Source organism: Streptomyces sp. NPDC039609 (genome assembly GCF_055596705.1).
In genome coordinates, this window is the sequence record NZ_JBVIUJ010000007.1 from 337300 (window position 1) to 451123 (window position 113824).

105 protein-coding genes and 1 tRNA gene (2 of these 106 running past the window's edge) are annotated in these 113824 nt (G+C 71.1%); 69 read left to right on the top strand and 37 right to left on the bottom strand.

Annotated features, from left to right (window positions below):
- The 13 genes from fbaA to ACZ561_RS22805 all read left to right on the top strand — a co-directional run.
- Positions 1–915 carry the 3' portion of a class II fructose-bisphosphate aldolase gene (fbaA, locus tag ACZ561_RS22745; protein WP_470997931.1) on the top strand. Its footprint begins 108 nt before the window's first position, so the window shows 915 of its 1023 coding nt (coding positions 109–1023); its start codon lies beyond the left edge, outside the window; its stop codon occupies positions 913–915.
- A 72-nt stretch (positions 916–987) separates the two neighbouring features.
- Complete coding sequence (locus tag ACZ561_RS22750) at positions 988–2160, top strand: MalY/PatB family protein (protein WP_470997934.1); 1173 nt, start codon at positions 988–990, stop codon at positions 2158–2160.
- Between the two features lie 112 nt (positions 2161–2272).
- Complete coding sequence (locus ACZ561_RS22755; protein WP_470997937.1) at positions 2273–4264, top strand: WD40 repeat domain-containing protein; 1992 nt, start codon at positions 2273–2275, stop codon at positions 4262–4264.
- Between the two features lie 90 nt (positions 4265–4354).
- Positions 4355–5791 carry an MFS transporter gene (locus ACZ561_RS22760; protein WP_470997940.1) on the top strand — a complete coding sequence of 479 codons (1437 nt, stop codon included), beginning with the start codon at positions 4355–4357 and terminating at the stop codon, positions 5789–5791.
- A 14-nt stretch (positions 5792–5805) separates the two neighbouring features.
- Complete coding sequence (locus tag ACZ561_RS22765; protein WP_329118829.1) at positions 5806–6219, top strand: DUF3151 domain-containing protein; 414 nt, start codon at positions 5806–5808, stop codon at positions 6217–6219.
- A gap of 237 nt (positions 6220–6456) precedes the next feature.
- Complete coding sequence (locus ACZ561_RS22770; RefSeq protein WP_470997943.1) at positions 6457–7347, top strand: DUF3152 domain-containing protein; 891 nt, start codon at positions 6457–6459, stop codon at positions 7345–7347.
- 112 nt (positions 7348–7459) lie between these two features.
- Entirely contained in the window at positions 7460–8308 is an 849-nt protein-coding gene (locus ACZ561_RS22775; protein WP_470997946.1) for a tryptophan 2,3-dioxygenase family protein, read from the top strand.
- The gene (kynU, locus tag ACZ561_RS22780) at positions 8301–9530 is read left to right on the top strand and encodes a kynureninase (RefSeq protein WP_470997949.1); all 1230 of its coding nucleotides are present in this window, start codon (positions 8301–8303) and stop codon (positions 9528–9530) included. Before ACZ561_RS22775 ends, kynU begins: the two co-directional genes overlap by 8 nt.
- Positions 9531–9624: 94 nt before the next feature.
- Positions 9625–10494 (top strand): alpha/beta hydrolase, encoded by an 870-nt coding sequence (locus ACZ561_RS22785; protein WP_470997952.1) that lies wholly within the window; start codon positions 9625–9627, stop codon positions 10492–10494.
- Positions 10495–10553: 59 nt separating this feature from the next.
- Entirely contained in the window at positions 10554–11411 is an 858-nt protein-coding gene (locus ACZ561_RS22790) for an SDR family oxidoreductase (RefSeq protein ID WP_470997955.1), read from the top strand.
- Positions 11412–11552: 141 nt separating this feature from the next.
- Positions 11553–12908 carry a sensor histidine kinase gene (locus tag ACZ561_RS22795; RefSeq protein ID WP_470998570.1) on the top strand — a complete coding sequence of 452 codons (1356 nt, stop codon included), beginning with the start codon at positions 11553–11555 and terminating at the stop codon, positions 12906–12908.
- Positions 12905–13564, top strand: coding sequence for a response regulator transcription factor (locus ACZ561_RS22800; RefSeq protein ID WP_329118839.1), 660 nt, complete (start codon positions 12905–12907; stop codon positions 13562–13564). The genes ACZ561_RS22795 and ACZ561_RS22800 overlap by 4 nt, the downstream gene beginning before the upstream one ends.
- 32 nt (positions 13565–13596) lie before the next feature.
- Positions 13597–14799, top strand: coding sequence for a cytochrome P450 (locus tag ACZ561_RS22805; RefSeq protein WP_470997958.1), 1203 nt, complete (start codon positions 13597–13599; stop codon positions 14797–14799).
- A 64-nt stretch (positions 14800–14863) separates the two neighbouring features.
- On the opposite strand, the gene ACZ561_RS22810 is transcribed toward ACZ561_RS22805, so the two are convergent.
- Both ACZ561_RS22810 and ACZ561_RS22815 read right to left on the bottom strand, forming a co-directional pair.
- Positions 14864–16447: an ABC transporter permease gene (locus ACZ561_RS22810; protein WP_470997961.1), complete on the bottom strand. Its 1584-nt coding sequence runs from the start codon at positions 16445–16447 to the stop codon at positions 14864–14866.
- Positions 16444–17349, bottom strand: a complete 906-nt coding sequence (locus tag ACZ561_RS22815; protein WP_470997963.1) for an ABC transporter ATP-binding protein — start codon at positions 17347–17349, stop codon at positions 16444–16446. Before ACZ561_RS22815 ends, ACZ561_RS22810 begins: the two co-directional genes overlap by 4 nt.
- Positions 17350–17411: 62 nt before the next feature.
- Between ACZ561_RS22815 and ACZ561_RS22820 the strand changes: the two genes are divergently transcribed.
- A complete protein-coding gene (locus tag ACZ561_RS22820) occupies positions 17412–17930 on the top strand; it encodes a GbsR/MarR family transcriptional regulator (protein WP_470997966.1) in 519 nt (172 codons plus the stop codon).
- Positions 17931–17975: 45 nt separating this feature from the next.
- Here the strand turns inward: ACZ561_RS22820 and ACZ561_RS22825 are convergent, their stop codons facing one another.
- The 3 genes from ACZ561_RS22825 to ACZ561_RS22835 all read right to left on the bottom strand — a co-directional run bounded on the left by ACZ561_RS22825 (position 17976) and on the right by ACZ561_RS22835 (position 19725).
- Positions 17976–18263, bottom strand: coding sequence for a helix-turn-helix domain-containing protein (locus ACZ561_RS22825; RefSeq protein ID WP_470997969.1), 288 nt, complete (start codon positions 18261–18263; stop codon positions 17976–17978).
- Entirely contained in the window at positions 18263–18754 is a 492-nt protein-coding gene (locus tag ACZ561_RS22830) for a DUF2975 domain-containing protein (RefSeq protein ID WP_470997972.1), read from the bottom strand. Before ACZ561_RS22830 ends, ACZ561_RS22825 begins: the two co-directional genes overlap by 1 nt.
- Positions 18755–18921: 167 nt before the next feature.
- The gene (locus ACZ561_RS22835; RefSeq protein WP_470997975.1) at positions 18922–19725 is read right to left on the bottom strand and encodes a diacylglycerol kinase family protein; all 804 of its coding nucleotides are present in this window, start codon (positions 19723–19725) and stop codon (positions 18922–18924) included.
- A 144-nt stretch (positions 19726–19869) separates the two neighbouring features.
- Between ACZ561_RS22835 and ACZ561_RS22840 the strand changes: the two genes are divergently transcribed.
- Positions 19870–21153, top strand: a complete 1284-nt coding sequence (locus ACZ561_RS22840; RefSeq protein ID WP_376434857.1) for an adenylosuccinate synthase — start codon at positions 19870–19872, stop codon at positions 21151–21153.
- 227 nt (positions 21154–21380) lie between these two features.
- Here the strand turns inward: ACZ561_RS22840 and ACZ561_RS22845 are convergent, their stop codons facing one another.
- Positions 21381–22211, bottom strand: coding sequence for an oxidoreductase (locus ACZ561_RS22845; RefSeq protein ID WP_470997977.1), 831 nt, complete (start codon positions 22209–22211; stop codon positions 21381–21383).
- 89 nt (positions 22212–22300) lie between these two features.
- On the opposite strand from ACZ561_RS22845, the gene ACZ561_RS22850 reads away from it, so the two are divergent.
- The 4 genes from ACZ561_RS22850 (at position 22301) to ACZ561_RS22865 (ending at position 26074) form a co-directional block, all read left to right on the top strand.
- Positions 22301–23230: a LysR family transcriptional regulator gene (locus ACZ561_RS22850; RefSeq protein ID WP_470997979.1), complete on the top strand. Its 930-nt coding sequence runs from the start codon at positions 22301–22303 to the stop codon at positions 23228–23230.
- Between the two features lie 133 nt (positions 23231–23363).
- Positions 23364–24002, top strand: coding sequence for a DUF6232 family protein (locus tag ACZ561_RS22855; protein ID WP_470998573.1), 639 nt, complete (start codon positions 23364–23366; stop codon positions 24000–24002).
- Positions 23999–24349 carry a hypothetical protein gene (locus ACZ561_RS22860; protein ID WP_376434849.1) on the top strand — a complete coding sequence of 117 codons (351 nt, stop codon included), beginning with the start codon at positions 23999–24001 and terminating at the stop codon, positions 24347–24349. Before ACZ561_RS22855 ends, ACZ561_RS22860 begins: the two co-directional genes overlap by 4 nt.
- Positions 24350–24670: 321 nt before the next feature.
- Complete coding sequence (locus ACZ561_RS22865) at positions 24671–26074, top strand: Kelch repeat-containing protein (RefSeq protein WP_470997982.1); 1404 nt, start codon at positions 24671–24673, stop codon at positions 26072–26074.
- 64 nt (positions 26075–26138) lie between these two features.
- Here the strand turns inward: ACZ561_RS22865 and ACZ561_RS22870 are convergent, their stop codons facing one another.
- Together ACZ561_RS22870 and ACZ561_RS22875 are read right to left on the bottom strand one after the other, a co-directional pair.
- A complete protein-coding gene (locus tag ACZ561_RS22870) occupies positions 26139–27998 on the bottom strand; it encodes a serine/threonine-protein kinase (RefSeq protein WP_470997985.1) in 1860 nt (619 codons plus the stop codon).
- A 47-nt stretch (positions 27999–28045) separates the two neighbouring features.
- Positions 28046–29572 carry a PstS family phosphate ABC transporter substrate-binding protein gene (locus tag ACZ561_RS22875; RefSeq protein WP_470997988.1) on the bottom strand — a complete coding sequence of 509 codons (1527 nt, stop codon included), beginning with the start codon at positions 29570–29572 and terminating at the stop codon, positions 28046–28048.
- A gap of 177 nt (positions 29573–29749) precedes the next feature.
- Between ACZ561_RS22875 and ACZ561_RS22880 the strand changes: the two genes are divergently transcribed.
- A complete protein-coding gene (locus ACZ561_RS22880; protein ID WP_470997991.1) occupies positions 29750–30691 on the top strand; it encodes an NADP-dependent oxidoreductase in 942 nt (313 codons plus the stop codon).
- 262 nt (positions 30692–30953) lie between these two features.
- Here ACZ561_RS22880 and ACZ561_RS22885 read toward each other — a convergent pair whose 3' ends face one another.
- Entirely contained in the window at positions 30954–31847 is an 894-nt protein-coding gene (locus ACZ561_RS22885; protein WP_470997994.1) for a haloalkane dehalogenase, read from the bottom strand.
- A 96-nt stretch (positions 31848–31943) separates the two neighbouring features.
- Between ACZ561_RS22885 and ACZ561_RS22890 the strand changes: the two genes are divergently transcribed.
- Both ACZ561_RS22890 and ACZ561_RS22895 read left to right on the top strand, forming a co-directional pair.
- Complete coding sequence (locus ACZ561_RS22890) at positions 31944–32411, top strand: MarR family winged helix-turn-helix transcriptional regulator (RefSeq protein ID WP_470997997.1); 468 nt, start codon at positions 31944–31946, stop codon at positions 32409–32411.
- A gap of 110 nt (positions 32412–32521) precedes the next feature.
- Positions 32522–33406 carry a glycoside hydrolase family 19 protein gene (locus tag ACZ561_RS22895; RefSeq protein WP_470998000.1) on the top strand — a complete coding sequence of 295 codons (885 nt, stop codon included), beginning with the start codon at positions 32522–32524 and terminating at the stop codon, positions 33404–33406.
- A gap of 83 nt (positions 33407–33489) precedes the next feature.
- On the opposite strand, the gene ACZ561_RS22900 is transcribed toward ACZ561_RS22895, so the two are convergent.
- From ACZ561_RS22900 to ACZ561_RS22910, 3 genes are all read right to left on the bottom strand, one after another.
- Complete coding sequence (locus ACZ561_RS22900; RefSeq protein ID WP_470998003.1) at positions 33490–33798, bottom strand: hypothetical protein; 309 nt, start codon at positions 33796–33798, stop codon at positions 33490–33492.
- A 155-nt stretch (positions 33799–33953) separates the two neighbouring features.
- Positions 33954–34193 (bottom strand): DUF397 domain-containing protein, encoded by a 240-nt coding sequence (locus ACZ561_RS22905; protein ID WP_470998006.1) that lies wholly within the window; start codon positions 34191–34193, stop codon positions 33954–33956.
- Positions 34190–35026 carry a helix-turn-helix domain-containing protein gene (locus ACZ561_RS22910; protein WP_470998009.1) on the bottom strand — a complete coding sequence of 279 codons (837 nt, stop codon included), beginning with the start codon at positions 35024–35026 and terminating at the stop codon, positions 34190–34192. The genes ACZ561_RS22905 and ACZ561_RS22910 overlap by 4 nt, the downstream gene beginning before the upstream one ends.
- A gap of 156 nt (positions 35027–35182) precedes the next feature.
- Here ACZ561_RS22910 and ACZ561_RS22915 point away from each other — a divergent pair, with 156 nt between their 5' ends.
- Positions 35183–35593, top strand: a complete 411-nt coding sequence (locus tag ACZ561_RS22915) for a hypothetical protein (protein WP_470998012.1) — start codon at positions 35183–35185, stop codon at positions 35591–35593.
- A 129-nt stretch (positions 35594–35722) separates the two neighbouring features.
- On the opposite strand, the gene ACZ561_RS22920 is transcribed toward ACZ561_RS22915, so the two are convergent.
- Complete coding sequence (locus ACZ561_RS22920) at positions 35723–36922, bottom strand: hypothetical protein (RefSeq protein ID WP_470998015.1); 1200 nt, start codon at positions 36920–36922, stop codon at positions 35723–35725.
- Between the two features lie 340 nt (positions 36923–37262).
- Between ACZ561_RS22920 and ACZ561_RS22925 the strand changes: the two genes are divergently transcribed.
- Positions 37263–37784 (top strand): VOC family protein, encoded by a 522-nt coding sequence (locus tag ACZ561_RS22925; RefSeq protein ID WP_470998017.1) that lies wholly within the window; start codon positions 37263–37265, stop codon positions 37782–37784.
- Here ACZ561_RS22925 and ACZ561_RS22930 read toward each other — a convergent pair.
- Both ACZ561_RS22930 and ACZ561_RS22935 read right to left on the bottom strand, forming a co-directional pair.
- On the bottom strand, positions 37717–38220 hold the full coding sequence (locus tag ACZ561_RS22930; RefSeq protein WP_470998020.1) for a MarR family winged helix-turn-helix transcriptional regulator: 504 nt from the start codon (positions 38218–38220) through the stop codon (positions 37717–37719). The two genes, ACZ561_RS22925 and ACZ561_RS22930, sit on opposite strands and share 68 nt — an antisense overlap.
- Positions 38217–38843 carry a DJ-1/PfpI family protein gene (locus ACZ561_RS22935; RefSeq protein ID WP_470998023.1) on the bottom strand — a complete coding sequence of 209 codons (627 nt, stop codon included), beginning with the start codon at positions 38841–38843 and terminating at the stop codon, positions 38217–38219. The genes ACZ561_RS22930 and ACZ561_RS22935 overlap by 4 nt, the downstream gene beginning before the upstream one ends.
- Before the next feature lie 217 nt (positions 38844–39060).
- Between ACZ561_RS22935 and ACZ561_RS22940 the strand changes: the two genes are divergently transcribed.
- From ACZ561_RS22940 to ACZ561_RS22950, 3 genes are all read left to right on the top strand, one after another.
- Positions 39061–40422: an aminotransferase class III-fold pyridoxal phosphate-dependent enzyme gene (locus ACZ561_RS22940; protein WP_470998025.1), complete on the top strand. Its 1362-nt coding sequence runs from the start codon at positions 39061–39063 to the stop codon at positions 40420–40422.
- A 113-nt stretch (positions 40423–40535) separates the two neighbouring features.
- Positions 40536–41234, top strand: coding sequence for a GntR family transcriptional regulator (locus tag ACZ561_RS22945; protein ID WP_470998028.1), 699 nt, complete (start codon positions 40536–40538; stop codon positions 41232–41234).
- Positions 41235–41349: 115 nt separating this feature from the next.
- Complete coding sequence (locus ACZ561_RS22950; protein ID WP_362363170.1) at positions 41350–42000, top strand: hypothetical protein; 651 nt, start codon at positions 41350–41352, stop codon at positions 41998–42000.
- Between the two features lie 73 nt (positions 42001–42073).
- Here ACZ561_RS22950 and ACZ561_RS22955 read toward each other — a convergent pair whose 3' ends face one another.
- The gene (locus ACZ561_RS22955; RefSeq protein WP_376434960.1) at positions 42074–42802 is read right to left on the bottom strand and encodes an SLATT domain-containing protein; all 729 of its coding nucleotides are present in this window, start codon (positions 42800–42802) and stop codon (positions 42074–42076) included.
- 302 nt (positions 42803–43104) lie between these two features.
- Between ACZ561_RS22955 and ACZ561_RS22960 the strand changes: the two genes are divergently transcribed.
- The 10 genes from ACZ561_RS22960 (at position 43105) to ACZ561_RS23005 (ending at position 54318) form a co-directional block, all read left to right on the top strand.
- The gene (locus ACZ561_RS22960; protein WP_470998577.1) at positions 43105–43440 is read left to right on the top strand and encodes a YbaB/EbfC family nucleoid-associated protein; all 336 of its coding nucleotides are present in this window, start codon (positions 43105–43107) and stop codon (positions 43438–43440) included.
- Between the two features lie 80 nt (positions 43441–43520).
- Positions 43521–44120, top strand: a complete 600-nt coding sequence (gene recR / locus ACZ561_RS22965; RefSeq protein ID WP_356888252.1) for a recombination mediator RecR — start codon at positions 43521–43523, stop codon at positions 44118–44120.
- Between the two features lie 40 nt (positions 44121–44160).
- Positions 44161–44823, top strand: a complete 663-nt coding sequence (locus tag ACZ561_RS22970) for a DUF5063 domain-containing protein (RefSeq protein ID WP_376434812.1) — start codon at positions 44161–44163, stop codon at positions 44821–44823.
- A gap of 37 nt (positions 44824–44860) precedes the next feature.
- Positions 44861–46858 carry a tetratricopeptide repeat protein gene (locus tag ACZ561_RS22975; RefSeq protein WP_470998032.1) on the top strand — a complete coding sequence of 666 codons (1998 nt, stop codon included), beginning with the start codon at positions 44861–44863 and terminating at the stop codon, positions 46856–46858.
- A 40-nt stretch (positions 46859–46898) separates the two neighbouring features.
- Positions 46899–47327, top strand: a complete 429-nt coding sequence (locus ACZ561_RS22980) for a hypothetical protein (RefSeq protein WP_470998035.1) — start codon at positions 46899–46901, stop codon at positions 47325–47327.
- On the top strand, positions 47324–49264 hold the full coding sequence (locus ACZ561_RS22985; RefSeq protein WP_470998037.1) for a tetratricopeptide repeat protein: 1941 nt from the start codon (positions 47324–47326) through the stop codon (positions 49262–49264). The genes ACZ561_RS22980 and ACZ561_RS22985 overlap by 4 nt, the downstream gene beginning before the upstream one ends.
- 222 nt (positions 49265–49486) lie before the next feature.
- Positions 49487–50758 carry an aspartate kinase gene (locus tag ACZ561_RS22990; RefSeq protein ID WP_329118906.1) on the top strand — a complete coding sequence of 424 codons (1272 nt, stop codon included), beginning with the start codon at positions 49487–49489 and terminating at the stop codon, positions 50756–50758.
- A 7-nt stretch (positions 50759–50765) separates the two neighbouring features.
- On the top strand, positions 50766–51857 hold the full coding sequence (locus tag ACZ561_RS22995) for an aspartate-semialdehyde dehydrogenase (RefSeq protein WP_470998041.1): 1092 nt from the start codon (positions 50766–50768) through the stop codon (positions 51855–51857).
- 449 nt (positions 51858–52306) lie between these two features.
- On the top strand, positions 52307–52894 hold the full coding sequence (locus ACZ561_RS23000; protein WP_376434958.1) for a SigE family RNA polymerase sigma factor: 588 nt from the start codon (positions 52307–52309) through the stop codon (positions 52892–52894).
- Positions 52891–54318, top strand: coding sequence for a hypothetical protein (locus ACZ561_RS23005; RefSeq protein ID WP_470998044.1), 1428 nt, complete (start codon positions 52891–52893; stop codon positions 54316–54318). Before ACZ561_RS23000 ends, ACZ561_RS23005 begins: the two co-directional genes overlap by 4 nt.
- Positions 54319–54621: 303 nt before the next feature.
- Here the strand turns inward: ACZ561_RS23005 and ACZ561_RS23010 are convergent, their stop codons facing one another.
- Positions 54622–55362 (bottom strand): SURF1 family protein, encoded by a 741-nt coding sequence (locus ACZ561_RS23010; RefSeq protein WP_470998047.1) that lies wholly within the window; start codon positions 55360–55362, stop codon positions 54622–54624.
- 22 nt (positions 55363–55384) lie between these two features.
- Positions 55385–57241, bottom strand: coding sequence for a S9 family peptidase (locus ACZ561_RS23015; RefSeq protein ID WP_470998051.1), 1857 nt, complete (start codon positions 57239–57241; stop codon positions 55385–55387).
- A gap of 70 nt (positions 57242–57311) precedes the next feature.
- On the opposite strand from ACZ561_RS23015, the gene ACZ561_RS23020 reads away from it, so the two are divergent.
- On the top strand, positions 57312–58142 hold the full coding sequence (locus ACZ561_RS23020; RefSeq protein ID WP_470998054.1) for a class I SAM-dependent methyltransferase: 831 nt from the start codon (positions 57312–57314) through the stop codon (positions 58140–58142).
- On the opposite strand, the gene ACZ561_RS23025 is transcribed toward ACZ561_RS23020, so the two are convergent.
- The 6 genes from ACZ561_RS23025 to ACZ561_RS23050 form a co-directional block, all read right to left on the bottom strand.
- Positions 58120–58419 carry a DUF6191 domain-containing protein gene (locus ACZ561_RS23025; RefSeq protein ID WP_329118920.1) on the bottom strand — a complete coding sequence of 100 codons (300 nt, stop codon included), beginning with the start codon at positions 58417–58419 and terminating at the stop codon, positions 58120–58122. The genes ACZ561_RS23020 and ACZ561_RS23025 overlap by 23 nt on opposite strands.
- Positions 58420–58474: 55 nt before the next feature.
- Entirely contained in the window at positions 58475–58693 is a 219-nt protein-coding gene (locus ACZ561_RS23030) for a hypothetical protein (protein WP_470998063.1), read from the bottom strand.
- A gap of 284 nt (positions 58694–58977) precedes the next feature.
- Positions 58978–59673, bottom strand: coding sequence for a TetR/AcrR family transcriptional regulator (locus ACZ561_RS23035; protein WP_470998067.1), 696 nt, complete (start codon positions 59671–59673; stop codon positions 58978–58980).
- 62 nt (positions 59674–59735) lie between these two features.
- Complete coding sequence (locus tag ACZ561_RS23040; RefSeq protein ID WP_470998072.1) at positions 59736–60812, bottom strand: serine/threonine-protein kinase; 1077 nt, start codon at positions 60810–60812, stop codon at positions 59736–59738.
- 669 nt (positions 60813–61481) lie between these two features.
- Positions 61482–61555 (bottom strand) — tRNA-Pro (locus ACZ561_RS23045).
- A 153-nt stretch (positions 61556–61708) separates the two neighbouring features.
- Positions 61709–62647: a metallophosphoesterase gene (locus ACZ561_RS23050; protein WP_470998075.1), complete on the bottom strand. Its 939-nt coding sequence runs from the start codon at positions 62645–62647 to the stop codon at positions 61709–61711.
- 73 nt (positions 62648–62720) lie between these two features.
- Between ACZ561_RS23050 and ACZ561_RS23055 the strand changes: the two genes are divergently transcribed.
- On the top strand, positions 62721–63185 hold the full coding sequence (locus ACZ561_RS23055) for a GatB/YqeY domain-containing protein (protein ID WP_470998078.1): 465 nt from the start codon (positions 62721–62723) through the stop codon (positions 63183–63185).
- Between the two features lie 408 nt (positions 63186–63593).
- Here the strand turns inward: ACZ561_RS23055 and ACZ561_RS23060 are convergent, their stop codons facing one another.
- Positions 63594–65834, bottom strand: a complete 2241-nt coding sequence (locus tag ACZ561_RS23060) for a transglycosylase domain-containing protein (RefSeq protein WP_470998081.1) — start codon at positions 65832–65834, stop codon at positions 63594–63596.
- A 629-nt stretch (positions 65835–66463) separates the two neighbouring features.
- On the opposite strand from ACZ561_RS23060, the gene ACZ561_RS23065 reads away from it, so the two are divergent.
- Positions 66464–66808 carry a WhiB family transcriptional regulator gene (locus tag ACZ561_RS23065; RefSeq protein WP_015034550.1) on the top strand — a complete coding sequence of 115 codons (345 nt, stop codon included), beginning with the start codon at positions 66464–66466 and terminating at the stop codon, positions 66806–66808.
- Positions 66809–66975: 167 nt separating this feature from the next.
- Here the strand turns inward: ACZ561_RS23065 and bagB are convergent, their stop codons facing one another.
- Both bagB and bagA read right to left on the bottom strand, forming a co-directional pair.
- Positions 66976–68295 (bottom strand): ATPase BagB, encoded by a 1320-nt coding sequence (gene bagB, locus ACZ561_RS23070; protein ID WP_470998581.1) that lies wholly within the window; start codon positions 68293–68295, stop codon positions 66976–66978.
- Between the two features lie 35 nt (positions 68296–68330).
- On the bottom strand, positions 68331–69293 hold the full coding sequence (bagA, locus tag ACZ561_RS23075; protein ID WP_470998084.1) for an ATPase BagA: 963 nt from the start codon (positions 69291–69293) through the stop codon (positions 68331–68333).
- A 72-nt stretch (positions 69294–69365) separates the two neighbouring features.
- Here bagA and ACZ561_RS23080 point away from each other — a divergent pair, with 72 nt between their 5' ends.
- The 5 genes from ACZ561_RS23080 to ACZ561_RS23100 all read left to right on the top strand — a co-directional run bounded on the left by ACZ561_RS23080 (position 69366) and on the right by ACZ561_RS23100 (position 72808).
- On the top strand, positions 69366–69524 hold the full coding sequence (locus tag ACZ561_RS23080) for a DUF4177 domain-containing protein (RefSeq protein ID WP_017947820.1): 159 nt from the start codon (positions 69366–69368) through the stop codon (positions 69522–69524).
- Positions 69524–69994, top strand: a complete 471-nt coding sequence (locus tag ACZ561_RS23085; protein WP_329118935.1) for a RidA family protein — start codon at positions 69524–69526, stop codon at positions 69992–69994. Before ACZ561_RS23080 ends, ACZ561_RS23085 begins: the two co-directional genes overlap by 1 nt.
- 87 nt (positions 69995–70081) lie before the next feature.
- Positions 70082–71011: an NUDIX hydrolase gene (locus ACZ561_RS23090; RefSeq protein WP_470998087.1), complete on the top strand. Its 930-nt coding sequence runs from the start codon at positions 70082–70084 to the stop codon at positions 71009–71011.
- Complete coding sequence (locus tag ACZ561_RS23095) at positions 71008–71838, top strand: MBL fold metallo-hydrolase (protein WP_470998090.1); 831 nt, start codon at positions 71008–71010, stop codon at positions 71836–71838. The genes ACZ561_RS23090 and ACZ561_RS23095 overlap by 4 nt, the downstream gene beginning before the upstream one ends.
- A gap of 85 nt (positions 71839–71923) precedes the next feature.
- Positions 71924–72808 carry a prohibitin family protein gene (locus tag ACZ561_RS23100; protein WP_470998093.1) on the top strand — a complete coding sequence of 295 codons (885 nt, stop codon included), beginning with the start codon at positions 71924–71926 and terminating at the stop codon, positions 72806–72808.
- 75 nt (positions 72809–72883) lie between these two features.
- On the opposite strand, the gene ACZ561_RS23105 is transcribed toward ACZ561_RS23100, so the two are convergent.
- Positions 72884–73558, bottom strand: coding sequence for a Crp/Fnr family transcriptional regulator (locus tag ACZ561_RS23105; RefSeq protein WP_015034542.1), 675 nt, complete (start codon positions 73556–73558; stop codon positions 72884–72886).
- 307 nt (positions 73559–73865) lie between these two features.
- On the opposite strand from ACZ561_RS23105, the gene nth reads away from it, so the two are divergent.
- The 3 genes from nth to ACZ561_RS23120 all read left to right on the top strand — a co-directional run bounded on the left by nth (position 73866) and on the right by ACZ561_RS23120 (position 76838).
- The gene (gene nth, locus ACZ561_RS23110; protein ID WP_470998097.1) at positions 73866–74753 is read left to right on the top strand and encodes an endonuclease III; all 888 of its coding nucleotides are present in this window, start codon (positions 73866–73868) and stop codon (positions 74751–74753) included.
- A 105-nt stretch (positions 74754–74858) separates the two neighbouring features.
- On the top strand, positions 74859–75584 hold the full coding sequence (locus ACZ561_RS23115) for an NUDIX hydrolase (RefSeq protein ID WP_470998102.1): 726 nt from the start codon (positions 74859–74861) through the stop codon (positions 75582–75584).
- A 54-nt stretch (positions 75585–75638) separates the two neighbouring features.
- Positions 75639–76838 carry a MarP family serine protease gene (locus ACZ561_RS23120; protein ID WP_470998104.1) on the top strand — a complete coding sequence of 400 codons (1200 nt, stop codon included), beginning with the start codon at positions 75639–75641 and terminating at the stop codon, positions 76836–76838.
- Positions 76839–76856: 18 nt separating this feature from the next.
- On the opposite strand, the gene ACZ561_RS23125 is transcribed toward ACZ561_RS23120, so the two are convergent.
- From ACZ561_RS23125 to ACZ561_RS23150, 6 genes are all read right to left on the bottom strand, one after another.
- The gene (locus ACZ561_RS23125; protein ID WP_329118948.1) at positions 76857–77045 is read right to left on the bottom strand and encodes a hypothetical protein; all 189 of its coding nucleotides are present in this window, start codon (positions 77043–77045) and stop codon (positions 76857–76859) included.
- Positions 77046–77145: 100 nt separating this feature from the next.
- Positions 77146–78087, bottom strand: a complete 942-nt coding sequence (locus ACZ561_RS23130; protein ID WP_376431264.1) for an alpha/beta fold hydrolase — start codon at positions 78085–78087, stop codon at positions 77146–77148.
- Complete coding sequence (locus ACZ561_RS23135; protein ID WP_470998107.1) at positions 78084–78581, bottom strand: phage holin family protein; 498 nt, start codon at positions 78579–78581, stop codon at positions 78084–78086. The genes ACZ561_RS23130 and ACZ561_RS23135 overlap by 4 nt, the downstream gene beginning before the upstream one ends.
- A gap of 37 nt (positions 78582–78618) precedes the next feature.
- Positions 78619–80022, bottom strand: coding sequence for a Na+/H+ antiporter NhaA (gene nhaA / locus ACZ561_RS23140; RefSeq protein WP_470998109.1), 1404 nt, complete (start codon positions 80020–80022; stop codon positions 78619–78621).
- 210 nt (positions 80023–80232) lie between these two features.
- Positions 80233–82188, bottom strand: a complete 1956-nt coding sequence (acs, locus tag ACZ561_RS23145; RefSeq protein WP_470998112.1) for an acetate--CoA ligase — start codon at positions 82186–82188, stop codon at positions 80233–80235.
- Positions 82189–82382: 194 nt separating this feature from the next.
- Positions 82383–84710 carry a bifunctional SulP family inorganic anion transporter/carbonic anhydrase gene (locus ACZ561_RS23150; protein WP_470998116.1) on the bottom strand — a complete coding sequence of 776 codons (2328 nt, stop codon included), beginning with the start codon at positions 84708–84710 and terminating at the stop codon, positions 82383–82385.
- A 303-nt stretch (positions 84711–85013) separates the two neighbouring features.
- Here ACZ561_RS23150 and ACZ561_RS23155 point away from each other — a divergent pair, with 303 nt between their 5' ends.
- Positions 85014–86303 (top strand): polysaccharide deacetylase family protein, encoded by a 1290-nt coding sequence (locus ACZ561_RS23155; RefSeq protein WP_470998120.1) that lies wholly within the window; start codon positions 85014–85016, stop codon positions 86301–86303.
- Between the two features lie 26 nt (positions 86304–86329).
- Here the strand turns inward: ACZ561_RS23155 and ACZ561_RS23160 are convergent, their stop codons facing one another.
- A complete protein-coding gene (locus ACZ561_RS23160) occupies positions 86330–87316 on the bottom strand; it encodes an ATP-binding protein (protein WP_470998123.1) in 987 nt (328 codons plus the stop codon).
- Positions 87317–87418: 102 nt separating this feature from the next.
- On the opposite strand from ACZ561_RS23160, the gene ACZ561_RS23165 reads away from it, so the two are divergent.
- The gene (locus ACZ561_RS23165) at positions 87419–88246 is read left to right on the top strand and encodes a Fic family protein (protein ID WP_376431250.1); all 828 of its coding nucleotides are present in this window, start codon (positions 87419–87421) and stop codon (positions 88244–88246) included.
- A 381-nt stretch (positions 88247–88627) separates the two neighbouring features.
- On the opposite strand, the gene ACZ561_RS23170 is transcribed toward ACZ561_RS23165, so the two are convergent.
- Positions 88628–89494, bottom strand: a complete 867-nt coding sequence (locus ACZ561_RS23170) for an HAD family hydrolase (RefSeq protein ID WP_376431248.1) — start codon at positions 89492–89494, stop codon at positions 88628–88630.
- 477 nt (positions 89495–89971) lie between these two features.
- Between ACZ561_RS23170 and ssd the strand changes: the two genes are divergently transcribed.
- The 7 genes from ssd (at position 89972) to ACZ561_RS23205 (ending at position 95288) form a co-directional block, all read left to right on the top strand.
- Entirely contained in the window at positions 89972–91129 is a 1158-nt protein-coding gene (ssd, locus tag ACZ561_RS23175; protein WP_470998128.1) for a septum site-determining protein Ssd, read from the top strand.
- Entirely contained in the window at positions 91126–92307 is a 1182-nt protein-coding gene (locus ACZ561_RS23180) for a TadA family conjugal transfer-associated ATPase (RefSeq protein ID WP_470998131.1), read from the top strand. Before ssd ends, ACZ561_RS23180 begins: the two co-directional genes overlap by 4 nt.
- A gap of 14 nt (positions 92308–92321) precedes the next feature.
- Positions 92322–93203: a type II secretion system F family protein gene (locus tag ACZ561_RS23185; RefSeq protein WP_470998134.1), complete on the top strand. Its 882-nt coding sequence runs from the start codon at positions 92322–92324 to the stop codon at positions 93201–93203.
- 59 nt (positions 93204–93262) lie between these two features.
- Entirely contained in the window at positions 93263–94000 is a 738-nt protein-coding gene (locus ACZ561_RS23190; RefSeq protein ID WP_470998584.1) for a type II secretion system F family protein, read from the top strand.
- A 49-nt stretch (positions 94001–94049) separates the two neighbouring features.
- Entirely contained in the window at positions 94050–94256 is a 207-nt protein-coding gene (locus ACZ561_RS23195; protein ID WP_470998137.1) for a DUF4244 domain-containing protein, read from the top strand.
- Complete coding sequence (locus ACZ561_RS23200) at positions 94243–94602, top strand: TadE family type IV pilus minor pilin (RefSeq protein WP_376431238.1); 360 nt, start codon at positions 94243–94245, stop codon at positions 94600–94602. Before ACZ561_RS23195 ends, ACZ561_RS23200 begins: the two co-directional genes overlap by 14 nt.
- 344 nt (positions 94603–94946) lie before the next feature.
- A complete protein-coding gene (locus ACZ561_RS23205) occupies positions 94947–95288 on the top strand; it encodes an Rv3654c family TadE-like protein (protein ID WP_376431236.1) in 342 nt (113 codons plus the stop codon).
- Here ACZ561_RS23205 and ACZ561_RS23210 read toward each other — a convergent pair.
- On the bottom strand, positions 95230–97707 hold the full coding sequence (locus ACZ561_RS23210) for a DEAD/DEAH box helicase (protein ID WP_470998143.1): 2478 nt from the start codon (positions 97705–97707) through the stop codon (positions 95230–95232). The two genes, ACZ561_RS23205 and ACZ561_RS23210, sit on opposite strands and share 59 nt — an antisense overlap.
- Positions 97708–97785: 78 nt before the next feature.
- Here ACZ561_RS23210 and ACZ561_RS23215 point away from each other — a divergent pair, with 78 nt between their 5' ends.
- The 12 genes from ACZ561_RS23215 to tmk all read left to right on the top strand — a co-directional run.
- Entirely contained in the window at positions 97786–98139 is a 354-nt protein-coding gene (locus ACZ561_RS23215; RefSeq protein ID WP_137988538.1) for an STAS domain-containing protein, read from the top strand.
- Between the two features lie 92 nt (positions 98140–98231).
- A complete protein-coding gene (locus tag ACZ561_RS23220; protein WP_362363026.1) occupies positions 98232–98690 on the top strand; it encodes an ATP-binding protein in 459 nt (152 codons plus the stop codon).
- A 530-nt stretch (positions 98691–99220) separates the two neighbouring features.
- Positions 99221–101629: a sodium-translocating pyrophosphatase gene (locus ACZ561_RS23225; RefSeq protein WP_470998146.1), complete on the top strand. Its 2409-nt coding sequence runs from the start codon at positions 99221–99223 to the stop codon at positions 101627–101629.
- Positions 101630–101817: 188 nt separating this feature from the next.
- Positions 101818–102471 carry a small secreted protein gene (locus tag ACZ561_RS23230; RefSeq protein ID WP_470998148.1) on the top strand — a complete coding sequence of 218 codons (654 nt, stop codon included), beginning with the start codon at positions 101818–101820 and terminating at the stop codon, positions 102469–102471.
- A gap of 246 nt (positions 102472–102717) precedes the next feature.
- Positions 102718–104271, top strand: coding sequence for a DUF7059 domain-containing protein (locus ACZ561_RS23235; protein WP_470998151.1), 1554 nt, complete (start codon positions 102718–102720; stop codon positions 104269–104271).
- Positions 104268–105272, top strand: coding sequence for an ArsR/SmtB family transcription factor (locus tag ACZ561_RS23240; protein WP_470998154.1), 1005 nt, complete (start codon positions 104268–104270; stop codon positions 105270–105272). Before ACZ561_RS23235 ends, ACZ561_RS23240 begins: the two co-directional genes overlap by 4 nt.
- 60 nt (positions 105273–105332) lie before the next feature.
- On the top strand, positions 105333–106376 hold the full coding sequence (locus tag ACZ561_RS23245; protein WP_470998157.1) for an ABC transporter ATP-binding protein: 1044 nt from the start codon (positions 105333–105335) through the stop codon (positions 106374–106376).
- Complete coding sequence (locus ACZ561_RS23250) at positions 106373–107146, top strand: ABC transporter permease (protein ID WP_470998160.1); 774 nt, start codon at positions 106373–106375, stop codon at positions 107144–107146. Before ACZ561_RS23245 ends, ACZ561_RS23250 begins: the two co-directional genes overlap by 4 nt.
- Before the next feature lie 14 nt (positions 107147–107160).
- A complete protein-coding gene (locus tag ACZ561_RS23255) occupies positions 107161–107979 on the top strand; it encodes an ABC transporter permease (protein ID WP_470998162.1) in 819 nt (272 codons plus the stop codon).
- A gap of 161 nt (positions 107980–108140) precedes the next feature.
- Entirely contained in the window at positions 108141–108338 is a 198-nt protein-coding gene (locus ACZ561_RS23260; protein ID WP_376431215.1) for a hypothetical protein, read from the top strand.
- Positions 108339–108576: 238 nt separating this feature from the next.
- Entirely contained in the window at positions 108577–111399 is a 2823-nt protein-coding gene (topA, locus tag ACZ561_RS23265) for a type I DNA topoisomerase (RefSeq protein ID WP_470998165.1), read from the top strand.
- Between the two features lie 109 nt (positions 111400–111508).
- A protein-coding gene (tmk, locus tag ACZ561_RS23270; protein WP_470998168.1) for a dTMP kinase crosses the window boundary here: on the top strand, positions 111509–113824 show its 5' portion. It continues 975 nt past the right edge of the window; only the first 2316 of its 3291 coding nucleotides appear in the window; its start codon is at positions 111509–111511; its stop codon lies off the right edge, out of view.

Here is a 113824-nt window from a genome sequence, read left to right on the forward strand (position 1 = left end):
GCCCTGCGCGGCTTCGCGGAGGCCGAGAGCGACGGCATCATCCAGATTTCGACCGGTGGCGCCGAGTTCCTGGGCGGCCAGCACAACAAGGACATGGTCACGGGCGCGGTCGCCCTGGCCGAGTTCGCGCACATCGTCGCCGCCAAGTACGACATCACCGTCGCGCTGCACACCGACCACTGCCCGAAGGACAAGCTGGACGGCTACGTCCGCCCGCTGCTCGACATCTCCGCCGAGCGCGTCAAGGCCGGTCGCAACCCGCTGTTCCAGTCGCACATGTGGGACGGCTCCGCCGAGACCCTCGCCGACAACCTGGCCATCGGCCAGGAGCTGCTCGCGAAGGCCGCCGCCGCCAAGATCATCCTCGAGGTCGAGATCACCCCGACCGGTGGCGAGGAGGACGGCGTCAGCCACGAGATCAACGACGAGCTGTACACCACCGTCGACGACGCGATCCGCACCGCCGAGGCCCTGGGCCTGGGTGAGAAGGGCCGCTACCTGCTGGCCGCCTCCTTCGGCAACGTGCACGGCGTCTACAAGCCGGGCAACGTCGTCCTGCGTCCCGAGCTCCTCAAGGACCTCCAGGCCGGTGTCGCCGAGAAGTACGGCAAGGCCAACCCGTTCGACTTCGTCTTCCACGGCGGTTCCGGCTCCTCCGCCGAGGAGATCGCCACCGCGCTGGAGAACGGCGTCGTGAAGATGAACCTCGACACCGACACCCAGTACGCCTTCACGCGTCCGGTCGCCGACCACATGTTCAAGAACTACGACGGCGTCCTGAAGGTCGACGGCGAGGTCGGCAAGAAGTCCACCTACGACCCGCGCACCTGGGGCAAGCTGGCCGAGGCCGGCATGGCCGCGCGCGTCACCGAGGCGTGCGCCGCGCTGCGCTCGACCGGTACGAAGCTGAAGTAAGGCTCTGTTCGACGGGCCCGGTACGACCCCCTCGGTGGTGCCGGGCCCTCGGCATGTCCGGAGGGATTTGAGTTGACGACGCACACATACGACTTCGACCGGGAGATCGACCGGCGCGGCAGCTGGTCGGTGCAGTGGGACGGCATCGCGGACCGCTTCGGGGTGTCCGACCTGCTCCCCTTCACCATCTCCGACATGGACTTCGCCTCCCCGCCGGAGGTACTGAGCGCCCTGAAGGAGCGGGTCGAGCACGGGGTGTTCGGCTACACGGACTGGCGGCTCGGCGAGTTCCGGGAGGCGATCCGCCACTGGTACGCGACCCGCTACGACACCGCGCTCGACATCGAGACGCTGGTCTACGCGCCCTCCGTGCTGAACCAGCTCTCGCAGCTGCTCCAGATGTGGACGGAGCCCGGAGACGGGGTGGTCGTGCACACTCCGACGTACGACGGCTTCCGCAAGGCCGTCACCGGACTGGGGCGCGAGCTGCGCGGCGTACCGGTCGGGGACATGGGAGCGCTGGAGGCGGAGCTGGCACGGCCGGACGCCCGGATGCTGCTGCTCTGCTCGCCGCACAACCCGACCGGCCGGGTCTGGCGGGAGGACGAGCTGACGGAGTTCGCGCGCCTCGCCGAGCGCCACGGCGCCGCCGTCGTCAGCGATGAGATCCACGCGGACCTGGTGGCGGACGGCCACCGCCATCTGCCCTTCAGCCCCGTCGCCGAGGCCGGGCGCATCCGGCGCTGGGCGCTGATCACCTCGGGCACCAAGGCCTTCAACTTCCCGGCACTGTCGGGCTCGTACGGAATCATCGGGGACTCCGACGAGCGCGAGACGTTCATCCGCCGCATGGAGACCGGTCAGGGCCTCGCCTCCCCGGCCGTGCTCTCGCTGACCGCCCATATCGCCGCGTACACACGGGGCGGGCCGTGGCTGGACGAGCTGCGGGTCTATGTGGCCTGCACCATGCGACTCCTCGAGGAGCGGCTCGCGGACGGGCTGCCGGGCGTGACCTGGACGCCCCCGCAGGCGGGCTACCTGGCCTGGATCGACCTGCGCCCCCTCGGCATCGACGAGACCGCGCTCCAGCGCGAACTGGTGGAGACCGAGAAGGTCGCGATCATGCCGGGCGGCGTCTACGGCCAGCCCGGCTTCGTGCGGCTGAACATCGGCTGTCCGCGGAAGAAGGCGGAGCGGGGCGTGGACGCGCTGGTTCGCGCGGCGAACCGGCTGCGAACGGCCTGAAGCGGGCGAGGGGGATACCCGGAGGCGGGCTGTCGGTGGCGTGATCTAGTCTTCGCTCACCGTGCCTCCGTTCGTGAGAGGCCGGAGACTCAATTGGGGGGTCTCTCTCATCGTGCGCAAGCGCACTCTCTCGGCCGCGACGTCGCTCGCGGTCCTCTTCAGCTCCGCGGCCCTGGTCGCGGGAACGGCAGGCCACGCAGCCGCCGACAGCAACAAGGTTCTGCCCGTGTCGTCGGTGGGCGACATGGTGGTGGACGGCGTCCACCAGAAGATCTTCATCAGTGACCCGTACCTCGGGAAGGTCGTCGCGACCGACTACGCGGGTACGGTCCTGGCCACGGCCACGGGTCTGCCGGGCGTCACCGGTCTGGCGCTCTCCGGGGACGCGGGGAGCCTGTACGCCGCGGTTCCGGGTGCGGACGCCGTCGTCTCCCTGGAGACGCAGACGGTCACCGAGACCGCCCGGTACGCGACGGGTGAGGGCACCGACCCGCAGCATGTCGCCCTCGCGGGCGGCAAGATCTGGTTCGGCTACGGCAACGGCGACCACGGCGACATCGGCTCGATCGACGCGTCCGGTGCCGAGCCCGTGGTGACCCTGGCGCAGGACGCCGGGACGAACTACTCGGGCGCTCCGAGGCTCGTCGCCTCGCCGACGAACCCGAACAGCATCGCCGCCGCGTCGTCGTACTACCACCGGTTCAAGGTGGGTGTGTACGACGTGACCGCCGGCACGGCGAGCCGCACCGCGCGGACCGCCGACAGCGTGAGCAATCGCAGCATGATCAACGATCTCGCGTACACCCCGGACGGCAGCCGTCTCATCACGGCCGGCGCCGGAAACCAGCACTTCGTGTGGCAGACCGCCGACCTCGCCGAGGTCGGCAGCTACGCCAGCGACCATCACGGCGCGGCCGTGGCCGTCGCCCCCGACGGCACCGTCGCGGCGGGCTCCGACTCGTCGTACGGCAAGGACGTCTTCGTCTACCGGTCCGGCGACACCACCGCCGTGCGGACGTACGACTTCCCCGGCACCGGTACCAGCAGCGGCGGGGACGAACTCGCCGACGGCGGCCTGGCCTGGGAGCCGGGCGGCAGCCGCCTCTTCGCGGTCACCACCGCGCACGGGGCCGACGCCCGCCTGCACGTCCTGGACACGCCGACCATGTCCGCGCCGGCCGTCACGGTCAAGGTTCCCGCGACGGCGCCCGTCCTCAAGCCGCTCACCGTCACCGGCACGGTCACGGCGTCCGTGCCCCTCCCGGCCGGTACGCCGCTCACCGTCACGCGGTACGACGTCGAGGCCCCGCAGGGCAAGGCGCTCGGGACCAGGGCGCTCGGAGCGAACGGGGCCTTCTCGTTCCCGGACACCCCGACCGCCGGCGGCGCCGTGACCTACAAGGTCGAGTACGCCGGGGACGCCACGCACAACGGCGCCTCCGCGACCGCCAAGGTCGAGGTCTCGCGGAACAAGACCGCGCTGACCATCGACCGCCACGGGCTCAACGTCAACTTCAACACCAACGTCTGGTACACGGCCACGCTCGGCCCGACGTACAAGAACCGCGTGGTGGAGCTCTGGGCCGACCCGTTCGGACCGGAGCCCAAGCGCCTGCTCCGACGCGGCACGGTCAACTCGGAGGGCAAGCTGGCGGTGCAGCTGAAGATGACCCGTGACACCTGGGTGTCCGCGGTCTTCGCCGGCGACACCCGCTCCGCCCCGGCGCAGGCCGGTTCGGCCGTGTACACCCGGGCCGGTCTTGCGACCACGATGTCGCGCCACTACAAGTGGACGAAGATCGGTAGCACCTGGTACCAGACCTACCACCAGACGGCCGACCCGCTGATCGCCGCCTGGCACAACTCCTACCCGAACCGCAAGACCCGGCTGGACCTCCAGATCTGGTACGGGGGCGCGTGGCAGCACGTGGCCTCGGACTACTTCCAGCTGAACCCCAACGGCGTGGCGTACGTGACGGTGGACGGCGACGGGGCGGCCGGATACCGCTTCCGTGTCCGCTCGTCGTACATCGACGGCGCGGCCGGGGACAGCGTGAACACCACGGCGTACGGCCAGTGGAAGTACTTCAACTTCACCCGCTGAGTCACCCGCCGAGGCGCTCCCGAGCGACCTGACGAGCCCCGTCCGCCCTTCCGGCGGGCGGGGCTCCGTCGATCGCGGGACCATGCAGGAATGGACATCAGGCTCGCCTCCGGCACGGGGCGGTGGATCGTGTTCACCACCGTGCTCGGGTCCGGAATGGCGCTGCTGGACTCCACCGTCGTCAATGTCGCCCTGCCGCACATCGGCGAGGACCTGGGGGCGGACATGGCCGACCTCCAATGGACCGTCAACGCCTACATGCTCACGCTCGCCGGGCTGATCCTGCTCGGTGGGGCGCTCGGTGACCGGTACGGGCGGCGGAAGGTCTTCGTCGTCGGGATCGTGTGGTTCGCGATCGCTTCGCTGCTGTGCGGGATCGCGCCGAACGTCGGTGTGCTGATCGCCGCCCGTGCCCTCCAGGGCATCGGCGGCGCGCTGCTCACCCCCGGCTCGCTCGCGCTGATCCAGGCGAGCTTCCACCCGGACGACCGGGCGAAGGCCGTCGGGCTGTGGTCCGGGTTCGGCGGGGTCGGCGCGGCGATCGGGCCGTTCGTCGGCGGGTGGCTGGTCGACGGGCCCGGCTGGCGATGGGTGTTCCTGCTGAACGTGCCGCTGGCCGCGCTGTGCGTACCTGTCGCGCTGCGCCATGCGCCCGAGTCGCGGGACGAGTCCGCGCGCGGTCGGTTCGACGTCCTCGGCGCGTTTCTCGGTGCGGCGGGGCTCGCCCTCGTCACATACGCGCTGATCGCCGAGGCGTGGTGGGCGGGGGCGGTCGGGTTCGTGGTCGGGGCGGCGTTCGTGCTGGTGGAGCGGCGGCGGGGGGAGAGCGCGATGGTGCCGCCTTCGGTCTTCGCGTCACGGCTGTTCACCGTGGTCAATCTGGTGACGGTGTGCGTGTACGCGGCGCTCGGTGGCTTCTTCTTCCTGGCCACGCTCCAGCTCCAGGTGGTGTCCGGCTACTCGGCGCTCGCGGCGGGGACGGCGCTGCTGCCGACCACCGTGCTGATGCTGCTGCTGTCGGCGAAGGCGGGGGAGCTGGGCGAGAAGATCGGGCCCCGGATCCCGCTGACCGTGGGGCCGCTGCTGTGCGCCGGCGGGATGTTGCTGATGCTGCGGGTGGGCGAGGACGCCTCGTACGTCCAGGACGTGCTGCCGGCGATGGTGGTGCTGGGCCTCGGTCTGACCGTCGTGGTGGCACCGCTGACGGCGACCGTCCTGGCCTCGGTGGACGTGGCGCGCGCCGGTCTGGCGAGCGGGATCAACAACGCGGCGGCCCGCGCGGCGGGCCTGCTCGCCGTCGCGGCGCTGCCGGCGCTGGCGGGCATGGGGCCCGAGGCGTACCGCTCGGCGGAGGAGTTCGGGGAGACGTTCCGGCGGGCGATGCCGATGTGCGCGGGGCTCATGGTGGCGGGGGCGGTCCTCGCCTGGGCGACGGTGCGGGTGCCCGTCGGCAGGGCCCACTGCCACCCCGAGTGCAAGGTGCACTGCGGGGTGACGGCGCCGCCGCTGGACCCGGGCCACAGCTGAGGCAGACTGGCCACATGGCCATGCATGAGAACCTGCTGGGGGGACCGCCCCCCACCCACCTGCCCGACGACCCGGAGCCGCGCGAGCTGCTCGCGAACGGCGCGGCGCCGGCGGATGTCGCCGCCAAGTACCCGACCTCCTCGCTGGCCTGGGCCCAGCTCGCCGACGAGGCGTACGAGGGCGGTCGTGTCGTCGAGTCGTACGCATACGCCCGTACGGGCTACCACCGCGGCCTGGACGCGCTGCGCCGCAGTGGCTGGAAGGGACACGGTCCGGTGCCGTGGGAGCACGAGCCGAACCGTGGCTTCCTGCGGGCGCTGCACGCGCTGGCGCGTGCCGCCGGCGAGATCGGCGAGAAGGACGAGTACGAGCGCTGCTCGACGTTCCTGCGCGACTCCTCCGAGACGGCGGCCGAGACCCTCGGCTGACACCCGGCGGAGCCGTGAGGCCACACCTGGTGCAACCGTGAGGTGACGCCCGGTGGAGCCTGATGTGACGCTCAATTCCCCCTGTCCCCAAGGGCAGGGGGAAATCCGGTCATAGTCCCGTAGCTGTTCGAAGGCGTTCGAAGTGACGGTTACGATCCTTCGGACCGTTGTTCCGAGCCGCCGGCACAGAGGCCCCACCCTCTCCCCACTCCGGCTGACGCAGGGGAGAAGTCTGTCTTGGGCAAGCGTGCCGCCGCACCCGCAGGCCGGGGCCGCACACAGAGCCGCCGGCGGGGCCGGGGCCGGTCCAAGAGGCGCCCGAAAAGCACCATAAGACGGCTCGCCCTGCCCACGCTCGCCCTGGTCGCGCTCTCCCTCGGCGCAGGCGTCGCCCTCGCCCACTACAACAGCGGCCAGAAGCCCGATTCCGCCGAGGCCGCCGCCCCCACCGTCGAGCGGACGACCGCGCCGCCCGCGCCGCCGGCCACGACGCCCCCGCCGAAGCCGAAGCCGACCACCCCCAAGCCGAAGCCGAAGCCGACGCCCAAGAAGACGACCGTGCCGGCCTCCGGCGCAGGTACCTTCACCACCGCTCGGTCCACCGGCGACGCCGTCGGCAGCGGCGGCACCCTGCGCCGCTACCGCGTCCAGGTCGAGGACGGCATCGACCTCTCCGCCCGGCAGGTCGCCACTGAGATCCAGCAGATCCTCGACCATCCGCGCGGCTGGGCCGCCCACGGCCGGGGACGTTTCCAGCTGGTCTCCGAGAACGCCGACTTCGTCATCCGGATCGCCACCCCGAACACCGCCGACAGGCTCTGTCTCGCGCAGGGCCTCAACACCCGCGGCGAGCTGAACTGCGAGACCACCCAGGGTGTCGTGGTGAACCTCAAGCGCTGGATGCTCGGCTCCCCGACCTTCTCCGGCACACCGGCGGAGTACCGGCATCTGATCATCAACCACGAGGTCGGACACGAGATCGGCATCCGGATGCACATGAGCTGCCCGGGGCCGGGCAAGCCCGCGCCGGTGATGATGCAGCAGATCAAGGGCCTCAACGGTTGTCGATCGAACGCATTTCCGTATGACGAAGACGGTAGCTACATCCAGGGCCCGATCGTGCCATGATGCGCATGGGACCGCGCGCGACGAAGCACGCGGCCCCGAGGGGACCGGGGCTCCACTTGCCAAACGGAAGGAGCGGACCGCTACCCGGTAGTTGCGTATCGAGGAGACAGCGATGTCCACCTTCCCCGATGCCTCCGGAGCCGGTTCGGTCGCAGACCCGAACCTCGACTTCGCGGGCACGACGCCGTACGAGGACTACGTACAGGCGGACGTTCTCACCCACCTCCAGCACCTCCGCTCCGACGATCCGGGCGAGATGGTCTTCCTGGTCACCACCCAGGTCATGGAGCTGTGGTTCACCGTCATCGTCCACGAGTGGGAGACCGCGGGCCGCGCGCTGCGCGAGGACCGCATCCCGGTGGCGATGGACGCGCTCAAGCGCTCCGTGCGCGAGCTGGAGGCGCTGAACCAGTCCTGGCGGCCGCTCGCCCAGCTCACCCCCGCGCAGTTCAACTCCTACCGCGCCGCCCTCGGCGAGGGCTCCGGCTTCCAGTCGGCGATGTACCGGCGGATGGAGTTCCTGCTCGGCGAGAAGTCCGCGTCGATGCTGGTGCCGCACCGCGGCGCGCCCCGCGTCCACGCCGAGCTGGAGAAGGCGATCCAGGAGCCCAGCCTGTACGACGAGGTGCTCAGGCTCCTCGCCCGGCGCGGCCTGCCCGTGCCGGAGGCCGTGCTCGGCCGCGATCTGGCGAAGAAGTACGAGCCGTCGCCCGAGATCGAGCAGATCTGGGCCGGGATCTACGCCGACAGCGACCAGAACGCCGAACTCGTCCGTCTGGGTGAGGCGCTGAGCGATGTCGCCGAGCTGATCTGGCGCTGGCGCAACGACCACCTCGTCGCCACCCGCCGCGCCATGGGCTCCAAGACGGGCACCGGCGGCTCGGCGGGCGTGGCCTGGCTGGAGAAGCGGGCGCAGAAGAACGTGTTCCCCGAGCTGTGGACGGCGCGCAGCCATGTCTGAGTCCCTGCGAGAGAACGCGCTGCGCAGGGACGCGGAGGACCCGCTGGCCAAGCTGCGCGAGAAGTTCGCCCTCGACGACGAGACCGTCTACCTCGACGGGAACTCGCTCGGCGCCCTGCCCGCGCACGTCCCCGCCCGGATGGCCGACGTCATCACCCGCGAGTGGGGGCAGCTGCGCATCCGCTCCTGGGACGAGAGCGGCTGGTGGACCGCGCCCGAGCGGATCGGCGACCGGATCGCCCCGCTGGTCGGCGCCGCGCCCGGACAGATCGTGGTCGGCGACTCGACCAGCGTGAACGTCTTCAAGGCGATGGTCGCCGCCGCCCGGCTGAGCACGGACGACCGGGACGAGATCCTCGTCGACGCGACGACCTTTCCCACGGACGGGTACATCGCTCAGTCCGCGGCCCGCGTGACCGGCCGCCGGATCGTGCCGGTCGCGCCCGCCGACATGCCGGGCGCCGTCGGGCCCCGTACGGCCGCCGCCCTGGTCAACCATGTCGACTTCCGCACCGGCCGGCTGCATGACCTGCCCGGGATCACGGCCGCGCTCCGTTCGGCGGGCGCGCTCGCCGTCTGGGACCTGTGCCACAGCGCGGGCGCCCTGCCGGTCGGCCTGGACGAACACGGGGTCGACCTGGCCGTCGGCTGCACCTACAAGTACCTGAACGGCGGCCCCGGTTCGCCCGCGTACCTGTACGTCGCCGAGCGCCACCAGGCCGCCTTCGACTCGCCGCTGCCCGGCTGGAACTCGCACGTCGACCCGTTCGGGATGACCCCCGGCTACGAGGCGGCGGCGGGCGCGCTCCGGGGCCGTGTCGGCACCCCCGACATCCTGTCCATGCTGGCGCTCGACGCGGCACTGGACGTCTGGGACGGGGTCGACATCGAGGACGTCCGGGTGAAGTCCCTCGCCCTGACGGACTTCTTCCTGGAGTGCGTCCGGGAGTACGTTCCGGCCGGCCGCGTCGCGTCGCTCACCCCGGAGCCGTACGGGGAGCGCGGCAGCCAGGTCGCGCTGCGCTGCGCCGAGGCGCCGGACGTCATGGCGGAGTTGATCCGGCGCGGGGTGGTCGGCGATCTGCGCCGCCCCGATGTCCTGCGGTTCGGATTCACACCGCTGTACGTCGGCTTCGCGGACGCGGAGCGGGCGGCGCGCGTCCTCGCCGACGTGCTGGCCGAGGTCCCGGCGGGGGCCCGGGCCGACGTGTCGGGTTCGTAGGTCCGATGATCGCTTGATCTGTGGGGGCGTCAGTCCTGGTACGGTCCCCGCAGGTCAGGCCAGCTCGGCCGCGTCCCTGAGAGGGTGGAACAGAATGCCGGACCCCGCCGCGCGCGACGCCGCCGAAGAAGCATCGGCCTTCTCGCACCCGGCCGTCGCCCCTGACGTGTCCGCCGCGTACGGCGAACACCCCGACCAGGTCGTCGACTTCTACGCGCCGCGCGACGGCCGGCAGCGGGCCCCGCTCGTCGTCGCGCTGCACGGCGGTGCCTGGCGGGCGCCGTACGACCGGCAGCACCTGACTCCTTTCGTGGACTTTCTGGCCCGTAGAGGTTTCGCCGTCGCCAACGTCGAGTACCGGCGTGGCAGTGCCATCCCCCGGCAGGGCGGGACCGCCCCCGTCGCGGGGCGCTGGCCGGAGACCCTCGACGACGTGGCCGCAGCGCTGGACGCCGTACCGCGGCTGGCCGCCGAGCATCTGCCGCAGGCCGATCCCCGCCGGATCGTGCTCACCGGCCACTCCGCGGGCGGGCATCTCGCGCTGTGGGCCGCCGCCCGGCATGTGCTGGCGCCGGACGCGCCCTGGCGGCTGCCCGCCCCGCCCGCGCTGCGCGGGGTGGTCGCGCTCGCCCCCATCGCGCACTTCGACCGGGCGGTGGAGCTCGGGGTGTGCGGCGGTGCGGTAACCCAATTCCTGGGCGGTGAAGGGGAGTTCGACGTACGGGCGCGTCATGCCGACCCCGCGCTGCTGCTGCCGACGGGGATCGCCACGACGGTCGTCCAGGGCCGGGACGACATCGTCGTCCCGCAGGCCGTGGCCGACGCCTATGTGGAGGCGGCGGCGAAGGCGGGGGAGACGGTCGGCTTCACGCTCCTCCAGGACGTCGGCCACTTCCCGCTGATCGACCCGGCGGCGGACGCCTGCGCGGTGGTCGCGGAGGAGATCGCCCAGCTCGCGTTCTGAGCGGACAGGGCCGAGGCTTGCGGACAGAAGCTGACCGCAAGCCTTCCTACCGTCGAGGCATGAAGAACCAGCAGAGCACCAGCAGCCAGAAGGTCCTCGTTTCCGGAGCCACCGGCACCGTCGGCCGCCAGGTCGTCGCCGAGCTCCTCGCCCGCGGCCACGCCGTCCGCGCCCTCACCCGGGACGCGGACAAGGCCCGCGCCGTGCTGCCCGAGGCCGTCGAGATCGCCGTCGGCGACCTCACCGACCCCGACTCGCTCGCCCCCGCGCTGGAGGGCGTCACCGGCCTGCATCTGATCACCTTCGGCGGCGCCGCCTTCGCCCCGCTGGAGACCGGCCCGCGCATTCTGGAGCTCGCCGCGAAGGCGGGGGTCCGCCGGGTGACCGTGCTGCACGGTGGCGAGGACACCCCGCTGGAGCGGGCGGTCAAGGAGAGCGAGGGGCTCGACTGGACGGTGGTCATGCCGGTCGAGTTCATGTCCAACGCCCTGGAGTGGGCGCCCGGCATCCAGGCCGACGACGAGGTCCGCGAGCCGTTCGTCGGCCGGCTCAGCGCCATGGTCCACGAGGGCGACATCGGCGCGGTCGCCGCCGTCGCGCTCACCGAGGAGGGGCACGGCGGGCAGTCGTACGTCGTGACCGGCCCCGAGGTGCTCACCCTGCACGACAAGGTCGCGACCCTCGGCGCGGCCCGCGGCCGGGAGATCAGGCTGGTCGAGCTGACCGAGGAGGAGGCCGTCGGCCAGTGGCGGACGGCGGGCCTGGACGAGTACGTGATCGGCTTCCTGCTGGAGGCGTACGGGAACACCCCCGAGGTCGGCCGCACGGTCGCCGCCACGGTGGAGCGGGTCACCGGCCGCCCGGCGCGGACCTTCGCGCGGTGGGCCGCGGACCATGCGGACGCGTTCCGCGCGTGACCGTGCGCACGCGGCGCCGCCGACCGCGAGCACGCGCACGTCGGTGAGCGCGCACATGCCCTGGTCAGCGCCGTAGTACTCAGGGAGGACGCGGGAGGATCCATATTCAAGGTGACGACCGCGTCCGCCCGCCCCCGTACCTTGGCTGATGTGACCGACACCCGTGAAACGAGCCGCAGCCCCGAGTTCCGCCTGGCCCAGGGTGCCCTCGGCGGGCTGCGCCAGGACCTCTTCCATGACGCCTTCGCCTACCGGCCGCTGCCGCCGATGGCGGTCGACGGACCGCTGACGCGGCGCCTGCCGGGGCGGATGCGCAGGAAGGCCCGCTGGACGCCGCATGCGATCGTGGCCGCCTTCGCGTTCTTCGTCTTCGCGATGGGGATGGACCTCGGGTCCGGCAACGGCGTGTTCGTCCTCATCTACGCCGGGATGCCGGCCGTGGCCGTGCTGCTGACGCTGATCCGCCCGGTGCTCGCGTTCTGGGCGTCGCTGGCCTTCACCCCCTTCGTCGCCTTCCTCGGCTCGTACGACTACGGCTGGCCGTGGGGCCCGACCTCCGGCATCGCCCAGGTGGTGGTGATGACGGTGGTGGCCGCCCGCACCCGGCCCCGTACCGGCGCCTGGATTTGGGTCGTCACCCTCGTGTACGCCTTCTTCGCCACCTCCCTCCGGGGAGGCAGCGACAACGCCCTGTCGGTCCTCTTCCCCTCCGCGCTCGCCCTGCTCGCCGTGACCGTCCTCCAGGTCCGCCGCGAGGCCGAGCAGACCGTCACCGCCCAGCAGACCGTGACCGCCGCGGAACGCTCCAAGCGCACGCTTCTCGAAGAGCGCACCACCATCGCCCGCGAGCTGCACGACGTCGTCGCCCACCACATGTCGGTGGTCGCCATCCAGGCGGAGGCCGCGCCCTACCGGGTCGAGAACCCGCCGCCGGAGCTGGAGCAGGCCTTCGTCACCATCCGCGAGAACGCGGTCGCCGCCCTGACCGAGCTGCGGCGTGTCCTCGGGGTCGTACGGGCTGAGGACTACGAGGCCCCCGACGCCCCGCAGCCCACGCTCGCCGAGCTCGACGGGCTGATCGGCAACGTCCGCGAGGCCGGACTCGACGTCGAGAAGACGGTGACCGGCGCGGTGCGGGAGCTGCCGCAGGGTGTGGAACTCTCGGCGTACCGGATCATTCAGGAGGCGCTGAGCAACGTGCTGCGGCACGCGCCCGGCGCCGGGGCGAAGGTCGAGGTGTCGTACGTCCTCGGTGGCCTGGGCCTGCGGATAGTCAACGGCCCGGCACGCGGCCTGGTGAAGCCCACCCGTCACCCGTCCACCACCCCTCAAGGAGGGCTTCGCCCGCCCCCTCTGATCGGAGCGGGGCACGGCATCACCGGGATGCGGGAGCGGGTGTCGATGCTGAACGGCGAGATGACGTCCGAGCCGACCGAGGACGGCGGCTACGAGGTCACGGCCTTCATCCCCGTGACGCGTGAGGAGACGGACCAGTGATCCGGGTACTGATCGTCGACGACCAGATGATGGTCCGCGAGGGCTTCTCGGTGCTGCTCGGCGCGATGCCGGACATCGAGGTCGTCGGCGAGGCCGTCAACGGCCGCGAGGCGATCGCCCAGGTGGCGGCGTTGCGCCCGGACGTGGTCCTGATGGACATCCGGATGCCGGAGCTGAACGGCATCGAGGCGACCCGCGAGATCGTCGCGGCGGACGCCGACGCGAAGGTCCTCGTCCTGACGACCTTCGACCTGGACGAGTACGTGTACCAGGCGCTGCGCGCCGGGGCCTCGGGCTTCCTGCTCAAGGACGCGTCGGCGCGGCAGCTGGCCGACGGCGTACGGGTCGTGGCGGCCGGCGAGGCGCTGCTGGCGCCGACCGTGACGAAGCGCCTGATCACCGAGTTCGCGAAGGCGGCCGAGACGCCGAGGCCGCCGACGCTGGCACAGGTCGGGGATCTGACCGAGCGCGAGACCGAGGTGCTCGTGCTGATCGCGCAGGGCCTGTCGAACGCGGAGATAGCCGACCATCTGGTGGTGGCCGAATCGACGATCAAGACGCACGTCAGCCGGATCCTGGTGAAGCTGGGGCTGCGGGACCGGACGCAGGCGGCGGTGTTCGCGTACGAGGCGAGGCTGGTGCAGGTCGGAGGCTAGGCCGGTCGGTGCGCGCCCGGTAGCGTCCGGCCATGGATGTTCCTTTCGAGCCGTGGTCGCCGGCCTTCGTCGCGAATCCGTACCCCGCCTACGCCGAACTGCGGGCGACGGGCCGGGCGCACTGGTACGGGCCGACGCGGCAATGGCTGATCCCGCACTACGAGGACGTGTCGGCGCTGCTGCGGGACCGGCGCCTCGGCCGCACGTACACGCACCGGTTCACGCACGAGGAGTTCGGGCGCACGGCTCCGCCCGCGGCGCACGAGCCGTTCCACACGCTGAACGACCACGGTCTGCTCGACCTGGAGGCGGCCGACCACACGCGGATCCGGCGCCTGGTCTCGAAGGCGTTCACGCCCCGGACGGTGGAGAACCTGGCGCCGACGGTGCGGAGGCTGGCGGCGGAGCTCGTCGACGGCCTGGTCGAGCGGGGCGGCGGGGACCTGCTGACCGACGTCGCCGAACCCCTGCCGGTCGCCGTGATCGCGGAGATGCTGGGCATCCCCGCGGAGGACGAGGAGCGGGGGCGGCTGCGGCCCTGGTCGGCGGACATCTGCGGCATGTTCGAGCTGAACCCGTCGGAGGAGACCGCGCGGCGGGCGGTCCAGGCGTCGCTCGACTTCTCGGCGTATCTGCGGGAGCTGATCGAGCGGCGGCGGAAGGATCCGGGGGAGGATCTGATCTCCTCGCTGATCGCGGTGGAGGAGCTGACCGAGCAGGAGATGATCTCCACGTGCGTGCTGCTGCTGAACGCGGGGCACGAGGCGACGGTGAACACCACGGTCAACGGCTGGTGGACGCTGCTGCGGCATCCGGAGCAGCTGGCGGCGCTGCGTCGGGATCCGGACGGGATGTTGTCCACAGCTGTGGAAGAGCTGCTGCGTTACGACACCCCGCTGCAGATGTTCGAGCGCTGGGTCCTGGACGACATCGAGGTGGGCGACGTCCGGATCCCCCGCGGCTCGGAGGTGGCCCTCCTCTTCGGCTCGGCGAACCGGGACCCCGCCCGCTTCGCGTCCCCGGACGTGCTGGACCTCTCCCGAGCGGAGAACCCCCACATCACCTTCGGCGCGGGCATCCACTACTGCCTGGGCGCACCACTGGCCCGCCTGGAACTGACCTCACTCTTCGGGGAGCTGATCCGCAAGGCCCCACGCCTGCGCCTGACGACGGAGCCGATCTGGAACCCGGGCTACGTGATCAGGAGCGTGAACGAACTCCAGGTGGAGGTGTAGAGCCCTCGCCCAGGTCGCGGGCACCGCGAAGGGCCCCCGTTTCCGGAGGCCCATCGCGGTGGCGTCAGGACGTCGTCATGTCGCGGACGCGGAGGCGCCAGAGGCCCGTCGTGACGAAGACCAGGGACAGGGCCGTCAGCGTCAGCAGCGGGCCCCACGCCATGTCACCGCCGGGCAGCTTCGGCAGGTGCCCGAACGGGGACAGGTTCAGGATCGACCGCGGAAGATCCAGCGCCGGGCCGATCCAGCCGAGCGCCAGGCACAGGCCCGCCGCCCCCCACCCCGCCACCGCCGCCCCGGGGAACGCGCCCCACAGCAGGACCGCGAGCCCCGCCAGCGTCCAGATCGCGGGGAGTTGAGCCAGCGACGCGCCCAGGATCGGACCGAGGTCCGCGCCGTACGAGACGTACAGGCCGAAGCCGCTCAGCAGCATGATCAACGCAGCGCCCCCGAAGGCGATCAGCAGATGCCCGGCCGCCCACCGCACCCGCCCCACCGCGTTCGCCAGGATCGGTTCCGCCCGCTGCGACGTCTCCTCACCGTGCAGCCGCAGCACCGAACCCACCGCGTACAGCGCCGCGATCATCCCGAACAGGCTCACCATCGTCGCGAGGAACGCGTTGGTCAGCCCCGTCTGGCCGCCCATCCGCTCGAAGATCTGCCGCGCCTGCTCGTTGTCGCCCACGATGTCCGCCGCGCCCTCGACCATCCCGCCGAAGACGATCCCGCCGAGCAGGAAGCCGATCGACCAGCCGAGCACACTGCCCCGCTGCAGCCGCCAGGCGAGCGCGCCGGCCGTTCCGAGCAGCCCCTCCGCCGGGCCCGGCCGCGTCGGCAGGAAGCTCATGCCCACATCGCGCCGACCGGCCAGCTCGTACGCCACCGCCGCCTGTACGAGCACGCCCGCGCCGATCAGCAGCAGAACCCACCACCGCTCACCCGCGAAGGCACGCACGTTCTCGGCCCAGCCGATCGGCGAGAGCCACGTCAGCACCGACGAACCGTCAGCCGTCCCCGCGTCCCCGGCCGCCCGCAGCACGAAGGCAAGGCCCAGCACCGCCGCCGTCAGGCCCTTCGCGAGCCGCGCGCTCTCCGTCAGCTGCGCCACGATCGCCGCCATCGTGGCGAAGAGCATCCCCGTGCCGCCGACCGCGAGCCCGAGGGCGAGCGCCCCGCCCGCCCCCTGACCGGCGAGTCCGGCCGTGATCAGGAGCGCGACGGCCGTGTTGGCGACGAGCGCCGCGAGCAGCGCGGCGGTCAGCGGGGCCCGGCGGCCCACCACCGCGGAGGAGAGCATCTCCTGACGCCCGGTCTCCTCCTCCTCCCTGGTGTGCCGAACGACGATGATCAGGCTCATCACGGCCGCGAGAACGGCGGCGAAGGTGCTGAAGCGCCAGGCCACCAGCCCGCCGAGGGAGTCGCTGAACACCGGCCCGTACAGCGAGCGCATCGAGCTGTTGGCGTTCATCGACGTGGCCAGCTCGGACCGCTGCTCCTGGGTGCCGTACAGGCCCTCCAGGGAGCCGACACCGCTGGCGACCATGCCGCCGGTCACGAGCGCCCAGATCGGCAGCATCACCCGGTCGCGGCGCAGCGCCAGCCGCGCCAGGGACCCGGTCCCGGTCAGATGCACGGCGAGCGTGCTCATCGCACGGTCACCTCGACAGTCTCGTCGGCGTAGTGGCGGAGGAAGAGCTCCTCCAGCGTGGGCGGAGTGCTCGTCAGCGAACGCACTCCCGACTCGGTCAGCGAGCGCAGCACCGCGTCGAGCTTGTCGGTGTCGACCTGGAGCCGCACCTTGTGGCCCTGGACGGCGAGATCGTGGACGCCGGGGAGGTGCGCGAGCCCGTTCGGCGCGTCGGCGAGTTCGGCGGTGACGCTGGTACGGGTGAGGTGGCGCAGGTCCGCGAGCGAACCGCTCTCCACCGTCTGCCCCTTGCGGATGATGCTGACCCGGTCGCAGAGGGTCTCGACCTCGCTGAGGATGTGGGAGGACAGCAGGATCGTGCACCCGCGCTCGCGCGCCTCGGCGACACAGCTCTGGAAGATCTCCTCCATCAGCGGGTCGAGGCCGCTGGTGGGTTCGTCGAGGATGAGCAGGTCGACGTCGGAGGCGAAGGCGGCGATCAGGGCGACCTTCTGGCGGTTGCCCTTGGAGTACGTCCGCCCCTTCTTCGTCGGGTCGAGCTCGAACCGCTCGATCAGATCGGCCCGCCGCGCCGTGTCGAGTCCCCCGCGGAGCCGGCCGTAGAGGTCGATGACCTCGCCGCCGGAGAGGTTGCGCCAGAGCGTCACGTCACCGGGGACGTACGCGATCCGGCGGTGCAGCTCGACGGCGTCCCTCCACGGGTCGCGGCCGAGGAGCTGGGCGGCGCCGGAGTCGGCCCGCAGCAGCCCGAGCAGGACCCGGATGGTGGTGGACTTCCCGGCGCCGTTGGGTCCGAGGAAGCCGTGGACCTCACCGGTCTCGACCGCGAGGTCGAGGCCGTCCAGCGCGTGCGTCCGCCCGAAGGACTTGTGCAGTCCGGCGATGGTGATTGCCTTCGTCATTCTTCAGAACGTACGCTACTTTCACAAAATTGTGAAGTTAAGGAACCGTATAAAGTTGGGGGATGAGTGAGATGACGACGACCGGTGCCGGCGGCGACGGCAATGACGGGGCCGTGTCCCGGTTCGTGGAGCGCTTCGCCGCCGAACTCACCGAGGCCGGGATGCAGCGGATGGCATCACGCGTGTTCGCGGCGCTGCTGGCCTCGGAATCGGCGTCCATGACCTCCGCCGAACTGGCGGAGCAGCTGCAGATCAGCCCGGCCGCCGTCTCCGGAGCCGTCCGGTACCTCAACCAGGTCGGCATGGTCAGCCGCGAACGCGACCCCGGCTCGCGCCGCGAGCGCTACGTCCTTCACAACGAGGTCTGGTACGAGACGATCACCCGCCGCGACCAGATCCTGGTCCGCTGGGAGAAGGTGCTCCGGGACGGCTCCGAGATCCTCGGTCCGGGCACGGCGGCTGGGCGGCGGACGGCCGAGACGGCGGAGCTCTTCGAGTTCCTCCAGGAGGAGATGCTCGGAATGATGGGCCGCTGGCGGGAGCACAGGGCGGCCAAGGCGAAGGCCGAGGCCGAGGCGTAGGCCCGGGCCTCGGCCCGGGTCCGGATCCGGGCTGGGCGGTCGGGTTCAGCCGCTCGCCGCGATGTCGGCCGCGGCTTCGGGGCCGGCGGTGTGTTCGCCCTCGGCTCCCGCCTCGGATCCGGCCTCCGGCCCGGGTTCCCACCGCAGCAGATCCCCCGGCTGGCACTCCAGTACCTCGCAGAGCGCCGCGAGCGTCGCGAAGCGCACCGCCTTCGCGCGGCCGTTCTTGAGCACCGCCAGGTTCGCCGGCGTGATCCCGACGCGCTCCGCGAGCTCCCCGACGGACAGCTTCCGCCTGGCCATCATCACGTCGATGTCGACGGTGATCGGCATCAGATCACCTCGTCCAGCTCTGCCCGCATCGCCGTCGCCTCGACATCGCGCGCGACGGCCTGGGCGAGCAGCGTCCGCAGGACGAGCACGATCAGCGCGACGCCCAGGATCGCCAGGCCGATCCCACCCATGATCACGGTGACGCCGGGGTCCTCCCGCTGACCCGGTGCGTTGAGGGCCGTGACGGCGAACCACACGAGGGCAGCCGCCACGATCGCGCCGATCACGATGTCCACGTACCGGAAGGCGGTGGGGGAGAACACGGTTCCGCGTCGCACCATCGTCACCAGCCGCCATACGCAGACCAGGGCGACCTGGGCCGACATCAGGCCCAGGATCGTGAGCATGCGCAGCGGGGTCAGCGGGAGGGATCCGTCCTCTGGGTCGTTCCCGCTGACCAACGCCCACACCATCAACGCCTGTACGAACACGGTGCCGGTGAGCACCACCACGAGCACGGCGCGCAGCGCGAGCACCGTCAGTCTTCCCATCGTCGCTCCTTCAATCGAGTCACGATGGAAATCTATTGATAATCGATAGGTGTGGCAAGTGCTGAGCGGCGTGCGGGGCGCCTCACACCTCGGGGCGCCTCACGCCTTGGGACGCCTCACGCCTTGGGACGCCTCACGCCTTGGGACGCCTCACGCCTTGGGACGCCTCACGCCTTGGGCAGCGTCAGCCCCCACGCCCCTTCGCGCACCACCCACGTCCGTCTGCGCACCGGCCCCGACACCACCGTGTCCGCGCGGTAGCGGAAGTCCGGCCCCGAGACCGTGAGCGTGTGGGCGCCGGTGTGGATGGGAGGCGCGGACGGGGGGCGGATGGTGATGTCCGCCACGCCGGCCACGGAGTGGACGCTGACCCCCTCCACGGGGGCGTTCACATCACTGAGCAGGACACCGTCCGCCTCCACCCGGAGGCGGTGCGTGCGCACCGCGAGCTGGGAGGGGGCGGGCCGGACCAGGGTGCGGACCAGGGAACGGCAGGTGTCCCAGACGGAGGGCGCGGCATCCGTCACCGTGCGCCCCGGCGTCGCCGGGATGCTGAGGTCACCGAGCACGACCCCGTCGCTGTCGTCGACCAGCAGGTCCAGGCGGCGTACGGCCCCGTCGAGCACCGCCCGCGCCGCCGTCACCGCGCTCTGCGGCACGCCGAGCGCGTACGCGACTTCCAGGGAGCCCGGGGCGCCGATCGGGACCAGGGACAGCGCCCCGTCCGCGAGCTCACGCTCCCGGTGCAGGACCGTCACCGTCCGTAGCAGCGTGCGGTCGTCGCCGACCACCACAGGGCGGCGGGAGCCCCGCCGCGCAAGGGCCCGGAAGAATTCTTCCGGGCTGTCCGGAAGACAGATCTTCGTCTCTGCTCCCGCACACAACACATCTTTCGCGATCCGTACGGACTCGCCGTCACTTCGGCGGGCGACCGGGTCGATGACCACCAGCAGCTGGTCGTGAGCCGACACCTCGGTCCTTCCTCGGGTAGCATCTTTGTGCAAGAGCCCCTTGCGCTATTGCGCCAGGGGCTTCGTCTATTCCGGGGCACACCGGTGAGGCGGCATTAGGCCCCCTGACCTTGGACATGCCCCGCCCGGAAGGGGTGTACGCCTGTGCCCGCACTTGTGCTGCTCGGTGCTCAGTGGGGTGACGAGGGCAAGGGAAAGGCCACCGACCTCCTCGGTGGATCCGTTGACTATGTAGTGCGTTACCAGGGCGGCAACAACGCCGGCCACACCGTCGTCGTCGGCGACCAGAAGTACGCGCTCCATCTTCTCCCTTCCGGAATCCTCTCCCCGGGGTGCACCCCGGTGATCGGAAACGGTGTCGTCGTCGACCCGGCGGTCCTGCTCTCCGAGCTGAGCGGACTGAACGAGCGCGGCGTTGACACGTCCAAGCTCCTGATCAGCGGCAACGCGCATCTGATCACGCCGTACAACGTCACCCTCGACAAGGTGACGGAACGGTTCCTCGGGAAGCGCAAGATCGGCACCACGGGTCGCGGCATCGGCCCGACCTACGCCGACAAGATCAACCGCGTCGGCATCCGGGTCCAGGACCTGTACGACGAGTCGATCCTCACCCAGAAGGTCGAGGCGGCGCTGGAGGGCAAGAACCAGCTGCTCGCCAAGCTCTACAACCGCCGCTCCATCGACGCCGCGCAGATCGTCGAGGAGATGCTCCAGTACGCGGAGCAGATCAAGCCGTTTGTCGCGGACACCACCCTGATCCTCAACAACGCGCTGGACGAGGACAAGGTCGTGCTCTTCGAGGGCGGCCAGGGCACGCTCCTGGACGTCGACCACGGCACGTACCCCTTCGTCACCTCCTCGAACCCGACCGCGGGCGGCGCCTGCACCGGCGCCGGCGTGGGTCCGACGAAGATCAGCCGGGTCATCGGCATCCTCAAGGCCTACACGACCCGTGTCGGCGCCGGCCCGTTCCCGACGGAGCTGTTCGACGAGGACGGCGAGGCGCTGCGCCGCATCGGCGGCGAGCGCGGTGTCACCACCGGCCGTGACCGTCGCTGCGGCTGGTTCGACGCGGTCATCGCGCGGTACGCGACCCGGGTCAACGGCCTGACGGACTTCTTCCTCACCAAGCTCGACGTGCTGACGGGCTGGGAGCAGATCCCGGTCTGTGTCGCGTACGAGATCGACGGCAAGCGCGTCGAGGAGCTTCCGTACTCGCAGACCGACTTCCACCACGCGAAGCCGATCTACGAGATGCTGCCGGGCTGGTCCGAGGACATCACCAAGGCGAAGACCTTCGCGGACCTGCCGAAGAACGCGCAGGCCTACGTGAAGGCGCTGGAGGAGATGTCGGGCGCGCCGATCTCGGCGATCGGCGTGGGTCCGGGCCGCACGGAAACGATCGAGATCAACTCGTTCCTGTAGGACGCCTGGCCATCCCGTTGTAGCCCTTCGCCCCGCCCCGTTGTGGGCATCCGTCCCGGTGGGGCGGGGCGGGTGGGCACAACGGGGCGGCGCCCCTTGCCGGGCCTGGGCTTCCGGGCCTGAACCCGCTCCCCGGGTACGGCGCCGTCGTGGGGTTGTGCCCACCCTCCCCCCAGACTCCGTCCGGGGGCCCCCAGCCCCGCGGAACGGGTGCCCGTAACGGCCCGTCAGCCGTCCAGCCTCGTGTCCCGGCCCACCTTCTCCCACGTGGTCAGGTCCCCCCGGACCTGCTCCAGGTGCCCCAGGATCGTGTCGATCGAGTCGTCGCCCAGCGCCAGCCTCAGCGGCGTCTCCTCAGCGTCCAGGGCGGCCAGGACCGCCGCCGCCGCCTTCGCCGGGTCCCCCGGCTGCGTGCCGCCGCTCGTCTCCACGTACGTACGGGTCGCTCCCACCGTGTCCGTGTAGTCGGCGATCCCTTCCGCGCTCGCGCTGCGGTTGCCGAAGAGGCTCGTGCGGAAGGCGCCCGGCTCCACGATCAGGACGTCGATGCCCAGCGGGCGGACCTCGTCGGCCAGCGCCTCCGACATCCCCTCCAGAGCGAACTTCGTCGCGCTGTACGCGCCGAAGCCGGCCATCGACATCTGCCCGCCCACGCTGCTGAGCTGCACGATCGCGCCCGAGCGGCGGGCCCGCATCAGAGGCAGGGCCGCGCGGGTCAGCGCCGCCGGGCCGAAGACGTGCACGTCAAAGAGCGAGCGGAGCTCCGCGTCGCCCGTCTCCTCGACCGAACCGACGTGCGTGCGGCCCGCGTTGTTCACCAGGACATCGATACGACCGTGGCGCTCGGCGACCTCGCCCACGACCCGGTCGATCGCGGCCGTGTCGGTGACGTCGAGCGCGACCGCGTCGACCTGGTCCGGGTGGGCGGCGACCAGGTCGTCCAGGGCCGCGACCCGGCGGGCCGCGGCGACGACCACGTCCCCGGCCGCGATCGCCGCCTCGGCGAAGGCGCGCCCGAAGCCGCTGTTGGCACCCGTGATCAGCCAGACCTTGCTCATATGGACCGTTCTCCCTCGTTTCGATGACACAACCAGCCTGTGCCACGGGGACGTTGCCGGTCCAAGACCTGCCGTGATAGCCCATGGTTATGACCATGGACGTGCGCGGGCGGGACCTGCGGTACTTCGTCGCCGTCGCCGAGGAACTGCACTTCACCCGCGCCGCCGAGAGGCTCTACGTCTCCCAGCCCGCGCTGAGCAAGCAGATCAGGGCCCTGGAGCGGCAGCTCGGTGCCCCGCTCTTCGACCGTGACCGGCACGGCGTCCGCCTCACCCCCGTCGGTACGGCGCTGCTTCCGCACGCCCGCGCCGTGCTCGCCGCCTGGGCGGAGGCGGACGAGGCCGTGCGGCGGGCCCGCGCCGTCGAGCAGGCCACCCTCATCGTCGGGATGTCCACCAGCCCGGGCCGGGGCGGGCTGCTGCCGGCGATCCGCTCCCGCTTCACCGAGGCCCACCCGGAGATCCGGCTGAAGCTGCGGCAGGTGGGCTGGGAGGACCCGACGGCCGGGCTCGACGACGGCAGCAGCGACGTCGCCTTCGTCTGGCTGCCCCTGGCGGACGCCGAGCGCTACCGCTGGGTCGTCGTCGCCACCGAACCCCGCCTGGTCGCCCTGCCCGAGACGCACCCGCTCGCCGGGCGCGGGAGCGTCGACTTCGCCGAGCTCCTCGACGAACCGTTCCTCGCACTGCCCGCCACCACACCCGAACTGCGCGACCACTGGCTGGCGCTGGACGCGCGCGACGGCCGGCCCCCGGTGATCGGCGGGGAGATCGCCAGTACGGACGAGACCTACGAGGCGCTCGTCGACGGCCTCGGTATCTGCCTGGTGGCCGCGGGCAACGCGCCGCTGCTCACCCGGGGCGGGGTCGTCGTCCTGCCCGTCACAGGGGTGTCCCCGAGCCGCTTCGCGCTGGCCTGGCGCGCGGACGACACGCGACAACTCGTCCAGGACTACGCCGGCGCGGCGGCGAGGGGTTTGGGTGCAGCCGCGCCCCGAAACGGGCTGCGTGAGGCCTGAAGTCGCCTTGTGTAGTGGAGCACTTCGAGTGCCTAATGTGGCTCCGCTCCGATGCCGTTTCATCTCAGGGGGAATCATGGAAGCGACAGAGTCACCGACGCCTCAACAACCACCGGAACCCCAGCGGTCGACGGTGCCGGAGCCGCCGAATGGTCCGCCTTCGTCGTCGAGTTCGCCGGTTCCGCAGCGTCCGCCGGGGCCCCCTCCGGCCTCGGCGGCCGGGCTTCCGGGCTCCCTCGATCTGACCGTAACGAGGCGGCTGCTGTGGGTGGGCGGGGCGGTCTATCCGCTCCAGAACGTCGCTCGCGTCTACACGTTCGTGCTCCATCCCCGCCGCAAGGAAGCCGTGCTGCAATTTCTCAAGCGCACGGCGATCACGCTCCTGATGGCGATGGCGTTCACCCTGTTCGGCGGTATCGCTTCGTTCCTCTCCCGGGAGGAGGGGGCGTTCGGCGGCACCCTCCAGTTCGTCTGGGTGATCAGTGTGGGCGGACTGATCTACTTCCTCGTGGACATGCTCACGGTGGTGACCGCGTCTTCCCACTTCGTGATGGCCGTTGAGTCGAACGGGCAGTCGACCGCCCTGGTCACCGGGCGACCCGACCATCTGAACCAGCTCGTTCACCAGGTCGCGTATGCCATAGAGAACCCGGACACGGAACTCAGCGTGCGCGTGGAGCGGCTGACGATCAGCAACCCCAGCAACTACTACTTCGGCAACGCCGTGAACATGTACGGCGGCAGTGGCAACGTGGGGATGTCCAACGGATGAGCGGCGACAACTACTTCTACGGCAACACCGTCAACATGCACGACGGGACGAACAACACCGGCATGGTGAACCACCAGTCGGGGACGGTCGGCGCCCAGGCCACCTCTCCCGCCATGGAGGCCGCCGTGCAGGAGCTGCTCCGCCTGCTCGTGGAGCTGCGCGGCAACGTGCCCGCCGGAACGGCACAGTCCCTCGACGCCACCCTGCCGGCCATCGCCGCCGGTCCGGCCGCCGAGCCGGAGGAGCGGCGCCGGGCGCTGGACCGGATCGCGGAGATCGCCGGGGCGGCGGGCGCGATCGGTGCTCCGCTCGTCGCGGCGGTCGAGCGCGTGATCGCGCTGCTCTAGGGACGACCTCTCGTCCGACGCGCCCTGACGATTGGACCCCGTGGCCCAGCCGGGTCATCTGCACGGGTGACGTCAGGGCGCGCCTGCGGGATTCGGGCATCCCCGTGGCAACTGTCACATAGTCATGTCTTCCGACAGGATGCCCGGCCCCGCAGATGAAGAGAGGTTCCCATGAGACGCACACCGCACAGTGACCCAAAGGGGCACCCGCCACCACGGAGACGGGGCCGGCGACGGCTGGCGGTGCTGGCGCTCGCCCCACTGCTGGCGATGGCGGCCGGCTCCGCGACTGCCCAGGGCGTGTGGGTGACGGTGCCGTCGATGCCGACCGACCGTACCGCCCTCGCGTCCACGGCGGCGCACTGTCCGGAGGGCCTGCTCGACACCTGCGTGTACGCCATCGGCGGAGTAGGCGGACAGGGCATCGCCCCGTTCGAGGCGTACAGCCCCAGCACCAACGCGTGGGCCACACTGCCGCAGATGAAGACCCCTCGCCTTTCGGTCACATCGTCGACCGCTCCCTGCCCCGAAGGGGTGCGAGGGGACTGTGTGTACGCCGTCGGGGGAAGGACCATCAGCAGCCCGGTCCTGGCGACGGCGGAGGCCTACAGCACGGACACCAACACCTGGCTGACTCTGCCGGACATGCCGACCGCCCGCACCGCCGCCGCGTCCGCCACCGCGCCGTGCGCCGAGGGGCTGGGGCTGCGGGGGACGTGCGTCTACGTCTTCGGCGGCAACGACCTCGTCAACCCCGCCCTCACCACGGTGGAGGCCTACAGTCCGGAAACGAACACCTGGGCCACCGTGACTCCGCTGCAGACCGCCCGGCTCGCCCACGGCGGCGCGGCCGGGCCCTGCCCCACGGGGCTGGGGCTGAAGGGCACGTGCGTGTACGCCCTGGGCGGGGGGAACAGCGCCGGCAGCGCTCTGTTCTCGGCAGAGGTGTACAGCCCCGTCCTCAACGCCTGGACGTACCTGCCGGACATGCCGACCGGCCGCGAAGACGGGCCCGGGGCGGCTTACGCGCCCTGCCCGGAGGGCCTGAGCAACGGCTGCGTGTACGCCATGGGTGGGATGGACGAGACCTTCACGACTTCGGACACGATGGACGCGTACAGCCCGGTGGCCAACACCTGGGTGTCGCTGCCCTCGATGCCGACGCCCCACCGGGAGATGGGCGCGGCCGCGGCGCCGTGTCCCCGGAACGCGAAGCGCGACTGTGTGTACGCGCTTGCGGGGTTCTTCGACAGCTTCGACATCTCGGGGACGACCGAGGCGTTCGCGATCGAACACGCGGAGGTCACCCAGCCCAAGCCGACGCCGACACCGACCGCGAAGCCGACACCGACCGCGAAGCCGACGGTGACGGCGGCGGCGACACCGACGGCGTCACCGACGGCGAAGCCGATCCCGACCCCGAGGCCGGACTCAAGGCCGGACTCGAGGCCGAAGGAGACTCCCGCGCACGCCCAGGCCCAGGCCGCCGGTCCGCGGATCCCGATGGCCGCCCCCGGTGACGGCCCGGAACCGAGCGCCAGCGCCAGCCCGAGCCCGGCCAAGCCCGCTCCGGCTGCCACGCCGGCTCCGGCCAAGCCTGCTCCGGCCGCGACCCCCGCAACGTCCGGCACCCCCGCTCCGGCAGTCACCCCGACGCCGACCCCGAAGCCCACACCCACACCCAAGCCCACCCCGCCCGTGACGACCATCGGCATGCGCCCCTGAGGATGGCGCAGTCGGGCCGGCCCCCAGGGCATGTGCGAGGTCGTCATCCGACCTCGCACAGGCCCTAGTTGCGGTAGTACTCGCCAGGCTCCCCGTCCAGCATCGGGAAGACCAGCAGCCTCTCCCGTCCCTTGAAGGGGACGATCGACAGATAGCCGGAGATGTCGGCCCGCTCGCAGTCGCGGTCGGAGGCGTCCGGGTCCGACGTTCCCGGGCCGATGATCAGGGGCGTTCCTGAGCCGGCGAGGATCGCGGTGAAGGTGCAGGCGACCGAGTCGGGGGTCGGGTTGCCCTCGTCGTCGGTGCGTGGGTAGACGTGCACACGGCGGAAGACGGTGGCGCCGACAGGGCCCTGGGTGATGGTCACCTCGTCGCTGTAGCGGTCGACGTTCTCACCGAAGATCAGCGGGTCGTTCTCCATCTTCCACCGGCCGAGGAACTGCGTCGGCACGATGTTCGTGCCGGTCTTGGCCTTGCGGAAGGTGGTCTTCGCGGCGCCTGAGGTCCACTCCAGGACCTCGGGGGAGCGCAGGGTGAGGGTCTGGTGGGCGGCGGGCGTGCAGCGCTGGGCGGGAACGCTCGTGGTGACGTCGGATTCGCCGAGGACCACCTTGTCCTCGTCGGCGGAGACGAGCCGGGAGCGGCCCATGCACAGCTGATCCTCGTTCACCTGGACGTAGACGGCGGTCTTGGCGCCCGTGGCGCCCTGGCCGATCTCGATCCGCATGGTCGCCCTGGGGTGGTCGGCCGAGCCGCGCTGGACGCCCTCCCACGCACCGAGGAACGCCGCCGGCACGATCCCCGCCGGGCGGGCGGACACGTCGCCGGTCTTCCCGTGTGCCTGGTTCTTCTGCTCGTCCATGCCCTTGTCCGGGTCGGGCCAGAAGACGTACGTGAGCGTGGCCGCCGCGGCGAGCACGAGGGCCGTCGCGGCGGCGGTCAGGCTGGTGCGCCGCCGCTTTCCGGGCGCCTTCGGGGCGGGAGGCGGTGTGGGGTCGTCCGGGCGGGCCGGGGTGCCGTCGGTGGTGGTCGACTCCGCCTCGGCCTCCAGGACCCGGGCGGCGTGGCGGCCGAGGCGGGCCAGTACCTCCGCCGGCAGCCACGGGTCGGCGACGGTGATCGTCTCCACCAGTTCGGTGGCCGAGGGCCGGGCAGCCGGGTCCTTGGCCAGGCAGGCCCGCACCAGGCCGGAGAGCTCGGGCGGGACGTCGGTCAGATCGGGCTCGTCGTGGGCGATGCGGAACATCGTGGCGTGGACGCCGCTGTCCGCCGTACCGAACGGGGAGCGGCCCGTCGCTGCGTACACGAGGACCGAGCCGAGGCAGAAGATGTCCGATGCCGGGGTCAGTTTCTCGCCGCGCACCTGCTCGGGGGACATGAAGCCGGGGGAGCCGACCACCGCTCCGGTGCTGGTCAGTCCGCCGTCGGTGATCGTGTCGACGGCGCGGGCGATGCCGAAGTCGATGATCTGCGGGCCGTCGACGGTGAGCAGCACGTTCGAGGGCTTCAGATCGCGGTGGACGAGCCCGGCGGTGTGCACATGGGTGAGCGCCCGCGCGAGCCCGGACGCCAGGGACCGTACGGTCGTAGGCGGCAGCGGCCCGAACTCGTCGCCCACCACGGTCCGCAGCGACGGCCCCGGTACGTAGCCGATGGCCACCCAGGGGGCTTCGGCGGCCGTGTCCGAACCGAGGACCGGGGTCGTGCCCGTGCCGCCGACCCGCTCCAGGGCGGCGACCTCACGGGCGAACCGGCGCCGGAACTCGTCCTGCGCGGCCAGCTCGGTGTGTACGACCTTCACCGCGACCGTCCTGCCGCCGGCCGAACGCGCCAGGAACACCCGACCCATCCCACCCACGCCAAGTCGGCCGAGCAGGCGGAACGGGCCGATGCTGACCGGGTCTTCCGTGTTCAAAGGCTCCACGTCGAAAGAGGATGCCAGACCGGTCCCGCCGGTTCTCCCTCCCGTTGTCACCCTTCACCGCAGATCCGCAGGCCCTTGGGTGTCGCGCACGGCAGGTGCCCGTGGGTGCGGATCACGTCCTGGCCGCTGCCGCGGCTCAGGTAGGTGAGGAAGCTGGAGGTCAGCGAGTCGGCCGGCGGCTCTCCCCAGGTGTAGGCGTACTCGATCTCCCGGTACGGGTACGTCGACTCGCCGATCTCGTCGACGTTCGGCACACGGTTGTCGATCGACACCCGGTGCAGGCCCTTCAGCCCGGCACCGGAGCGGAGTTCGGTGTAGCCGATGGCACCCGGGAGCTTGGCGACGGTCGACACCACCTGGTCCGTGGTGTCGAGTTCGCAGCGGACGACCGGTGCCCCCGGGTCGTCCTTGGACACGCAGTCGAGCGAGGAGTTCGCGGGCTCGTTGCGGCCGAGGACGCGGCGCTGGAAGACCTCACGCGTACCGGAGTTGGCGCCCCTGCTGACCAGCAGGACCGGACGGTCCGGCCCGCCGGGGACCTGGTTCCAGTTGGTGATCTCGCCCCGGTACAGGCGGCGGACCTCGTCGATGGTGAGGTTCGTGACCGGTATCTCGTCGTTCAGGACGAGCGTGAACAGGGAGACGGCGACCATGCTTTCTCGCAGCTGCGGATAACCGCCGGGCTTGCGCCCGTCGGAGAGGGCGATGACGGCAGGGGAGCCCTTGGAGCCGCCCTCGGCGCCGACCGTCGCCAGCTCCCTGATGCCGGCCGTCGAACCGTGTGCGTCCACCACGACCGTGGCGCCCTCGCAGTCCTTCTCGTACTTCTTCGCCAGCTCCCGCACCACCGGGGCGAACGCGGTCGAGCCGGTGACCGTGAGCGTGCCCCGGGCGCAGCCGATCGGGGGCGGGGTCTCGCTGCGGACGATGATCGTGGCGAGGGCGAGCACACAGGCGGCGAGGACGAGGGTGATGTTCCGGGCGGCGGGGCTGAACGTCGGTCTGCGGTCGTCGACGCTCATGCTCTTGTTGTGGTGGACCTCGACCGTCTCATGGAAGCCGTTGATCCGGATCGCGCCTTCGACCACGCTGCCGGAGAGCAGGACGAGCAGCTTGAAGTACTGCTTCCGTTCGAGCGAGACCTTGGGGATCAGGACGGAGTTCTCGTGCTTGCGCAGCCCGAGACCGGCGGCCATGTCGATCTTCACCGGCTCGAAGGCGCGCGGGATCGTCGCGACGACGGCCCGCACGAGCCGGTCGCCGAAGGTGACCTTCAGCCCTCCGGTGTCGTCCCCCTGGGTGTATTCGCCGTGGGTGATGTCCCGCAGGCCGTCGTTCTCGATCCGGAGCAGCACGAGCGTGGACCCGTTGGAGTCGCCGATGTCGCCGTCCCACAGGGTCAGGTCGCCGGCGGTCTCGCCCGCGTCGCGGAGCGGGGTGTTGAGCTGCACGCGGTAGCCGAGCCTCCTGCCCCGCTGGAGGAAGCGCTCGTACGCGACCACGCCGGCGGAGACGAGGACACCGAGGAGCGCGGTGACCACGGCGATGACGTTCTCAGCGGTAAGCCAGTCCACGAGCGAGACGGTACGGACGCGTGTGCGGTTCCGCGGGGGAGGTCGCATCCCGCCACGTGGAGTTCCCCCTTCGTTCAGCGGCGGTCGCGGGGCCGCACGGGTTGGCGGAGCATGTGTTGCCGGGGGTGAGGACCGTGGGTGTAATGGCCACGAGGGGGCCTGTCGGAGAGGAACCCCATGCGTGTCGTCGAAGTGACCGCCTACGGTGGCCCTGAGGTCCTGAGGATGGCCCGCCGGCCCGAGCCCGAGGCCGGAGACGTCCCGGGGCGGGTACGGGTGCGCCTGAAGGCGGCCGGTGTGAACCAGGCGGACCTGCGGATCCGCGCCGGCGTGTACGCCGACGAGGTCGGCGACCTCAAGCCCCCGTTCGTCCTCGGGACGGACTTCGCGGGCAAGCTTCTCGATCCTGTGCCGGGCATGGCGGCCGGGACCCGCGTGGCCGGGTTCGTGCCCTGGTGGGAGGAGCTGACGGGCGAGGGCACGTACGCCGAGGTCGTACGGGTCGCCCCGGAGTGGGTGGCCCCGATCCCGGACGACGTGGACTACACAGTGGCCGCCTCCCTCCCGCTGGCCTCTGCCACCGCCCAGCAGAGCCTCGACCGGCTCGCGCTCCCGGCGGGGTCGACGCTGGTCGTCACCGGCGCGAGCGGGGTGGTCGGCCGCCTCGCGCTCCAGTACGCAGCGGCGGCAGGACTGCGGGTGGTGGCCATCGCCCACGAAGGCGACGAGCACGAACTGAAGGTCCTCGGTGCGGAGCACAGCATCACCCGCGGCACACCCGAGGACGTGGTCCGGAAGGTGCTGGACTTCGTCCCGGAGGGGGTCGACGCGGTCTTCGACGGGGCGCTCCACGCTGCTCCGGTTCTTCCGGTGGTGAAGGACGGCGGCGCCTTCGTCGCGCTCGCCGCCAACCGGACACCGGCCACCGAACGGAACATCCGCGTCGAGACCGTCCGGGGGAAGCCGGACGCCGCACGGCTGAAGGAGACCCTGGAGAAGGTGGCGGCTCGGGAGGTCATCACCCGAGTGGCCGACGTGATGCCGCTGGAGGAGGTCGCGGAGGCTCACCGCAGGGCGGAGGCGGGGCACCGGCCGGGCCGCATGATCCTGATGATCTGAGGCACGGGGGCGCCGACACGACCGACGCTCGGCGCAGGGCAGCCCCAGCCGGGCGCGGCATCGGCCGCTCGCGCGGCCAGCCACGACGCCGCTCCCGGGGTCGGCGGCCTCGCCGGTCGGACGGCCGGTCACGGTGCTGCTCCCTGGGTCGGCGACCACGCCGGTCCAACGGCCGGTCCCAGCGTGGGCGACCGCGCCGCTCCCGCGGCCGGTCACCGCGCTGCTCCCGCGGTCGGCCGCCGTGTTCCGGGAGCCTCGTGCGTTACAGCCCCAGTCCATGGCGGTCCGCCCAGTCCGTGATCGCGGCCGCGATCTCCTTCGGGCGGTCCTCCGGGGCCTGGTGGCCGGCCGGGCCGCAGTGGGTGGTCTCCAGCGCGGCTATGTGCGCCTCGCACCAGGCCGCCATTGGCGGGTCGACCATCAGGGTCGGTGAGCCGTCGAAGGTCAGGAGGAGCTTCGGCACGTCCGTGCTGTCCGCCAGCCACGTGTCGTACGCCTCGATGCGGGAGACGACTTCGGCCGGCTCGCCGTCCAGCGGCATCGCGCGCGGCCATTCGAGCATCGGCCGGCGGGACTCGGGCGTCGGGTACGGCGCCCGGTAGACGTCGAGGTCCTCCTCGCTCAGACCGGTGAGCACGGTCTGCGTGAAGGAGTCCTCGATGAAGAGGTTCTTCTCCAGGACCAGCTCCTCGCCGACCCCGGGCGTCTTGAACGCCTTGAACCGGTCCCGCGCCTTCTCCGGGAACTCCTCCCAGCTCATCGGCCGCAGGATCGTCTCCATGAACGCCACACCCCGCACCTTCTCCGGGTGCCGGGCGGCCCAGTCGAAGGCCAGCGACCCGCCCCAGTCGATTCCCACCAGCACGACCTCGTCGAGCCCGAGCGCCTCGAACCAGGCGTCCAGATACCGCGCCTGGTCCGCGTACGTGTAGTCGAGGTCCGGCTTGCCCGACCGCCCCATCCCGATCAGGTCCGGAGCGAGCAGCCGCCGCCCGCCGCCGACGGCCGGGAGGACATGGCGCCACAGGTGGGAGGAGGTGGGGTTGCCGTGCAGGAAGACGAGCGGGGCGGCACCACCGGCAGCGCTGCCGGTGGTGCCGACTGCGCCCGACTCCTCGTAGTACATCGTCGAGTCGAGGACATTGATCGTCGCCATGATCCGTTCACTCCTCTAACGTTCATTGCTCTAACGTTTATGACGCTAACGAAGCTACATCGTTCGGACGACTAACGCAAGGGGTAATCTGCGGGCATGACGACGGACAGCGGAGGCGATGCCTCCGAGATGGATGAGCGCCAGACCCCGGCCCGCCTCCGCGGTCTGCCCAGCCGCCTGCTGGCCCTGACCGCCGCCCGCGCGGACCGCCTGATCAGCGAGGGGCTCGCGGGGGAGGACGCCCGTAAGTGGCATTACGCGGTGCTCGCCTCGCTCGACGAGTACGGCCCGACCAGCCAGGCCGGCCTGAGCCGCCGCACCGGCATCTACCGCAGCGACCTCGTCGCCGTCATCAACGAACTCGCCGAACGCGGACACGTCGAGCGCACCCCCGACCCCGAGGACCGCCGACGCAACGTCATCACCCTGACCGCGCAGGGCGGTAGTCATCTGGAGCGCCTGGACGAGGTGTTCGCCGGAGTCCAGGACGAGCTGATGGAACCCCTGTCGAAGCTCGAACGCGAGCTGCTGACAAGCCTGTTGGAGCGCGTCCTCAACCGCTGAGCCCGGCCGTCGAGCGTTCGACCCGCCGATTGTCACAAGTGATGGTCTAGACCTTGACAGGTCCAGACCAAAGACGCTTCGCTGGCCTTCCCCCACGGAAAGGCGAGCGCATGAAGCGACGTCTGCTCATCCTCCTGTCCGCACTCTGTACGGCCGTCGGACTGGCCGTGTTCATCCCGGCATCCAGCGCGGGCGCGGCGCCCGCCTGCGTGGCCGCCTGGAACTCCGGCAGCGTGTACACCGGCGGCATGACCGCCTCGTACAACGGCCACAACTGGTACGCCAAGTGGTGGACCCAGAACGAACGCCCCGGCTCGTCCGACGTCTGGCGCGACGAGGGTTCCTGTGGCGGCGGCGGTACGACCCCGAACCCCTCCGGATTCGTCGTCTCCGAGGCCCAGTTCAACCAGATGTTCCCGAGCCGGAACTCCTTCTACACGTACAGCGGTCTCACGGCCGCCCTCAGCGCCTACCCCGGCTTCGCCAACACCGGAAACGACACGGTGAAGAAGCAGGAGGCCGCCGCCTTCCTCGCCAACGTCAGCCATGAGACCGGCGGTCTGGTCCACATCGTCGAGCAGAACACCGCCAACTACCCGCACTACTGCGACAGCAGCCAGCCCTACGGCTGCCCCGCCGGCCAGGCCGCCTACTACGGCCGCGGCCCCATCCAGCTCTCCTGGAACTTCAACTACAAGGCCGCGGGTGACGCCCTGGGCATCGACCTGCTCAACAACCCGTACCGCGTCGAGCGCGAGGCGCCCATCGCCTGGAAGACCGGCCTCTGGTACTGGAACACCCAGAACGGCCCCGGCACGATGACCGGCCACAACGCCATGGTCAACGGCGCGGGCTTCGGCCAGACGATCCGCTCGATCAACGGCTCGCTGGAGTGCGACGGCAAGAACCCGGCGCAGGTCCAGAGCCGCGTGAGCAAGTACCAGCAGTTCACGCAGATCCTCGGAGTGCCGACCGGCGCGAACCTGTACTGCTGAGTTCCGTACGCGCATGACAACGATTCCCGGGACGCCCGACAGGGCCCCGGGAATCGTTGTCATGTCAGGTCATGGTGTCGCCATCAGCAGGGGGCGCTGATGTTCCCGCAGTAGATCCAGCCGGACGCCGGGGACGTCACCCTGTACCAGCGGTTGCCCGCCGAGTTGATCCTGCTGGTCGTCCAGTACACGTCCTCGCCGTACGACGTCTGGTAGACCACGCGGCAACTCGCCGCGTCACAGGACCTGATGGGCCCGCCGATCGACATCGCCCACCCGGCGGACGCCTGGGCCGGTGCCGGTGCGGGGGTCGCCTGTGCGGGGACCACGGTGGTCGCGGTCAGCGCGGCGCCGGCGAGGACTCCCGCCGCTGCGAGCATACGGATGCGCATGAAGGCTCCTCTGTCGCGAGTGGGGCCCCGGTGGATGCCGAGGCCCTGACAGAGCGCAACTCTTGTCGCCCGCCGAGCGACCGCTCAAGGCCGTTCCCGTCCGGGACGCGTCCGGGACGGGTCCCGGACAGGTCCCGGACGGAGCCGGGACGACGTCAGCCCTGGCAGGCGGCCAGGAACGCGGACCACGAGGCCGGAGCGACGACGAAGGTGGGACCGTCGGGGACCTTGGAGTCGCGGAGGTGGACGGAGTGGGGGCAGGTGGCGACCTCGACGCAGTTGCCGCCGCCGCTGTCGCTGTAGGACGACTTGCGCCAGTCGAAGGCGACCTCGATGCAGCTTCCGCCGCCGTCGTCGCTGTAGCTGGACTTGAACCAGTGCAGGGTGTCGTTCATCTCTGTACTCCCGCCAACCGCTCGATGAGGCCCAGTGACTCGCGGGGGTCCAGGGCCTGTGCTCGGATCCTCGCATACCGCCGAGTGTGCGTACTTACCTTTCCCCGGTCGGTGATCAACAGGCTCTCGCTCTGGATCTCCAGGAAGGTCAGGTGGTCGTGCTCCGGGGTCTCGACGATCTCCAGAGGGCCACGCGCACCTGCGTACTCACCGCCGAGCCCGGCGTTCAGTGGCAGGATCTGGAGGTTCATGCTCCGCCGCCTGGCGCACTCTGCCAAGTACAGCAGCTGCTCCCGCATGATCTCCTCGCTGCCGATCGTCCGAAGCAGTACCGACTCGTCGAGGATCAACTCGATCTGGCACGGCACCTTCCGGCCGAACAGCGCCTTGCGCGCAATCCGCGCCTCGACCAGTTCCTCGACCCGCTCCTCCGTCTGTTCGGGATAACCACCCGCGATCAGCGCCCGTGCGTACGCCTCCGTCTGGAAGAGCCCGTGCACGACATGGCTGGCGTACAGACACAGGCTCACCGCCTTCTGCTCGATCGGCGCATAGCCCCGGAACTGCTCCGGCAACTTCTCCAGCCGCACCAGCTCCCGCATCTCCTCGAAGATCCCCGTCCCGTCCCCCAGTACCTCCTCCAGCTTCACCAGCATCTCGTCGCTCACCGGTTGCGAAAGACACTCCATGGCGCTGATCGCCGCGCCGGTGTATCCCATTCGCGCCCCCAACTGCTCCTGCGTCCAGCCTTTCTTCAGCCGCAATCTCTTCGCCACCGCGGCCGCCATCCGCGCCGCAGGACCCGCCGTTTCCTTGTTCTCCGCACGCGCCATTACTGTCCCCATCCGGACTCAACCGATCTCAACCGGCCTCAACTGCTCCCCGCCGAATTCGACTGCCTGTAAGGCGCGTTGGCGCAGGTCAAGGGGTTGCCGACGCGCCCTCCTCAGTCGTGGAAAACGCTAGCCCCGACGCGGGAACATGTCCTCGTGAATGCAGAGAATCGACAGGTAAACCTGGATTGGATTCCAGTTGCCGGATTCCAACTCCGCAAGGCCGGCGTGCAATTCGACGCCGTCCGTGTCGACGGCGGAGACGGCCGTCGGCTCGCCGACTGGATGGAAGAACTCACGGGCGGCGACCCCGGCCCGGTCGTCACCGAGGCCAACGGCCGGCGGGGCGTCTACTTCCTCGTTCCGGCCGGTACGACCGCACGACGGTCCTGGCCGCGCGGTGTGACCCGACTCAATGCCGGGCCCGCCCATGCGAGTTACGTACCCGTGCCGGCGTTGACGGGGCGGACCTGGCCGCTGGCCTGGCGATTTCCGCCGACCGGGCCGGGGAGGTTCGTACATCCTCTGCTGCTGCGCAGTGCGGTCACCGAAATGCTGGCGAACTAGGGCGTTTCAGAAGCGGATCTCGCTGCGGGTTCGTGCCGACGGAGGCACCTCCTCGCTGCGTTCCGCTGTAGCGCGCGCATCTGCAGGCTCCGCCCCAGGCCACGCTCCGGCGTCGTTCCCGAAAGTGCGCTACGGCGTATATCCGGAGGTGACGAAGTAGGCCCCGTACGTGAAAGAAATAAACGCCAGTACGGCGAGCGTCATGACTAGTGTGATCGGCTTGGCCTTGGCCAGAGAGGTGGCCGCGGGCAGCAGTAGTGTGAATCCGGGCAGCAGAAAGCGGGGCTTGATCTGAATGAAGCCGCTCACGCCCACAGCTACGGCTACCAGGATCAAGGTGAAGACGATTACGGCTGTCGGCGGACGCGAGCTCAGGAGGGCCCACAGGAGTACGAGGCCTGCGATCACGATGAGCACGGAGGTTTGCTCCACCGCGCTCACGTGGCCGGCGGCCACCCTGTTTGTGGCCGCGATCACTGACTGGCCGAAGTCGACGTGCGTCTTCCAGTCGCGCTGTACATCGAAGTAGCCCAGCGGTCGCCCGGTACACACTGCGGCCCACACGAAGTAGCTGAGCAATCCCAGTGGCGCGATGAGGATCGCGGAGAGCGTTCGACGCCCGCGCGGAGAAGCGAGCACCGCCGTAATGACGACAGCAGCCACTACTGCGACGCCCAACGGGCGGGTCAGGCCCGCAGCCACGGCAAGGAGGGACGCCGTGATCAGACGCTGCGTCACCAGGGCATACAGCGCCCAGGCGCACAGCGCGGTGAACATTGCCTCCGGGTATGCCATGGACTGGATGAATGCCTGCGGCAGCAGACCCCACAGGATGACGAGCAGGAGCCCGACGCGCTTGCCGTGCAGGACTGTTCCGAGAGCATGGATCCCCCATGCGGCGACACAGGAGGACACGAATGTGATCAGCAGTGCGGTACCGACGATCGTCATCGGCAGCAGTTCGCTGACCGCGCGCACGACACCCGGATACAACGGAAAGAACGCGAGGTCCTGCCATCTGCCGGCCGGGCCACCGCCGTATCCGGGGATCAGTTCTGCCTGCCCGTACCCATTCTGCGCAATGCCCAGGTACCACTGCGCATCCCACACATAACCCAGCATTGTGGCAAGCGACTTGTTACTCTCGCTGGATTGCATCGCAATCCAGGCGACACCTAGGACCTTGCATGCCAGGTAGCAGATGATGGCTAGTCTGGCGCGTCGATACGACAAGATGACGCGTCGAACCAGAATGCTCCGCCGCGTTTCCTGCAGAACTGCCTGTCCGGTTTTTGCACTAGCCTCGACGGTCAATTCGTGCCCAATCATCGGCGCCGCACCAGTAACTCTCGGGAGTGTACTAAGAGCACGCCCGAGAATGCGCGCAATGGAAAGCTACTCGCCGAGGATCAAAGATTGGTCACCGATTGGGCGAAAGTCGGCAGTCCATTACAGGCGAGTTCCTCGTCGTCGACGAGGACACGGACGAGGCCCGCCCCGCGCGCAGCACGGCGAACCGACGCCCGCTTCCCAGGCTGCTGGAGCGGGCGCTGCGCGCGGATCCCAGGGACTGACTCCAGTCGCTCGGCATCGTCCCGGGTCAGGAACCCAAGGTTCGGCTGGGGGTACTAGGACAGGATCCGGCCTCGTTGCGTCCTACCTTCGGGGCATGAGCGAGAACAAGCAGGATCAGCGTCAGGTCCAGCCGATTCCCGAGGGGTACACCACGGTCACCCCTTGGGTCATCGGCCATGACACCGCCGGGCTCATCGACTACCTGGAGCGCGCCTTCGGGGCCGAGGACCTGGGCCGCGTCGTCATGGACGACGGGAAGATCGGGCACGCCGAGCTCAGGATCGGGAACGGCCGGCTGATGGCCTTCGACAGCCCGCCGGGCTGGGAGGCGACGCCCGCGTTCATCCGGCTGTACGTGGAGGACGCGGAGGCCACGCACCGGCAGGCCGTCGCGGCGGGCGGTACGTCCGTCACGGAGGTGACCCACCTCTTCTTCGGCGACAAGGTCGGCCGGGTCCGCGATCCGTTCGGGAATCTCTGGTGGATCCAGACCCACATCGAGGACGTCGACGAGGAGGAGATGGGCCGCCGGATGACGGACCCCGTCTTCACTCGGGCGATGGAGTACGTGCAGGGGGCCATGTTCCGACCGGGGGAGCAGGATCCGCCTCGGTGACCGCTTCCAGCGCCCTGGAGAGCCGCTCCAGGACCCGTACGGTCTCGTCGAACTCCGCCTGGCCGCCGAGGGCGCCGGCGAGTCGGGCCGCGAGGTCGGCGTGGCCGGGGTCGAGCCGCTCGACGGCCGCCAGCCCTTCCGGGGTCGGCGACAGGAGCTTCGCGCGGCGGTGGGCCGGATTGGGCTCGTACACGGCGAGGCCCCGCTCCACCAGGAGGTCCGCGATCCGCTGGACGCTCTGGCGGGTGATGCCCATGGTGCGGGCGATGCCCGCGACGGGCTGCGGGGTGCGGAGTACGGCTCCGAGGACCTGCCACCAGGCGGCGGTGAGGCCGACGGGACGGGCCAGTTCCTCCGAGGCGGCGAGGAACTGGCCGTTGAGCCGGAAGACGCTCAGCGCGGTGCGGGCGAGGGCGTCCTGCTGCTCCCGGCTCACGAGGCCTCTTCGTCCGCGTTGAGCTCTTCGTAGGCCGCCGGGTCGGAGTCGTGGAAGAGGCGGTACCAGGCGTCCAGCCTGGTGCCGTCGAAGGCGCCCATGTTCCCGAGCACCTCGCGGGCGAAGGCGACCGGCTCGGTCGGTCCGGCGGTGATCAGGTCGCCGACGCCGTCGACGCCCTTGTCCGTGACCGCGTCGGCGTCGATGTAGTGCTCGCCGCCCTTGTAGCCGGTCGCGGCCAGGTAGAACGAGATCGCGCTGGTGTGCGCGCGGTCGTCGAGGAGGCCCTCGCGGGCCAGTCCGGCGGTGGCGCCGCAGATGGCGGCGACGGGGACGCCGGCGTCGAGGAAGCGGCGGGCCGCCGCCGCGAAGGGGGCGAGGTCGTCGCTCGTGTCCCAGAGGTCGGCGCCGGGGAGGAGCAGGAGCGCGCTGTCCTCCGGGCGGAGATCCTCGAGGGAGAGGTCGGGGACGATCCGCGTGCCGCCGATGGTGGTGACGGGCTTGTCGGCGACGGGGCCGACGGTGCTGACGGTGAAGCCGGAGCGGGCGAGCCAGGCGGTGGCGTGGCCGGTCTCCCAGTCGGCGAGGGTGTCGTACACGGCGAGGTGGACGGTGCGGGGCATTTCTGGGCCTCCAGCGTTCGTGTCGATGCCGTTCCTTGTATGACAGAAGGCTGTCATATCGACAGGATGCTGTCAATGATGGGTCGGGCCGGGCACGCAGAGAGCGGGCGGGCGCAGTCCGCGCGGAAGGGGGCGCGGCAACGTGTCGTGTCGCCCGCGGTCTCGGTGGACAAGATGGTCATGGCCGCTCCGACCTGCGCGTCCTTACCCTTGGCATATGACCCCTCATGTCGAACCCGACCCCCAGGCCGGCGCGGCCGTGAAGGCCGCCGACCGTGCGCATGTGTTCCACTCCTGGTCCGCCCAGGGCCTGATCGACCCGCTCGCCGTCGCCGGTGCCGAGGGTTCGTACTTCTGGGACTACGACGGCAACCGCTACCTCGACTTCACCAGCGGCCTCGTCTACACCAACATCGGCTACCAGCACCCGCGCGTGGTCGCCGCCATCCAGGAGCAGGCCGCGAAGCTCACCACCTTCGCGCCCGCCTTCGCCATCGACGTACGCTCCGAGGCCGCACGCCTCATCGCCGAGCGCACCCCCGGCGACCTGGACAAGATCTTCTTCACCAACGGCGGCGCCGAGGCCGTCGAGAACGCCGTACGGATGGCCCGTCTGCACACGGGCCGCCACAAGGTGCTCTCCGCCTTCCGGTCGTACCACGGCGCCACCTCCACCGCGATCAACCTCACCGGCGACCCGCGCCGCTGGGCCTCCGACACCGGCTCCGCCGGCGTCGTGCGCTTCTGGGCGCCGTTCCTCTACCGCTCGCCGTTCTACGCCGAGAACGAGCAGCAGGAGTGCGAGCGCGCTCTCGCCCACCTGGAGGACACCATCGCCTTCGAGGGTCCGGCGACCATCGCCGCGATCATCCTGGAGACGGTCCCCGGCACCGCCGGCATCATGACCCCGCCGCCCGGCTACCTCGCCGGCGTCCGCGAGATCTGCGACAAGTACGGCATCGTCTTCGTCCTCGACGAGGTCATGGCCGGCTTCGGCCGCACCGGCAAGTGGTTCGCCGCCGAGCACTTCGGCGTCGTGCCCGACCTGATGACCTTCGCCAAGGGCGTGAACTCCGGCTACGTGCCCCTCGGCGGCGTCGCCATCAGCGCCGAGATCGCCGCGACCTTCGACAAGCGGCCCTACCCGGGCGGACTGACCTACTCCGGTCACCCGCTCGCCTGCGCCGCCGCCGTGGCCACCATCCAGGTCATGGAGGACGAGAAGGTCGTCGAGCACTCCGCCCACATCGGCGAGACCGTCCTCGGCCCCGGCCTGCGCGAGCTCGCCGAGCGCCACCCGTCGGTCGGCGAGGTGCGCGGCATGGGTACGTTCTGGGCGCTCGACCTGGTCAAGAACAAGGAGACCCGCGAGCCGCTCGTCCCGTACAACGCGACGGGCGCGGCCAACGCCCCCATGGCGGCCTTCGGCGCGGAGGCCAAGAAGCACGGCCTGTGGCCCTTCATCAACATGAACCGCACCCACGCCGTCCCCGCCTGCAACGTCTCCGAGGCCGAGGCCAAGGAGGGCCTCGCCGCCCTCGACGCGGCCCTGAGCGTGGCCGACGAGCACACCGCGTAGCGCGCGCCGCCGGGTGCGCGGCCGGTGGCGCAAACGTCGCGTAACCGGCGTCACGGAGGCTTCCCTCCGTCTGGTCTAGGGTGTGCGAAGCCGGACGGAGGGGGCCGACCAAGATGCCCGCGAGCGGAGCTGTCACCCGCAACACCCTGCGGCGGCAGATCGCGGACGCGCTCCGTGACGAGGTGCTCGCTGGGCGTTTGCAGCCCGGCGAGGAATTCACCGTCAAGCAGATCGCCGAGCAGTACGGGGTGTCGGCGACGCCCGTACGCGAAGCCCTCGTCGACCTCTCCGCGCAGGGGCTCCTCGACTCCGACCAGCACCGCGGCTTCCGGGTGCACCAGTTCACGGTGGACGACTACCGCGGGATGGTCGAGGCCCGGATGCTCGTCGTGGACGGCATCTTCCGCCGCCACACACCCACCCCCGTGCCGCCCGCCGAGCCCGACGTCTCCCGCGGGGTCGCGCTCGTCTCGGTACGGCGCCGGGGCGAGGCGGCGGCGCGGGCGGCCCGCGCGGGCGACCTGGACATCCTCATCGGGTACGACATCCGCTACTGGCGCGAACTGGCCCGGCTGGTCTCCAACAACGACTACATCGCCGACTTCCTGCACCGGCTGCGGGTCCAGGCGTGGGTGTTCTCCGTGCCGTATCTACGGTCCGACCGCGATGTCCTCGGCTGGCTGTGGAGCGGGCACGTCGACCTCGTCGACGCGCTCACGCTCGGGGACGCCGAGGCGGCCGTCGCGGTCGTCCAGGCGTACAACAGCCAGTCCCTGGCGTGGGCGGACCGCCTGGAGCGACTCTCGGAGTGACGGCGGTGCGAGGGTGTCGACGGGAGTGCCGAAGGGCAGGTCACCAGCGGGTGTGCGGCACGGACCGCGCCGACTACCCTGGCCGTCCCTGCAACTGACGGAGAGAGAGCCTCCCTTGGCCTGTGACCTGTGGCTGGTCCCTCTTGTCGACGTGCTGTGTCACAGCCCCGACAATCCCTTCGCCGAAGAGATCGCCGCCTACGACAAGGCTCTGACCGCGTCCGGTCTGCCCACCGTTCCCGTCTTCGCCTACATGCCGGGACTCTCGGGCGACGTGGCGCCCGTCGCCGGATTCGACTACGAGGCCCTGCACTTCCTCCGCCGCGCCTATCTGCTGCTGATGTGCGGTCTCGCCGTCGAACCGGTCGACGAGCTCGGCGGTGACTACGAGCAGCTCCTCGAGATGTTCGAGGCGACCGCACAACAGTCCCATCTGGTCTGGCACTACGACCACGCCGGCGCGTACGTCCCCGTGGACTTCCCGGCCCCGCTCTCCAACGACGAGCTCCTGGAGGGCGGCGGCCCGCTGGGGTCCTCGCACGGCCTGCTGCGGGAGCTGGAGTTCGTCGCCCCGGCGATCGGGATCGACCCGGCCAACCCGCCGGCCGCCCCGCTCCCGCCGGAGCGCCCGACCGCGCTCGAGGAGCCGGCGGGAGCCATCGCGTACGACGACAGTCCGTTCGCGCGCGAGCGCCATGTGTGGCTCGGGTTGCACGCGGCGGCGACGCGGAGCCTCGGACAGGGCTCGATGATCATCCTGAGCTGAGCCCGGCAGACATCCGACCGATGAGAAGGGCGCCCCTCATGGCGAGGGGCGCCCTTCTCGCGTGTGCTGCCGGTCAGCGCGGCTCCGGCGGCCGCTGGCGCGGCATGTTCGGGCGGGTGCCCGGGGGGAGGGGAAAGCGGGACGAGGGGTGGGAGCCCTCAGGGCGGGCCGCGCCGGCACCCACCGACTGGAGGGCCAGCGGCGCGGGGCCCGAACGGAACTCGATCATCCAGTCCGCCGTCTCCGCCCGTACGAGCTCCGTCACGTCCTCCGAGAACCGCCGCAGCACCCCGAGGCAGCGCTCCGCCGCCTCGCTGGCGGTCCCCTCCGTGGGCCCCAGGACCTCCCGCACGCTCTCCGACGCCCAGTCGAACTGCAGAGCCTGCAGCCTGCGCTGCACCGCCTGGGCCGTCGCCACGTCCCTTATCCAGCCTGAGGTCAGACCGAAGTACCGGTCGCAGACCAGGCAGGCCGCGCCGAGCAGCAGCGACAGATACCCCCAGCCCGCCGCCCCGTCCGCCATGTCGGTGACGTCGAGCAGCGGCAGCGCCGCGCCCGCGATGACACCCAGCGCCGTGCCGACCCGCAGGATCCGGGCGCAGCGGCGCTTCCAGACCCGGTCCGACAGATACCACTCCGCCGTGCGCAGAGCATTCGACTCGACCCAGCGGTAGAGCTCGTCCAGACGCTCCGCAGGCTCGCCCCAGTCGCCGAGCGGGAACGGCGTCCCGGTCAGATCGCGGCTCGCGGCGGGCCCCCCGGGCTGTCCCGGCTGCCCCGGCGGCTGCTGCGGCGGCTGCATCTCCGGCTGCTGGCTCACCGGGGCACTCCTCTGTTCAGCTCGGCGCTCGTGTCCTTCTGTGACGTGCGGTGCACGTGGTGCCTGCCCTTCCTACCGCCGAATGGTGGGCTGTGGGCCCGGAACCCCGGGATTTCCGCCCACAAGGGGGTGTTGATCAGGTAGAGGAGCCCGCAGTTTCTCACTCGAAAGAGTTGTGGCGGCAGGCCGGGCATGGACCACGTAGGCTCGGCCGTACCGAACGTCAGTCGTCACATCAGTCGTCCGGATGTCATCCGTATACCGTCGAAATGCCAGGAGTGACCGTGATTCCCGGTGGTGGCCAGCCCAATATGCAGCAGCTCCTCCAGCAGGCCCAGAAGATGCAGCAGGATCTCGCGCGTGCCCAGGAGGAGCTCGCCGCGACCGAGGTCGAGGGCCAGGCGGGCGGTGGCCTGGTGACGGCGACGGTCACCGGCTCCGGCGAGCTGCGCGGCCTGGTGATCGACCCCAAGGCCGTGGACCCCGAGGACACCGAGACGCTGGCCGACCTCATCGTGGCCGCAGTCCAGGCCGCCAACGACAACGCACAGCAGCTTCAGCAGGCCAAGCTGGGCCCGCTGACCCAGGGCCTGGGCGGAATGCCGGGCCTCGGCTTCTGAGCCGCTTCCGCGCCCGGGCTTCTAAGGTGCCCCGGCAGCCACTACCGTAAGAATCAAGCACTTCTCAGAAGGGCGTTCCGTTGTACGAAGGCGTGGTTCAGGACCTCATCGACGAGCTGGGCAGGCTGCCCGGCGTCGGTCCCAAGAGCGCGCAGCGGATCGCCTTCCACATCCTCCAGGCCGAGCCGACCGACGTACGCCGTCTCGCGCACGCGCTCCTGGAGGTCAAGGAGAAGGTCAGGTTCTGCGCGGTCTGCGGCAATGTGGCGCAGCAGGAGCAGTGCAACATCTGCCGCGACCCTCGCCGGGACCTGTCGGTCATCTGTGTCGTCGAGGAGCCGAAGGACGTCGTGGCGATCGAGCGGACGCGCGAGTTCCGCGGGCGCTATCACGTGCTCGGCGGCGCGATCAGCCCGATCGAGGGCGTCGGCCCGGACGACCTGCGCATCCGTGAGCTGCTCGCGCGGCTCGCGGACGGGACGGTCACCGAGCTGATCCTCGCGACCGACCCCAACCTGGAGGGCGAGGCCACCGCGACGTACCTGGCGCGGATGATCAAGCCCATGGGCCTCAAGGTCACGCGTCTGGCGAGCGGGCTGCCGGTCGGCGGCGATCTGGAGTACGCCGACGAGGTCACGCTGGGGCGTGCCTTCGAGGGGCGGCGACTGCTAGATGTATGACGACAGGGTTCGCGCGCCCGCGCCGAAGGAGGCACTCGCGATGTCTGACGCCACACTGCACGCGATCACGCAGGATCCGGACGACTTCGCGGTCCAGATCGCCGACTCGATCGAGTCCTTCATCGTGGCCACCACGGAAGTGGCGAAGGGCGACGAGCCCGACAGCGCGGTGCCCTTCCTGCTCCTGGAGATCTCCCAGCTGCTGCTCGCCGGCGGCCGGCTGGGCGCGCACGAGGACATCGTCCCGGACGAGCGGTACGAGACCGACACGGGCCCGGAGCCGGACGTGGACGACCTGCGCGAGCGGTTCGCCGTCATGCTGGACCCGGTGGACGTCTTCTCGGAGGTCTTCGACCCGTACGAGCCGCGCAAGGCGCCGGTTCCGGCCCGGATCTCCGACAACCTCGCCGATATCGTCACCGATCTGCGGCACGGTCTGGCCCACTACCGGGCCGGGCGCGTGAGCGAGGCGCTGTGGTGGTGGCAGTTCTCCTACTTCTCCAACTGGGGCCCGACGGCCTCGGCGACCCTGCGGGCGCTGCAGTCGCTCGTCGCGCACGTACGTCTCGACCAGCCGCTGGCGGCCCTGGACGGCCTCGACACGGACGAGGACCTGGCCGAGGACGACCTCGCGGAGGAGGCGGGCCGGGTCATGGCGGAGGAGATCGCGGGACCGCTGGGGCTGGGCACGCTGAAGAAGTAGCGCCTGCCACCTGCCGTGCCCCTGCCATCATGGACGGATGACTGGGGGAGCGGGGGGCGGGACCGAGGCGTCCGGTGAGCGGTCGGTCGCGGCCGGCGGGGGCATCGGGCACGTCAACACGGGTGATTTCGTCACCCAGGTCGAGCGCGCGACGCTGCTGCCGCCGGAGGCACTGACCGTCTCCCCGGCGGGACTGGTCCATCTCCCGGAGCGCACGCGGTTGTTCGTGGGCCGCGAGCGCGAACTCGCCTTGCTGGACGAGGGCAAGGGAATCCATGTCATCTGCGGGTTGGGTGGCATAGGTAAATCGACGTTGGCGGCACGTTGGGCGGCGGGCCGGGTGGCCGACCACACGGTGGTCTGGTGGATCACGGCCGGGACCCCGGCCGGACTCGACGCGGGCCTCGCCGAACTGGCGCGGGCGATGCAGCCTTCGGTGGTGGGCGTACTGCCCGAAGACGCGCTGCGCGAGCGGGCGTTGCAGTGGCTGGCGACCCACGAGGGGTGGCTGCTCGTCCTCGACAACGTCTCCGACCCGGCCGACCTCCGCCCGCTGCTCGCCCGGGCGGGCGGTGGCCGGATCCTGGTCACCTCGCGACGGGCGACGGGCTGGCAGGACATCGCGCGGACGGTGGCGCTGGATGTCCTGGGGCCGGGGGAGGCGGCCGAGCTTTTCACGGGGGTGTGCGAGGTCGACGACGGACTCGACGCGCTCTGTGAGGAGTTGGGGTACCTCCCGCTCGCGCTGAAGCAGGCGGCCGCGTACTGCGCGGAGGCCGGCATCACCCCGCGTACGTACCTGGAGCTGCTCGCCGCGTATCCGGCCGAGATGTTCGCGGCGACGGCGGAGGGCGGCGAGGCGGCGCGCACGATGGCCCGGGTCTGGCAGGTGACCCTGGACCGGCTGGAGGGCACCCCGCAAGCCGTCATCGTGCTCCGGATCATCGCCTGGTGGGCGCCGGAGGGGATCCCGCGTTGGCTCCTTGAGCCGCTGGGGACGCCTCTGGAGGTCACGGAGGCGGTACGGCGGCTGGCCGCGCACAGCATGATCACGCTGCGGGACGGGGAGCTGGCCGTCCACCGGCTGGTGCAGGCGGTGGTCCGGGCGGAGCCGGAGGAGGCGGCGCTGACAGCTACGGCACGCAAGGTCGCCATGCATCTGCTCTTCAAGGGTGCGGCGCACGTGGTGGCCGGCCCGGGCCGACAGGTGGCCGTCCACGCGGAGGCGTTGGCCGGGCACACCGATCAGTCGGAGGACGACGAGACGGCGGCCGGGCTGTTCCGGTTGGCCGGGGCGCTCTTCGGCATGGACACGGCCGTGAGCCGGGCCCTGCCGCTCTGCGAGCGGGCGGTGAACTCCCTGCGTCGGATCCATGGCCCGGACCATCCGGACACGCTGGACGCGGCGCAGAACCTCGCCCTCGCCGCGGGCATGGACGGCCAGAGACGGGCGATCGACCTCCTGACGGGCAACCTCGCGGACCGGCTGCGGGTCCTCGGGCCCGACGATCCGGCCACCTTGGAAGCCCGCAGTCACCTGGCCCGAGTCCTGCAGGACCGCGAACCGAAGCGAGCGGAGGAACTGCTCACCGAGAACGTCGCGCAGTGCCTTCGTCTCCTGGGGTCCGCGCATCCCCGGACGATCGAGGCACGGCATGAACTGCTCGGAGCCCGCTTCGGACCGGACATCGAAGTGGCGGCGATCGAGGAACTCGCCGCGGAAGCCGAGCGCGCGTCGCCGGAGGATCCCGTCCTGTGCGCTGCGCTCAAGCGCGCCCTGACCCTGGCGCTCTCGGCCGCCGGGGAGACGGAGCGCGCGCTCGTCCTCGCGGAGGAGGTGGTCGAGCAGTCCCGGCACCGCTACGGTGATGCCTCCTCGCGTACGTTCCTGTCGCGCATTCTCGTCATCCAGGTGCTCAACGAGGGCGGCCAGGAGGACCGTGGTCGTGTCCTGGGGGCCGAACTGCTGGCGGACTGCCTGCGGGTGCTCGGGGAGTGCACGGTGTCGAAGCTCGTGCGGCAGGTGATGTCCTGAGGCCCGCACGGCAGCGCATCCGCGCTGCCATCATGGGGGCATGGCAACGCAGTCGCAGTCCCAGAGGCGGTCAAGTACTTTGCTGTGGGCCGGTGTCGGCGTCGGGGTCGTCGGGGTCGGCGCGCTGATCGCGGTCGCCGTCGGCGACCTCGGGAAGGCCGACCAGATCGCGAGTGTCGTCGGGGCCGTCCTGGCCGCGGTCGGTCTCGGGCTCTCCCTCTGGGGACAGTTCGGGCGACGGGAGCCGGTGGCGTCGGGCGTGACCGCTTCGGGCGCGGGCGCCGTCGCGGCGGGGGGCAGCATCGGGTCCGTGTCGACGGGCAGCGGTACGAGCCCCGCACCGGCCCCTGCGCCGACCCCCGCTCCCGCTCCTGGAACCGCCCCCGCCCCCGGGTCCGTCACCGCGTCCGGGGACCGGTCCGTCGCCGCAGGTGGAGACATCGGGAGCGTGTCGACGGGCGACGCGTGAGCGGCGCCGAAGCCTCCGGAGACCGGTCGGTCGCCGCCGGCGGGAACATCGGGCGGGTCACGACCGGGGACCACGTCACCCAGGTGGAGCGGGCGGTCCTGCTGCCGCCCGAGGCGCTGGTCTCGGCCGCGTACCCGGACAGACTGGTGAACGTGCCCCGGCGCCATGCCCACTTCGTCGGCAGGCAGCGCGAGATCGCGCTCCTCGACGAGCGGTTCGACGTCCTGGTCGTCTGCGGGCTCGGCGGTGTCGGCAAGTCCACGCTCGCCGCACGCTGGGTGTCCGGGAGGACCGAGGACCACGACCTCGTCTGGTGGATCACCGCGGAGAACCGGTCCGAGCTGGATGCCGGGCTCGCCGGCCTCGCCGCCGCCATGCAACCCGCCCTCATCGACGTACTGACCCAGGAGGCGCTGCGCGAGCGGGCGTTGCAGTGGCTGTCCTCCCGCGACACCTGGCTGCTCGTCCTCGACAACGTCTCCGAACCCGCCGACGTCGAGCCCCTGCTGGCCCGCGTCGGCCGTGGGAAGGTCCTGATCACCACCCGGCAGGCCGGTGGCTGGTACGGGATCGCAAGGGTCCTCACGCTGGACGTGCCGGACCGGAGCGAGTCCGTCGAGATGTTCACCCGGATCCTCACGCACGCAGGGCCGCGCGACACGTCCGGGGCGTACTCCCTGTGCGCGACGCTGGGGCAGCTGCCGCTCGCCGTGGCACAGGCGGCCGCGTACTGCGCGGAGACCCGTACGTCCGCTGTCGAGTACCTGGAGCAACTCGCGCAGTACCCGGGGGAGTTGTACGAGATTCCCGTCGAGGGTGGCGTCGACGGCGGGCAGGCCGTCGCCTGGACCTGGCGGCTGACCCTCGACCGCCTCGCGGCGGCCGACCCGCTCACCGGGACGATCCTGCGGGCCCTCGCCTGGTGGGGGCCGGACCGGATCCCCCGCGTCCTCCTCGACCGGATCGCCACACCCTTCGCCGTCCGGCGGGCGCTCGGCCGGCTCGCCTCACACAGCATGATCACGCTGCACGAGGACGGTGCCGTGTCCGTGCACCGGCTCGTGCAGGCCGTGGCGCGCACACCGCACGGGAGCGATCCGCACCGGCGGGCGGAGGACATCGAAGCGGCCCGGCGCGTCGCCGAGGCGACGCTGGGCCTCGCGGCGCCGGTGGAGAGCGGGAGCGCGGCGGAGTGGGGGACCTGGCGCGAGCTGCTCCCGCACATCGAGACGTACGCCCAGCATGTCCCGGTAGGGGAGGACACCGAGGGCACGGCGGAGCTGCTGGGCCGCGCGGGCTGGTTCCTGCTGTACCAGGGGGACTCCCTGGCTGCCGTGGAGCTGTTCGACCGGATCGTCGAATGCCGGGAGCGGCTGCACGGCACGGATCACTGGCTGACGGCCTGTGGCCGGGAGGGCATCGCCGAGGCCTGGGCTAGGGAAGGGGCGCTGTTCGACTCCGCCGAACTGCAGGAGCGGGCCGTCGCCGATCTCGAGCTGGCCCTCGGCGAGGAGCGCCCCGAGACACACCGGGCCCGCAGCCGCCTCGCGGTCACCCTGCGCCGTCTGGGCGAGACGCGGCGAGCGATCGCGCTTCTGGAGGGCGCGGTCGCCGGGCTCGAGCGGCTGCTGGGGCCCGGCCACCGTGACACCTTGTGGGCGATGAACGACCTGGCCGTCGCCTGCCAGGCGGACGGGCGCCCGGAGCGGGCGATCGCCCTGAACGAGCGCACCCTGGAGGAGCGACGGGCGCAGTTCGGGCCCGGGCATCCGGACACGCTGACCTCGCGGCTCAATCTGGTGTGGCTGTACGAGGTGGTCGGGCAGGGCGAGCGGGCGGCGGCGGAGTTCGGGCGGATCGTGGACGACAGCGTCCGGTTCCTGGGGGACGACCACCCCTTCACCGCCCACCTCCGGCACGTCCGGCCACCAGGCTGACCGCCCCGCCGGGCGACCTCCACATGTGAGGCCGCCCACAACCCCGCGTACCCACGGCCCTCCCGGGCAGACGGTGTTCCATGGGCGGCCCGGGCGTTCGGCCGAGATCACTTCCTGAGCGGGACATCTCAGGATCTGATATACGGTCGGCGATTCCGGGCCGCTCGTTAAACTGAGCCGACCGCAGTGATGACTGCGGCAGAGACTGAGCGAGGAGCGCACGTGGGCCTTGTCGTGCAGAAGTACGGAGGCTCCTCCGTTGCCGATGCCGAAGGCATCAAGCGCGTCGCCAAGCGGATCGTGGATGCCAAGAAGAACGGCCACCAGGTGGTCGTCGTGGTTTCCGCGATGGGCGACACGACGGACGAGTTGATCGATCTCGCCGAGCAGGTATCCCCGATCCCTGCCGGGCGTGAGTTCGACATGCTGCTGACCGCCGGAGAGCGGATCTCCATGGCCCTGCTGGCCATGGCGATCAAAAACCTGGGCCACGAGGCCCAGTCGTTCACGGGCAGCCAGGCCGGTGTCATCACCGACTCGGTCCACAACAAAGCGCGCATCATCGATGTCACGCCCGGCCGGATCCGTACCGCCCTCGACGAGGGCAACATCGCGATCGTGGCCGGCTTCCAGGGCGTGTCCCAGGACAAGAAGGACATCACCACGCTGGGGCGTGGCGGGTCCGACACGACGGCCGTCGCGCTGGCCGCCGCGCTCGACGCCGAGGTCTGCGAGATCTACACCGACGTCGACGGTGTGTTCACGGCCGACCCGCGCGTGGTGAAGAAGGCGAAGAAGATCGACTGGATCTCCTTCGAGGACATGCTGGAGCTCGCCGCCTCCGGCTCCAAGGTGCTGCTGCACCGGTGCGTCGAGTACGCACGCCGATACAACATCCCGATCCACGTCCGCTCGTCCTTCTCGGGGCTGCAGGGCACCTGGGTCAGCAACGAGCCGCAAGGGGACCGCAAGGTGGAGCAGGCCATCATCTCGGGCGTCGCCCACGACACCTCCGAGGCGAAGATCACCGTCGTCGGTGTGCCGGACAAGCCGGGCGAGGCCGCGGCCATCTTCCGGGCCGTCGCGGACGCCGAGATCAACATCGACATGATCGTGCAGAACGTGTCCGCCGCCTCCACCGGTCTGACGGACATCTCCTTCACGCTTCCCAAGGCCGAGGGCCGCAAGGCCATGGACGCCCTGGACAAGGCGAAGGGCGCGATCGGCTTCGACTCGCTGCGCTACGACGACCAGATCGGCAAGATCTCCCTGGTCGGCGCGGGTATGAAGACGAATCCGGGCGTCACCGCGTCGTTCTTCCAGGCGCTGTCCGACGCCGGTGTGAACATCGAGCTGATCTCGACCTCCGAGATCCGGATCTCGGTTGTCACCCGTGCGGACGATGTGAACGAGGCCGTGACGGCCGTCCACACCGCGTTCGGGCTCGACAGCGACTCGGACGAGGCCGTCGTCTACGGCGGCACCGGCCGGTGACGAACCGATGACCGCCAAGCCGACGCTCGCGGTCGTGGGAGCGACCGGGGCCGTCGGTGCGGTGATGCTCCAGCTCCTGTCGCAGCACGCAGACGTCTGGGGCGAGATCCGACTCGTCGCCTCCCCGCGTTCGGCCGGCCGCAAGCTGGCCGTGCGCGGGGAGGAGGTCGAGGTACTCGCGTTGAGCGAGGACGTCCTGGAGGGCGTCGACCTCGCGCTCTTCCTCGTGCCCGAGGACATCGCGGCGCGGTGGGCGCCGATCGCCGCAGCCAAGGGCGCGGTGGTCGTGGACACCTCCGTCGCGTTCCGGGCGGACCCGGACGTGCCGCTGGTGGTCCCGGAGATCAACCCCCACGCCGTACGGGTACGGCCCCGGGGCATCGTGGCGAGCCCGGGCTGCTCCACGCTGGCGCTGATCGTCGCCGTGGGCGCCCTGCACGCCGAGTTCGGGATCGGTGAGCTGGTGGTGACCGCCCAGCAGGCCGCGAGTGGGGGCGGGCAGGCTGGCGTGGCCGCCCTGCGCGAGCAGCTGTCGCTGGTGGCCGGGACCGATCTGGGCAACCATCCCGGCGACGTACGGCGGGCTGTCGGTGACGACACCGGGCCCTTCCCCGGTCCGGTCGCGCTCAATGTGCTGCCGTGGTCCGGGTCCCTGGGGGAGGACGGCTGGTCCTCCGAGGAGCTGCGGATCCGCGAGGAGACGCGCAAGATCCTCGACCTGCCCGGGCTTCCGGTGGCGGCCACGTGCGTGCGCGTCCCGGTCGTGACCGCGCACTCCGTCTCCGTCCACGCGCGGTTCGAGCAGCCGGTGAGCGTCGCGCGGGCGCACGAGATCCTGGCGACGTCGCCGGGTGTGGTCCTCTACGACGATCCGGCCTCGGGCGATTTCCCCACGCCCGCCGACGTCGTGGGCACGGATCCGGTCTGGGTGGGGCGGGTGCGCCGATCGATGGACGACGAGCGCGCGCTCGAGTTCTTCGTCTGCGGCGACAACCTCCGCAAGGGCGCGGCGCTGAACGCCGTACAGATCGCGGAGTCGATCATTCGCCCGGAGCGTCCCAATGGTCCAGACCATCTGGATGATCGCGAGCGCCCCTGAGCGTCCCCGAGTGTCCGGAAATCGGCGACACAGGATCGTTCGAGTTTGTAGCATCTGTGAACACCCTGTGAGCAAGTCGGCGACGGATGCCCCTTGAACTGGGGTGACGGCATGTTCGACGATGCTCTTCCCGCTTGCCGCAACCGGTAGTTGGGTGGGCCGCGTCTCTGCGTGCGCTCTGGTGGTGTATCGCATGAGGTGCTGTCAAAACGGGGCATTGGGGAAGATCGGGTACGCATGATGACAAGTGGCTCACCGTCAAAAACGGTGGCGTACTCGTACAACCCTGACGGGGGGAAGCGTGTCCAACAGGCGTGGCAGAGGTACTCGACATCACAGCGGTCGTCCCGCTCCGAGGCGCGGCAGTCGTCCCCTTGCGGGGCGGGCTCGCGGTCCCCGTACGCGGCACGGCGGCGCGCCCGCTCAGGCGCCCGCGTCCGGCCGGCGGCATGCCGGTGATCGCTCCCGTGCCCACCGGAACCCGGACGTCCGGTGTGATCGGCATCCCCTCGCCGCGCGAGAGCGCTGAAGGCATCGTGGCCGCGGGCACCACCGTCGATCACCTGACCGAGACGTATCGAGCGCACTACCGTTCGCTCCTCGGCCTCGCCGCGCTGCTCCTCGACGACACGGCCTCCTGCGAGGACGTCGTCCAGGAGGCGTTCATCCGCGTCCACTCCGCCCGCAACCGGGTCCGGGACCCCGAGAAGACGCTGGCGTATCTGCGCCAGACCGTCGTCAATCTGTCCCGTTCCGCGCTGCGCCGCCGCATCCTCGGACTCAAGCTGCTGTCCAAGCCGATGCCGGACATGGCGAGCGCGGAGGAGGGCGCGTACGACCAGCTGGAGCGGGACGCGCTCATCAAGGCGATGCGAGGGCTGCAGCGGCGACAGCGTGAGGTACTGGTGCTCCGGTACTTCGCGGACATGACGGAGGCACAGGTCGCCGAGACGCTCGGCATATCCCTGGGGTCGGTGAAGGCGTACGGCTCGCGTGGCATCGCGGCGCTGCGCGTCGCGATGGAGGCGACGGCATGAGCTCCGAAGGCAAGGGCCCGGACGACAAGGGCCCGGATGCGACGAGCGGGCTGCCCGACGAGCGTCGCGACGACATGGGGCACGGCACTGTGAACGACGGGCCGGACAACGAGGCCTTCGACGGTGGGGCGGCCGGCAGTGCGGCGTCCGACGGTGGGGCGGCCTCTGGTGGCGTGCCTGGTGACAGGGCTTCCGGCAGCGGGGTGTCCGACAGCGAGGTGTCCCACGACAGGGCGTCCGACAGCAGGGCCTTCGGTAGCTGGGCGTCCGATGGCAGGGCGTCCGGCAGCGGGGCCTTCGGTGACTGGGCGTCGGATGACGCGGCCTCCGGCAGCGGCGTGCTCGGCGACGGTGGGTCCGGCGACGGCGTGAACGGCGACGAGCGGGTCGCCGACCTCTTCGGGGGCGACGCCTCCTTCGCAGGCGACGAGCTGGCGCTCCGGCGTCTGCTCCACGGCGCCGTGGCGGATCTCAACCCCTCCGAGGGCGCACTGGACCACCTGCGTCGTGCGGTTCCCGTGCGGCGCACCCGCAAGCGCCAGGCCATCGTCGGCTTCGCCGCGGCCGCGGTGCTGATCGGCACGGCCGTCCCCGCCTTCGTGCACGTCGCCAACTCGGGTGGCATCACCGCCGACCAGGCCGTGAACGCCGGCCACGGCGAGCAGGCCCAGGGCGGCACCGGCTCCGAGACCGGCGTCGAGGGCGGCCAGCAGACCGCCGGCACGCCGACCGGCGCCGCGAGCCCGAGCCAGGGCGCGGCCGAGGGGGCGGGCACGCCCGAACAGTCCGAGGCCGGGAAGTCGGGCGGCACGGGCACGGGTTCGAAGGCACCTGAGGACTCCCTGCCGGACTCCTCCTCACCGGTGTGCGAGGCCGGACAGCTGGGCGTCAGTTCGGCACAGGCGGGCGGTCCGGACGCCGAGGGCAAGGTCTACGGCACCTTCCGCATCGCCAACGTCTCCGGCAAGGAGTGTGTGGTGAGCGGCGGCGGTAGCGTCGGCTTCCAGGCCCTGGGGGCGGCGGACGGCTCCAAGATCTCGGTCGTGGCGCACGCGCCCGGCGACGCGGCGAGCGGCCTTCCCGACCCCTCGCAGGAGGCGCCCACGCTGGTCCTCAAGCCGGACAACGCGTACGAGGTGAAATTCGCCTGGGTCCCCTCGGAGACCTGCCCGACCGTCAATCCCTCACCGGACCCGAGTACGACGACGGACGGCGCGGGCGGTACGTCGGCGGGGGCCACGGGGTCGACCGGCAACGGGGCGGAAACCGACGGCGCGGCGACTCAGCTCGGCACGGAGGGGACCGTGGACGGCAGCGTCGCGGTCAGCCACACCGCGGAGCCGGGCGGCCCGCAGGCGGCCACGACGATCCCGAACGCCTGCGCGGGCACGATCTACCGCACCGGCGTCCTCGACGCTTCCTAGAGCCCACGGAGGCGCCCCTGGGCGCTCTGGGGCCGACTCCTGAGGGCGTCCTGTCGGGAGCCAGGATTCCGGGGGCCTGGGCGTCCATGCACCCAGGGCCAGGCGCCAGTCATCCGGCGCCGAGGCCCCGGGGCCAGGCAGCCGGCGCTCGGGACCCGGGAGTCGGCGCCCGGGACCCGGGAGTCGGCGCCCGGGACCCGGGCGCCTCGCGAGCTGGGCCGGCCGGGCGCATGACGTGCGGAGCCGACCCGGGGCCGGGCGAGCGTGAGCCGGCCCGGGGCCGGGCGAGGGGAGCCGGTGGGGCTAGAGCCCCAGCGCCTCGTCCCGCTGGGCCTCCGTCTCGCGGCGCAGGAGGCGGAACCACATGAAGACCACGAAGCCCGCGAAGACGAACCACTCCGCCGTGTAACCGAGGTTCTGGAACGCCTTCAGGTCCAGCGACGTGCCCGCCGCGGCGGCCGCCGGGACCGGCGTCAGCCCGGCCGGGGAGTCCACGACCGTGATCCACGCGTCGTAGACCTCGTCGGTGACCAGGTTGATCAGCGCGCTCGCGCTGATCATGCCGAGCTGGCCCTCGGGGAGCCCGCCCGCCGCGTGGACGCCCTTGGTCCCCGCGTTCTCGGACGCCTGGAGGGCGCCCACCACGGTGACCTCGCCGGACGGCGGGGCCGGCACCTTCGCGCCGGTCGGCAGCCAGCCCCGTACCACCGGCAGCGACTTGCCGCCGCCCGTCTTCAGCATCGTCAGCACATAGCTGCCGCGTCGGCCGTCCAGCTCACGGTCCGGTACCAGGAACTGCTCCCCGTACCGGCCGCTCGCCTGCGCGTGCCGGCCGGACGTCTCCTTGTCCACCGGCAGCAGGTCGTCCAGCGGCTCGGTCCTCAGGGTGCCCGGGTCCGGGGCGCGCTCCGCCTCCTGGTGCGAGTCGACGCGGTCCTCGAACTTGCCCATCTGCCAGGTCCCCATGAACAGGCAGAACGGGATCGCCATCAGGACGAAGACGTTGATCCCCCACCAGCGGGGCGTTTTCAGGAACCGGTACACCCCTCCACGGTACGCAGCCGCCTCACCCCCCGACCGGGCGGGTCCCCAGGTGGCGCGCGGCGAAGGCCAGCTCCAGACGGACCTGCTTGATCCGCTCCTCCACCACCAGCGAGCCGTGCCCCGCGTCGTACCTGTACACCTCGTGCACCGCGGACCGCGCCGCCAGCCTGTCCACGTAGTTGTCGATCTGCCGGATCGGGCAGCGCGGGTCGTTCACGCCCGCCGAGATGTAGACCGGAGCAGTGACCTTGTCGACGTACGTCAGCGGGGACGAGACCTCGAACCGCTCCGGCACCTCCTCCGGCGAACCGCCGAACAGCGTCCGGTCCAGCGCCTTCAGGGCCTCCATCTCGTCCTCGTACGCCGTCACGTAGTCCGCGACCGGGACGGCCGCGAGCCCCACCGCCCAGACGTCCGGCTGAGTGCCGAGCCCGAGCAGCGTCAGATACCCGCCCCACGAGCCGCCCGACAGGACCAGCTTCGCCGGATCGGCGAGACCGGAGGCGACCGCCCACTCGCGGACCGCGGCGACGTCCTCCAGCTCGATCAGGCCGACCCGGTGCTTGAGCGCGTCCGTCCACTCCCGGCCGTAGCCCGTCGAGCCGCGGTAGTTGACCCGGACCACCGCGTAGCCGTGGTCGAGCCAGGCCGCCGGGCCGGAGGCGAAGGCGTCGCTGTCGTGCCAGGCCGGCCCGCCGTGCACCTCGAAGATCGTGGGGAACGGACCTTCGCCCTCGGTCGGCCGCTGCACGAGCGCGTGGATCCGGCCGCCGGGCCCCTCCACCCACACGTCCTCCACCGGCACCGAACCCGGCGCCTTCGCACCCGGCGGGTCCAGCACGATCCCGCCGTCCGTCGAGCGCACCACCGGCGGCTGCGCCGCCGAGGACCACAGATACTCCACGGTGCCGTCGGGGCGGGTCGTGGCCTCCGACACCGAACCGGCCGGGGTCTCCACCCGTACCAGCGCGCCCGTCGCGATGTCGTACCGCCACAGCTCGCTGCGCGCCTCGAAGCTGTGCACGATCAGCAGACCCGTGCCGTCCTCGTACCACTCCGCCGACACATCTCCCGGGAGATCGAGCCGGAGATCGGTCTCCCGGCCCGTCGCCACGTCCCACAGCAGCGGCTCCCAGCGCCCCCGCCGCTGATGACCGACGAGCAGCCGGGTGTCGCCGTCCACCGGCGCGAAGCCCAGCACCGCGAGGCCCAGCTCCTCCGTGCCGCCCTTGGAGTCGTCCAGCTCGGCCACCACCGAGGAGTCATCGGCGCGCAACACCCGCAGGGCCGAGTGCATCGCGTCGCCGTGCTCGGTGTGCTCGATCGCGATCAGCGAGCCGTCGTGCGAGAGGTCGCCCACCCCGGCCGACTCCCGGTGCCGGTAGATCTCCAGGGGTGCCGCGCCCCCGCGTACGAGATGGACCGTCGAACCCCCCTCGTCCGTCGAGCGGCCGACGACGACCGTGCCGTCGCGGCCGATCGCGAGACCCGCCGGATAGGAGGCCGCGAGCCCGGGCACCGCGGGCTCGTCCGCGCCGCCCCCGAAGGGCTGGCGCATCCACACCCCGAACTCGTCCCCGTCCGTGTCCGAGAACCACCAGATCCACTGCCCGTCCGGGGACAGCGTGCCGTCCGTCGTCCCGTTCGGCCGGTCCGTCACCTGTCGTTGCGCGCCCGTCGCCCGGTCCCAGGCGTACAGCTCGTACGTCCCCGTCGCATTGGACACGAACAGCGAACGGTCCGGTGCCTGCTCGGCCCACTCGGGCAGGGACACACGCGGCGCACGGAACCGCTGCTCCCACACCGGGATCTCCGGTGACGGGCCCGAGCCGTCCGCGATCTCGCCCGGTCGGTCCGCCGTCTCATTGCTCTCAGTCATGGCCCCATGATGCTCCGATCCGCCGACAATCCGTTCGCATCGTCCGCAACCTGTGGATAACCTCCCGGGCATGTACGCACCGACGCCTGACGACTGGCTTGCGGCCAACCGCGCCCGCTGGGACGAACGTGTCCCGATCCACGCCGCCAGCGCCTACTACGATCTCGACGCGTTCCGGGCCGGCAAGGAGGTGCTGCGCGACTTCGAGCTCGCGGAGGTCGGCGACGTCACCGGCCGTTCCCTCCTCCACCTCCAGTGCCACATCGGCCTGGACACCCTGTCCTGGGCCCGGCACGGCGCCTCGCACGTCGTCGGCCTGGACTTCTCCGAGCCCGCCATCGAGACGGCCCGCTCGCTCGCCACGGACCTCGGCTTCTCCACGGACCGGGCCGCGTTCGTCGCCGCCGACGCGTACGACGCCGCCGAGGCCGTCCCGGACTCCTCGTACGACGTCGTCTACACCGGAACAGGGGCGCTGAACTGGCTCCCCGACATCGAGCGCTGGGCCGAGACCGCCGCCTCGCTCGTCGCCCCGGGCGGATTCCTGTACGTCGCCGAGTTCCATCCGCTCACCGACTCCCTCGACGACGAGACGGGGAGCCGGATCGTCAACGACTACTTCGTCCGCGAACCCTGGGTGGATTCCAGCCCCGGCACGTACGCGGACATGGAGGCCGCCACCGTCCACAACCGGAGCGTGGAGTGGGTGCACCCGGTCGGCGAGGTCGTCACGGCCGTCGCCAAGGCGGGGCTGCGCATCGAGTTCCTCCACGAGCACGACGTCTCGCTCTACTCCCGGTACGAGACGCTCCAGCGGCAGGACGACGGGTACTACCGCTTCTCGGCCGACCGGCCGCGGATCCCGCTGATGTACTCGCTCAAGGCGTCCCGCCCCCGCTGACGCGGATCACCGCGCGACCGCCGGCCAGGTCCACCGTGGAGCGGTGCGGCGGAGCGCCGTCCTCCTCGTCGTCGCGCAGCACGAGCGCGCTCTGGCGCTCCTTGAGCTCGTTCTGCTTGCCCTGCGAGAAGGTGGCGTGCAGCTGTTCGAAGCCGGTCGAGGAGACCTGGCCGCTCCGGCGGCCGCGCCCGGTCGCGCGCAGGATCTGGTCGGCGAAGGCGACCACGGTGAGCAGGATGACCAGCCCCGGCAGCGTCACGAACACGGCGAACTCCATGGCGGTCATTGTCCGTCACGCCGGTCGGAATGGGCAGGGCTCGCGCACGCGGTGGTCAGCCGCGGGGGGCGTCCGACGGCGATCCCGCCGGGGGCGTCTGCCGGTTCGATCCGCTGATCGTCTTCGACAGACGGCTGCGGACGACGGCGGTGCCGATGGCGCCGGCGAGTGCGGCGGCGCCGAGGCCGAGGGCGAGGGCGGACGGGCCGGAGTCGGAGACGACATCGGCGGGGACGGTGGCCGCCGCCTCGGCGGCTGTCTGGAGGGGGTGCATGTCCCCAGGGGACCGGAACGGGAGCCACCGGGCCACCCGACGGACCCCGTTCGGGGTCCGGGGCGGGCGGCTCCCGGGCTCTGGTGGGGTTGGGGTCCGGGGGGTGGCTCCCGGGCTCTGGTGGGGTTGGGGTCCGGGGCGGGCGGCCCTGGGTTCAGGCGGTGCCGGGGTCCGGGGCGGGCGGCCCTGGGTTCAGGCGGTGCCGGGGGGCAAGGTGGACGCTCCCGGGGTCAGGCGGTGTCGACGTCAGGCAGACGGACGCGACCCATCGCCGACTCCGGGGCTCAGGCGGTGTCGCGCGCAGTGTTGCGGAGCCGGGCTTCGAGGCCGTCGAGGATGGCCTCGACGCCGAACTCGAACTTCTCGCCCGCCATTGTGGTGGGGTCGACGCCCCGCTGCTCCTCCATGCGCGCGCGCAGCCGGGGGTACTGGGACGCGATCCCGTACGCCCATTCGGTGACGCTCTGCGCCGGCTTCCCCTCGTCGCCCTTGCCCCGGGGCGCCTGGGCGGTGGCGATCGTGGCCTCGGTCGCGTCGACGAGCAGGGTGCCGGCCACGAAGGTAAAGGCGGAGTTCACGGCCCAGTCGAGCTCCCAGCCCTTGAAGCCGGCCGCCTGGTAGATCGCGCACGAGTGGTCCTGGAAGCGGGCCATGCCGTGACCGTAGACGAAGTGCGAGCTGATGGCCGGGATGAGCCACGGGTGGCGCTTGCCCAGCGCGTACGTGTCGTGGACCAGCGCGCGGGCGGCGGCGCGCCAGCCGAGCTCGGCCGGGTCGAGGAACGTCAGCTCGCTCCACGCCGCGTCGGCCGCGAGCATGATCAGGCTCTCCTTGCTGCCGACGTGCCAGTACATGGCCGTCGCCGCCGAACCCAGCCGCTGGCCGAGCTTACGCATGCTCAGGCCGTCGATGCCCTCGCTGTCGAGGAGCTCGACGGCGGCTCGGACGATCTGGTCCCGGGTCAAGGTCTCACGCGGCATGGGCTCAGCGTATCCGACTGTCTTGCACGCTGTTCAACTCGCACGGGCGCCCGCGTCGGCGTCTAGGACAGCCAGGCCATGCCGATGAGCAGGAACACCACGAAGGCTATGCCGCCGGCCACGGCTGCGGTCTTCCTGGGACGGCGCCGGGAGAGGGCGGCAAGACCGCCCTCGTTGCGGCGCGCCTGTCGTCGCGGAGCGGAGACGGCAGCCTGAGACCGGGGCCGGGGCCGGGGCCGTGAGTGCGGTGCTGACGGCGGCTGCGACGGCGTGTGACGGGGCTGCTGGTGGCGGCCCTGCTGGTGGTGCTGGTGCGGCTGAGGGTGGCGCTGCTGTGGCTGGGGCTGCTGAGGCTGGAGCTGGGGATGCGGTTGAGGGTGACCGCGCCAGGCGCCCGAGGAGAACCAGTCCGCGATCGCCTGGGCAGGGGGTCTCTGCTCGGGCTCCTTGGCCAGCAGCGTGAGGAGGTACTCCTCGAACGCGGCCGGCAACCCCACTCCGAGCTGCCGGGGCGGCGCGGGCGGCGTGTCGATGTGCTGGTACAGCAGGGCGGTCGCGGTGTCGCCCTGGAACGGAGGCCGTCCGGTGAGGAGTTGGTACAGCACACAGCCGAGCGAGTACACGTCCGACGCCGGCGACGCGGGCCGGCCGAGGGCCCGCTCGGGGGCGAGGTAGAGACCGGTGCCGACGATCTGCCCCGTGGTGGTGAGCCCGGCGGAGGGATCATCGACGAAGCGGGCGATGCCGAAGTCCGCGAGCTTCACGGTCCCGTCGCCGTCGAGCAGCAGGTTCCCGGGCTTGATGTCCCGGTGCACGACCCCTTCCCGGTGCGCGGCGGCCAGCCCGGCGGCGGCGTGAGCGGCGACGTGGGCCACCCGCTCCGCGGGCAGCACGAGCGGGGTCCCAGGGTTTCCGGCGAGGCTCTCCCCTTCGACCAACTCCATGACGAGGAACAGCTTTCCGTCCCACGTGCCGAAGTCGAAGACGCCGACCACATGCGGATGACTCAGCCGCGCCGCCGTCTGCGCCTCCAGCCGGAACCGGTCGGCCGCCGAGGGGTCGGTCCCATGACCCAGCATCAACTTCACGGCCACGGCCCGCCCGAGCACCTCGTCGGTGGCCTGCCACACCTCGCCCATGCCGCCACGCCCGACACACGAGTGGAGCCGATATCGGTCCGCGACCAGCACCTGAGACCCAGCCTTTCGACGGCAAGCCAACCTGACAGGCAAGCCAACCTGACAGAGCATTCGTCGCCGTACTCCGCTGTCGGCGCCCGATGCCGTTCCAGGGTAGAGCCGCTTGATCGACATCTCGTCCACGAGCCCCCGCGTCGCCCTACGACGGGCGGTCCCCGCGGCTCTGTCCGCCTCAGCCGCATCCTCACCGGCGGGGGCCGCGCCCTGCTGCCCTGGCTCGTCCACCTCGCCGGCACTTTGCCGCCGGCCGAGGTCGCTGCCCGGGCCACCCTCGACGCCCTGGAGACCACGGCGCTGCTCACAACCGGCAGCCGGTTGTCGCGCGCGGGCGCCCGTCACCGCGCGACGAAAGCCGCCGCGGCGGCACTCCTCCTCGCCGACACCTGCATCGACCTCGCCACAGCCGCCCCCGGACCGGAACCGGCCATGCCGTCGTCACGGCCGTGGCCGCCGGGCTCCCTCGTGCGGCCACGCACGCGGCGCTCGCCGCACACCGGGCGCGGTTCCCCACTGATCGACACCGTTACGGCGCCGATCGCCGTGTGTCACGTACAACGCCAGAGGCCGCCTACGAAATTCGTAGGCGGCCTCTGACCTGCTACTTAGCTGTCGGGGTGGCGGGATTTGAACCCACGACCTCTTCGTCCCGAACGAAGCGCGCTGCCAAGCTGCGCTACACCCCGATGTCGCTGCTCTGCTCTTCACGTCGCGGCGACATCGATTACTTTAGCCCACCCGCGCCCGGAGACGAAATCCGGTTTTCGCGGGGCGGCGTCGCAGGTCGGATGCGGTCCGGCCGGGTGTCGCCCGGGGGCGGCGCGTGGAAGAGGTACGTCTCAGTCGCGCGCCGTCAGCGTCAGCAGCGTCGCCTCCGGGGGGCAGGCGAAGCGCACCGGGGTGAAGCGGTTCGTGCCGCAGCCCGCCGAGACGTGGAGGAAGGAGGTGCGGCCCTCCACCGTGTGCGTCGAGAGGCCCTTCACCCGGTCCGTGTCCAGGTCGCAGTTGGTCACCAGCGCGCCGTAGAAGGGGACGCACAGCTGGCCGCCGTGTGTGTGGCCCGCCAGGATCAGGCCGTAGCCGTCCGCGGTGAAGGCGTCGAGGGTGCGCAGATACGGGGCGTGGACCACGCCCAGTGAGAAGTCCGCCGTCAGGTCGGGGCCGCCCGCCACCCGCTCGTACCGGTCCCGCTTGATGTGAGGGTCGTCCAGCCCGGTGAAGGCCAGCTCCAGGTCGGGCAGCTTCAGCCGGCCGCGGGTGTTGGTCAGGTTCACCCAGCCCGCGTCGTCGAAGGCGTCCCGCAGCCCCTCCCACGGGTTGTGCACCGCGCCCACCACCGGCGCGTTGCCGTTGAGACCGTGCCGCCCCTGGGCCTTCTCCAGCAGATAGCGGGCGGGGTTGCGCAGCCGCGGCCCGTAGTAGTCGTTGGAGCCGAAGACGTACACGCCCGGGAAGTCCATCAGCGGGCCGAGCGCGTCCAGGACCTCCGGGACCGCGTCCGTGTCCGAGAGGTTGTCGCCCGTGTTGACCACGAAGTCCGGGCGCAGCCCCGCGAGCGACTGTAGCCACTTCCGCTTCTTGCGCTGGCCGCACACCATGTGGATGTCGGAGACCTGAAGGACCCGCAGATCCCGCATTCCGCGCGGGAGTACGGGGATCGTCACACGGCGCAGGCGGAACGAGCGGGCCTCGAAGCCCGCCGCGTAGACCAGTCCGGCCGCCGCCGTCGCCGTAAGACCTGCCGTGACCTTGAGGGGGATCCCGTACCGTGCGCGCATCCCCCCATCGTCGCAGACCCGATGGAGGGAAATGCGCGGGCGGGCAGGGTGGGGCACCTGACACACTTGAGGCATGACCACGCTCAAGGCCAAGCTTCAGGACGACCTCAACGCCGCCATCAAGGAGCGCGACGAGCTGCGCTCCTCGACGCTGCGGCTCACCCTCACCGCGATCACCAAGGAGGAGGTCTCGGGCACGACCAAGCGCGAGCTCTCCGACGACGAGGTGCAGAAGGTGATCGCCAAGGAGGCGAAGAAGCGCCGTGAGGCCGCGGAGGCCTTCGCCCAGGGCGGTCGCGCCGAGTCGGCCGAGCGGGAGAAGGCGGAGGGTGTCATCCTCGACGCGTACCTGCCGAAGCAGCTCGGCGACGACGAGCTGGAGCAGATCGTCGCGGCGGCCGTCACCGAGGCCAAGGCCGCCGGCGCCGAGGGGCCGCGGGCCATGGGTGCCGTCATGAAGATCGTGAACCCGAAGGTGGCCGGGCAGGCCGAGGGCGGCCGCGTCGCCGCCGTCGTGAAGAAGCTCCTGGCGGGCTGAGACCCGCGAAAACGTTCGCGGGCCGGTTCCCGGGAGCGCTCTTCGGCTGAGTCGAAGCTCGCGGGCCGGATCCTGGGAACGCTCGCCGGGCCGAGCCGAAGCTCGCGGCCAGATCCCGGCAAGGCTCGCCTGCTGAGCCGACGCTCGCGGCCCGGATCCCGGGAACGCTCGCCGGGCCGAGCCGAAGCTCGCGGCCAGATCCCGGCAAGGCTCGCCTGCTGAGCCGACGCTCGCGGCCCGGATCCCGGGAACGCTCGCCGGGCCGAGCCGAAGCTCACGGCCAGATCCCGGCAAGGCTCGCCTGCCGAGCCGAAGCTCGCCGGTCGTGAAGAGTTCCTCGCCGGCTCAGTCCCGTGAACGACCGAGGGCGCCTCTCCCAGGAGAGGCGCCCTCGCTCATGTCCGCGTCCTAGCGGCCGTTGCCGCCGTTGTTGCCGCCGCGGCCGTTCCCGCCGCCGATCAGGTCCGGCGGGATCGTGATCCCCGGGAACGGGTCGTCCTCATCGTCCCGGCCACCCGGCCTGTTGTCGTCGCCGGGCTTGCCCTTGTCCTTGTCCTTCTCCTTGTCCTCCGGCTTCTCGCCGCGAGGCACGGAGATCGGCGCGAAGGACGGTGTCTCGGAGGCGGTCAGCGCCCCGGTCATCGCGATCTTCCAGATCGGACCGGGGAGGCAGCCACCGCAGACCTTGTCGTACGTCACGCCGCCGATGACGATGTTGTACATCGACTGCTTCTCGCCGACGTCGTCACCGACCCACACCGCCGTGGAGAGGTTCGGGGTGTATCCGACGAACCAGGCGTCCTTGCGGTCGTTCGTCGTACCCGTCTTGCCGGCGTTGTCGCGGTCGCTCAGACCCGCCCTCGTACCGGTGCCGTCCTCGACGACGCCCTTCAGCATCTGGTTGATGGAGTCCGCGGTGCGCTCGCTCATCGCCCGCGAGCACTCCGTCTGAGGCACCTTCAGCTTCTCGCCGTTGGCCGTCTTGATCGACTCGATGGCGACCGGGGTGCAGTACGTGCCGCGGTTGGCGAAGGTGGCGTACACGGCCGCCATGTCGAGCGGGGTGGACTCCTGGCCGCCGAGGGTGATCGAGGGCAGCTCCTGGAGCTTCTTGCCCAGCTCCTTCTCGTACCCCATCTTCTTCGCCATCTCGACCGTCTCGCACAGCCCGGTCATCTGCTCCAGGTGGGCGAAGTAGGTGTTGATGGACTTGCCGAGCGCGCTCGTCATGTCCCAGGTGCCGGCCTCGGACTTCATCTCGTTCTGCAGGTCCCAGTTGCCACCGCCGGACGGGCCGCCCGCGCAGGTGGTGTAGGAGGCCATCGGAAGCGAGATCTTCCACGGTGTGGAGAAGGACTGCGCCGGGCTCAGCCCCTTCTCCAGGGCCGCCGCGGCGGTGATCGGCTTGAACGTCGAACCGACCTGGAAGCCGTACGTCGTGCCGCCCATCTTCTTGCCGACGGCGAGGTTGAGCGTGGTCTGGTGCTGCTTCTGGTCCAGGCCGTACGGGCGGGACTGGCCCATCGAGAGGATCTTGCCGGTGCCCGGCTGGACCTGGACCACCGAGGCGGCGACCTTGTCGTCCACGTTGATCTTCGCGACGGCCGCCTCGTTGGCCGCCTCCTGCGCGCGCGGGTCGAGCGTGGTCCGGACGGTGAGGCCGCCCAGGTTCCACAGCTTCTGCCGCTCCTCGACCGTCTTGCCGAAGACCGGGTCGTTGAGGATCGTCTTGCGGACGTAGTCGCAGAAGAAGCCGGCGCCGTCCACGGCGGTGATGCAGCCGTTCTTCGGGGCCTTCACCTTCAGCTTGATCGGCGTGGCCTTCGCCCGGTCCGCCTCCGCCTGGCTGATGTCCTTCACGTCGGCCATCCGCTGCAGCACCGTGTTGCGGCGCTTGGTGGCTTCCTGGAGGTCGTTGACCGGGTCGTAGCGGCTCGGCGACTGGACGAGGCCGGCCATCATGGCGGCCTCCTCCAACTTCAGGTCGGCGGCGGGCTTGGAGAAGTAGCGCTGGGCCGCTGCCTCGATGCCGTACGCCTGCTGGCCGAAGAAGGTGATGTTCAGGTAGTTCTCGAGGATCTTCTTCTTCCCCAGCTCCTCCTCGACCTGGATCGCGTACTTGAGTTCGCGGACCTTACGGCCGATGGTCTGCTGGGTGGCCTGGGCGACCTTCTCGGGGTCGTCACCGGCCTCCTCGACGAAGACGTTCTTCACATACTGCTGAGTGAGCGTCGACGCGCCCTGCGCCACGCCGCCCGACTGGGCGTTGCGGTTGATCGCGCGCAGCACGCCCTTGAGGTCGACCGCTCCGTGCTCGTAGAAGCGGGAGTCCTCGATCGCGACGATCGCCTTCTGCATGTACGGGGAGATCTTCTCCAGCGGCACGACCTTCCGGTCGCGCGAGTACACGGTGGCGAGGTGGCCGCCCTCGGAGTCGAGGATCGTGGTGCGCTGACTCAGCGGCGGCGTCTTCAGGTTGGACGGGATTTCGTCGAATCCCTCGACCGTGCCCTTGGCCGCCAGTCCGAGTGCTCCGGCCGCGGGCAGGGCGATGCCTGCCAGCACGGCTCCGGAGAGCACACTGACACCGAGGAACTTGGCGGCCTGCTGGGTCCCGGTCAGACCTCCGCCCGAGCGCTTCTTTGCCATGGGGGCAGCCTAATCCGTAGTGATGAGCGTTCCGCAGGAGCAGGGGCCTCTCGGAGCGTTCGAGTACCAGACCGTGACATCCAGGGGCGGCCGGGGCGCCGGATTCCCCGGTGGGCCACCGACCCCGGACCGGACGCCGGCGAGTGGCACCTGAGGCTCTTCCGCCGCGCCGTGAACGGAGGACTCATCCCGCAGACGTGACGGCACGGCAACGTGAGGCGGCTACGTTCTCATTCGCCGGACACGCGTGTATGCCTTGGCCTAAGCTGCTCTCAACTGTCACAGCAGTGTGGTTCTGCATCAAGACCCGGGCGTGACATCGGCACGAAATCCCTTGAACCCGAAGCCTGGGAAGTCATGCCCGATTCCGCCCCATGCGTCACTCGACGCCCCAAGTGGCTCCGTCACGGCCGGGCGAACTGCCCCGGTTCGCCGGATTCGACACGCATGTCCACCGGTCACTCCCCTGGGTGATCTGCCGCGTACGCATAGTCCGTTCGGGCCATTCAAGATTGGGCCCGAAGGGGGTGTTGCGCTGTGCCCACCTTCCGTAACGTCACCAACTGGCAGCGGTGAATATGCCGCTACCGCCGTGGGGGAGCCTCGATTCGGGAGAGGACGGCGCCGGTATGGGCTGGGTAGCTGACTGGAGTGCGCAGGCGGCCTGCCGCACTACCGATCCGGACGAACTTTTCGTTCAAGGAGCGGCACAGAACAGGGCGAAGGCAGTGTGCACCGGATGTCCGGTGCGGACCGAGTGCCTGGCCGACGCCCTGGACAACCGTGTGGAGTTCGGCGTGTGGGGCGGGATGACGGAGCGCGAGCGCCGTGCCCTGCTGCGCCGGCGGCCGACCGTCACCTCGTGGCGGCGACTGCTCGAGACCGCGCGCACGGAGTACGAGCGGGGAGCGGGACTGCTCCCCGTGGCGATCGAGGACGACGCGACGTACGAGGCGTATGCGGCGGTGGGCTAGCCCCACGCCTTACCGGCTCGTGACGTTCGAGACGTACGCGGGCGTACGACACGTTCGAGACGTACGCAGCTCTGAAGGCGTACGGCACGTTCGACACGTACGCAGCGTTCGCAGATGTTTGAGGCTTGCGCGGCGGAGGGCGATGCCCCCGCCGGCGTTCGCACAGCTCAGGCCGACGGCATCCGGCCGGCCGTGAGTCGATCACCGATGGCCCGAAGCCCTGCGAGATCGTGTACGTCGCCGGGCAGGGCGGCCACTTCGGCCACAGCCACCTCGGGGTGGAGCGCCGTGAAGCGGTCGCGCGTGCGCTGTTCGCGCGCGAGCACCTGCATCCGCTCGGCATGGAGACGGAGCAGTCCTGCGGTCAGTTGCTGAATGTCGTGCGTGGCGTCGTCGGCTGTGGGGGCAGCCTCGTCGTGCGACGTGCGTGCGGCGGCGGTGACGGTGGCGGCGCTGGCGGTGTCCGACAGCTCGGGGGGTGTGGCACGGGAGCCACGAACACCAGTCTTCCCGGCCACTTGATCGACAATGCCTCCCTCGTCAAGATTTTCCGCGGCGGCCCGCGCCCGCTCGGCCGACAGCTGGGCGGCGCCGCTGCCGTGGACGCGGTTGAGGACGAGACCGGCCAGGGGCATCTCCTCGGCGGCGAGCCGTTCCACGAAGTACGCGGCCTCGCGCAGCGCGTCCCGCTCCGGCGTGGCCACCACGAGGAACGCCGTGCCCGGGGCCTGGAGCAGCTTGTACGTGGCGTCCGCCCGGGTCCGGAAGCCGCCGAACATCGTGTCCATCGCGGCCACGAAGGTCTGAACGTCCTTCAGGAACTGCCCTCCCAGCAGCTTCCCCAGCGTGCCCGTCATCATCGACATGCCGACGTTGAGGAACTTCATCCCGGCCCGGCCGCCCATCTTCGCCGGGGCCATCAGCAGTTTGATGAACTTCCCGTCCAGGAAGGACCCGAGCCGCTTCGGAGCGTCCAGGAAGTCCAGCGCCGAACGCGACGGGGGAGTGTCGACGACGATCAGATCCCACTCGTCACGGGCCCGCAGCTGCCCGAGCTTCTCCATCGCCATGTACTCCTGCGTACCGGCGAAGCCGGCCGACAGGGACTGGTAGAACGGGTTCTCCAGGATCGCCCGGGCCCGCTCGGCGTCCGCGTGCGCCTCGACGATCTCGTCGAAGGTCCGCTTCATGTCGAGCATCATCGCGTGCAGTTCCCCGCCGTCGGAGCCCTTGATGCCGTCGACCTTGCGGGGGATGTTGTCGAGCGAGTCGATCCCCATCGACTGGGCCAGCCGGCGCGCCGGGTCGATCGTCAGCACGACGACCTTGCGGCCCCGCTCGGCCGCCCGTACGCCGAGCGCCGCCGCGGTCGTCGTCTTGCCGACCCCGCCCGCGCCGCAGCAGACGACGATCCGCGTGCCCAGGTCGTCGATGAGCGGATCCAGGTGCAGGACGGGAGCGGAGTCGAGCCCGTTCGCGGCGGGCACGGAGTCGAGACCGTGCACCGCGGCAGCCTTCTCCGTCACACGCCCACCCCTTGCTTCCGTAGGTCCTTCGCCAGCCGGTACAGGCCCGCGATGTCCGCCCCGTCCCCGAGGAAGGGCAGTTCGTACGTCGGTACGCCGAGGCCGGCCAGCACCGCACGCTGCTCGCGCTCCAGCTCCACCCGCTGGGCGTGCTCGCCCGCCTGCTCCAGGAGCGGCTCGACCAGCTTCGTACCGCCGGAGATCCCCGCGGCCGCCAGGGTCTTCGCGACCGCGTCCCGGTGGTCGCCGGAGGCGGCCCGTACCGCCGCCTCGTCGAGGACGTGCGGACGGACCATGTTGACGATGATCTCGCCCACCGGTAGGTCGGCCCCGCGCAGCTCCGCGACGCCGTCCGCGGTCTCCTGGACCGGCATCTCCTCCAGCAGCGTCACCAGATGCACCGCCGTCTCCGGGGACTTGAGCACCCGCATCACGGCCTGCGCCTGATTGTGTATCGGGCCGATCCGGGCCAGCCCCGCCACCTCGTCGTTCACGTTGAGGAAGCGGGTGATCCGGCCGGTCGGGGGTGCGTCCATGACGACATGGTCGTAGGTGTAGCCGCCGTGCTTCTCGCGCCGGCGGACCGCCTCGCACGCCTTGCCGGTCAGCAGTACGTCCCGTACGCCCGGCGCTATCGTCGTCGCGAAGTCGATCGCGCCGAGCTTCTTCAGGGCCCGGCCCGCGGTGCCCAGTTTGTAGAACATCTGGAGGTAGTCGAGGAGCGCGCGCTCGGCGTCGATGGCCAGCGCGAACACCTCGCCGCCGCCCGGCGCGACGGCGATCTTGCGCTCCTCGTACGGAAGGGCTTCCGTCTCGAAGAGCTGTGCGATGCCCTGTCTGCCTTCGACCTCGACGAGGAGGGTCCGCTTGCCCTCCGTCGCGAGGGCGAGCGCGAGGGCGGCGGCGACCGTCGTCTTACCGGTACCACCCTTGCCGCTGACGACCTGGAGCCTGCTCACGTCTTCGAGCCTAACCACTGGCAGGCCCGCCTAAGCAGGAGGCTACCTGTGGCAGCGGATACAGTCGGCTCCATGACCAAGTGGGAATACGCGACCGTGCCCCTTCTCGTGCACGCGACGAAGCAGATTCTGGACACCTGGGGCGAGGACGGGTGGGAGCTCGTCCAGGTCGTTCCCGGCCCGAACAACCCCGAGCAGCTCGTGGCCTACCTGAAGCGGGAGAAGTCCTGATGAGCGGCGCCGTCGAGGCGAAGCTCGCCGAGCTGGGCCTGACGCTGCCGGAGGTCGTGCCCCCGCTGGCCGCCTACCAGCCGGCCGTGCAGTCGGGTGTGTACGTCTACACCTCGGGCCAGCTCCCGATCGTGGAGGGCAAGCTCCAGCTGGCCGGCAAGGTCGGCGGCGAGGTCACCGCCGAGGAGGCCAAGAAGCTCGCGGCCACCTGCGCGCTGAACGCGCTCGCGGCCGTGAAGTCGGTCGCCGGTGACCTGGACCGGATCAAGCGGGTCGTGAAGGTCGTCGGCTTCGTCGCCTCGGCCTCCGACTTCACCGGTCAGCCGGGCGTCATCAACGGCGCCAGCGAGCTGCTGGGCGCCGTCCTCGGTGACAAGGGAGTGCACGCGCGCAGCGCGGTGGGTGTCGCGGTGCTGCCGCTGGACGCCCCGGTCGAGGTCGAGGTCCAGGTGGAGCTCGTCCAGGCCTGACCGCCCGTACGTTCGTCAAGAGCCGGTTCTCCCGCCCAGGGGGAATCGGCTCTCGTGCGTTCGGGTAGTTGCGCATACCATCCGGCCATGTCGAATGGTCAGTGGTACCCACCGGAATGGCCCGACCGCATCCGCGCCCTGGCGGCGGGCGAGCTCACGCCCCCGGCCCCGAGGCGGGCGGCGACCGTCCTTCTGCTGCGCGACGCCGCCGACGGTCCGCACGTCCATATGCTGCGGCGGCGCACCTCGATGGCCTTCGCGGGCGGTGCGTACGCGTATCCGGGCGGCGGCGTCGATCCGCGTGACGAGCACCCGGTGCGCTGGGCCGGACCCTCCCTGGAGAGCTGGGCCGAACGCCTCGGCGTCACGGGTACGGAAGAGGCGCAGGCGATCGTCTGCGCGGCCGTGCGGGAGACCTTCGAGGAGGCGGGCGTGCTGCTCGCCGGCGGGACCGCCGACTCCGTGGTCGACGACACGACCGGTGAGGACTGGGAGAAGGACCGGGAGGCGCTGGTCGCCCGTGAGCTGTCGTTCGCGGACTTCCTCGACCGGCGCGGGCTGGTGCTGCGCTCGGACCTGCTCGGTGCGTGGGCGCGGTGGATCACGCCGGAGTTCGAGTCCCGGCGGTACGACACCTGGTTCTTCGCGGCCGTCCTTCCGACCGGGCAGCGCACCCGTGACGTCTCGACCGAGGCGGACCGCACGGTCTGGATCCGCCCGGAGGACGCCGCGGCCGGCTACGACCGGGGCGAGCTGACGATGATGCCGCCGACGATCTCGACCCTGCGGGGCCTGGAACGCTTCGGTACGGCCGCCGAGGCGCTGGCCGCGGCCCAGGACCAGGACCTGACTCCCGTACTCGCGCAGGCGCGGCTGGAGGGCGACAAGCTGATCCTGAGCTGGCCGGGCCACGACGAGTTCACCAAGCACATCCCGACGGGCGCGCGTCCTGACGCGTCTGCCACGACGGACGCGGACCAGGACGCCGGTGCTCCGGGCGAAGGAGGTGGGCGATGAGTGACGCCGCCGCGCTGCCCGGGCAGCCCCGGGGCGGGGTCCTCTCCGGCCCCGCGACCGCCCGCGCCGTCAACGTCCTCGCGCCGAATCCGTCCGCGATGACCCTCGACGGCACCAATACCTGGATCGTCTCCGAGCCGGACTCCGACCTCGCCGTCGTCGTCGACCCGGGGCCGCTCGACGACGGTCACCTCACGCATGTGATCGAGACCGCGACGAAGCTCGGCAAGCGGGTCGCGCTCACGCTGCTGACGCACGGTCACCCCGACCACGCCGAGGGCGCGGGCCGGTTCGCCGAGCTGACGGGGACCCATGTGCGGGCCCTGGACCCGGCTCTGCGGCTCGGGGACGAGGGGCTCACCGCCGGGGACGTCATCGCGGTCGGCGGGCTGGAGATGCGGGTCGTACCGACGCCTGGGCACACCGCGGACTCGCTCTCCTTCCATCTCCCCGCCGACCGGGCCGTCCTGACGGGCGACACGATCCTCGGGCGCGGCACGACGATCGTCGCCCACCCCGACGGGCGGCTCGGCGACTATCTGGACTCGCTGCGCAGGCTGCGCTCGCTCACGGTCGACGACGGGGTTCACACGGTGCTGCCGGGGCACGGGCCCGTCCTGGAGGACGCACAGGGCGCGGTGGAGTTCTATCTCGCGCACCGCGCGAACCGGCTCGCCCAGGTGGAGACGGCGGTCGAGAGCGGCCACCGGACCCCCTCGGAGGTCGTCGCCCATGTGTACGCGGACGTGGACCGCTCGCTCTGGCCGGCCGCCGAACTGTCCGTACGGGCTCAGCTGGAGTACCTGCGGGAGCACGGCCTGATCTGACCCCCACCCTCGAGGGCTCGCGGTTCGTGTCTTACGCTCCGCTTACTTCGCCTGCAACCGACCGTAGTCCTCGGGGGGAACGCCCATGTTCGTCATAGCCATCCTGCTGCTCGTCGCAGCAGTGGTGCTCTTCTTCGTCGCCCGCTCCAACGACTCGAGGGGGCTGAAGCTCGGCGCGCTCGGCGCGGTCATCGCGGGTGCCTTCTCGCTGGTCGCCAGCATGACGTACGTGGTCAGCGCGTACGAGGTCGGCGTCCCGGTCGCGTTCGGCAAGGTGGGCGAGCCGATGACCTCGGGCATGCACGTCAAGTCGCCGTTCACCGACGTCACGACCTTCTCCACCCGCCCGGTCGACCTCAACCTCTCCGACAAGGACGTGGTCGAGGTCCGCTCCTCGCAGGGCGGCGTGATGGAGGTCGAGGTGACCGTGAAGTGGGCGGTCACGCCGGCCAAGTCGGTCGAGCTGTACCGGCTCGCGGGCAGCGAGGAGTCCATCCAGCAGCGTCTGGTCTACCCGGACAGCCGGGAGATCGTGCGTAACGTCTTCGCCCGCTACACGAGCGAGCAGGGCTACGCCACGGACCGCGAGAAGATCAACGCGGAGATCGGCACGCTCATCAAGGAGCGCCTGGCCCCGCGCGGGATCGACGTCACGACCGTCAACCTGCGCAACGTGAAGCCCTCGAAGGCTCTGCAGGACCAGATCGACCGCAAGATCCAGCAGCAGCAGGCGACCGAGCGCGCCACCGAGGCGTCCCGTACGGCCAAGGCCGAGGCCGACCGGCGCCGTATCGAGGCCGAGGGCATCGCCCGCGCCAACAAGATCCTCAACGACTCGCTGACCGACAAGGTCCTGATGAACCAGTGCATCGACGCGTACAAGGAGGCCGCGGCGAAGAACCCGGTGTACGCGGTTCCGTGCGGCGCCGCGGGTGGCAACCCGCTGATCGTCGACGGCACGAAGCGGTAGTACTGCCGTAGTCGACGTACGAGGAAGGCCGCCCGGTCCACGACCGGGCGGCCTTCCTCGTACGTACGGGGGTGCTTACCGCGAGCGCTTCGCGAGGCGCTCCACGTCCAGCAGGATCACGGCGCGGGCCTCCAGACGCAGCCAGCCGCGCTGTGCGAAGTCCGCCAGGGCCTTGTTGACCGTCTCGCGGGAGGCGCCGACCAGCTGGGCGAGCTCCTCCTGGGTCAGGTCGTGGACGACGTGGATGCCCTCCTCGGACTGCACGCCGAAGCGGCGCGACAGGTCGAGGAGCGCGCGGGCGACACGGCCCGGAACGTCGGAGAAGACCAGGTCGGACATCTGGTCGTTGGTCTTGCGCAGTCGGCGGGCGACCGCACGCAGCAGGGCGGTGGCCACCTCGGGGCGGGCGTTCAGCCAGGGCTGGAGGTCACCGTGGCCCAGGCCCAGCAGCTTGACCTCGGTCAGCGCGGTCGCCGTGGCGGTACGCGGGCCCGGGTCGAAGAGGGAGAGCTCGCCGATGAGCTCGCCGGGGCCGAGGACCGCCAGCATGTTCTCCCGGCCGTCGGGTGAGGTGCGGTGGAGCTTCACCTTGCCCTCGGTCACCACGTACAGGCGGTCACCGGGGTCGCCCTCGTGGAAGAGCGCGTCGCCACGGGCGAGCGTCGCTTCACTCATCGAGGCGCGCAGCTCCGCGGCCTGCTCGTCATCGAGCGCCGCGAAGAGCGGGGCGCGCCGCAGAACGTCGTCCACGAGTTCTCTCCTATGTCGACCTGCTCAGGGGACCTTGATCCCATGATGCCGGACGCACAAAACAGTGCGATCAATCACAACAAGTTTGACGTACCGAACCACTCCTCCGTACGTCAGGGCCCCGATTGGGTCGTGATCGGTCGTGCCCAGGGCGGATGTCGGTGGTGGCCCTTAGGCTGGCCGAGTGTCCAACTCGCCGGTGAGAGCGCAGGCCAAGGGGGCTGGAAGAGTGTCCGCCAAGGGTAATTCCGCTGTGGGCGAACAGGGTGCGCCGAAACAGGCGAATCCGGCAAAACGCCCAGCGAAGGTGACCTCCAAGGCCGCTTCGAAGACGGCGAAGCCCGCGGAGAAGGCCGCCGCGAAGACGTCGAAGGCCGCCGCGAAGACTCCGAAGCCCGCTCCGAAACCCGCGAAAGCGGAATCCCGGCTCGCGATGGTCCGCCGGGCCCGGAAGATCAACCGTGAGCTGGCCGAGGTCTTCCCGTACGCCCACCCCGAGCTGGACTTCCGGAATCCCTTCGAGCTGCTCGTCGCCACGGTCCTCTCCGCCCAGACCACCGACCTGCGGGTCAACCAGACCACCCCCGCGCTCTTCGCGGCGTACCCGACCCCCGAGGACCTGGCCGTCGCCGTCCCCGAGGAGGTCGAGGAGCTGATCCGGCCCACCGGCTTCTTCCGCGCCAAGACCAAGTCGATCATGGGCCTCGCCACGGCCCTCCGGGACGATTTCGGCGGCGAGGTCCCCGGCCGCCTCGACGACCTGGTGAAACTGCCCGGAGTGGGCCGTAAGACCGCTTTCGTCGTCCTCGGCAACGCCTTCGGCGTGCCTGGCATCACCGTCGACACCCACTTCATGCGCCTCGCCCGCCGCTGGAAGTGGACCGAGAGCGACGACCCGGTCAAGATCGAGGCGGAGATCGCCGAGATCTTCCCGAAGAGCGACTGGACGATGCTGTCCCACCGGGTGATCTTCCACGGCCGCCGGATCTGCCATGCCCGCAAGCCCGCCTGCGGCGCCTGCCCGATCGCCCCGCTCTGCCCGGCGTACGGAGAGGGCGAGACCGACCCGGAGAAGGCGCAGAAGCTCCTGAAGTACGAGAAGGGCGGCTTCCCCGGTCAGCGCCTCAACCCGCCCCCGGACTATCCGGGCCGCCCGGCCGCACCCGCCCCCGGCGTCGCCCCGGGAGCCGAGTGAGCCCAGCCGGCGGAGGGATCCCGGTGGGGCCGAGGGCGCCGAAGGATCCGATCCATGAGGGAACGAACCCACACACCGATCGCGTTGTGAACCACGGGGGTGCCTATGACGCGCACTGAAGAGACCGAAGCACACACCGGGGAAACGCCCCATGGCGTCGGGACCGGCGGCCTGCTCAGCCGGGACGGCCTGCCGGACTGGATCGCCCCCGTCGAGCGGGCCGCCCGCGCCGTCGCGCCCGAGCAGCTCAGCCGCTTCCTGCCGCCCGCCAGCGGCGCCGGCCGCCAGTCCGCCGTCCTGATCCTCTTCGGCGAGGGCGAGCGCGGCCCAGAGCTGCTGCTCATGGAGCGCTCCGGCTCCCTCCGCTCGCACGCCGGCCAGCCCTCCTTCCCCGGCGGCGCCCTCGACCCCGAGGACGGCGCCCCGGCCGACGGCGGCCTGCTGCGCGCCGCGCTGCGCGAAGCCGAGGAGGAGACCGGCCTCGACCCCTCCGGCGTCCAGCTCTTCGGCGTGCTCCCCCAGCTCTACATCCCGGTCAGCGGCTTCGTCGTCACCCCCGTGCTCGGCTGGTGGCGCACCCCCACCCCCGTCGGCGTGGTCGACCCCGCCGAGACCGCCCGGGTCTTCACCGTCCCCGTGGCGGATCTCACGGACCCCGCGAACCGCGCGACGACCGTCCACCCCAGCGGCCACGAGGGCCCGGGGTTCCTGGTCGCATCCGCTCTGGTCTGGGGTTTTACCGCCGGAGTGATCGACCGACTGCTTCACTTCGCAGGCTGGGAGAGACCGTGGGACCGGTCCAAGAAGGTCCCGCTCGACTGGCGCTCATGACAGGCTGACCTCCGGGCCGGGGCGACCGAAGACGAATCTGCGAGGCTATTGACGGTGAACGTGCTGGACATCCTGTTGCTGCTCGCCGCCGTGTGGTTCGCGATCATCGGTTACCGCCAGGGCTTCGTGGTCGGCATCCTGTCGGTCATCGGTTTCCTCGGCGGCGGCCTCGTCGCCGTCCTGCTGCTCCCGGTCGTCTGGGACTGGCTGACGAACAAGTCCGAGGTCTCCACCACGGCGACGGTCGTCTTCGTGATCGTGGTGATCGTCTGCGCCTCGGTCGGTCAGGCCTTCACCACCCACCTCGGGAACAAGCTGCGCCGGCACATCACCTGGTCACCGGCGCGCGCCCTGGACGCCACCGGCGGCGCGCTGGTCAACGTCGTCGCGATGCTGCTGGTCGCCTGGCTGCTCGGCTCCATCATCGCCCAGACATCGATGCCCACGGTGAGCAAGGAAGTACGCGACTCCAAGGTGCTCCTCGGAGTCGAACGGGTGATGCCCCATCAGGTCTCCACCTGGTTCACGAACTTCACCTCCACCCTCGCCCAGAACGGCTTCCCGCAGGTCTTCAGCCCGTTCGCCAACGAGCCCATCACGGAGGTCCGGCCCCCGGACCCGGCGCTCGCCGGCAGCCCGGTCGCCGCCCGCGCCCAGCGCTCCATCGTCAAGGTCGTCGGTACGGCGCCGAGCTGCGGCAAGGTCCTCGAAGGCACGGGCTTCGTCTTCTCCGACCGCCGTGTGATGACCAACGCCCATGTCGTCGGAGGGGTGGACGAGCCCACCGTCCAGATCGGCGGCGAGGGCAAGCTGTACGACGCGAAGGTCGTCCTCTACGACTGGGCGCGCGACATCGCCGTCCTGGACGTGCCGGATCTCGACGCCGAGCCCCTGCAGTTCACCGACGCGGACGCCCGCAGCGGCGACAACGCCATCGTCGCGGGCTTCCCCGAGAACGGCTCGTACGACGTCCGCTCGGCGCGCGTCCGGGGCCGTATCAACGCCAAGGGCCCGGACATCTACCACCGTGGCGAGGTCCGCAGGGATGTCTACTCCCTGTACGCGACGGTCCGTCAGGGCAACTCCGGAGGCCCGCTCCTCACCGCTGACGGCAAGGTGTACGGCGTGATCTTCGCCCGTTCGCTCGATGACGCGAACACCGGCTACGCGCTGACGGCCGACGAGATCCGGGACGACATCATCCAGGGCCGCGCGGCCAACCAGCAGGTGGACAGCCAGGGGTGCGCTCTGTAGCCGAACGGGCGATCGCGGTCAGTCCCGGGTGTGCCTGAGCCTGGCCGAGACCCAGCGGGCCCGGCGGCGCAGGATGCGCGGGATCCCCATCCCCTGCACGGGATGCGAGCGTCCCTGCTCCTGCGGGCCACCCCTCTCGCGAGAGCTCGACCCAGCGGTCGAGCGGCGGTTGCGTGCTGTGTCACCGTAGTCGTGCGTCCAGCCCATACCCCGACGTCTGCCCGTGGCCCAAGGTCGGTAATCGCCCAGGGGCCCGCCAATTGGAGTATGTCTCGGGCACATGGCCGTTCGTAGAACGGGAGTCCGGTCAGCGGTCGGGCTCGGGGTCCTTGAGCCAGTTGATGAGCTCCGTGGAGAACGCCACCGGGTCCTCCTCGTGCGGGAAGTGCCCCAAGCCGTCGAAGAGTCGCCAGCGGTACGGCGCCTCCACGTACTCCCCGGAGCCCGCCGCGCTGCGCGTGCGCATCGCCGGGTCCATCGAGCCGTGAAGGTGCAGGGTGGGTACCCGCACCGGGCGCTTCATACGCCGGTTGAACTGGATTCCGTCCGGCCGCGCCAGGGACCGCACCATCCACCGGTACGGCTCGATCGAGCAGTGCGCCGTCGACGGGATGCACATCGCCCGCCGGTACACCGCGATCGCCTCCTCGTCCGGCAGCCCGGGGCCCGACCAGTCCTCGATCAGCTTCCCCACCAGCGCCCCCTCGTCCGCGACGAGCTGACGCTCCGGCAGCCACGGGCGCTGGAAGCCCCATACGTACGAACCCGCCCGCGACTGCGAGAAGTCGGAGAGCATCGCCGAGCGCCAGCGGCGCGGGTGCGGCATCGAGGAGACCGCGAGCCGGCGGACCAGCTTCGGCCGCATCACGGCCGCGGTCCAGGCGAGATAGCCGCCCAGGTCATGGCCGACCAGCGCCGCGTCCGGCTCGCCGAGGGAGCGGACGACGCCGGTGATGTCGAGCGCCAGGTTGGCGGGGTCGTAACCCCGGGGCGTGCGGTCGCTGCCGCCCACGCCCCGCAGGTCCATCGCCACGGCCCGGAAGCCCGCCTCGGCGAGAGCAGGCAGCTGATGGCGCCAGGTCCACCAGAACTGCGGGAAGCCGTGCAGCAGCAGCACGAGCGGGCCGTCGCCCATCTCCGCGATGTGGAAGCGCGCGCCATTGGCGGCCACGTCGCGATGGGTCCACGGGCCGTCGATCCGTACGGGACTGCCGTTGCCGCTGCCGTTGCTGCTCTCAGGGACGGTCATGCAGACGAGCGTCCCACAGCGGCGGCCTTCTCCTGGACCGCGGCCGGCAGCTCCGCCCGAACGGGGCGGGGGTGCGGCTTGGCGTTCTGCAGGACCAAGGCGGTCTGCTTCGCCGAGGCGATGGACTTCTCCGGCGGCTTGACCTTCTTGAACTTGGCGTAGGCGAGCAGCCCCAGCAGCCCCGCCAGCAGCACGTTCGCCGCGAAGGAGAGCAGGAAGCACCAGGCGAGGTTCCAGCCGCCCTCGCCGTTGTGGCCGCCGGTCCACGTGTTGATGCCGTAGGCCAGCGCGAAGCTCAGCATGGGCAGCGAGAAGAGGAGCACCGTGGCGGCGGCCGTCCCGGCCGCGCCGCCGATGGCGCCCCGCTTGACGTCCTGCCGGATCTCCGCTTTGGCCAGGGCGATCTCGTCGTGCACCAGCGCGGACATCTCGGCTGTCGCCGAGGCGACCAGCTGACCGAGGCTGCGCTCGGTTCCGTTGACCGGGTCGCTCATCGCTGCTCCCTCTTCTCTTCTACGGTCCGACCTCAGATCATGCCGGACTGTCGTCGCCGTCGCGCGATGCCCCCGCCAGTTGGGCGCGCTCGCGATGCTCCGCGGCCTTCCTCTCGTAGATCTCGGCCATCCGGAGGTGGTACTCCGGGTTGTCCTGTTCGTACATGTCGGGGATGCCGTCCTCGTCCTCGTCGCGTTCCTCGTCCGCCAGCAGGGCCTGGTACTTCCGCACCCGCAGCTTGAGCAGAACCGTCGCGAGCACGGCGGCCGTCAGCGAGCCGATCAGGACAGCCGCCTTGACCTCCGCCATGAGGGTGGGGTCGTCCTCGAAGGCAAGCTCGCCGATGAGGAGCGAGACGGTGAAGCCGATGCCGGCGAGTGAGGCGACGGCGAGGACGTCCGGCCAGGCCAGATCCTCGTTGAGCTCCGCCCTGGTGAAGCGGGCCGCCAGCCAGGTGCCGCCGAAGATTCCCACGGTCTTGCCGACCACCAGGCCGAGGATGACACCGAGGGTGACGGGGTTGGTGGAGATGTCGGCGATGGTCTTCCCGCTGATGCTGACACCGGCCGAGAACAGGGCGAACAGAGGCACGGCCAGCCCGGCGGAGACCGGCCGGACCAGATGCTCGATGTGCTCGCCGGGGGACTGCTCCTCGCCTTCGCGCCTCGTGCAGCGCAGCATCAGGCCCATGGCGACGCCCGCGATGGTGGCGTGGATGCCGCTGTTGTACATCAGGCCCCAGATCACCAGGGCGAGCGGGACGTAGAAGTACCAGCCGCGGACGCCCTTGCGCAGGAGCAGCCAGAAGACGGCGAGGCCGATGAAGGCGCCGCCGAGCGCGGCGAAGTTCAGGTCGCTGGTGAAGAAGACCGCGATGATCAGGATCGCGAAGAGGTCGTCGACGACGGCCAGGGTGAGCAGGAACGCCCGGAGCGCGGATGGGAGCGAGGTCCCGATCACGGCGAGGACGGCGAGCGCGAAGGCGATGTCGGTCGCAGTGGGCACGGCCCAGCCGGTCATCGAACCGTCGCCGATGAGGTTGACGAGGGCGTAGACGCCCGCGGGTACGGCCATGCCGCATATCGCGGCGATGACGGGCAGGGCGGCGGCCTTGGGGTCGCGCAGTTCGCCCGCGACGAGCTCCCGCTTGAGCTCGATGCCGGCGACGAAGAAGAAGATCGCGAGGAGGCCGTCGGCCGCCCAGTGCTGGATCGAGAGGTCGAGCCCGAGCGCCTCGGGGCCGATGTGGAAGTTCTGTACCGTCGTGTAGCTCTCGTTGATGGGGGTGTTGGCCCAGACGATGGCGGCGATCGCGGCCACGAGCAGCAGCACGCCACCGACGGTCTCGGCGCGCAGCGCGTCGGCGACGAACTGCCGCTCGGGCAGTGACAGGCGGCCGAGGAACTTGCGGTCGGTGGGGGTGGGCGCAGGCGCGGGCACGGTAGGCGACCTCCGGTCGGTTGGGCACGACACAGCACATGCCGACCAGACTTCCCGGCGCACCTAAGTATTTCTGTCGCGTCTCTGACGCGATCTTTACTTTACCTAACAAGCTGGGACTGTGTCCGGTGACCGTCACTTTAGGTGGATATGAACGAAGGCGCCCACCCCAGATGACCTGGAGTGGGCGCCCGAACGAGCCGTGAGCCGTCAGTCCTCGCTGGAGGCAGCCGGCAGCTTCGTCTGGATGAGGTCCATGACGGACGAGTCCGTCAGCGTCGTGACGTCTCCCAGCTCCCGGTTCTCCGCCACGTCCCGCAGCAACCGCCGCATGATCTTCCCGGACCGCGTCTTAGGCAGCTCCGCCACCGGCAGCACACGCTTCGGCTTCGCGATCGGGCCGAGCGTCGTGCCGACGTGGTTGCGCAGCTCCGCGACGAGCCCCTCGTCCTCGCTGGCCGTACCCCGCAGGATCACGAAGGCGACGATCGCCTGGCCGGTCGTCTCGTCCGCTGCGCCGACCACCGCCGCCTCGGCGACGGCCGGGTGCGAGACGAGCGCGGACTCGACTTCGGTGGTGGAGATGTTGTGCCCGGAGACGAGCATGACGTCGTCGACCCGGCCGAGCAGCCAGATGTCGCCGTCCTCGTCCTTCTTCGCGCCGTCGCCTGCGAAGTACTTGCCCTCGAAGCGCGACCAGTACGTGTCGAGGAAGCGCTGGTCGTCGCCCCAGATGGTGCGCAGCATCGACGGCCACGGCTCGGTCAGGACCAGGTAGCCGCCGCCGCCGTTCGGCACCTCGTTCGCCTCGTCGTCGACGACGGTGGCGGAGATGCCGGGAAGCGGGCGCTGGGCCGAACCCGGCTTCGTCTCGGTGACACCCGGCAGCGGCGAGATCATCATCGCGCCGGTCTCGGTCTGCCACCAGGTGTCCACGATCGGGGTGGCGCCGGCGCCGATGTGCTCGCGGTACCAGATCCACGCCTCGGGGTTGATCGGCTCGCCGACCGAGCCGAGGACGCGCAGCGACGACAGGTCGAACTTCGCGGGGATGTCGTCGCCCCACTTCATGAACGTGCGGATCGCGGTCGGCGCCGTGTAGAGGATCGTGACGCCGTACTTCTGGATGATCTCCCAGAAGCGGCCCTGGTGCGGGGTGTCCGGGGTGCCCTCGTACATGACCTGCGTCGCGCCGTTGGCCAGCGGTCCGTAGGTGATGTACGAGTGTCCGGTCACCCAGCCGATGTCGGCGGTGCACCAGTAGACGTCGGTCTCCGGCTTGAGGTCGAAGACGGCCTGGTGGGTGTACGCGGCCTGGGTGAGGTAGCCGCCGGAGGTGTGCAGGATGCCCTTGGGCTTACCCGTCGTACCGGAGGTGTACAGGATGAAGAGCGGGTGCTCGGCCTCGAACGCCTCGGGGGTGTGCTCGGCGGACTGGCGGGCGACGATGTCGTCCCACCACACGTCCCGGCCCTCGGTCCACGCCACGTCCTGGCCCGTGCGGCGTACGACCAGGACGTTGCTCACGCGGTCCACGCGGGCGAGGGCCTCGTCGACGGCGGGCTTGAGGGCGCTCGGCTTGCCGCGGCGGTAGCCGCCGTCGGCGGTGATCACCAGCTTGGCGTCGGCGTCCTCGATGCGGGTGGCGATGGCATCGGCGGAGAAGCCGCCGAAGACCACGGAGTGCGCGGCGCCGATGCGGGCGCAGGCCAGCATCGAGACGACGGCCTCGGGGATCATCGGGAGGTAGATGGCCACCCGGTCGCCCTTGGTGACGCCCAGCTCGGTCAGGGCGTTGGCGGCCCGGGAGACCTCGTCCTTGAGCTCGGCGTAGGTGATGGCCCGGCCGTCGCCCGGCTCCCCCTCGAAGTGGATGGCGACGCGGTCGCCGTTCCCGGCCTCGACGTGCCGGTCGACGCAGTTGTACGCCACATTGAGCCTGCCGTCGGCGAACCACTTGGCGAACGGCGGGTTCGACCAGTCGAGGGTCTCGGTCGGCTCTGTGGCCCAGGTGAGCCGCTTCGCCTGCTCGGCCCAGAAGCCAAGCCTGTCCGCCGCGGCCTGCTCGTACGCCTCCGCCGTCACGTTGGCGTGCGCGGCCAGCTCGGCCGGCGGCGCGAACCGCCGCTCTTCCTTCAAGAGGTTGGCCAGGCTTTCGTTGCTCACGACATCTCCCTTTCCCAGGGCGTCCTATGTGCCTATGTGTCCCGCGTCATAGCTCATCAGTCAGATGCCCGGGTGACAAGAGTCTCCAGGGAATTGGTTTAGACCTGTGAGGTGGCGGGCGTGCGGTGGCCCCTCCCTCCCGAGCGGTGGGAAGAAGGGGCCACACAGTCTCACGGACGCTCGGACGGGAAGGTTCAGGACGCGCGGGCTTCCGCCCGCTCCACGATCATGGTCGGGGGGACCCGGTCGAAGACATCGTCGTAGCGGTGCTGTTCGTCCGGCCCGGCCAGCAGATACGCCTGGGCCTCGCCCACATGGAAGTACATCCCGTGCAGTGTGAGCGTCCCGTCGGCGAGCCGTCGCGCGACCGCGTCGTACGCCCGCAGATGCTCCAACTGCTGGACCACATTGGTCAGACACAGCTGCTCGACCGCGTCGGCCGGCAGCCTCCCCGAGATCCGCGCCCAGGCGTGTCTGCGGCTCGCCATCCGCTCCAGACTGGGCAGTCCGTACCGCAGCCAGCGCCGCAACGGGGTCGGTGGGTCGTCCGGCGTGCTGCCCAGCAGGGCCTGCATCGCCCCGCAGCCGGAGTGCCCGCAGACGGTGATCGACTGCACCCGCAGGATCTCCACCGCGTACTCGATCGCCGCCGCCACCGAGTCGTCCCCGCTCTCCTCGCCGGGCAGCGGAACGAGATTGCCCACGTTCCGTACGGTGAAGAGGTCGCCGGGGCCGCTGGAGGTGATCATGCTCGTCACGAGGCGGGAGTCGGCGCAGGTGAGGAAGAGCTGGGAGGGGCTCTGGCCCTCACGCGCGAGGCGCGCCAGCTCGTCGCGCACCAGCGGCGCCGTGTTGCGCTGGAACTTCCCGATGCCACTCGCCAGTTGATGCCCGGTCGCGCGGCGCGTCACGTCGGCCGGCGGGTGCTGGCCGCAGTGGTGGTTGCGCCAGGGCGTCCAGGGGCGGCAGCAGGCGTGGGACTCGGAGGTCGGTTCCGTGATCCGGGCGCCGGAGGGGCCGGTGATCTCCACCGCACCGCCGTGCCGCGCATAGCCCGACTGCCAGTCGTGCAGCGTCTCGTACGCGGCATGGTCCATGAAGGATCCGTCCAGTTCGACGACCACTCGGCCTCCCGGGGGCAGTTGGTGCAGGGCCCGGCTCAGCCGGGGTACGGCGAGGAAGGTCAGCTGTCCGCGGACGCGCACCAGATGGCGGCCGACGTGCTCCTCGAGGGTGATGCGGGTCTTGGCGAGGCGGTGCATCGCGACCGCGACGGCCACCGCGATCCCGAGCGCGACGCCCTCCAGGATGCCGATGAGCACGACACCGCTCAGCGTCACCGCGTACACGAGGACCTCGCGGTGCCGGGTGACGCTGCGGATGTGGGTGATGCTCACCATCTGGACGCCGACCACCATCACGAGGGCGGCGAGCGCGGGCAGCGGGATCAGGTCGAGGACCGGCACGAGGAGGAGCGCGGCCAGCACGATCCACAGGCCGTGCAGCATCGTGGAATGGCGGCTCACGGCGCCCGCGGAGACATTGGCGACGCTGCGCACCGCGACGCCCGCCACCGGCAGCCCGCCGAGCGCGCCGGAGACGATGTTGGCCGCTCCCTGCCCCGCGAGCTCCCGGTCGAGACGGGAGCGGGGCACGCTGAACCCGTGGTCGGCGCGGGCGGCCACCAGCTTGTCGACGGCGACGGCGGAGAGCAGCGACTGCACACTGGTGACCAGCGTGATGGTGAGGACGCCGGCCGCAAGGCCGAGGAGCGGTCCCTCCGGCAGCCCGGGCAGGGCGTGGCTGCTCCAGGAGGGCAGGTCGACGCGGGGGACGGCGAGCCCGGCGAGCGCGGCCAGGGCCGTCGCCGCGGCCACGGCGGCGAGTGCCCCCGGAATCCTCCGTACGAACCGGCCGGCGCGTCCGGGCAGCCGGGGCCAGATCAGCAGGACGGCGACCGTCAGCGCGCTGACGAGCAGCGCGACCGGATGGAGGTCGGCCAACTGGGCGGGCAGTCCGAGGACGTTGTCCACGGCGGAGCTCTGCGGGGTGCCGCCGAGGACGATGTGAAGTTGGGCGAGCGCGATGGTGGCGCCGATGCCGGCGATCATCCCGTGCACGATCGCGGGGGAGACCGCGAGGGCGGAGCGGGCCACGCGCAGGGCGGCGAGGCCGAGTTGGGCGAGTCCGGCGAGGACGGTGATGGCGCAGGTGGTGCGCCAGCCGTACCGCTGGATCAGCTCGGCGGTGACCACCGTGAGGCCCGCGGCGGGGCCGCTGACCTGGAGCGGCGCCCCGCCGATCCGGCCGGCGACGATGCCGCCGACGGCGGCTGCCACGAGGCCGGCCTGGAGCGGGGCTCCGGTGGCCAGTGCGATGCCGAGCGAGAGCGGCAGCGCGATCAGGAAGACGGAGATTGATGCGGACAGGTCGGCGCCCGCGATGCGGAAGCGGCGCCCGACGGGTGGCGGGCTGTGCGGACGGTGGGTGGGTGTACGGCGGATGGGTGTGAATACGGTCATTGGTTCCCGTCTCCTCCGGGGCGGCGCGGTCGCGGCTCGTGCGGGACGAACGTGGGGTCGCGGCCGTGGGTCACGGCGTGCAGCGGCGGGATTCCGAGCGCGGATCCTCATCACGAGTATCAACACTCAGTAAACGGATCGTAATGCAGAGTAAAGACTGCGGCACTATTTTCGGGGCAAATGGGGCAATGATTCACCGGTTCCGGTGATTAGTACTCATAGTTCAGCTTGTCGTTTCATCTTTCCGGCGGTCGTGGTGCGACGTTGACGCCGCTCGCATCGAACCCGAGGAGAGGTGGGCGGATGACAGCCGCCGGGAGAAGAACCACTGCCCGCACCAGGACGCTCGCCGTCGGCGCTTTCGCCGGCGCGCTGATCACCGGTCTCGCCGGTTGCTCGGATTCGGGCAAGCCGGCATCGAGTCAGGGCGCGCCGGGCGCGAAGGAACGCCCCGCCGCGGCCCCGCAGAACGCGGTGCGCCTGATCGGCGACGGCTCCACCGCCTTCACCGGCGTCCAGCCGAACCAGCCGGTCTGGAAGAAGCTGAAGCCGGGCGAAAAGCCCCCGCAGTTCGTGGTCTTCTCCTGGGACGGCGCGGGCGAGGACAGCCAGAAGCTCTTCTCCCACTTCCGCAAGGTGGGCAAGAAATACGACGCGACGATGACGTACTTCCTCAGCGGCGTCTATCTGCTGCCCGAGGAGAAGCGCAAGCTCTACGACCCGCCGCAGCACAACGCCGGCAGCTCGGAGATCGGCTTCAACGACACCGAGGGCATCCGCGACACGGTCCGTGAGCTGCGCGGAGCCTGGCAGGAGGGCAACGAGGTCGGCACGCACTTCAACGGCCACTTCTGCGGGCCGGAGAGCGGTGTCGGCAACTGGTCGGTCGAGGACTGGAAGAGCGAGATCCGCCAGGCCAAGTCCTTTGTGAAGAACTGGAAGACGAACGCCGGCCTGAAGGCCGAGCAGCCGCTCCCCTTCGACTACGACAAGGAGCTGGTCGGCGCCCGCACGCCGTGCCTGGAGGGCCGCGAGAACTTCGTCAAGGCCGCGTCCGAGCTGGGCTTCCGTTACGACACCAGTGGCGTCAACGACCAGATCTGGCCCGAGAAGGACCACGGCCTGTGGGACCTGTCGATGCACCTGGTCCCGGTGCCCGGCCGGGCGTTCCAGACCCTCTCCATGGACTACAACTTCATGGTCAACCAGTCGGGCGGCAAGACCCAGGGAGACCCGGCCATGCACGATTACTGGGGCGACCAGATGCGTGACGGTCTGGTGCAGGCCTTCAACCGCTCGTACCACGGCAACCGGGCGCCGGTGATCATCGGCAACCACTTCGAGTCCTGGAACGGCGGCACGTACATGCGCGCCATCGAGGAGACCATCGCCACGGTCTGCGTCCAGAAGGACGTGAAGTGTGTGTCCTTCCGCCAGCTCGCGGACTGGCTGGACGCACAGGACCCGGCGGTGATCGCGAAGATGCGGACCCTGAAGGTCGGCGAGGCCCCGAAGGGCGGCTGGGAGACCTTCCTGGCCTCCCGGCCCCTGACGTCGTCCTCACCGGCGGTGAAGCAGGCTGAACGACCCTGACGCCCCTTCGGTGGCTGCCGGTGCTTTCAGCTGGGTTGGGGAACGGCGTATCGCTCGCTGAGCACGAACTCGGGGTCGACCTGCGCCGCCAGGTCGACCCCGGTCTTCACGTTGCCCCAGCTCTCCGCGTTGCGGAGGTGGAAGTGGACCATCTGGCGCGTGTAGCGCTCCCAGTCGCGGTGGGCGTACGAGTCGTCCGCCGCGTTCTGGAGGGCCTGGAGCGCCATCCGGTTGTCCGCCTCCAGGAGTTCGAAGCGGGACGGGCGGCCCTTCTCCATCCCCCGGACCCAGTCCGAGTGGCCGACCGTCACCAGCAGGTCGTCCCCCACCTCGGCACGCAGGAAGTCCACGTCGTCCGGGCCCTGCACCTTGTTGCCGACGACCTTGAGCGCGACGCCGAAGTCCCGCGCGTACTCCTTGTACTGGCGGTAGACCGAGACGCCCTTGCGGGTCGGCTCGGCGACCAGGAACGTCATGTCGAAACGGGTGAACATCCCGGAGGCGAAGGAGTCCGAGCCGGCCGTCATGTCGACGACGACGTACTCGTCCTCCCCGTCGACCAGGTGGTTCAGGCACAGCTCCACCGCGCCGACCTTGGAGTGGTAGCAGGACACCCCGAGATCCGACTCGGTGAACGGTCCCGTCGCCATCAGCCGGATGTCGCCGTCGTCGAGCCGCACGGTCCGGGCGCACGCCTCGTACACCGGGTTGTCCTCGCGGACCCGCAGCAGCCGCGAACCCTCTCCAGGCGGGGTCGTCTTGATCATCGTGTCGGCGGAGGCGATCCGTGGGTTGGAGCCCCGCAGGTACTCCTTGATCAGCGGCAGGTGCGCGCCCATCGCGGGCAGCGTCGCCGCCTCGGTTTCGTCGAGACCCAGCGCGGCCCCGAGATGTTGGTTGATGTCGGCGTCCACCGCGACGACGGGGGCTTCATTGGCGGCGAGGTGGCGGATGAAGAGCGAGGACAGCGTGGTCTTCCCGCTGCCGCCCTTCCCTACGAAAGCGATCTTCATGTTCACCTAGCGTAGTGCCATGATCGCGGTGTGTGGTCAAGGTGCGTGAAGAAGACCACTCCAACGTGGGGCGGCGGCCAAGGGCGCGTAGCCTCCCTACTTATGAGTACGCACGCCTCTGACCCCCTGGCCGCCCTCGGTTCCCTGCCGGGCGTCGCCGATTCGGTGGACTCCGTACGCAAGGCCGTAGACCGGGTCTATGGGCACCGCGTGATGCGGCGCCGCAGCAACGAGATCACCTCCGAGGCGGCTCTGCGCGGCGCGCGGGGTTCGGCCGCGCTCTCCGGCGCCGACTGGGCGCTGGAGGAGGTCCGCCGGCGGACGGACTTCGGCGGGGACGCCGAGGCGCGGACGGTGGGCGCGGCCCTGCGGCTGGGCGCCGAGGCCGGTCAGCTGCTCTCCATCTGGCGCCAGTCGCCGCTGCGGGTGCTGGCCCGGCTGCACCTGGTCGCGGTGGGCGACACCGCCGACTTCGGGGACTCCGTCGGTAGGCCCCGGCAGGCCGGCGAGGCGGTCGACGAGCCGCTGATCGAGGCGCCGCTGCCGGACCCGGCCGAGGTCGCGGGCCGGCTCGACGGGCTCTCGGAGCTGATCATCGCCGGTGGTACGGCCCCGGCGCTGGTGACGGCGGCCGTGGTGCACGGTGAACTGCTCGCGCTGCGGCCGTTCACCTCGTACAACGGGCTGATCGCGCGGGCCGCCGAGCGAATCGTACTGATCGGCAGCGGGCTGGACCCGAAGTCCATCTGTCCGGCCGAGGTCGGACACGCCGAGCAGGGGCGTGCCGCGTACGTCGCGGCATTCGACGGGTATCTCTCCGGGACTCCGGAGGGCATGGCGGCCTGGATCGCCCACTGCGGGCGGGCCGTGGAGCTGGGTGTCCGGGAGTCGACGGCGGTGTGTGAGGCGCTCCAGCGCGGCGCTGCCTAGGCGATGCGGCGCCGGGGGTCTCCCGGGGGTCTCCCGGGCGTCTTCCAGGGATCTCGCGGTGATCTCGTGGGCCCTCGGGAAACGTCCCGGAACAGGGTTGCGGCGGTACCAGTCCTGGTACCGCCGCTGGCACGTCTGCCGAGTTACCAAGCGTCCTCGATATGTGCCCATCAGGCGGGGAACTTTGCCCGTCGCCTGGTGCGGCTGGCCCGTAATCGACGGGTCGACGTCGCGTGGGTGCTCAGCTTCTGTGCATGGTCCGTGGGGCCTTCTTGCTCAACAGGTGATCCTCTCGGATGTCCTAGGTCTCGCGGGCCTGATTCCTTTCTACTCCTGTCGGATGGGATGCGAAAGTCCTGGCTGCACTTCTTTACTTTCGTATCAAATCCGGGCAAAACGATCGGCGAGGGCGGCCTGTCGTCGACGGTTGGCGTACCAGACGAGTCCGGCGGTCGCGGCGGCCGCGCCGACGGCGGCCGCCGCCACGAGCGCGGGGCGCGGCGGCATCCGGAACGCGGGCAGGCGCTGCTTGAGGCGGACCGGCTTCTCGAAGGCCAGGATCGGCCAGTCCCGGGTCGTGGCCTCGCGGCGGAGCGTCCGGTCGGGGTTCACCGCATAGGGGTGGCCCACGGCCTCCAGCATCGGTACGTCGGTCGCCGAGTCGCTGTACGCGTAGCAGCGGGAGAGGTCGTAGCCCTCCGACTCCGCGAGCTCCCGGACCGCCTCGGCCTTGGTGGGTCCGTAGGCGTAGTACTCCACCTCCCCGGTGAAGCAGCCGTCGTCGCCGACGACCATCCGAGTGGCGACGACTCGGTCGGCGCCCAGCATCTCGCCGATCGGCTCCACCACCTCGGCGCCCGAGGTCGAGACGATCACGACATCACGGCCGGCGGCGTGGTGCTGCTCGATGAGCGAGGCCGCCTCGTCGTAGATGATCGGGTCGATCAGCTCATGCAGGGTCTCGGCGACAAGCTCCTTGACCTGCGAGACGTTCCAGCCTTTGCAGAGCGCGGAAAGATATTCGCGCATCCGCTCCATCTGATCGTGGTCGGCGCCGCCCACGAGGAAGACGAACTGGATGTAGGCAGTCCGTAGGACGGCGCGGCGGTTGATCAGTCCGCCTTGGTAGAAGGACTTGCTGAAGGTCAGCGTCGACGACTTCGCAATGACCGTCTTGTCCAGGTCAAAGAAGGCGGCTGTGCGCGGCAACGAGTGGTTTTCCACGAGGCGAGCATAGGTGCCCGCCATTCGGCGTACGCTCGGGCGTGTGGGTTTGCCTGAGAAGGCTCTCGGGTACACCATGGAAGTCACGGATCGTTCGCGACCGTGCTAACCCGGTCCGGCTCCTCCCCCCCCCGAGTCGGCCGGAGAGACGACCCCCGCTCTCCCCCCCGGCGGGGGTCGTCGCATGTCCGGACGCGTTTTCGCGTGCTGGATCCTCATGTCTCCCCCTCCCGTCGGCCGTGTGGCCGCCGCTGCGTGATGCCCTCGTTTCGTCACTCAGCGTAGTGGATGGGCTGCTCTCCGGGCATCCCTGGTATGGGGCACGGGGATATTCACAACCGGTGAGTTATCCACAGTTTTTGAGCAAGATCCACAAGATTTCCGGGATGGCGCCACGGTGATTCCCGCCGCGAACTCCGCGGTTGGAAGGAATCACCGATCTCGGCCGTGCGACCGGCGCGGACGGGATCACACGGACAGGGGGCGTCTGCTGTGGCGGGAATGTCGACTTTCACAACTTCCGAAGGTTCCAGGACCGCGAGGTCCATCGGCTCATCCGGAGCGCCGGACGGGGAGAGGGCCGACGGGGGGCACCGGGCCGGGCCGTTGATCGTGACCGAGGATCTGACGCTGCTCGACGATCTGTTGCGGCTGTGCGCCGCGGCGGGGGCCGAGCCCGAGGTGCACCACACCGTGCCGGAACAGCGTGCGAGCTGGGCCGACGCCCCGCTCGTCCTGGTCGGCGACGACGCGGCGGCCCGTTGCCGCGGGGCCGCCCGCAGGCCAGGCGTGATCCTTGTCGGCCGGGGCGCCGAGGGCCGCGAGGACCCCGAAGTGTGGCGGCGGGCCGTCGAGATCGGCGCCGACGGCGTGCTGCGGCTGCCGGACGCCGAGAGCTGGCTCGTCGACCGGATCGCCGACGCGGCCGAGGGTGCCGGGAAGCAGGCGCTGACCGTGGGCGTCATCGGTGGACGCGGCGGCGCCGGCGCCTCGACGCTGGCCTGCGCCCTCGCGCTGGCCGCCGCAAGGACCGGGCGGCGCACCCTGCTCGTGGACGGCGACCCGCTCGGCGGCGGACTCGACGTCCTGCTCGGCGGAGAGCGAGTCGAAGGCAGGCGATGGCCCGACTTCGCCGCCTCCAAGGGGCGAGTGGCGGGCGGAGCCCTGGAGGAGTCGCTGCCCTCGGTGCGCGGACTGCGCGTGCTCAGCTGGGACCGGGGGGACTCGGTTCTGGTACCGCCCGAGGCGATGCGCTCGGTGCTCGCCGCGGCGCGCAGGCGCGGCGGGATCGTCGTCGTGGATCTGCCCCGCCGGGTCGACGCGGCGGTGACCGAGGCGCTGGCGCAGCTGGACCTCGGACTTCTCGTCGTCCCCGGCGAGTTGCGGGCCGTCGCTGCCGCGCAGCGGGTCGCCACCCACGCGGGGCGGGTCGTGCGCGATCTGCGCGCGGTGGTGCGCGGTCCTTACGCTCCCGGGCTCGACGAGCAGTGGGTCGCGGACGCGCTGCGGCTGCCGCTCGCCGGAGAACTGCCGCACGATCCCGGCCTCCTGGCCGCCGTGGACGGCGGCGCGCCGCCGGGCGGCGAGGCCCGGGGTGCGCTCGGCCGATTCTGTGCGGAGTTCTGGACGCGTGCCCTGACCCCGGACGGGGCGTCATGAGCACCGGGGCGCCCATGGGCGGTGCGGTCGGCGGTGCGGGGCTTCTGGAGGCCGTGCGGCAACGGCTCGCGGAGAGCGGTGCCGAGCCGACGCCCGCACGGGTCGCGGCTGCGTTGCGGGCCCAGGGGCGGCTGCTCGGAGACGCGGAAGTTCTGGGTGCGGCCGAGACCTTGCGGTGCGAACTCGTCGGCACAGGCCCGCTGGAACCGCTGCTCGCCGATCCCGCCGTCACCGATGTGCTCGTCTCCGCACCTGACCGGGTCTGGCTCGACCGGGGCACCGGTCTCGAACTCACCGAGGTCCGCTTCGCGGACGCGCCGTCCGTACGCCGACTGGCACAGCGGCTCGCGGCGGTGGCCGGCAGGCGCCTGGACGACGCCCGGCCCTGGGTGGACGCCCGTCTGCCCGACGGGACCCGGATGCACGCCGTGCTCCCGCCGGTGGCGGTCGGCTCGACGTGTCTGTCGCTGCGGGTGGTGCGGCCGCGGGCCTTCTCCGTGGGCGAGTTGACCGCGGCGGGCACGGTCCCGCCGGGCGGGGAGCGGATCCTGCGGGCGCTGATCGAGGCCCGGGTCTCCTATCTGATCTCCGGCGGCACGGGCTCGGGAAAGACGACACTCCTTTCCACTCTGCTCGGCCTGGTCGGCGAGCGGGAGCGGATCGTCCTGGCCGAGGACTCGGCCGAACTGCGGCCCGACCACCCGCATGTGGTCCGCCTGGAGGCGCGCCCGGCGAACCAGGAGGGTGCAGGTCTGGTGACCCTTCGGGACCTGGTCCGGCAGGCGCTGCGGATGCGGCCCGACCGGCTGGTCGTCGGCGAGGTCCGCGGCGGGGAGGCGGTCGATCTGCTGGCCGCCCTCAACACGGGCCATGAAGGCGGCTCGGGAACGCTCCACGCCAACACGGCGGCCGACGTGCCTGCCCGCCTCGAAGCCCTCGGGACGGCGGCGGGCCTCGACCGGGCGGCGCTGCACAGCCAGTTGGGTGCCGGACTCTCGGCGGTGCTGCATCTCGTACGGGACCGGGCGGGGCGACGGCGGATCGCCGAGATCCATGTCCTGGAGAGGGACCGGGAGGGGCTTGTGGTGACCGTGCCCGCGCTGCGTTGGGGAGCCGGCGGGTTCGAGCAGGACCGGGGCTGGGGGCGGCTGCGGTCGCTGATCGGGGGCGAGTGGTGAGCGGGGAGCAGTGGGTGCTTGTGCAGGGCGCGGCGGCGCTGTGCGCCGGGGCGGCGATCTGGCGGCTGGCCGAGCGGGAGCGGGGGCTGCGCAGGTCGCGGCTGGTGCTGGCGGACGGGGGCGCTCCGGGGACCCTCGGGGCCCTGGGGGCTTCGGGGCGGGGGTTCGCATCGTTTCGGTCGGTGGGCGAGCGGTGGTGGGCCGTGGTGCGGGCGCGGCGGGCCTGGCTGTGTCTGCCCGTCGCCGCGGTCCTTGCGCTCGTCGGGGAGTCGCCGCTGCCGTTGGTTGCCGGAGCGCTCGCGGTGCCGCTGGTGGGGCGCAGGCTGCGTGCGGCGGCGCTCCGCAAGGAGCGGGAGGCGCGGTCCGACGCGGTCGTGGCCCTGTGCGGTGTGGTCGCGGGTGAGCTGAGAGCCGGCCGACAGCCCCCACAGGCGCTGCTCTTCGCGGTCGGGGCGACCAAGGCGCTCGGGTCGGCGGAGGAGGCGGAGGTCCTCGCGGCCGCCCGGTTCGGTGGGGACGTGGCGGGGGCGTTGCGACGGGCGGCGCGCCAGGACGGTGGAGACGGTCTGGCCGGCCTGGCGGCCTGCTGGCAGGTCGCGGTGGACGGCGGCGCGGGGCTGGCCGCGGGACTCGACCGACTGGAGGCCGCGCTCAGGGACCGCCGGGACCAGCGGGAACGGCTGAGGGCCCAACTGGCCGGAGCCTGGGCGACGGTGACTGTCCTGGCCGTGCTCCCGGCGGTGGGGCTCGTGCTCGGTGCGGCACTGGGCGCGCGGCCGCTGCACGTGCTGTTGCACACGCCGGTGGGGCTCGTGTGTCTGGCCGTCGGCGGCGCCCTGGAAGCGGCCGGTCTGGGGTGGGCGGCGCGGATCGTGAGAGGCGGGGAGCGGGCGTGAGCGGACCGACGGGACTGGCGGGACTCGTGAGGCTGGATGAGTTCGTCCACAGGCTGGGGATGGTGATTGCGGTGACCGGCCTGATCGTCTGGGCCGCCTGGACCGTGGTCGACCGACGGCATCGACGGCGCACGCGCAAGCGGATCGCGGCGTTGTTGGCCACCGAGTTGGAGCGGCGAGGACGGCGCGGGATCGGACTTCCGCCCCGGCTGCGCGGCTGGGTGGGGCCGCTGCTGGCGGCGGTCGTGGGCTGGGCGCTGATCGGTGGCCCGGCCGGCCTCCTGGCGGGCGGCGCCACCGGCTGGGGAGTACGACACTTCCGTGCCCGCCGAGCCCATGCGACGGGCGACGACGGGGAGGCCCTGCGGCAGCTCCCGCTCGCGGCCGACTTGTTGGCGGCCTGCGCGTCGGCCGGAGCGGGGCCCGGCGAGGCGGCGGAGGCGGTGGGACGGTCGCTGGGCGGACCGGTCGGCGAGCGGTTGGCCCGGACAGCGGCGGAGCTCCGTCTGGGCGGCGAACCGGCCGACGTGTGGCGGAGGTTCGGCGCGATACCCGGCGCCGAGGGCCTCGCCCGCTGCATGGAACGGGCCGGCTCCTCCGGGGCACCCGCCGCGGGGGCCGTCTCGAAACACGCGGCCGACCTGCGGGCCGAGCGCGCACGGAAGGCGGCGGCCCGGGCGCAGCGTGCGCAGGTGCTGATCACCGCGCCCGTGGGGCTCTGCTTCCTGCCCGCCTTCCTGGCGGTGGGGGTGGCTCCGGTGGTGATCGGCCTCGCCGGCGGCCTGCTGCGGCACTGATCGAACACGAACACGAACACGACCGACAGAACGAACACGACGACAGCACATGGGGGTTGGCATGAAGAGGATCAGCGCATGGTGGCGGGCCCGACGGACGGCTCGGAGCGATGCGGGAATGACCACGTCCGAGTACGCGATGGGGACGATCGCGGCCGCGGCCTTCGCGGCCGTGCTGTACAAGATCGTGACCAGTGGCGGGGTCTCAGGGGCCCTGGAGTCCGTGATCGGGAAGGCGCTCGATGCGCCGTTCTGAGGACCGGGGCGCGGTGACCGTGGAGGCGGCGATGGCCCTGCCGGCCCTGGTGGTGTTCACCATGGCCCTGGTCTGGGCGCTCGCCGCGGCGGCGGCGCAGATCCAGTGTGTGGACGCGGCGCGGGCCGGGGCACGGGCGGTGGCCCGGTCGGAGCCGGTGGCCGGTGCCGAGGCGGCGGCCCGGGCCGCCGCGCCGGAGGGGGCCAGGGTCGGCGTCACCCGTTCGGGCGAGCTGTGGCGGGTGACTGTGGAGGTACCGGCCCCGGGGCCCGGCGGGATGGGGCTCACCCTGCGCGCCGGGGCGGCAGCGCTCGCCGAGGACACGGTGGGGGTGGCGGCGTCATGAGCAGGGCAGAGACGGGCGTGACCTGCAGGACGACGGGGACGGGAGGGGCCGATAGGACGAGCAGGACGGGCGGGGCGAGCAGGACCGGTGGGGCGAGCAGGACCGGTGGGGCGAGCGGGGGCGATAGGACGAGCAGGACCGGTGGGGCGAGTGGGGTCGATAGGACGAGCAGGACGGCCAGGACGGGCGGGGTCGGAAGAGCGGCCGGAACGGATGAGGCGGGCGGGGCTGGCGGAGCGGCCGGAACCGCTGAGGCGGGCGGGGTCGACAGGACGAGCAGGACGGCCCGGGTGGGCGGGGCCGGCAGGGCCTGGAGGGCGGCTGTCGGGTGGGGTGACCGGGGGATGGCGACGGTGTGGACCGCGTTCGCGGCCTGCGTCCTGTGTGTGGTGTTCGGGGCGGTGCTCGCGCTGGGGCAGGCGGTCGCGGCCCGGCATCGCGCGGGCGGGGCCGCGGACCTGGCGGCGCTCGCCGCGGCCGACCGGGCCCTGTGGGGCGAGGAGGCCGCCTGCGCGGCGGCCGCCCGGGTGGCGGGTGCGCAGGGCGCGGCCGTGCTGCGGTGCTCCCTGCGGGGCGACATCGCGGACGTGACCGCGGCGGTGCGCCTGGGGCCCTACGCGCCGACGGTCAGGGCCCGGGCGGGGCCTCCTGAGGCTCTTCCGGGGCTTCCCGCAGCAGTTCCGTGAGGAGGCGCACGGCGCCGCGCTTGTGGAGCGGGTCGTTGCCGTTGCCGCACTTGGGCGACTGGATGCAGGAGGGGCAGCCCGCCTCGCACTCGCAGGAGGCGATCGCCTCGCGGGTGGCCGAAAGCCACGCGCGGGCGGTGTGGAAGGCCCGCTCGGCGAAGCCGGCGCCACCCGGATGGCCGTCGTAGACGAAGACGGTGGGCAGCAGCGTGTCGGGGTGGAGCGGGACCGAGACCCCGCCGATGTCCCAGCGGTCGCAGGTGGCGAAGAGCGGCAGCATGCCGATCGAGGCGTGCTCGGCGGCGTGCAGAGCGCCCCCGAGGATCTCCGGATTGATCCGGGCCGCATCCAGCTGGTCCTCGGTGACCGTCCACCACACGGCCCGGGTGCGCAGGGTGCGGGGCGGCAGGTCGAGCTTGGTCTCGCCGAGGACCTCGCCCGTGATGAGACGGCGGCGCAGGTAGGAGACGACCTGGTTGGTGACCTCCACGGAGCCGTAGCAGAGGCGGCCGGATCCCCAGGGGATCTCGATGTCGGTTTCGAGGACGGAGATGGAGGTGGTGTCCCGGGCGGTGGTGGAGTACGGCGGACTTGCCTCCTCGACCAGGGCCACGGAGTCCTTCAGGTCGAGGGTCTTCACCAGGTAGGTGCGGCCCTGATGGAGGTGGACGGCGCCGTCGTGGACGGCGGTGTGGGAGGCGGCCTCGTCGACCGTGCCGAGGAGGCGGCCGGTGGCGGCCTCCACGATCTGGACGGGGCTGCCGCCCCCGCCCCGGATATCGGTCAGGTCGGCGGCCCGCTCACGGCGGGTCCAGTACCAGCCGGTGGAGCGCTTGCGCAGGAGGCCGGCGGCCTCCAGCTGGGGCAGCAGTTCGGGGACGGCCGGGCCGAAGAGCGCCAGGTCGGCGTCGGTCAGCGGGAGCTCCGCGGCGGCGGCGCACAGATGGGGGGCGAGGACGTACGGGTTGTCGGGGTCCAGGACTGTCGACTCGACCGGCTGCTGGAACAGGGCCTCGGGGTGGTGGACCAGGAAGGTGTCCAGCGGGTCGTCGCGGGCGACCAGGATCGCCAGGGCGCCCTCGCCGGAGCGGCCGGCGCGGCCCGCCTGCTGCCACAGGGAGGCCCGTGTGCCCGGGTAGCCGGCGATCACCACGGCGTCCAGGCCCGAGACGTCCACGCCCAGCTCCAGGGCGGTCGTGGCGGCCAGGCCCAGCAGCTCGCCCGAGTGCAGGGCGCGCTCCAGGGCGCGGCGCTCCTCGGGCAGGTAGCCACCACGGTAGGCGGCGACCCGGCGGGCGAGGGAGCGGTCGACCTCGGCGAGGCGCTCCTGGGCGATGACCGAGATCAGCTCGGCGCCGCGCCGGGAGCGGACGAAGGCGACCGAGCGGACGCCCTGGACGGTCAGGTCGGTCAGCAGGTCGGCGGTCTCGGCGGTGGCCGTGCGGCGCACCGGGGCGCCCTGCTCGCCGTGGAGCTCGGTCAGCGGCGGCTCCCAGAGGGCGAAGACCAGCTCGCCGTGCGGGGAGGCGTCGTCGGAGACCTCCGAGACCGGCAGGCCGGTCAGTCGGCCGGCGGCCAGGGCGGGCTCGGCCGAGGTGGCCGAGGCGAGGAGGAAGACGGGATCCGCGCCGTACCGGGCGCAGACACGCCGAAGGCGGCGCAGCACCTGGGCGACGTGGGAGCCGAAGACGCCCCGGTAGGTGTGGCACTCGTCGATCACGACGAAGCGCAGGGAGCGCAGGAAGGAGGACCACCTGGGGTGGGACGGGAGTATGCCCCGGTGCAGCATGTCGGGATTGGTCAGCACGTAGTTCGCGTACTGGCGGACCCATTCGCGCTCCCCGACCGGCGTGTCGCCGTCGTAGACGGCAGGCCGGATCCGGTTGCCGAGCGGGGCGGCCAGCTCGCGTACGGCGCGGCGCTGGTCGGCGGCGAGGGCCTTGGTGGGCGCCAGGTACAGGGCGGTGGTGCCCCGGCCGTTCGCGGCCTCGGAGCCGTCCAGGAGCGTGGACAGGACGGGTGCGAGATAGGCCAGCGACTTGCCCGAGGCGGTGCCGGTCGAGATCACCACGGATTCGCCGTCCAGGGCGTGCTCGGCGGCCTCTGCCTGGTGAGCCCAGGGGTGCTCGATGCCCGCCGTCTGGATCGCGCCGATCACTTCCGGCCGGATGCGATGCGGCCAGACGGCATGGCGACCCTCCCGGGCGGGCAAGTGCTCCGTATGAGTGATGCGCGCGGCCCGGCTCTCGCCCGAGGAGAGCCGGTCGAGGATCATGCCGGGAGAGGGGCGGCTGCCCATGTCCCCGGCAGGTCGACTGGGGCGGTGATTCTTGGCCATCGGCACCGAGTGTGTCACTGGCGTGACGGACAATGCTCCCAAGGCGTCGTGCATGGCTGCTGGTAAGTGATTGAATGCCATCGCGGCTGGCGATCCGTCCCCCGACTCCGCCGGGGAGACCGAGGGGCGACCGCTCGATAGCAAGGTGCTGGAGGATCCGTGGACCTGTCCCTGTCGACTCGCAATGTGTCCGGCCCGAGTGGCGACCGTACGGTCGTCGAGGTCGGTGGCGAGATTGATGTGTATACCGCGCCCAAGCTGCGCGAGCAGTTGGTCGAGTTGGTGAATGACGGCAGCTACCACCTGGTTGTCGACATGGAGGGCGTGGACTTCCTCGACTCGACCGGCCTCGGCGTGCTGGTGGGCGGCCTGAAGCGCGTCCGCGCGCACGAGGGCTCGCTGCGCCTGGTCTGCAACCAGGAGCGCATTCTGAAGATCTTCCGGATCACCGGTCTGACCAAGGTGTTCCCCATTCACACCACGGTCGACGAGGCCGTCAACGCCACCGACTGACGGCCGGCCGGCTTCGGAAGAAGGAGTGGAGAGCCGGGCCGTACACGCCCGGTCCTCCGACCTGCCCGCCCATACGTTCCTAGGGGGACCGCATGGCCACCGTTGAACTCCGCTTCAGCGCCCAACCCGAGCACGTCCGCACGGCCCGCCTCGTGGCGGCCGCGGTGGCGCGCCGGGCCGGGGTCGACGAGGCGGTTCTCGACGAGGTCAGACTCGCCGTCGGCGAGGCGTGTTCCCGCGCAGTGGGGCTCCACCGCAGCAACGACGTCGTCACCCCTGTCCGGGTCGTGCTGACCGAGGAGGAGAAGACGTTCTCCATCGAGGTCGGCGACGAGGTCCCGGGCGCGGGTGTGGCGGCGGCCGATGCCGCCGGTGTGCCCGGTGCGCGGGACGAGGCTCCCGCCGAGGAGTTCGACGACGCGGACGGTGAGGACGAGATGGGGCTCGCGGTGATCCGCGGACTCGTCGACGACGTCGAGGTCCGAGCCGGCGAGGAGGGCGGGGTCATCAGGATGAGCTGGCCGACCACGCCGGCGGTCGCGCTCCCCTGAGAGCCCTCCGAGGGCTCCTCTGAGGGCGCCTCTGAGGGATTCTCCGAGAGGTTTCCTGTGGGCTCCTCCCGGGGTCCCTGAGCGATCCCCTGGGGAGCGTCCGATGAGCACCCCCTCCGAGCGCTCCCCCAGGGACCGTCCACCCAGGGACCGTCCACCCAGGGACCGTCCACCCAGGGACCGTCCACCCAGGGACCGTCTACCCAGGGACCGTCCACCCAGGACCGCCCACCCAAGGCCCGGTCACCCAGGACCGTTCCCCGGGGCTCTTCCCCCGAATGGCCTACGTCGAACGAATGGCGCACCTCGATCCTTCGGGATCATGGCGAGATCATGAAAGAGGCCCTGCTGAGCAGGGCCTCTTTTCATTTCCCTAGATCATGGATCATGTGCAAATGCTTTTGCCCCATTACTTCTTTCGATGGGAAGATCGAGTCAATGGGGAATTCCGTTTGCGGCGCCCTGTTTTGATCAGGTTCTGCTCCCTACAATCCGTCCACATCTTGAGCTCGCAACGTCAAGGAGGACGAATGGCGGGGCTCTTCAACACAGAACTGACCGGACACCCCACTTCTCTCGCCGCGGCGGTACTCACCGACGAGAACCGAACCATCGTGATCGTCATCGCGGTCGTCGCGCTGGCCGCGCTCTTCGTAGCCCAGGTGCTGGTGCGCCAGGTGCTCGCGGCCGGTGAGGGCACCGATGCGATGAAGAAGATCGCCGCCGCCGTACAGGAGGGTGCGAACGCATATCTCGCGCGGCAGTTGCGGACACTCGCGATCTTCGCCGCCGTCGTGTTCTTCCTGCTGTTGCTGCTTCCCGCCGACAACTGGTCGCAGCGCGCCGGGCGTTCCCTCTTCTTCCTGGTGGGTGCGCTTTTCTCGGCGGCCACCGGATACATCGGCATGAGGCTCGCCGTACGGGCGAATGTGCGAGTGGCCGCGGCCGCCCGCGAGGCGACCCCGGGGCCGGGTGAACCGGAAAAGGATCTGACGTCCGTCTCGCACAAGGCGATGAAGATCGCTTTCCGCACGGGCGGAGTGGTCGGCATGACCACCGTGGGCCTCGGCCTGCTCGGTGCCTCCTGCGTCGTCCTCGTCTACGCGGCCGACGCGCCCAAGGTCCTGGAGGGCTTCGGCCTGGGTGCCGCGCTCATTGCGATGTTCATGCGAGTCGGCGGCGGCATCTTCACCAAGGCCGCGGACGTCGGCGCCGACCTCGTCGGCAAGGTCGAGCAGGGCATCCCCGAGGACGACCCGCGCAACGCAGCCACCATCGCCGACAACGTGGGCGACAACGTCGGTGACTGCGCGGGCATGGCCGCCGACCTCTTCGAGTCGTACGCCGTCACGCTCGTCGCCGCACTCATCCTCGGCAAGGCGGCCTTCGGCGACCTCGGCCTCGCCTTTCCGCTGATCGTCCCGGCGATCGGCGTGGTCACCGCGATGATCGGCATCTTCGCGGTCGCCCCGCGGCGCGCCGACCGCAGCGGAATGACCGCCATCAACCGCGGCTTCTTCATCTCCGCGGTGATCTCGCTCGCCCTGGTCACCATCGCCGTCTTCGTCTACCTGCCCTCCTCCTACGCCGACCTCAAGGGCGTCACGGAGCCCGGCATCCAGAGCCATGCCGGAGACCCGCGGATCCTCGCCCTGGTCGCCGTCGCCATCGGCATCGTCCTGGCCGCGCTGATCCAGCAGCTCACCGGCTACTTCACCGAGACGACCCGGCGACCGGTCAAGGACATCGGCAAGTCCTCGCTCACCGGCGCCGCCACCGTCGTTCTCGCCGGCATCTCCATCGGTCTGGAGTCCGCCGTCTACACCGCCATGCTGATCGGCCTCGCCGTCTACGGGGCGTTCCTGCTGGGCGGCGCCTCCATCGTGCTGGCCCTGTTCGCGGTCGCCCTGGCCGGCACCGGCCTGCTCACCACCGTCGGCGTGATCGTCGCCATGGACACCTTCGGCCCGGTCTCCGACAACGCCCAGGGCATCGCCGAGATGTCCGGCGACGTCCAGGGCGCGGGCGCGCAGGTCCTCACCGACCTCGACGCCGTCGGCAACACCACCAAGGCCATCACCAAGGGCATCGCCATCGCGACCGCCGTCCTGGCGGCGGCGGCGCTGTTCGGCTCGTACCGCGACGCGATCGCCACGGCGGTCGGCGACGTCGGGGCCAAGGTCACCGAGACGAATCTCTCGATGGACATCTCCCAGCCCAACAACCTCTTCGGGCTGATCCTCGGCGCAGCGGTCGTCTTCCTCTTCTCGGGGCTCGCGATCAACGCGGTGTCGCGCTCGGCCGGCGCGGTGGTCTATGAGGTACGGCGGCAGTTCCGCGAGCACCCCGGGATCATGAACTACACCGAGAAGCCCGAGTACGGGCGCGTGGTCGACATCTGCACCAAGGACGCGCTGCGCGAACTCGCCACGCCCGGACTGCTCGCCGTGTTGGCGCCGATCGCGGTCGGCTTCTCACTCGGTGTGGGCGCGCTCGGCGCGTACCTCGCCGGAGCGATCGGCACGGGTGCGTTGATGGCGGTCTTCCTCGCCAACTCCGGCGGGGCGTGGGACAACGCCAAGAAGCTCGTCGAGGACGGTCACCACGGTGGCAAGGGCAGCGAAGCCCATGCCGCGACCGTCATCGGCGATACCGTCGGCGACCCGTTCAAGGACACCGCGGGACCGGCCATCAACCCGCTGTTGAAGGTGATGAACCTCGTCGCGCTGCTGATCGCGCCCGCGGTGGTGCAGTTCAGCTACGGCGACGACTCGAGTGCCGGACTGCGGGCGCTGATCGCGATCCTCGCGATCGTCGTCATCGTCGGTGCCGTCTACGTCTCCAAGCGGCGTTCGGTGGCCGTCGGCGACGAAGCGGGTGACGAAGGCAACGCCGCGCATCGCAAGGCCGCTTCGCCGGACGCTCCGGTGATTTCGTAACACCTGGTCAGAGTGCGGGCGGGCGGCATGTGTTGTCATGCCGTCCGCCCGTTGCATGTGGGTGAGTGAGGCGTGTCTCCCTTGGTGCGAACGGCTGCAATATGGGATGAATCGGTCGCACGAAAGGTGGATGTCGCCCGCATGGCGTGTATGTTCCGGGGCCGAGAGCCTTGGAAGGGACCGATCCGGTGAACAAGAAACTTGCGGCCGCGCTGTCCGGCGGCGCGGTACTGGTGCTCGCGCTGTCCGGTTGCAGCGACGACGGCGACAAGGTCGACGACTGGGCCAAGACGGTCTGCGACCAGGCGAAGCCCCAGATCCAGAAGCGGGCCGACGCACAGCAGCTCATCATCTCGACGGCGGCGGACGGAAAGCCGGCCGACATCCAGGCCGCCGACTCGAAGGCCTTCCAGGACATCGCCGACGCGGACCGCGCGCTCGCCAAGTCCATCGAGGCCGCCGGTGCGCCGCCCGTGGACAACGGGGAGAAGCTCCAGCAGGACGCGGTCAAGGAGCTCAACGCCACGGCGGTGGCGTACGAGGGGCTGAAGAAGCAGGTCGACGGGCTCGACCCGAACAACCAGCAGAAGTTCGCGGACGGTCTGCAGGGTGTCGCCGACGGTCTGAAGAAGATCGAGAAGATGGACCAGGACGCGCTGGCCAAGCTGCAGTCCGGCGAGCTGGGCACGGCGATGGCGAAGCAGCCGGGCTGCCAGAGGGCGACGCCCTCGCCGGCGTCGGGCGGCTCGGCGTCTCCCGACGCGGGCTCCAAGCCTTCGGAGAAGGCGTCCACGAAGCCTTCGGAGAAGCCGTCGGGATCCGCGAGCAAGAAGGCGGAGTAGGGCGGACGGACCGTACGGGCCCCGGGTGAGCACCGCTCGCCCCGGGGCCCTCGCGCCGCCGACCGCGCAGGCACGACGCGGCCGGGTCCGTGGCCCAGCCCTGTGGCCGCCGGGTTCGTGGCCCAGCCCTGTGGCCGCCGGGACCGCGGCCCGGGTCCGAGGCGGCCGTGCCGAAGCCGCCGGGTCCGTGGTCGCCCCGGGCGGGGCGGCAGAGGCAATGTCGGTGGCGGCCGTCACAATGGTGGGGTGAGTACGACCAGCCTGACCTCCCGCCTCCCCGTGCCCGCGCACGCCGCCCGGCTGCGCGAAGCGCTGCTCGCCGCCGACTTCACCGCCGACGGCCTGCTCGAACTGCTCGGCGCCCCCGCCTACGCCGCGCTCGCGCGCAGCGAGACCGTGCCCGCTCTGCGGGCCACCCGGGGGGACTCCCCGCTGGAGACCCTCGTGCGGCTCTTCCTGCTTCAGGGGTCCGTCCCCGCCGAGCGGGCGGCCGCCGCGCTGCCTCTGGAGGAGTGCCTGGCGGACGGCTGGGTGGAGCGCGTGGACGACGAGGTCCGCGCCGCCGTCGACGTACGGCCGTACGGCGGGCCCGAGGGCCAGGACTGGTTCATCGTCTCCGACCTGGGCTGCGCCGTCGGCGGGGCCGGCGGCATCGGAAAGAAAGGCCGTCAGGCAGGGGCAGCCGTCGTCCTCGGCGTCGGCGGGGCCTCCACCACCCTCGCCGGCATCACCGTCCGTACGCCGGTGTCCTCCGCGCTCGATCTCGGCACCGGCTCCGGACTCCAGGCCCTGCACGCCGCCCAGCACGCCACCCTGGTCACCGCCACCGACCTGAACCCCCGCGCGCTGGACTTCACCCGCCTCACCCTCGCGCTCTCCGGCGCCCGCGAGGCCGAACTGCTCCAGGGCTCCCTCTTCGAGCCGGTCGACGGCGACACGTACGACCTGATCGTCTCCAATCCGCCGTTCGTCATCTCCCCCGGCGCCCGGCTCACCTACCGCGACGGCGGGATGGGCGGCGACGACCTGTGCCGCACGCTCGTGCAGGAGGCCGGGGAGCGGCTCAACGACGGTGGCTACGCCCAGTTTCTCGCCAACTGGCAGCACGTCGAGGGCGAGGAGTGGCAGGACCGGCTGCGCTCCTGGGTCCCCCGCGGCTGCGACGCCTGGATCGTGCAGCGCGAGGTTCAGGACATCACCCAGTACGCCGAGCTGTGGCTGCGCGACAGCGGCGACCACCGCGAGGAGCCGACGGAGTACGCGACACGGTACGGGGCCTGGCTGGACGAGTTCGAGGCCCGCAAGACCAAGGCCGTCGGCTTCGGCTGGATCACCCTGCGCAAGAACGCCGCCGTGGCCTCCGGCGCGGTCGAGCCGTCGATCGTCGTCGAGGAGTGGCCGCACCCGGTGGAGCAGCCGCTCGGCGACACCGTACGGGCCCACTTCGAGCGCCAGGACTATCTGCGCGCCCACGACGACGCGGCCCTGCTCGCCGACCACTTCGCCCTCGCACCCGAGGTGATGCAGGAGCAGGTCGGGCTGCCGGGCGCCGAGGACCCCGAGCACGTCGTGCTGCGGCAGAACCGCGGGATGCGGCGCGCCACCAAGGTGGACCACGTCGGTGCGGGCTTCGCGGGCGTGTGCGACGGCTCGCTCAGCGCCGGCCGGATCCTCGACGCGATCGGACAGCTGATGGGCGAGGACCCCGTGCTGCTGCGCGACCGCACCCCGCAGGCGATCCGGCTGCTGGTGGAGGAGGGGTTCCTCCTCCCGGTCGGGGAGGAGGGGCGGCAGGGTTGATACGGATCGAGCTGGACGAGGCCTCGCTCGGGGCGACCCGCATCGCGATCAGCCCGCTGCGGGACGCCTTCTGCGCCCTCCACCTCGCGCTGCCGTGGCGGCGGCCCTCCTGGCCGTACCAGGAGTGGGTCGTCGGCGCGCGGGAGGTGTGGCGCGAGGACGAGCGGCTCGGGCCGCTGCGCGAGCTGCTTGCCGAGGGGCGGTACGAGGTCTCCGACTTCCTGCTGCCGCGCCCCGTCGGCACGGTGAATGTCCACGAGGAGCTCGATCAGCTGCGCTCCACCGACCCGGAGTTCGTCCGGGCCCAGGCGGCCGTCGCCTTCCCCGGGATGGCCGACGAGCCCTTCCTGCTGCCCTATCTGAAGGACCCGCAGGCCGCCTGCGCGGCGCTCGCCGACGCGTACGCGGCCTGGTGGGAGGGGGCCATCGAGCCGTACTGGCCGACCATGCGCCGACTCGTCGAGGACGAAGTCCTCGTCCGGGCGCGGACCTTCGCCACCGAGGGCGTCGACACGCTGTTCAGCGGGCTCGAAGCGCGCGGGCGCTGGGAGCGTCCGGTGCTCGAACTGACCAAGCACTACGAGGCGGAGTACGCGACGGGGGAGCGGCGTCTGGTGCTGGTCCCGCTCGTCTTCGCGGAGGGCTGCCGGCTCTACTCCACCGACGACCCCGAGGTGGTCGCCGTCTCCTACCAGGCGCGGGGGGCCGCAGCGCTGCGCGAGCCCGTCGAGCCCGTGGCCGAGGACCGGCTCGGGCTGATGCTCGGACGCGGCCGGGCGGCCGTCCTGCGGGAGCTGGCCGGCCCCCTGACCACGGCCGGTGTCGCGGACCGGCTCGGGCTCGCGCCCAGCACGGTCTCCGAGCATCTGTCGGTGCTCGCGGAAGCGGGCGTCGTGACCCGGCACCGGGTCGGCCGCTCCGTCTACTATCAGCTGACGGACACCGGCCGTTCGCTGCTCGCGCTCCTCGCCGGGGAGGGCGTGCTGCACGCGGTCGCCTGACGATTCGGGGGCTCCCGAATCGATGGCCCGGGGCGGTACGGCGCTCCTAACGTCCCGCGCATGCTCGCAATCGAGGCGGACGCGCTGCGCCGCACCTACACCAGCAGGACCGGTTGGCTGAGGCCCCGCCGGACCGAGACCGAGGCCGTGCGCGGGGTCACCTTCGAGGTGGCGCCGGGCGAACTGTTCGGGCTCCTCGGCCCCAACGGCGCCGGGAAGACCACCACCATCAAGATGCTCAACACCCTGCTCCTGCCGACCTCCGGCACGGCCCGGGTGTTCGGCCACGACGTGGCCCGCGACCCCGTCGCCGTACGCCGCCGCATCGGCTACGTCTTCGGCGGCGACCGCGGCCTCTACGACCGGCTGTCCGCCCTCGACAACCTCCGGTACTTCGCCGAGCTGTACGGCGTCCCGGCCCGCGCCCAGAAGCGGCGGATCGCCGAACTCCTCGACCTGGTGGGCCTCACGGGCCGCGAGAAGGAGCGGGTCGAGGGGTACTCGCGCGGGATGCGGCAACGCCTCCACATCGCCCGAGGCCTCCTCCACCACCCCGACGTCCTCTTCCTCGACGAGCCGTCCATCGGCGTCGACCCGGTCGCCGCCCGCGATCTGCGCCGTACCGTCGCCGATCTCACCGCAGCCGGTACGACCGTGCTGCTCACCACCCACTACATGGCCGAGGCGGACGAGCTCTGCGACCGCGTCGCCGTCATCGCCGGCGGCCGGATCAAGGCGCTCGGGACGCCCGAGAGCCTCAAGTCCCGCGTCCAGGAACGGGACGTGCTGGAGATCGAGGCGTACGGCGTCGGCGAGGAGCACCTGGCGCGGATCCGTGAACTGCCGGGTGTGCGGGGAGCGTCGGCGGAGGACCGGGGGGCCGCGCAGACCGTGACCGTGCAGACCGACCGCGGAGCCGTACCGCACGCCCGGATCCTGGCAGCCGTCGAAGGCGTACGCATCGGGCGGGTCGCCAGCCGCGAACCATCCCTGGAGGACGCCTACATCGCGATCGTCGCCGAGGATGACCGGCAGGGGGCAGACGATTCCGCTGCGCCGGAGCAGGACCGGGCGTCCCGGGGTTCTCGGGGGGTGTCGGCGTGACGCGCGTCCTGCGGCTGATCGGCGTCGGCGTGCGGACGCATGTCTCGTACATGTCCCGCTCGCCGATCGAGATCACCTTCGCCGTCCTCGTGCCGCTCGTGTACGCGACCCTCGCCGTCTATCTGTTCCGTGCGGCCGGCGATCCGGAGCGGCTGCTCACCGCCTCCGTCGGCGCCGGTCTCATGGGCATCTGGGGCTCGGTGCTGTTCGGTTCGGGCGGCGCCGTGCAGAACCAGCGCTGGCTGGGGACGCTGGAGACGCTCGTCGTGGCACCCGCCCCGCTCGCCCTCGTCCTGCTGCCGATCACCCTCGCGACCGCCGTCATCGGTACGTACGCGATGGGCGCGACCGTCCTGTGGGGTGTGCTGCTCTTCGGCGTGCCCCTGGACTTCGCGCACCCGCTCCTCTTCCTGCTCGCCGTCCCCGTGTGCGTGCTCGCGCTCGGCATGATGGGGCTGCTGCTCGCCGCCACCTTCGTGCTGCTGCGCAACGCCAACGCGCTGGCCAACCCGCTCGACACGCCTGTCTGGCTGCTGTCCGGGCTGCTCGTGCCGATCGGTGTGCTGCCCGCCTGGACCCACCCGATCTCCTGGGCGTTGCCGACGACCTGGGGCGCGCGTGCCGTGCACGCCGCGACCTCCGGCGGGGACGTCCTCACCCCGCTGCTCGGAGCCGTCGCCCTCGGCGCCGGATACGCGCTGGCCGCCGTCCTCGTCCTCGGTCGGGTGGAGCGCCGGGCGCGCGCCGCGGCCACGCTTGCCCTCGCCTGAAAGGACCTTGCCGGATGTTCTGCTTCCGCCTCCGCCTCATCGGCTTCCGCTTCCGCACCTCCGCCCGGCTCCTCGTGGTCGGCGGATCGCTCTCCTACCGTGCCCTGTTCAACTGGACGACCCCACCCATGTTCATCGGAACTCTGCTGGTCGGGCCGCTGCTCCAGGTGTTCTTCTTCGTGTTCCTTGGCAGAGAACTCGGTGTCGCCGACGACCGCTTCCACGTGGTCGGCAACGCCGTCCTCGCAGCTTCCGCCTCCTGCGTGTACGGCGGCACCATGGCGATCGCGAACGAGCGCCGGTTCGGCACCCTCGGGGCCGTACTGCTCTCGCCGCGCCACCGCGTCCCCCTGTGGGCCGGACGTGCCCTCCCGTATGTCCTGAACGGGCTGCTCGTCAGCGCCTTCGTCCTCACCGTCGCCGCGCTCGTGCTCGGACTGCCGGTGCCCGTCGCCGCGCTGCCCGGCCTCGCCCTGGTGCTGCTCGTCGCGGCCGCTGCCTGCTCGGCGTTCGGGCTCGCGCTGGGCGCGCTCGGGCTGCGCTTCCGGGACGTGTTTCTCGTGTCGAACGTGGCCAGTTCGGTACTGCTCCTGCTGACGGGCGCCGCCGTCCCCCGCCCCACGCTGCCGGAGTGGATGCGGACGGCAGGCGACCTGCTGCCGCTCACGCACGCGGCGGACGCGGCGCGCCGGCTCACCGCCGGTGACGGCCTCGACGGCACGCTGCTCGGCGCCGAGCTCGCGGTCGGCGCCGGATACGCGCTCCTGGCCGTGGCACTCCTCGCCGTCTTCGAGCGGGACAGCAGGCGACGGGCCACGCTCGATGTGATGTGACGAACCAGAAGGAAGGAGGGAGGGGCGCACTACCGGCCATATTCGTGAACCCGTACGGGAGCGTCCGCGTCGTTCACCCGGAATTCGCGCCGACGACGCCGGGAGGTGCCAGCCTCGGCCTCCGGGGCCACGGGGGCCCGCGAAGGGAACGGGGTACGGGCATGGAGAGCGGGCCGGCGATCTTCGCGGGAATGGCGTTCGCGCTGTTCGGAGCCGCGCTGCTGCTGTGGACGGGGGTGCGCGTGGCGCACGGCCGACAGGTCGCGCAGGGGGTCGCCACGCCGATGGCCGCCACGCTGACGACGATCTTCGGAATCGTCTTCCTTCTCCTCGGGGTGTGGTGCTTCGGGCGGCTGTGACGAGGTCGCCCCGAGCGGGCCCGCCCCACCGGACCGGGAGTCCGGGCGGCAGGAATGCCAGGACTCGGGTTACCGTTCGAGTGGCCGTTGCGGGCTTTCGCCGTTTGACACGGGGGCGGGTTGTACCGTCACACTCCGCAGCGATGGCAGCGTCACCCAGCGTGTCGCCGCCGTGCGTGCCATGCGGAGTACCAGCGCCGTACGTGCCACCGAGCGTCGACCGGAGAGAAGAGCGAAGTTGTCCCCGACCAGCGAGACCGCACAGGGCGGCCGCCGACTCGTCATCGTCGAGTCGCCTGCCAAGGCGAAGACGATCAAGGGCTACCTCGGCCCCGGTTACGTCGTCGAGGCGAGCGTCGGGCACATCCGCGACCTCCCCAGCGGCGCTGCCGAGGTGCCCGAGAAGTACACCGGCGAGGTGCGCCGCCTCGGCGTCGACGTCGAGCACGACTTCCAGCCGATCTACGTCGTCAACGCCGACAAGAAGGCCCAGGTCAGGAAGCTCAAGGAGCAGCTGGCCGGGGTCGACGAACTCTTCCTCGCCACCGATGAGGACCGCGAGGGCGAAGCCATCGCGTGGCACCTCCTCGAGGTCCTGAAGCCCAAGGTCCCGGTCCACCGGATGGTCTTCCACGAGATCACCAAGGACGCGATCCAGGAGGCCGTCCGCAACCCGCGCGAGCTGAACAAGCGCATGGTGGACGCCCAGGAGACCCGCCGCATCCTCGACCGGCTGTACGGCTACGAGGTCTCGCCGGTCCTGTGGAAGAAGGTCATGCGCGGCCTCTCCGCGGGCCGAGTCCAGTCCGTGGCCACCCGGCTCGTCGTCGAGCGTGAGCGCGAGCGCATCGCCTTCCGCTCCGCCGAGTACTGGGACCTCACCGGCACCTTCGCGACCGGCCGCGCCGGCGACCCGTCGGACCCGTCGTCGCTGGTCGCGCGCCTGAACACGGTCGACGGCAAGCGCGTCGCCCAGGGCCGTGACTTCGGCTCCGACGGGCAGCTGAAGACCGCGAACATCCTCCACCTCGACGAGGAGAAGGCACGGGCGCTGGCCGCCTCGCTCGCCGACACCTCGTTCAGCGTCCGGTCGGTCGAGTCGAAGCCGTACCGCCGCTCTCCGTACGCCCCGTTCCGTACGACCACCCTCCAGCAGGAGGCGAGCCGGAAGCTGGGCTTCGGCGCGAAGGCGACCATGCAGGTCGCCCAGAAGCTGTACGAGAACGGCTTCATCACCTATATGCGTACGGACTCCACGACCCTGTCCGACACCGCCATCGCGGCGGCAAGGGCCCAGGTCACGCAGTTGTACGGCGCCGACTACCTGCCGGAGAAGCCGCGCGTCTACGCGGGCAAGGTCAAGAACGCGCAGGAGGCGCACGAGGCGATTCGCCCTTCGGGTGATCGTTTCCGCACCCCGGCGGAGACCGGTCTGACCGGCGACCAGTTCCGCCTCTACGAACTGATCTGGAAGCGGACCGTCGCCTCCCAGATGAAGGACGCGACCGGAAACTCGGTCACCGTGAAGATCGGCGGCCGCTCCGCGGACGGCCGGGACGCCGAGTTCAGCGCCTCCGGCAAGACGATCACCTTCCACGGCTTCATGAAGGCGTACGTGGAAGGGGCGGACGACCCCAACGCCGAGCTGGACGACCGTGAGCGCCGGCTGCCGCAGGTCGCCGAGGGCGATGCGCTGTCCGCCGAGGAGATCACCGCCGACGGCCACGCGACCAAGCCCCCGGCCCGCTACACCGAGGCCTCGCTGGTCAAGGAGCTGGAAGAGCGCGAGATCGGCCGCCCGTCGACGTACGCGTCGATCATCGGCACGATCCTGGACCGCGGCTACGTCTTCAAGAAGGGGACGGCGCTCGTGCCGTCGTTCCTGAGCTTCGCCGTGGTCAACCTGCTCGAGAAGCACTTCGGCCGGCTCGTCGACTACTCCTTCACCGCCAAGATGGAGGACGACCTCGACCGCATCGCGCGGGGCGAGGCCCAGGCCGTGCCGTGGCTGAAGCGCTTCTACTTCGGCGAGGGCGAGGGTTCCGGTGCGTCCGCCGCGGCGGACGCCGGGAACGGTGACGGCGACCACCTCGGCGGCCTGAAGGAGCTGGTGACCGACCTCGGCGCGATCGACGCCCGGGAGATCTCCTCCTTCCCGGTCGGCGACGGCATCATGCTGCGCGTCGGGCGGTACGGCCCGTACGTCGAGCGCGGTGAGAAGGACGCCGAGGGTCACCAGCGCGCGGACGTCCCCGAGGAACTCGCGCCCGACGAGCTGACGGTCGCCTACGCCGAGGAGCTGCTGGCCAAGCCGAGCGGTGACTTCGAGCTGGGCGTCGACCCGGTCAGCGGCAACCAGATCGTCGCCAAGGCCGGCCGGTACGGCCCGTACGTCACCGAGATCCTGCCCGAGGACACCCCGAAGACCGGCAAGAACGCGGTGAAGCCGCGGACCGCCTCGCTCTTCAAGTCCATGGCGCTGGACACGGTCACGCTGGAGGACGCGCTCAAGCTGATGTCCCTGCCGCGTGTGGTGGGTGCCGACGCGGAGGGCGTCGAGATCACGGCGCAGAACGGCCGCTACGGCCCGTACCTGAAGAAGGGCACGGACTCGCGGTCGCTGACGGAGGAGGAGCAGCTCTTCACGATCACGCTGGAGGAGGCGCTCGCGATCTACGCGCAGCCCAAGCAGCGTGGCCGGGCGGCCGCCAAGCCGCCGCTGAAGGAGCTGGGCGTCGACCCCGTCAGCGAGAAGCCCGTGGTCGTCAAGGACGGTCGCTTCGGCCCGTACGTGACCGACGGCGAGACAAACGCGACCCTGCGGACCGGCGACAGCGTCGAGGACATCACGCCGGAGCGCGGCTTCGAGCTGCTCGCCGAGAAGCGTGCCAAGGGTCCGGCGAAGAAGACGGCCAAGAAGGCGCCCGCGAAGAAGACCGCCGCCAAGAAGGCCGCGCCGGCGAAGAAGACGGCGGCCAAGAAGACCGCCGCGAAGAAGACGACGACGGCCAAGACCGCGGCGGCGAAGAAGACCGCCGCCGCGAAGAAGACGGCCGAATAGCCGCGAGCGGCACACCTTGTAAGGGGCGGGGGCCCATTGCCCCCGCCCCTTACGTCGTTTGTTCGGGCGCGGGCCACGGGGAGTAAAGGGGTCCGGATAGGGTGGACGGATGACGCGAGCAGAGCAGCCAGACTCCGACGTCGCGCTTGTCGCAGACTCCCGCGAGCGTGCCGTACGGGCGCTTTTGCGCCATCAACCGTTGCGACGGCTCTGGAGCGCCCAGTTCGTCGGCGGGACCGGGGACGCCCTCGCCCTGCTCGTCCTGGTGCTCCTCGGGCTCCAGGCCGCCGTCTTCGAGGGAGCCCTCGGCGGCGGATACCGCGGGGCCGCGTTCGCCGTCGCGGCCGTGGTCGGCGCCCGACTGCTGGCCTCGGTGCTGTTCGGCGCCGTCCTCCTCGGCCCCCTCACCGCGCTGACCGCGCCCGGCGGCGCGCTCGACCGGCGCTGGACCATGATGGGAGCCGACGGTCTGCGGGTCGCGCTGCTCGTGGTCGCGCCCCTGTGGATCGACTGGACCCCGGACAAGGCGCTCGGGTTCCTGCTCGGCACCGTCTTCGTCGTCGGCGCCGCCGAGCGGCTGTGGACCGTGGCCAAGGACGGCGCGGCTCCCGCGCTGCTGCCCGCGCCGCCGCTGGAGGGCGCCGCCGTGCGGCCCCTGCCGGACCACCTGGACGCACTGCGCCGACTGTCGCTGCGTACCGGATTCCTGGCCGTACCGGCCGCGGCCGCCGTGCTCCTCGTCGCGACCCTCGTCGGCAACCTGCTCGGCACCGGCATCGAGTGGTTCTCGCTGCACCAGGCCGCCCTCGGCGCGTACGTCGCCGCCGGACTGTTCGCCGCCTCGCTCTCCGTGCTGTACGCCGTCGAGCTGCCCGGCGGGCAGACGCCCCGCCCCCGCTCGCCCCTGGAGGGTCTGCGCAGGCCCTCCGCGGAGAAGGGACGCACGGGAGCCGTCCGGCTGCTCGTCCTCGCCTGCGCCACCGTCGCCGCAGCCGTCACCGCCGCGGCGGCGGTCTCCGTCCTGCACGCGTACGACCTCGGCGGCGGCCCCGTCACCTTCGCGCTGCTGATCCTCGCGCTGAGCGGGGCCACCGGCGTCGGCATCAGGACGGCCGGATCCGTCCTGCCCGTTCTCTCCCGCCGCCGGCTGCTCGCCCTCGCGATCAGTCTCACCGGCATCGCGCTGCTCGCGATGGGCCTCGTCCCGGACACCGCCACGGTCCTGCTTCTCGCCGTGCTCGCCGGGTACGCGGCCGGTGTCGCCGCCAACACCGGCCACACCCTCATCGACCAGGAGACCGAGGAGGCCCGGCGACCCCGGGTCACCGAACACCTCCAGGCCGTCGCCCGGGTCGCCATGGCCGTCGGCGCGCTCGGCGCTCCGCTGCTCGCCGCCGCCATCGGGGAGCACCGCCTCGCCTCCGGAAGCTTCGTCTTCGCACACGGCGGTGCCGCGTTCACCCTGATGCTGGTCGGTGCGCTGCTGCTGCCCGTCGCCGCGCTCGTCCTCGCCAAGACCGACGACCGGGCCGGCGTACCGCTGCGCCGCGATCTGCGCGACGCGCTGCGCGGCGCCGACCCCGTCCAGGCGCCCGCCCCGACCGGCTTCTTCATCGCCCTGGAGGGCGGCGACGGGGCCGGCAAGTCCACCCAGGCCGAGGCGCTCGCGGAGTGGATCCGCGCCAAGGGCCACGAGGTCGTCGTCACCCGCGAGCCGGGCGCGACGCCGATCGGCAAGCGGCTGCGCTCGATCCTTCTCGACGTGTCCAGCGCCGGGCTCTCGAACCGCGCCGAGGCGCTGCTGTACGCCGCCGACCGCGCCGAGCACGTCGACTCGCTGGTCAAGCCCGCCCTCGAGCGGGGCGCGGTGGTGATCTCCGACCGGTACATCGACTCGTCCGTCGCCTATCAGGGCGCCGGGCGGGATCTGTCGCCGACCGAGATCGCCCGCATCAACCGCTGGGCGACCGGCGGTCTCGTTCCGCACCTGACCGTGCTGCTCGACGTCTCCCCGGAGACCGCGCGGGAACGGTTCACCGAGGCACCCGACCGGCTGGAGTCCGAGCCGCCGGAGTTCCACGCGCGCGTGCGGGCCGGCTTCCTGGCGCTGGCCGCCGGTGACCCCGGCCGCTACCTCGTCGTCGACGCCGGCCAGGAGCCGGAGGCCGTCACCACCGTGGTACGCCACCGGCTCGACCGGATGCTGCCGCTGTCCGAGGCCGAGGTGAAGGCCCAGGAGGAGGCACGGCGGAAGGCCGAGGAGGACGCCAGGCGCCGGGCCGAGGAGGAGGCCGCCCGCAAGGCGGAGGAGGAGCGGCTGGAGCGCGAGCGCCAGGAGCAGCTCGCCAAGCTCCGTGCCGAGGAGGAGGAGCGCAAGCGCCAGGAGGAGGAAGAGGCCCGGCGCCGCGAGGCCGAACGGCAGGCG

Bases quoted from the DNA above. Each gene is read 5' to 3' on its own strand.
- ACZ561_RS22760 (WP_470997940.1), top strand. From the start codon at position 4,355: ATGGACATCAGGCTCGCCTCCGGCACGGGGCGGTGGATCGTGTTCACC.
- ACZ561_RS22765 (WP_329118829.1), top strand. From the start codon at position 5,806: ATGGCCATGCATGAGAACCTGCTGGGGGGACCGCCCCCCACCCACCTG.
- ACZ561_RS22775 (WP_470997946.1), top strand. From the start codon at position 7,460: ATGTCCACCTTCCCCGATGCCTCCGGAGCCGGTTCGGTCGCAGACCCG.
- kynU (WP_470997949.1), top strand. From the start codon at position 8,301: ATGTCTGAGTCCCTGCGAGAGAACGCGCTGCGCAGGGACGCGGAGGAC.
- ACZ561_RS22785 (WP_470997952.1), top strand. From the start codon at position 9,625: ATGCCGGACCCCGCCGCGCGCGACGCCGCCGAAGAAGCATCGGCCTTC.
- ACZ561_RS22790 (WP_470997955.1), top strand. From the start codon at position 10,554: ATGAAGAACCAGCAGAGCACCAGCAGCCAGAAGGTCCTCGTTTCCGGA.
- ACZ561_RS22805 (WP_470997958.1), top strand. From the start codon at position 13,597: ATGGATGTTCCTTTCGAGCCGTGGTCGCCGGCCTTCGTCGCGAATCCG.
- ACZ561_RS22810 (WP_470997961.1), bottom strand. From the start codon at position 16,447: ATGAGCACGCTCGCCGTGCATCTGACCGGGACCGGGTCCCTGGCGCGG.
- ACZ561_RS22815 (WP_470997963.1), bottom strand. From the start codon at position 17,349: ATGACGAAGGCAATCACCATCGCCGGACTGCACAAGTCCTTCGGGCGG.
- ACZ561_RS22820 (WP_470997966.1), top strand. From the start codon at position 17,412: ATGAGTGAGATGACGACGACCGGTGCCGGCGGCGACGGCAATGACGGG.
- ACZ561_RS22825 (WP_470997969.1), bottom strand. From the start codon at position 18,263: ATGCCGATCACCGTCGACATCGACGTGATGATGGCCAGGCGGAAGCTG.
- ACZ561_RS22830 (WP_470997972.1), bottom strand. From the start codon at position 18,754: ATGGGAAGACTGACGGTGCTCGCGCTGCGCGCCGTGCTCGTGGTGGTG.
- ACZ561_RS22845 (WP_470997977.1), bottom strand. From the start codon at position 22,211: ATGAGCAAGGTCTGGCTGATCACGGGTGCCAACAGCGGCTTCGGGCGC.
- ACZ561_RS22850 (WP_470997979.1), top strand. From the start codon at position 22,301: ATGACCATGGACGTGCGCGGGCGGGACCTGCGGTACTTCGTCGCCGTC.
- ACZ561_RS22860 (WP_376434849.1), top strand. From the start codon at position 23,999: ATGAGCGGCGACAACTACTTCTACGGCAACACCGTCAACATGCACGAC.
- ACZ561_RS22865 (WP_470997982.1), top strand. From the start codon at position 24,671: ATGCCGACCGACCGTACCGCCCTCGCGTCCACGGCGGCGCACTGTCCG.
- ACZ561_RS22880 (WP_470997991.1), top strand. From the start codon at position 29,750: ATGCGTGTCGTCGAAGTGACCGCCTACGGTGGCCCTGAGGTCCTGAGG.
- ACZ561_RS22885 (WP_470997994.1), bottom strand. From the start codon at position 31,847: ATGGCGACGATCAATGTCCTCGACTCGACGATGTACTACGAGGAGTCG.
- ACZ561_RS22890 (WP_470997997.1), top strand. From the start codon at position 31,944: ATGACGACGGACAGCGGAGGCGATGCCTCCGAGATGGATGAGCGCCAG.
- ACZ561_RS22895 (WP_470998000.1), top strand. From the start codon at position 32,522: ATGAAGCGACGTCTGCTCATCCTCCTGTCCGCACTCTGTACGGCCGTC.
- ACZ561_RS22900 (WP_470998003.1), bottom strand. From the start codon at position 33,798: ATGCGCATCCGTATGCTCGCAGCGGCGGGAGTCCTCGCCGGCGCCGCG.
- ACZ561_RS22905 (WP_470998006.1), bottom strand. From the start codon at position 34,193: ATGAACGACACCCTGCACTGGTTCAAGTCCAGCTACAGCGACGACGGC.
- ACZ561_RS22910 (WP_470998009.1), bottom strand. From the start codon at position 35,026: ATGGCGCGTGCGGAGAACAAGGAAACGGCGGGTCCTGCGGCGCGGATG.
- ACZ561_RS22920 (WP_470998015.1), bottom strand. From the start codon at position 36,922: ATGATTGGGCACGAATTGACCGTCGAGGCTAGTGCAAAAACCGGACAG.
- ACZ561_RS22925 (WP_470998017.1), top strand. From the start codon at position 37,263: ATGAGCGAGAACAAGCAGGATCAGCGTCAGGTCCAGCCGATTCCCGAG.
- ACZ561_RS22935 (WP_470998023.1), bottom strand. From the start codon at position 38,843: ATGCCCCGCACCGTCCACCTCGCCGTGTACGACACCCTCGCCGACTGG.
- ACZ561_RS22940 (WP_470998025.1), top strand. From the start codon at position 39,061: ATGACCCCTCATGTCGAACCCGACCCCCAGGCCGGCGCGGCCGTGAAG.
- ACZ561_RS22945 (WP_470998028.1), top strand. From the start codon at position 40,536: ATGCCCGCGAGCGGAGCTGTCACCCGCAACACCCTGCGGCGGCAGATC.
- ACZ561_RS22955 (WP_376434960.1), bottom strand. From the start codon at position 42,802: ATGCAGCCGCCGCAGCAGCCGCCGGGGCAGCCGGGACAGCCCGGGGGG.
- ACZ561_RS22970 (WP_376434812.1), top strand. From the start codon at position 44,161: ATGTCTGACGCCACACTGCACGCGATCACGCAGGATCCGGACGACTTC.
- ACZ561_RS22975 (WP_470998032.1), top strand. From the start codon at position 44,861: ATGACTGGGGGAGCGGGGGGCGGGACCGAGGCGTCCGGTGAGCGGTCG.
- ACZ561_RS22980 (WP_470998035.1), top strand. From the start codon at position 46,899: ATGGCAACGCAGTCGCAGTCCCAGAGGCGGTCAAGTACTTTGCTGTGG.
- ACZ561_RS22995 (WP_470998041.1), top strand. From the start codon at position 50,766: ATGACCGCCAAGCCGACGCTCGCGGTCGTGGGAGCGACCGGGGCCGTC.
- ACZ561_RS23000 (WP_376434958.1), top strand. From the start codon at position 52,307: ATGCCGGTGATCGCTCCCGTGCCCACCGGAACCCGGACGTCCGGTGTG.
- ACZ561_RS23005 (WP_470998044.1), top strand. From the start codon at position 52,891: ATGAGCTCCGAAGGCAAGGGCCCGGACGACAAGGGCCCGGATGCGACG.
- ACZ561_RS23015 (WP_470998051.1), bottom strand. From the start codon at position 57,241: ATGACTGAGAGCAATGAGACGGCGGACCGACCGGGCGAGATCGCGGAC.
- ACZ561_RS23020 (WP_470998054.1), top strand. From the start codon at position 57,312: ATGTACGCACCGACGCCTGACGACTGGCTTGCGGCCAACCGCGCCCGC.
- ACZ561_RS23025 (WP_329118920.1), bottom strand. From the start codon at position 58,419: ATGGAGTTCGCCGTGTTCGTGACGCTGCCGGGGCTGGTCATCCTGCTC.
- ACZ561_RS23030 (WP_470998063.1), bottom strand. From the start codon at position 58,693: ATGCACCCCCTCCAGACAGCCGCCGAGGCGGCGGCCACCGTCCCCGCC.
- ACZ561_RS23035 (WP_470998067.1), bottom strand. From the start codon at position 59,673: ATGCCGCGTGAGACCTTGACCCGGGACCAGATCGTCCGAGCCGCCGTC.
- ACZ561_RS23040 (WP_470998072.1), bottom strand. From the start codon at position 60,812: ATGGGCGAGGTGTGGCAGGCCACCGACGAGGTGCTCGGGCGGGCCGTG.
- ACZ561_RS23050 (WP_470998075.1), bottom strand. From the start codon at position 62,647: ATGCGCGCACGGTACGGGATCCCCCTCAAGGTCACGGCAGGTCTTACG.
- ACZ561_RS23055 (WP_470998078.1), top strand. From the start codon at position 62,721: ATGACCACGCTCAAGGCCAAGCTTCAGGACGACCTCAACGCCGCCATC.
- ACZ561_RS23060 (WP_470998081.1), bottom strand. From the start codon at position 65,834: ATGGCAAAGAAGCGCTCGGGCGGAGGTCTGACCGGGACCCAGCAGGCC.
- ACZ561_RS23065 (WP_015034550.1), top strand. From the start codon at position 66,464: ATGGGCTGGGTAGCTGACTGGAGTGCGCAGGCGGCCTGCCGCACTACC.
- ACZ561_RS23080 (WP_017947820.1), top strand. From the start codon at position 69,366: ATGACCAAGTGGGAATACGCGACCGTGCCCCTTCTCGTGCACGCGACG.
- ACZ561_RS23085 (WP_329118935.1), top strand. From the start codon at position 69,524: ATGAGCGGCGCCGTCGAGGCGAAGCTCGCCGAGCTGGGCCTGACGCTG.
- ACZ561_RS23090 (WP_470998087.1), top strand. From the start codon at position 70,082: ATGTCGAATGGTCAGTGGTACCCACCGGAATGGCCCGACCGCATCCGC.
- ACZ561_RS23095 (WP_470998090.1), top strand. From the start codon at position 71,008: ATGAGTGACGCCGCCGCGCTGCCCGGGCAGCCCCGGGGCGGGGTCCTC.
- ACZ561_RS23100 (WP_470998093.1), top strand. From the start codon at position 71,924: ATGTTCGTCATAGCCATCCTGCTGCTCGTCGCAGCAGTGGTGCTCTTC.
- ACZ561_RS23115 (WP_470998102.1), top strand. From the start codon at position 74,859: ATGACGCGCACTGAAGAGACCGAAGCACACACCGGGGAAACGCCCCAT.
- ACZ561_RS23125 (WP_329118948.1), bottom strand. From the start codon at position 77,045: ATGGGCTGGACGCACGACTACGGTGACACAGCACGCAACCGCCGCTCG.
- ACZ561_RS23130 (WP_376431264.1), bottom strand. From the start codon at position 78,087: ATGACCGTCCCTGAGAGCAGCAACGGCAGCGGCAACGGCAGTCCCGTA.
- ACZ561_RS23135 (WP_470998107.1), bottom strand. From the start codon at position 78,581: ATGAGCGACCCGGTCAACGGAACCGAGCGCAGCCTCGGTCAGCTGGTC.
- ACZ561_RS23150 (WP_470998116.1), bottom strand. From the start codon at position 84,710: ATGACCGTATTCACACCCATCCGCCGTACACCCACCCACCGTCCGCAC.
- ACZ561_RS23155 (WP_470998120.1), top strand. From the start codon at position 85,014: ATGACAGCCGCCGGGAGAAGAACCACTGCCCGCACCAGGACGCTCGCC.
- ACZ561_RS23160 (WP_470998123.1), bottom strand. From the start codon at position 87,316: ATGAAGATCGCTTTCGTAGGGAAGGGCGGCAGCGGGAAGACCACGCTG.
- ACZ561_RS23165 (WP_376431250.1), top strand. From the start codon at position 87,419: ATGAGTACGCACGCCTCTGACCCCCTGGCCGCCCTCGGTTCCCTGCCG.
- ACZ561_RS23170 (WP_376431248.1), bottom strand. From the start codon at position 89,494: ATGGCGGGCACCTATGCTCGCCTCGTGGAAAACCACTCGTTGCCGCGC.
- ssd (WP_470998128.1), top strand. From the start codon at position 89,972: ATGTCGACTTTCACAACTTCCGAAGGTTCCAGGACCGCGAGGTCCATC.
- ACZ561_RS23180 (WP_470998131.1), top strand. From the start codon at position 91,126: ATGAGCACCGGGGCGCCCATGGGCGGTGCGGTCGGCGGTGCGGGGCTT.
- ACZ561_RS23190 (WP_470998584.1), top strand. From the start codon at position 93,263: ATGGTGATTGCGGTGACCGGCCTGATCGTCTGGGCCGCCTGGACCGTG.
- ACZ561_RS23195 (WP_470998137.1), top strand. From the start codon at position 94,050: ATGGGGGTTGGCATGAAGAGGATCAGCGCATGGTGGCGGGCCCGACGG.
- ACZ561_RS23200 (WP_376431238.1), top strand. From the start codon at position 94,243: ATGCGCCGTTCTGAGGACCGGGGCGCGGTGACCGTGGAGGCGGCGATG.
- ACZ561_RS23205 (WP_376431236.1), top strand. From the start codon at position 94,947: ATGGCGACGGTGTGGACCGCGTTCGCGGCCTGCGTCCTGTGTGTGGTG.
- ACZ561_RS23210 (WP_470998143.1), bottom strand. From the start codon at position 97,707: ATGGCATTCAATCACTTACCAGCAGCCATGCACGACGCCTTGGGAGCA.
- ACZ561_RS23220 (WP_362363026.1), top strand. From the start codon at position 98,232: ATGGCCACCGTTGAACTCCGCTTCAGCGCCCAACCCGAGCACGTCCGC.
- ACZ561_RS23225 (WP_470998146.1), top strand. From the start codon at position 99,221: ATGGCGGGGCTCTTCAACACAGAACTGACCGGACACCCCACTTCTCTC.
- ACZ561_RS23245 (WP_470998157.1), top strand. From the start codon at position 105,333: ATGCTCGCAATCGAGGCGGACGCGCTGCGCCGCACCTACACCAGCAGG.
- ACZ561_RS23255 (WP_470998162.1), top strand. From the start codon at position 107,161: ATGTTCTGCTTCCGCCTCCGCCTCATCGGCTTCCGCTTCCGCACCTCC.
- ACZ561_RS23260 (WP_376431215.1), top strand. From the start codon at position 108,141: ATGGAGAGCGGGCCGGCGATCTTCGCGGGAATGGCGTTCGCGCTGTTC.